At 58.8% G+C, this 113,842-nt stretch carries 102 protein-coding genes and 3 pseudogenes (2 of these 105 running past the window's edge); 61 read left to right on the top strand and 44 right to left on the bottom strand.

The features are described from left to right. The 5 genes from ACWUI2_RS19615 to ACWUI2_RS19635 form a co-directional block, all read left to right on the top strand. A protein-coding gene (locus ACWUI2_RS19615) for an AAA family ATPase (RefSeq protein ID WP_486984537.1) crosses the window boundary here: on the top strand, positions 1–820 show its 3' portion. 152 nt of this gene lie to the left of the window's left edge; the window shows 820 of its 972 coding nt (coding positions 153–972); its start codon lies beyond the left edge, outside the window; it ends in the stop codon at positions 818–820. A gap of 17 nt (positions 821–837) precedes the next feature. Further along, complete coding sequence (locus tag ACWUI2_RS19620; RefSeq protein WP_486984538.1) at positions 838–1,980, top strand: DUF58 domain-containing protein; 1,143 nt, start codon at positions 838–840, stop codon at positions 1,978–1,980. Further along, complete coding sequence (locus tag ACWUI2_RS19625; RefSeq protein WP_486984539.1) at positions 1,949–4,207, top strand: transglutaminase TgpA family protein; 2,259 nt, start codon at positions 1,949–1,951, stop codon at positions 4,205–4,207. The genes ACWUI2_RS19620 and ACWUI2_RS19625 overlap by 32 nt, the downstream gene beginning before the upstream one ends. A gap of 39 nt (positions 4,208–4,246) precedes the next feature. Beyond that, complete coding sequence (locus tag ACWUI2_RS19630) at positions 4,247–5,653, top strand: sigma-54-dependent transcriptional regulator (RefSeq protein WP_486984540.1); 1,407 nt, start codon at positions 4,247–4,249, stop codon at positions 5,651–5,653. 318 nt (positions 5,654–5,971) lie between these two features. Continuing rightward, entirely contained in the window at positions 5,972–6,841 is an 870-nt protein-coding gene (locus ACWUI2_RS19635; RefSeq protein WP_486984541.1) for a PstS family phosphate ABC transporter substrate-binding protein, read from the top strand. A 721-nt stretch (positions 6,842–7,562) separates the two neighbouring features. On the opposite strand, the gene ppk1 is transcribed toward ACWUI2_RS19635, so the two are convergent. From ppk1 to ACWUI2_RS19660, 5 genes are all read right to left on the bottom strand, one after another. Then, positions 7,563–9,674 (bottom strand): polyphosphate kinase 1, encoded by a 2,112-nt coding sequence (gene ppk1 / locus ACWUI2_RS19640; RefSeq protein WP_486984542.1) that lies wholly within the window; start codon positions 9,672–9,674, stop codon positions 7,563–7,565. A gap of 47 nt (positions 9,675–9,721) precedes the next feature. After that, positions 9,722–10,765: an SAM-dependent methyltransferase gene (locus ACWUI2_RS19645; protein WP_486984543.1), complete on the bottom strand. Its 1,044-nt coding sequence runs from the start codon at positions 10,763–10,765 to the stop codon at positions 9,722–9,724. Continuing rightward, a complete protein-coding gene (locus ACWUI2_RS19650) occupies positions 10,753–11,508 on the bottom strand; it encodes a Nif3-like dinuclear metal center hexameric protein (RefSeq protein WP_486984544.1) in 756 nt (251 codons plus the stop codon). The genes ACWUI2_RS19645 and ACWUI2_RS19650 overlap by 13 nt, the downstream gene beginning before the upstream one ends. Before the next feature lie 30 nt (positions 11,509–11,538). Continuing rightward, the gene (locus ACWUI2_RS19655) at positions 11,539–12,420 is read right to left on the bottom strand and encodes an alpha/beta fold hydrolase (RefSeq protein WP_486984545.1); all 882 of its coding nucleotides are present in this window, start codon (positions 12,418–12,420) and stop codon (positions 11,539–11,541) included. Between the two features lie 713 nt (positions 12,421–13,133). Then, positions 13,134–13,355, bottom strand: a complete 222-nt coding sequence (locus tag ACWUI2_RS19660; RefSeq protein WP_486984546.1) for a hypothetical protein — start codon at positions 13,353–13,355, stop codon at positions 13,134–13,136. A gap of 377 nt (positions 13,356–13,732) precedes the next feature. Here ACWUI2_RS19660 and ACWUI2_RS19665 point away from each other — a divergent pair, with 377 nt between their 5' ends. From ACWUI2_RS19665 to ACWUI2_RS19685, 5 genes are all read left to right on the top strand, one after another. After that, positions 13,733–14,182, top strand: coding sequence for a DUF5069 domain-containing protein (locus ACWUI2_RS19665; RefSeq protein ID WP_486984547.1), 450 nt, complete (start codon positions 13,733–13,735; stop codon positions 14,180–14,182). Positions 14,183–14,234: 52 nt separating this feature from the next. Continuing rightward, positions 14,235–16,028 (top strand): aspartate--tRNA ligase, encoded by a 1,794-nt coding sequence (gene aspS, locus ACWUI2_RS19670; RefSeq protein WP_486984548.1) that lies wholly within the window; start codon positions 14,235–14,237, stop codon positions 16,026–16,028. Positions 16,029–16,044: 16 nt separating this feature from the next. Continuing rightward, positions 16,045–16,488: a YraN family protein gene (locus ACWUI2_RS19675; RefSeq protein ID WP_486984549.1), complete on the top strand. Its 444-nt coding sequence runs from the start codon at positions 16,045–16,047 to the stop codon at positions 16,486–16,488. Between the two features lie 80 nt (positions 16,489–16,568). After that, positions 16,569–17,516 carry a cysteine synthase A gene (cysK, locus tag ACWUI2_RS19680; RefSeq protein ID WP_486984550.1) on the top strand — a complete coding sequence of 316 codons (948 nt, stop codon included), beginning with the start codon at positions 16,569–16,571 and terminating at the stop codon, positions 17,514–17,516. Between the two features lie 139 nt (positions 17,517–17,655). Then, positions 17,656–18,603: a PAC2 family protein gene (locus tag ACWUI2_RS19685; protein ID WP_486984551.1), complete on the top strand. Its 948-nt coding sequence runs from the start codon at positions 17,656–17,658 to the stop codon at positions 18,601–18,603. Between the two features lie 21 nt (positions 18,604–18,624). Here the strand turns inward: ACWUI2_RS19685 and rlmN are convergent, their stop codons facing one another. Further along, the gene (rlmN, locus tag ACWUI2_RS19690) at positions 18,625–19,743 is read right to left on the bottom strand and encodes a dual-specificity RNA methyltransferase RlmN (protein ID WP_486984552.1); all 1,119 of its coding nucleotides are present in this window, start codon (positions 19,741–19,743) and stop codon (positions 18,625–18,627) included. 139 nt (positions 19,744–19,882) lie between these two features. Between rlmN and ACWUI2_RS19695 the strand changes: the two genes are divergently transcribed. Then, the gene (locus ACWUI2_RS19695) at positions 19,883–20,185 is read left to right on the top strand and encodes a hypothetical protein (RefSeq protein ID WP_486984553.1); all 303 of its coding nucleotides are present in this window, start codon (positions 19,883–19,885) and stop codon (positions 20,183–20,185) included. Positions 20,186–20,242: 57 nt separating this feature from the next. Next, complete coding sequence (locus ACWUI2_RS19700; protein WP_486984554.1) at positions 20,243–20,650, top strand: acyl-CoA thioesterase; 408 nt, start codon at positions 20,243–20,245, stop codon at positions 20,648–20,650. A gap of 9 nt (positions 20,651–20,659) precedes the next feature. Here the strand turns inward: ACWUI2_RS19700 and ACWUI2_RS19705 are convergent, their stop codons facing one another. Further along, entirely contained in the window at positions 20,660–22,444 is a 1,785-nt protein-coding gene (locus ACWUI2_RS19705; RefSeq protein WP_486984555.1) for a glycoside hydrolase family 15 protein, read from the bottom strand. A gap of 9 nt (positions 22,445–22,453) precedes the next feature. Then, on the bottom strand, positions 22,454–22,648 hold the full coding sequence (locus ACWUI2_RS19710; protein ID WP_486984556.1) for a hypothetical protein: 195 nt from the start codon (positions 22,646–22,648) through the stop codon (positions 22,454–22,456). A gap of 273 nt (positions 22,649–22,921) precedes the next feature. On the opposite strand from ACWUI2_RS19710, the gene ACWUI2_RS19715 reads away from it, so the two are divergent. From ACWUI2_RS19715 to recF, 3 genes are all read left to right on the top strand, one after another. Continuing rightward, entirely contained in the window at positions 22,922–23,191 is a 270-nt protein-coding gene (locus ACWUI2_RS19715; RefSeq protein ID WP_486984557.1) for a hypothetical protein, read from the top strand. Between the two features lie 118 nt (positions 23,192–23,309). Next, a complete protein-coding gene (locus tag ACWUI2_RS19720) occupies positions 23,310–24,269 on the top strand; it encodes a WD40/YVTN/BNR-like repeat-containing protein (RefSeq protein WP_486984558.1) in 960 nt (319 codons plus the stop codon). A gap of 72 nt (positions 24,270–24,341) precedes the next feature. After that, the gene (gene recF, locus ACWUI2_RS19725) at positions 24,342–25,418 is read left to right on the top strand and encodes a DNA replication/repair protein RecF (protein ID WP_486984559.1); all 1,077 of its coding nucleotides are present in this window, start codon (positions 24,342–24,344) and stop codon (positions 25,416–25,418) included. A gap of 20 nt (positions 25,419–25,438) precedes the next feature. Here recF and treY read toward each other — a convergent pair whose 3' ends face one another. From treY to glgX, 3 genes are read right to left on the bottom strand one after another with little or no spacing between them, the layout of a single operon-like run. After that, on the bottom strand, positions 25,439–28,291 hold the full coding sequence (gene treY, locus ACWUI2_RS19730; RefSeq protein ID WP_486984560.1) for a malto-oligosyltrehalose synthase: 2,853 nt from the start codon (positions 28,289–28,291) through the stop codon (positions 25,439–25,441). Further along, the gene (treZ, locus tag ACWUI2_RS19735) at positions 28,288–30,204 is read right to left on the bottom strand and encodes a malto-oligosyltrehalose trehalohydrolase (RefSeq protein ID WP_486984561.1); all 1,917 of its coding nucleotides are present in this window, start codon (positions 30,202–30,204) and stop codon (positions 28,288–28,290) included. The genes treY and treZ overlap by 4 nt, the downstream gene beginning before the upstream one ends. Then, positions 30,201–32,357, bottom strand: coding sequence for a glycogen debranching protein GlgX (gene glgX, locus ACWUI2_RS19740; protein ID WP_486984562.1), 2,157 nt, complete (start codon positions 32,355–32,357; stop codon positions 30,201–30,203). The genes treZ and glgX overlap by 4 nt, the downstream gene beginning before the upstream one ends. Positions 32,358–32,547: 190 nt before the next feature. On the opposite strand from glgX, the gene dinB reads away from it, so the two are divergent. From dinB to ACWUI2_RS19760, 4 genes are all read left to right on the top strand, one after another. Further along, entirely contained in the window at positions 32,548–33,630 is a 1,083-nt protein-coding gene (dinB, locus tag ACWUI2_RS19745; RefSeq protein ID WP_486984563.1) for a DNA polymerase IV, read from the top strand. A gap of 164 nt (positions 33,631–33,794) precedes the next feature. Further along, the gene (locus ACWUI2_RS19750) at positions 33,795–34,247 is read left to right on the top strand and encodes a hypothetical protein (RefSeq protein WP_486984564.1); all 453 of its coding nucleotides are present in this window, start codon (positions 33,795–33,797) and stop codon (positions 34,245–34,247) included. A 90-nt stretch (positions 34,248–34,337) separates the two neighbouring features. Further along, a complete protein-coding gene (locus ACWUI2_RS19755; protein ID WP_486984565.1) occupies positions 34,338–35,168 on the top strand; it encodes an undecaprenyl-diphosphate phosphatase in 831 nt (276 codons plus the stop codon). A 3-nt stretch (positions 35,169–35,171) separates the two neighbouring features. Continuing rightward, entirely contained in the window at positions 35,172–36,131 is a 960-nt protein-coding gene (locus tag ACWUI2_RS19760; protein ID WP_486984566.1) for a histone deacetylase family protein, read from the top strand. Between the two features lie 30 nt (positions 36,132–36,161). Here ACWUI2_RS19760 and ACWUI2_RS19765 read toward each other — a convergent pair whose 3' ends face one another. The 7 genes from ACWUI2_RS19765 to ilvD all read right to left on the bottom strand — a co-directional run bounded on the left by ACWUI2_RS19765 (position 36,162) and on the right by ilvD (position 43,479). Continuing rightward, positions 36,162–36,851 carry a phosphate signaling complex PhoU family protein gene (locus ACWUI2_RS19765; protein WP_486984567.1) on the bottom strand — a complete coding sequence of 230 codons (690 nt, stop codon included), beginning with the start codon at positions 36,849–36,851 and terminating at the stop codon, positions 36,162–36,164. A gap of 4 nt (positions 36,852–36,855) precedes the next feature. Further along, positions 36,856–37,965 carry a Na/Pi symporter gene (locus ACWUI2_RS19770; RefSeq protein WP_486984568.1) on the bottom strand — a complete coding sequence of 370 codons (1,110 nt, stop codon included), beginning with the start codon at positions 37,963–37,965 and terminating at the stop codon, positions 36,856–36,858. Positions 37,966–38,259: 294 nt separating this feature from the next. Beyond that, positions 38,260–39,003 carry a 16S rRNA (cytidine(1402)-2'-O)-methyltransferase gene (rsmI, locus tag ACWUI2_RS19775; RefSeq protein WP_486984569.1) on the bottom strand — a complete coding sequence of 248 codons (744 nt, stop codon included), beginning with the start codon at positions 39,001–39,003 and terminating at the stop codon, positions 38,260–38,262. Positions 39,004–39,128: 125 nt separating this feature from the next. Beyond that, the gene (locus tag ACWUI2_RS19780; protein ID WP_486984570.1) at positions 39,129–39,293 is read right to left on the bottom strand and encodes a hypothetical protein; all 165 of its coding nucleotides are present in this window, start codon (positions 39,291–39,293) and stop codon (positions 39,129–39,131) included. Positions 39,294–39,300: 7 nt separating this feature from the next. Then, a complete protein-coding gene (locus ACWUI2_RS19785) occupies positions 39,301–40,071 on the bottom strand; it encodes a hypothetical protein (protein ID WP_486984571.1) in 771 nt (256 codons plus the stop codon). Positions 40,072–40,132: 61 nt separating this feature from the next. Continuing rightward, complete coding sequence (locus ACWUI2_RS19790; RefSeq protein WP_486984572.1) at positions 40,133–41,719, bottom strand: glucose-6-phosphate isomerase; 1,587 nt, start codon at positions 41,717–41,719, stop codon at positions 40,133–40,135. A 50-nt stretch (positions 41,720–41,769) separates the two neighbouring features. Then, entirely contained in the window at positions 41,770–43,479 is a 1,710-nt protein-coding gene (gene ilvD / locus ACWUI2_RS19795; protein WP_486984573.1) for a dihydroxy-acid dehydratase, read from the bottom strand. A gap of 189 nt (positions 43,480–43,668) precedes the next feature. On the opposite strand from ilvD, the gene scpB reads away from it, so the two are divergent. Together scpB and pheA are read left to right on the top strand one after the other, a co-directional pair. Further along, complete coding sequence (scpB, locus tag ACWUI2_RS19800) at positions 43,669–44,352, top strand: SMC-Scp complex subunit ScpB (RefSeq protein WP_486984574.1); 684 nt, start codon at positions 43,669–43,671, stop codon at positions 44,350–44,352. Positions 44,353–44,372: 20 nt separating this feature from the next. Next, complete coding sequence (pheA, locus tag ACWUI2_RS19805; protein ID WP_486984575.1) at positions 44,373–45,437, top strand: prephenate dehydratase; 1,065 nt, start codon at positions 44,373–44,375, stop codon at positions 45,435–45,437. A gap of 115 nt (positions 45,438–45,552) precedes the next feature. On the opposite strand, the gene ACWUI2_RS19810 is transcribed toward pheA, so the two are convergent. Beyond that, positions 45,553–45,963, bottom strand: a complete 411-nt coding sequence (locus ACWUI2_RS19810; protein ID WP_486984576.1) for an acyl-CoA thioesterase — start codon at positions 45,961–45,963, stop codon at positions 45,553–45,555. Between the two features lie 497 nt (positions 45,964–46,460). On the opposite strand from ACWUI2_RS19810, the gene ACWUI2_RS19815 reads away from it, so the two are divergent. The 11 genes from ACWUI2_RS19815 to ACWUI2_RS19865 all read left to right on the top strand — a co-directional run bounded on the left by ACWUI2_RS19815 (position 46,461) and on the right by ACWUI2_RS19865 (position 58,523). Further along, positions 46,461–47,114, top strand: a complete 654-nt coding sequence (locus ACWUI2_RS19815; protein WP_486984577.1) for a cytochrome c3 family protein — start codon at positions 46,461–46,463, stop codon at positions 47,112–47,114. Next, complete coding sequence (locus ACWUI2_RS19820; protein WP_486984578.1) at positions 47,111–50,425, top strand: TAT-variant-translocated molybdopterin oxidoreductase; 3,315 nt, start codon at positions 47,111–47,113, stop codon at positions 50,423–50,425. The genes ACWUI2_RS19815 and ACWUI2_RS19820 overlap by 4 nt, the downstream gene beginning before the upstream one ends. Next, positions 50,425–51,855: an NrfD/PsrC family molybdoenzyme membrane anchor subunit gene (gene nrfD, locus ACWUI2_RS19825; RefSeq protein ID WP_486984579.1), complete on the top strand. Its 1,431-nt coding sequence runs from the start codon at positions 50,425–50,427 to the stop codon at positions 51,853–51,855. Before ACWUI2_RS19820 ends, nrfD begins: the two co-directional genes overlap by 1 nt. Positions 51,856–51,868: 13 nt before the next feature. Next, complete coding sequence (locus ACWUI2_RS19830; protein WP_486984580.1) at positions 51,869–52,390, top strand: DUF3341 domain-containing protein; 522 nt, start codon at positions 51,869–51,871, stop codon at positions 52,388–52,390. A gap of 1 nt (position 52,391) precedes the next feature. Beyond that, positions 52,392–53,003, top strand: a complete 612-nt coding sequence (locus ACWUI2_RS19835) for a c-type cytochrome (RefSeq protein WP_486984581.1) — start codon at positions 52,392–52,394, stop codon at positions 53,001–53,003. Further along, positions 53,000–54,259, top strand: coding sequence for a hypothetical protein (locus ACWUI2_RS19840; protein ID WP_486984582.1), 1,260 nt, complete (start codon positions 53,000–53,002; stop codon positions 54,257–54,259). Before ACWUI2_RS19835 ends, ACWUI2_RS19840 begins: the two co-directional genes overlap by 4 nt. Further along, entirely contained in the window at positions 54,252–54,563 is a 312-nt protein-coding gene (locus ACWUI2_RS19845) for a hypothetical protein (protein WP_486984583.1), read from the top strand. The genes ACWUI2_RS19840 and ACWUI2_RS19845 overlap by 8 nt, the downstream gene beginning before the upstream one ends. A gap of 8 nt (positions 54,564–54,571) precedes the next feature. Then, positions 54,572–56,047 (top strand): cbb3-type cytochrome c oxidase subunit I, encoded by a 1,476-nt coding sequence (locus ACWUI2_RS19850; RefSeq protein WP_486984584.1) that lies wholly within the window; start codon positions 54,572–54,574, stop codon positions 56,045–56,047. Continuing rightward, the gene (locus ACWUI2_RS19855; protein ID WP_486984585.1) at positions 56,044–56,715 is read left to right on the top strand and encodes a cbb3-type cytochrome c oxidase subunit II; all 672 of its coding nucleotides are present in this window, start codon (positions 56,044–56,046) and stop codon (positions 56,713–56,715) included. Before ACWUI2_RS19850 ends, ACWUI2_RS19855 begins: the two co-directional genes overlap by 4 nt. Further along, entirely contained in the window at positions 56,702–57,577 is an 876-nt protein-coding gene (locus ACWUI2_RS19860) for a c-type cytochrome (RefSeq protein ID WP_486984586.1), read from the top strand. The genes ACWUI2_RS19855 and ACWUI2_RS19860 overlap by 14 nt, the downstream gene beginning before the upstream one ends. A gap of 763 nt (positions 57,578–58,340) precedes the next feature. Continuing rightward, positions 58,341–58,523: a hypothetical protein gene (locus ACWUI2_RS19865; RefSeq protein WP_486984587.1), complete on the top strand. Its 183-nt coding sequence runs from the start codon at positions 58,341–58,343 to the stop codon at positions 58,521–58,523. A 190-nt stretch (positions 58,524–58,713) separates the two neighbouring features. Here ACWUI2_RS19865 and proC read toward each other — a convergent pair whose 3' ends face one another. Genes proC through ACWUI2_RS19880 form a run of 3 tightly spaced genes read right to left on the bottom strand, consistent with a single transcriptional unit; the run spans position 58,714 to position 62,758 of the window. After that, a complete protein-coding gene (gene proC / locus ACWUI2_RS19870; protein WP_486984588.1) occupies positions 58,714–59,517 on the bottom strand; it encodes a pyrroline-5-carboxylate reductase in 804 nt (267 codons plus the stop codon). Between the two features lie 6 nt (positions 59,518–59,523). Next, positions 59,524–61,161 (bottom strand): peptide ABC transporter substrate-binding protein, encoded by a 1,638-nt coding sequence (locus tag ACWUI2_RS19875; RefSeq protein ID WP_486984589.1) that lies wholly within the window; start codon positions 61,159–61,161, stop codon positions 59,524–59,526. A gap of 37 nt (positions 61,162–61,198) precedes the next feature. Continuing rightward, entirely contained in the window at positions 61,199–62,758 is a 1,560-nt protein-coding gene (locus ACWUI2_RS19880; protein ID WP_486984590.1) for a YifB family Mg chelatase-like AAA ATPase, read from the bottom strand. A 468-nt stretch (positions 62,759–63,226) separates the two neighbouring features. Here ACWUI2_RS19880 and ACWUI2_RS19885 point away from each other — a divergent pair. The 3 genes and pseudogenes from ACWUI2_RS19885 to ligA all read left to right on the top strand — a co-directional run. Next, a pseudogene (locus ACWUI2_RS19885) lies at positions 63,227–63,921 on the top strand (L-lactate permease); the annotation flags it as partial. A gap of 145 nt (positions 63,922–64,066) precedes the next feature. Beyond that, positions 64,067–64,570 (top strand): annotated as a pseudogene (locus ACWUI2_RS19890) (L-lactate permease); the annotation flags it as partial. Positions 64,571–64,870: 300 nt separating this feature from the next. Beyond that, positions 64,871–66,796 carry an NAD-dependent DNA ligase LigA gene (gene ligA, locus ACWUI2_RS19895; protein WP_486984591.1) on the top strand — a complete coding sequence of 642 codons (1,926 nt, stop codon included), beginning with the start codon at positions 64,871–64,873 and terminating at the stop codon, positions 66,794–66,796. On the opposite strand, the gene ACWUI2_RS19900 is transcribed toward ligA, so the two are convergent. Next, positions 66,757–66,990 carry a hypothetical protein gene (locus ACWUI2_RS19900; protein ID WP_486984592.1) on the bottom strand — a complete coding sequence of 78 codons (234 nt, stop codon included), beginning with the start codon at positions 66,988–66,990 and terminating at the stop codon, positions 66,757–66,759. The genes ligA and ACWUI2_RS19900 overlap by 40 nt on opposite strands. A gap of 196 nt (positions 66,991–67,186) precedes the next feature. Between ACWUI2_RS19900 and ACWUI2_RS19905 the strand changes: the two genes are divergently transcribed. Both ACWUI2_RS19905 and ACWUI2_RS19910 read left to right on the top strand, forming a co-directional pair. Then, entirely contained in the window at positions 67,187–67,483 is a 297-nt protein-coding gene (locus tag ACWUI2_RS19905) for an ATP-dependent Clp protease adaptor ClpS (protein WP_486984593.1), read from the top strand. After that, a complete protein-coding gene (locus ACWUI2_RS19910; protein WP_486984594.1) occupies positions 67,480–67,938 on the top strand; it encodes a hypothetical protein in 459 nt (152 codons plus the stop codon). The genes ACWUI2_RS19905 and ACWUI2_RS19910 overlap by 4 nt, the downstream gene beginning before the upstream one ends. A gap of 79 nt (positions 67,939–68,017) precedes the next feature. On the opposite strand, the gene ACWUI2_RS19915 is transcribed toward ACWUI2_RS19910, so the two are convergent. Then, positions 68,018–68,647, bottom strand: coding sequence for a superoxide dismutase (locus ACWUI2_RS19915; RefSeq protein WP_486984595.1), 630 nt, complete (start codon positions 68,645–68,647; stop codon positions 68,018–68,020). Between the two features lie 65 nt (positions 68,648–68,712). Continuing rightward, positions 68,713–69,246, bottom strand: a complete 534-nt coding sequence (locus ACWUI2_RS19920) for a nucleoside deaminase (protein WP_486984596.1) — start codon at positions 69,244–69,246, stop codon at positions 68,713–68,715. 108 nt (positions 69,247–69,354) lie between these two features. Here ACWUI2_RS19920 and infA point away from each other — a divergent pair, with 108 nt between their 5' ends. Both infA and ACWUI2_RS19930 read left to right on the top strand, forming a co-directional pair. Further along, positions 69,355–69,627 carry a translation initiation factor IF-1 gene (gene infA, locus ACWUI2_RS19925; RefSeq protein ID WP_486984597.1) on the top strand — a complete coding sequence of 91 codons (273 nt, stop codon included), beginning with the start codon at positions 69,355–69,357 and terminating at the stop codon, positions 69,625–69,627. A gap of 169 nt (positions 69,628–69,796) precedes the next feature. Then, a complete protein-coding gene (locus tag ACWUI2_RS19930) occupies positions 69,797–70,924 on the top strand; it encodes a site-2 protease family protein (RefSeq protein ID WP_486984598.1) in 1,128 nt (375 codons plus the stop codon). 12 nt (positions 70,925–70,936) lie between these two features. On the opposite strand, the gene ACWUI2_RS19935 is transcribed toward ACWUI2_RS19930, so the two are convergent. Further along, positions 70,937–71,353, bottom strand: a complete 417-nt coding sequence (locus ACWUI2_RS19935) for an SET domain-containing protein-lysine N-methyltransferase (protein ID WP_486984599.1) — start codon at positions 71,351–71,353, stop codon at positions 70,937–70,939. Between the two features lie 366 nt (positions 71,354–71,719). On the opposite strand from ACWUI2_RS19935, the gene ACWUI2_RS19940 reads away from it, so the two are divergent. The 3 genes from ACWUI2_RS19940 to ACWUI2_RS19950 are packed head-to-tail and all read left to right on the top strand — an operon-like array spanning position 71,720 to position 74,327. Continuing rightward, positions 71,720–72,739: an adenosine deaminase family protein gene (locus tag ACWUI2_RS19940; RefSeq protein ID WP_486984600.1), complete on the top strand. Its 1,020-nt coding sequence runs from the start codon at positions 71,720–71,722 to the stop codon at positions 72,737–72,739. Continuing rightward, a complete protein-coding gene (locus ACWUI2_RS19945) occupies positions 72,736–73,692 on the top strand; it encodes an RluA family pseudouridine synthase (protein ID WP_486984601.1) in 957 nt (318 codons plus the stop codon). Before ACWUI2_RS19940 ends, ACWUI2_RS19945 begins: the two co-directional genes overlap by 4 nt. 32 nt (positions 73,693–73,724) lie before the next feature. Beyond that, the gene (locus ACWUI2_RS19950) at positions 73,725–74,327 is read left to right on the top strand and encodes a DUF4202 domain-containing protein (protein WP_486984602.1); all 603 of its coding nucleotides are present in this window, start codon (positions 73,725–73,727) and stop codon (positions 74,325–74,327) included. 18 nt (positions 74,328–74,345) lie between these two features. Here ACWUI2_RS19950 and ACWUI2_RS19955 read toward each other — a convergent pair whose 3' ends face one another. Then, entirely contained in the window at positions 74,346–74,519 is a 174-nt protein-coding gene (locus ACWUI2_RS19955) for a DUF1328 domain-containing protein (protein ID WP_486984603.1), read from the bottom strand. Positions 74,520–74,780: 261 nt separating this feature from the next. Here ACWUI2_RS19955 and ACWUI2_RS19960 point away from each other — a divergent pair, with 261 nt between their 5' ends. The 4 genes from ACWUI2_RS19960 to ACWUI2_RS19975 all read left to right on the top strand — a co-directional run bounded on the left by ACWUI2_RS19960 (position 74,781) and on the right by ACWUI2_RS19975 (position 78,157). Beyond that, entirely contained in the window at positions 74,781–76,058 is a 1,278-nt protein-coding gene (locus tag ACWUI2_RS19960) for a glycosyltransferase (RefSeq protein ID WP_486984604.1), read from the top strand. A 126-nt stretch (positions 76,059–76,184) separates the two neighbouring features. Then, positions 76,185–76,631, top strand: coding sequence for an arsenate reductase/protein-tyrosine-phosphatase family protein (locus ACWUI2_RS19965; RefSeq protein WP_486984605.1), 447 nt, complete (start codon positions 76,185–76,187; stop codon positions 76,629–76,631). A gap of 72 nt (positions 76,632–76,703) precedes the next feature. Further along, positions 76,704–77,123, top strand: a complete 420-nt coding sequence (ndk, locus tag ACWUI2_RS19970; RefSeq protein WP_486984606.1) for a nucleoside-diphosphate kinase — start codon at positions 76,704–76,706, stop codon at positions 77,121–77,123. A 95-nt stretch (positions 77,124–77,218) separates the two neighbouring features. Beyond that, positions 77,219–78,157, top strand: coding sequence for an endonuclease/exonuclease/phosphatase family protein (locus ACWUI2_RS19975; protein WP_486984607.1), 939 nt, complete (start codon positions 77,219–77,221; stop codon positions 78,155–78,157). A gap of 6 nt (positions 78,158–78,163) precedes the next feature. Here ACWUI2_RS19975 and ACWUI2_RS19980 read toward each other — a convergent pair whose 3' ends face one another. Continuing rightward, a complete protein-coding gene (locus tag ACWUI2_RS19980) occupies positions 78,164–78,463 on the bottom strand; it encodes an HPr family phosphocarrier protein (protein ID WP_486984608.1) in 300 nt (99 codons plus the stop codon). Positions 78,464–78,699: 236 nt separating this feature from the next. Here ACWUI2_RS19980 and ACWUI2_RS19985 point away from each other — a divergent pair, with 236 nt between their 5' ends. From ACWUI2_RS19985 to ACWUI2_RS20020, 8 genes are all read left to right on the top strand, one after another. Next, a complete protein-coding gene (locus ACWUI2_RS19985) occupies positions 78,700–79,761 on the top strand; it encodes a LacI family DNA-binding transcriptional regulator (RefSeq protein ID WP_486984609.1) in 1,062 nt (353 codons plus the stop codon). 205 nt (positions 79,762–79,966) lie between these two features. Next, positions 79,967–81,313, top strand: coding sequence for a glycoside hydrolase family protein (locus ACWUI2_RS19990; RefSeq protein ID WP_486984610.1), 1,347 nt, complete (start codon positions 79,967–79,969; stop codon positions 81,311–81,313). Continuing rightward, positions 81,310–83,736 carry a DUF4838 domain-containing protein gene (locus ACWUI2_RS19995; protein WP_486984611.1) on the top strand — a complete coding sequence of 809 codons (2,427 nt, stop codon included), beginning with the start codon at positions 81,310–81,312 and terminating at the stop codon, positions 83,734–83,736. The genes ACWUI2_RS19990 and ACWUI2_RS19995 overlap by 4 nt, the downstream gene beginning before the upstream one ends. A 1-nt stretch (position 83,737) precedes the next feature. After that, positions 83,738–85,918, top strand: a complete 2,181-nt coding sequence (locus tag ACWUI2_RS20000) for a right-handed parallel beta-helix repeat-containing protein (RefSeq protein ID WP_486984612.1) — start codon at positions 83,738–83,740, stop codon at positions 85,916–85,918. A 208-nt stretch (positions 85,919–86,126) separates the two neighbouring features. Then, the gene (locus tag ACWUI2_RS20005; protein WP_486984613.1) at positions 86,127–86,948 is read left to right on the top strand and encodes a PEP-CTERM sorting domain-containing protein; all 822 of its coding nucleotides are present in this window, start codon (positions 86,127–86,129) and stop codon (positions 86,946–86,948) included. A 42-nt stretch (positions 86,949–86,990) separates the two neighbouring features. Continuing rightward, positions 86,991–87,650, top strand: coding sequence for a prepilin-type N-terminal cleavage/methylation domain-containing protein (locus ACWUI2_RS20010; RefSeq protein ID WP_486984614.1), 660 nt, complete (start codon positions 86,991–86,993; stop codon positions 87,648–87,650). A 58-nt stretch (positions 87,651–87,708) separates the two neighbouring features. Then, the gene (locus ACWUI2_RS20015; RefSeq protein ID WP_486984615.1) at positions 87,709–88,788 is read left to right on the top strand and encodes a hypothetical protein; all 1,080 of its coding nucleotides are present in this window, start codon (positions 87,709–87,711) and stop codon (positions 88,786–88,788) included. Between the two features lie 83 nt (positions 88,789–88,871). Further along, complete coding sequence (locus ACWUI2_RS20020; protein WP_486984616.1) at positions 88,872–89,783, top strand: hypothetical protein; 912 nt, start codon at positions 88,872–88,874, stop codon at positions 89,781–89,783. A gap of 27 nt (positions 89,784–89,810) precedes the next feature. Here ACWUI2_RS20020 and ACWUI2_RS20025 read toward each other — a convergent pair. Then, positions 89,811–91,280, bottom strand: a pseudogene (locus tag ACWUI2_RS20025) (GspE/PulE family protein). On the opposite strand from ACWUI2_RS20025, the gene ACWUI2_RS20030 reads away from it, so the two are divergent. The 4 genes from ACWUI2_RS20030 to ACWUI2_RS20045 all read left to right on the top strand — a co-directional run bounded on the left by ACWUI2_RS20030 (position 91,263) and on the right by ACWUI2_RS20045 (position 93,804). Then, a complete protein-coding gene (locus tag ACWUI2_RS20030; RefSeq protein WP_486984617.1) occupies positions 91,263–92,207 on the top strand; it encodes a sigma-70 family RNA polymerase sigma factor in 945 nt (314 codons plus the stop codon). The pseudogene ACWUI2_RS20025 and the gene ACWUI2_RS20030 sit on opposite strands and share 18 nt — an antisense overlap. An 86-nt stretch (positions 92,208–92,293) precedes the next feature. Beyond that, positions 92,294–92,650, top strand: a complete 357-nt coding sequence (locus tag ACWUI2_RS20035) for a hypothetical protein (protein WP_486984618.1) — start codon at positions 92,294–92,296, stop codon at positions 92,648–92,650. 42 nt (positions 92,651–92,692) lie between these two features. Then, positions 92,693–93,280, top strand: a complete 588-nt coding sequence (locus ACWUI2_RS20040; protein WP_486984619.1) for a methyltransferase domain-containing protein — start codon at positions 92,693–92,695, stop codon at positions 93,278–93,280. Between the two features lie 233 nt (positions 93,281–93,513). Beyond that, entirely contained in the window at positions 93,514–93,804 is a 291-nt protein-coding gene (locus tag ACWUI2_RS20045) for a hypothetical protein (protein ID WP_486984620.1), read from the top strand. Positions 93,805–93,976: 172 nt separating this feature from the next. Here ACWUI2_RS20045 and rho read toward each other — a convergent pair whose 3' ends face one another. Beyond that, on the bottom strand, positions 93,977–95,098 hold the full coding sequence (rho, locus tag ACWUI2_RS20050) for a transcription termination factor Rho (protein WP_486984621.1): 1,122 nt from the start codon (positions 95,096–95,098) through the stop codon (positions 93,977–93,979). 86 nt (positions 95,099–95,184) lie between these two features. On the opposite strand from rho, the gene acs reads away from it, so the two are divergent. Further along, a complete protein-coding gene (gene acs, locus ACWUI2_RS20055) occupies positions 95,185–97,134 on the top strand; it encodes an acetate--CoA ligase (protein ID WP_486984622.1) in 1,950 nt (649 codons plus the stop codon). A gap of 77 nt (positions 97,135–97,211) precedes the next feature. Here acs and ACWUI2_RS20060 read toward each other — a convergent pair whose 3' ends face one another. The 9 genes from ACWUI2_RS20060 to ACWUI2_RS20100 all read right to left on the bottom strand — a co-directional run bounded on the left by ACWUI2_RS20060 (position 97,212) and on the right by ACWUI2_RS20100 (position 104,441). Next, the gene (locus tag ACWUI2_RS20060) at positions 97,212–98,111 is read right to left on the bottom strand and encodes a hypothetical protein (protein WP_486984623.1); all 900 of its coding nucleotides are present in this window, start codon (positions 98,109–98,111) and stop codon (positions 97,212–97,214) included. Between the two features lie 69 nt (positions 98,112–98,180). Beyond that, positions 98,181–99,038, bottom strand: coding sequence for a tRNA glutamyl-Q(34) synthetase GluQRS (gluQRS, locus tag ACWUI2_RS20065; RefSeq protein WP_486984624.1), 858 nt, complete (start codon positions 99,036–99,038; stop codon positions 98,181–98,183). Next, complete coding sequence (locus ACWUI2_RS20070) at positions 99,035–99,661, bottom strand: DUF2062 domain-containing protein (protein WP_486984625.1); 627 nt, start codon at positions 99,659–99,661, stop codon at positions 99,035–99,037. Before ACWUI2_RS20070 ends, gluQRS begins: the two co-directional genes overlap by 4 nt. 58 nt (positions 99,662–99,719) lie before the next feature. After that, complete coding sequence (locus ACWUI2_RS20075) at positions 99,720–100,943, bottom strand: glycerate kinase family protein (protein WP_486984626.1); 1,224 nt, start codon at positions 100,941–100,943, stop codon at positions 99,720–99,722. Next, a complete protein-coding gene (locus tag ACWUI2_RS20080; protein ID WP_486984627.1) occupies positions 100,940–101,785 on the bottom strand; it encodes an alkaline phytoceramidase in 846 nt (281 codons plus the stop codon). Before ACWUI2_RS20080 ends, ACWUI2_RS20075 begins: the two co-directional genes overlap by 4 nt. A 182-nt stretch (positions 101,786–101,967) precedes the next feature. Continuing rightward, positions 101,968–102,291 carry a hypothetical protein gene (locus ACWUI2_RS20085; RefSeq protein ID WP_486984628.1) on the bottom strand — a complete coding sequence of 108 codons (324 nt, stop codon included), beginning with the start codon at positions 102,289–102,291 and terminating at the stop codon, positions 101,968–101,970. Between the two features lie 70 nt (positions 102,292–102,361). Then, entirely contained in the window at positions 102,362–102,727 is a 366-nt protein-coding gene (locus tag ACWUI2_RS20090) for a hypothetical protein (RefSeq protein WP_486984629.1), read from the bottom strand. 8 nt (positions 102,728–102,735) lie between these two features. Continuing rightward, positions 102,736–103,503, bottom strand: a complete 768-nt coding sequence (locus ACWUI2_RS20095; protein ID WP_486984630.1) for an RHS repeat-associated core domain-containing protein — start codon at positions 103,501–103,503, stop codon at positions 102,736–102,738. Then, positions 103,503–104,441 carry a hypothetical protein gene (locus ACWUI2_RS20100; protein ID WP_486984631.1) on the bottom strand — a complete coding sequence of 313 codons (939 nt, stop codon included), beginning with the start codon at positions 104,439–104,441 and terminating at the stop codon, positions 103,503–103,505. Before ACWUI2_RS20100 ends, ACWUI2_RS20095 begins: the two co-directional genes overlap by 1 nt. A 468-nt stretch (positions 104,442–104,909) precedes the next feature. Between ACWUI2_RS20100 and ACWUI2_RS20105 the strand changes: the two genes are divergently transcribed. Further along, positions 104,910–107,837: a PAS domain S-box protein gene (locus tag ACWUI2_RS20105; protein WP_486984632.1), complete on the top strand. Its 2,928-nt coding sequence runs from the start codon at positions 104,910–104,912 to the stop codon at positions 107,835–107,837. A 123-nt stretch (positions 107,838–107,960) separates the two neighbouring features. Here ACWUI2_RS20105 and ACWUI2_RS20110 read toward each other — a convergent pair whose 3' ends face one another. The 5 genes from ACWUI2_RS20110 to ACWUI2_RS20130 are packed head-to-tail and all read right to left on the bottom strand — an operon-like array spanning position 107,961 to position 113,572. After that, positions 107,961–108,710: a prepilin-type N-terminal cleavage/methylation domain-containing protein gene (locus ACWUI2_RS20110; protein WP_486984633.1), complete on the bottom strand. Its 750-nt coding sequence runs from the start codon at positions 108,708–108,710 to the stop codon at positions 107,961–107,963. Between the two features lie 44 nt (positions 108,711–108,754). Next, positions 108,755–110,539 carry an ABC transporter permease gene (locus tag ACWUI2_RS20115; protein WP_486984634.1) on the bottom strand — a complete coding sequence of 595 codons (1,785 nt, stop codon included), beginning with the start codon at positions 110,537–110,539 and terminating at the stop codon, positions 108,755–108,757. A gap of 18 nt (positions 110,540–110,557) precedes the next feature. Further along, complete coding sequence (locus tag ACWUI2_RS20120; protein WP_486984635.1) at positions 110,558–111,547, bottom strand: ABC transporter ATP-binding protein; 990 nt, start codon at positions 111,545–111,547, stop codon at positions 110,558–110,560. After that, complete coding sequence (locus ACWUI2_RS20125; RefSeq protein WP_486984636.1) at positions 111,544–112,899, bottom strand: ABC transporter substrate-binding protein; 1,356 nt, start codon at positions 112,897–112,899, stop codon at positions 111,544–111,546. The genes ACWUI2_RS20120 and ACWUI2_RS20125 overlap by 4 nt, the downstream gene beginning before the upstream one ends. A 13-nt stretch (positions 112,900–112,912) precedes the next feature. Continuing rightward, a complete protein-coding gene (locus ACWUI2_RS20130) occupies positions 112,913–113,572 on the bottom strand; it encodes an HAD family hydrolase (RefSeq protein ID WP_486984637.1) in 660 nt (219 codons plus the stop codon). A 180-nt stretch (positions 113,573–113,752) separates the two neighbouring features. On the opposite strand from ACWUI2_RS20130, the gene ACWUI2_RS20135 reads away from it, so the two are divergent. Then, positions 113,753–113,842: the 5' end (the start) of a hypothetical protein gene (locus ACWUI2_RS20135; RefSeq protein WP_486984638.1), read on the top strand. Its footprint extends 429 nt past the window's final position; only the first 90 of its 519 coding nucleotides appear in the window; it begins with the start codon at positions 113,753–113,755; the stop codon falls past the right edge of the window.

A 113,842-nucleotide genomic window follows, 5' to 3' on the forward strand; every position in this document is an offset into this window, starting at 1 on the left:
GGATTTGCCCGGAGTGGGAAAAACCACCCTGGCGTATTGCCTCGCCAAGTCGATTGATTGCTCTTTTTCGCGAATCCAATTCACCAGCGATCTCCTTCCGGCCGACGTCCTCGGCGTGTCGATTTACGACGAAACCCTGCGGGAGTTCGTTTTCAAACAAGGGCCGGTTTTCGCCAATATCGTGCTGGCCGACGAGATCAACCGAACCACGCCGAAAACCCAGTCGAGCCTGTTGGAGGTGATGGACCGCGGGAAAGTCACGGTGGATGGGGAAAGTTATTCGGTGGGCGATCCGTTCATGGTTTTCGCGACCCAGAATCCGGTCGATTACGAAGGGACATTTCCGTTGCCGGAGAGTCAGATGGATCGTTTCCTGATGCGGTTGCAGATGGGATATCCCGATTTCGACAACGAGGTGGAGATTCTCCGCAATTCCCATTTCCGCTACGACAGCCTCACGCTCGACCCGGTCGTCACCCGGGACGAAGTGAAGCGGATCCAGGAACTGGTTAAAACGATCTACCTGGAAGACACCGTCCTGACGTTCATCCTCGACCTGATCACGGCGACGCGGGCGGAAAGTCGATTCAAAGCCGGAGTCAGCACCCGCGGGGCCCTTGGATTGAAAGTGGCCTCCCAGGCGGCGGCGCTGGTGCAGGGCCGCGATTTCGTTCTGCCGGAAGATGTTTTGCGGGTCTTGGGGCCGGTGCTGGTCCATCGCCTGACCTTGCGCCGTCCGGTGGCCGACGCCCTGGAGGAACGGGGAATCATTCAAAACCTATTGGAGGAGATCGTCGCCCGGGTGCCCGCCCCGGTTTGACGGACGAACGGAATGGAATGCGCCAGGGCTTGATATACGCGTCGAGTGAGTGGAGTGGTCCCGCCTGTAAGCCGATCGAGCGGGGGCGGTTCCGTTTTTTCAGTCTTCTCAAGTCCCTGACTATTCCGCCGAAAGGCCAGCGGGTTTTGCCGACCGCCACCGGCTACGTGTTGATCGTGATGGCGATCGGCCTGGGGATGGCGGCCTACAACGCCGCCAGCAACATCCTGTTCATCGCCTTATCGGTCCTTCTCGCCTCGTTGATCGTCAGCGGAATTCTCTCATGGATTAATTTTCAAGGGATCTGCTGGCGGATTCTGGTCGATCCCCCTTGCCGGGCCGGGGAAGAATGTCACGTCCGGCTCGAAGTGAGGAACACCAAACGGTTTTTGCCCACCTACGCCCTCTCGTTTTCGATGGGGGCGCAACGCAGCGGGATTAAGAAGGTGTTGCGCATCGGGCAGCGGTTGGAGCCGCAGGACACCATCCAACTCGATTTTTCGTTTACCCCTCAAAAGCGGGGACGGGAGTTGATCCGGGTGCTCGGGGTCGGATCCCAGTTTCCCTTTGGCTTCCTGCACAAGACTCTCAATGGAGGGCCGCCGAAGGAGATGATGATTTGGCCCCGCCGGATCTCTTATCGCTTTCAACACGCCGGGGCGTCGATGGCGCAACTGAATGGCCGTTCCCTCGCGAAGCCGGGAAGCGGATCTGAATTCATCAACCTCCGCGAATACCGGCAGGGGGATTCCCACCGGCAGATCCACTGGAAGGCGAGCGCCCGTTTGCGCACGTTTGTGGTCCGGCAATTCGCGGCGGAAAACCATTCGGGCTTCGTTTTCTGTTTGCAGAGTTACCGCTCCCTGTGGCCGGACGAAAATCAGTTCGAACATCTGTGCAGTTTTGTCTCCTCGCTGGCGGAGGATCTGTTCAGGCAGGAACGTCTGCATGGGGTGCAGGTCAATGGACTGCCGCATCAGCGGATCGCCCGGCGGGCCGACCTCGAGTATTTCCAGGATCAGCTGGCCGCTCTCGACCGGGTGGAACGGGAAGAGGGGGAGACGGTTCCCCTTCCTTTCGCCAATGCGATCACCTTTGAACCGAATCCAGTGAGTGGAATCAACGCCTATGTCGGAAGTCAGAAAGCGGCAACAGCTTAACCTGCGGGAGCTCTACCAGATCAACTGGTTCCTCGGCGCCGGTCTGGCGTTGCTCGCGTTGTGGCCGGTCTACACGCTCGATTTCACGGTGGTCTTCCATTTTTGGTTGGCGACTTCGTTGATCGCCATCAGCGCTATCCGACCGCAAATCACCACTTACTTCCCGAAACCGGTCTGGAACGTTATTCCCTTTTTCCTGGTCGCGCTCCTCGGGGTCGATCTTTACCTCTCGTCGGAAGTCGTTCCGGCTCTGGTCCGGTTGAACATCTTCCTGGTCCTTTACCGCTGTCTCTCCTTCCGACGTAAGCGGGAGGATCTCCAATTGATCGTGCTTTGCCTCTTCCTGGTGATCATCGCCGGGGTCCGGACGGTCGCGGTGACCTTCGTCCTCCAGGTGGTTATTTTCACGGCGGTAGCGATGGCGTTTCTCTTCAATATCACTTTGATGGAAGACTCCCGCGACACGATCACCCCCCGCAGTGTCTGGGCGGATTTCACCTGGAGCCGTTTTCTGCGGAAACTCTGGGCACGTTGCGACAGCGGATTCATGATGGTGGCGGGCCTGGCGTTTTCCTCGATCGTCGTCTTCTCCTCTTTGATGTTCCTGTTGATCCCGCGTTTTGATCTGAACACCGCGCTACCTTTCCTCGATCTCCCGCGGGCCTCCCAGACCGGTTTCTCCGAAGACATCCGTTTTGGCGACGTGACCAATATCCGGAACAACAACCGGGTGGCCTTGCGAATCGAGGTCGATTCGCCCGACGACATTCCCGCCGATCCGTATTGGAGGATGTTGGTGTTGGACGAATACCGCAACGGCGGTTTCCGGATGTCCCAAGCTCTGAAAGAACACGAACGGCACGCGAAAAACGTTCGTCGCATCACTTATAACGGCGCCCTGATCGGGGAGTCCGAACCGCCCGACGTGCGAAACCTGTGGACCTTCTACATGGAAGGGGGGATCGCTCGTTATCTTCCGTTGACCGGGCGGTTCGAGGGGCTGCGGTTGCAGGAGACGCGCGATATTACCTTCGTTGAGGCGACTCACACTTTCAGTCTTCCCCGGGTCAACTCCGGGCTCCTGGTCTATCAAGTCGAGAACATGGAGTTCAGCGGCGTTTATCGCGACGAGCATTTCGGGATGTATTCCCTCGATTACAACATGGGATGGGGCGAACTCGGGGGCCGATCCCGTTTCCAGTATTTTAATTATCCCGACACCACCATGGTGCTGCCGCGCGGGGAAGCGGATGTCGCTTATCTGGAGGAATTGGTGGAGATCATCGGGCGAGGGGAGGCTTTGACCGCGGCGGAGTTCGCGCGTCGGGCGACCCAATACCTGCAATCGCGTCATTCCTACAGCATGTCCTACTCGTTGCCGATGTTCGAGGACGAGTCGGATCATGTGGTTCGCTGGCTAAAATCGGGTTCTCCGGGCCATTGCGAGGTTTTCGCCGGCGCCTTGATCCTGATCTGCCGGACGGCTGGGATCCCGGCTCGGGCGGTGACTGGCTTCCGGGGGGGATCCTGGAACACCTTTGAAAACTACTTCATGGTCCGCAACGCCGACGCCCACGCCTGGGTGGAGATTTTCGACGGCCGCGACAGCTGGCTGCGGTTTGACCCGACTCCGGGCGGGGAAAGCGTCGGCGACTACCCGGATGGAATCGTCAATTTCGGGGGGATGCAAACCGACTCCAGTTTGGCCGCCTATCTCGACAGTTTCCGGATCATTTGGTACCGGCGGATCGTCAGTTTCGACCAGGATACCCAGGTCCGGATTTGGACCACCATCCAGGAGTCGTTCGGCCGGATCGCGCTTCGGGAGCGGATCAATCTCTGGCTGGAGGCTATCTCGCTTTGGTGGCAATCGCCGTGGGACCTCCAACGTTTTTTCGATATGATCCGGGTGGTTGCGGGAGCGGCGGTCTTCGGTCTTTTGATTGTTTTCTGCTTTCGTCAGGATCGAATGTCGCTCTTCCGGATCAAACCGAATCCGATGGATCCGGTGCGGCGCCGGGCCGGCCGTTATCTCCAGCGCCTGCGGGAACTTGGTCCCCCGCCAGCGGACAACGAAGATTTCGGGAGCGTCGTGGCTGATTTGGAACGATTGCGCTACGGGCCGCTCGCCACCGGCAACGGCTGGCGGGAAGTGATTCGTCAAGCCCGGCGCCTGGCGCGCCGGGAGTCGCGTCGGCAACGTCGAGGCGTTCCATCCCCCGGCTGACGCTTGACTGTATTCGCCCCGCGGATTTGACTGATCGCAATGTCCGCTTCGGTTCTGATAGTCGATGATGAAAAACATACTCGCGAGGGCCTCCAGCAGGCGCTCGAAGAGGACTACGACGTTTACCTGGCCAGCGACGCCGACGAAGCCTTCAATTTGATGGAGATGGAAGAGTTCGACGTCGTGCTGACCGATCTGCGGATGGCCGGAAAATCAGGCATGAAAGTCATCGACAAGGCGATCTCGCTTCCCCGCCAGCCGATCTGCATCATGATGACCGCCTACGGCAATGTGGAAACGGCGGTCGAGGCGATGAAGCGGGGTGCGTTCGACTTCCTGACCAAACCGGTCAATTTGGAGAAACTCGAACTCCTCATCCGGCGCGCCCTCCGCTCCCGTTCGCTCGAAGTCGAAAATAAAGAGCTCCATCAAAGGCTCGACCAAAAGTTCAGCTTCTCCGGGATCGTCGGCAACTCGCCCGCTCTCCAGGAAGTGATCGGCAAAGTCGAACGGGTCGCGCCATCGAAAGCGACCATCTTGATCGAAGGGGAAACCGGAACCGGCAAGGAGTTGATCGCCCAAGCCGTTCACCAAAACAGCCCGCGGGCGAAGAATCCCTTTGTGGCGGTCAATTGCGCCGCGCTTGCCCCGACCCTGCTCGAAAGCGAGTTGTTCGGTCATGAAAAAGGGGCTTTCACCGGTGCCGCCGACCGACGGATCGGCCGATTCGAGGCGGCGGATGGAGGGACGTTGTTCCTCGATGAAATCGGGGAAATCGACGCCTCGACGCAAGTGAAACTCCTCCGTTTTCTCGAGCAACGGACGTTCGAGCGACTCGGCAGCCTCAAGCCGATCAGCGTCGACATCCGCCTTGTCGCCGCGACCAATCGGAACTTGGAGGAAATGGTCCGCAAAGGGACTTTCCGGGAAGATTTGTTTTACCGCCTGAACGTCGTCCGCCTGGCGATGCCGCCGTTGCGGGAACGTCAGGAAGATATTCCGGTTTTATTGAACCATTTTATCACGGAATTCAGCCGCGAGAACGGCATGCCGGCGGTGACAATCGAACCGGGGGCGATGAAGCGCTTACTTGCCTATCGGTGGCCGGGCAACATCCGGGAACTCCGTAATTTCGCGGAGAACGTGGTCATCATGCAACGGGGCAACCGGATTACCGAATTCGATCTCGATCCGAAATTCACCCGGGCGCCTGAACCGCCTTTGCTCGAGCCAACCAGCTCAAAAGGAGAGGGGGGCGACCGGCCCTGGCCCGTGGTCGGGGAGGCGGGATGGTCGGTGGAAGAGAATGAAAAACGGCTCCTGCGCAACGCCCTGCTGGAAGCCCGCGGAAACCGCACCCGAGCCGCCGAATTGCTCGGGGTCAGTCGCCGGACCCTCCATCGCAAACTTTTGCAATGGCCCGATCTCGATGTGATCGATCGGTGATGGAGCCGGAGGCCACTTTCCTTTCCCTTGAACGAAGGATTTAGCGGCGAGAAGGCCCAAAAGGCGCAAGATAGGCCCTTAAGCGGAAGGGGCCGTTTCACCCACCTGGCGACCGGTTATAAGCGGCCTCTCATGAGCTATCCTATACTTTTTGCGTATTTTGCGCCTTTTTGCGGCTATTCCAACTGAAACAACCGGACGAATCGTGGGTCTAAGCCAAGCAAGTCATGCGGCGCGGGGCCGGTTCTTTCCTCAATTGGGTTGCGTTTTTTTTCATTTCGGCCTCTTGTCATCGGTTTATTTTAAGTGAGATATCCAATGAAGTTCTTTTACGCCTTTCTTTCATCGCTCCTCATCGGCGGCGTCGCCCATGCTGAAATCCGCGTTGGCGGGTCCGATCTGCTCGCATCTCATTTCGGTCCGGCCTTGGCCGAGTACGCCGAGTCGCGCGGGCTGGATGTGAAAGCCGATTTCATCGGCAGTCATCCCGGAATGGAAGGCCTCCGGAATGGCAAACTTCATCTCGCCATCCTGGCCATTCCGGACGGCGCCGCGCTTCCGGAGGGAGAGTTGCGGACCCATTACATCGGATCCAAAGTCCTCGCGGTGGTGGTGCCGGAGTCGAATCCGTTAAGCGAAGTGACCTTGCGCCAACTCGGGGGCGTTTTCGGTGAATCGGATGCGACCAACATCACTCGGTGGGGACAGCTCGGTTTGTCCGGCGAATGGTCTTCCCGTTCCATTTTAGTCAATTCCGTCTCCGCCGCCGAGCACACGTTGGCCCGCGATCTATTTCGCCACACCGTGCTGCAGTCGCGCAACATGCGGCGCAACCTTGCGGAATCAAACGACATTGAAGGGATTCGCCGTCGCTTCCAGCAGGATCCCAACGGCATCGCCTTACTGCACCAGGTTCCGGCGGACCGGAGTGGTCTGAAAATCCTGTCGGTCGCCCGGGGCCAGGACGATCTGGCCTATCCGCCGACTCGCGAAGCGGTCGCGAATAATAATTATCCGTTGCGGCTCCCGCTCTATCTCGTCTTCTCCGGAGGGAACGCGACCCAGTTGAAGGAATTGCTTCGTTTTATCGCCAGCGAAGAAGCGGCCGAAGCCCTCCAGGCCGATGGCCTGATGCCGATGCCCGCGGTCGACCGCCAAAGCCTTTATTTTGAGTTCGAACGGCTGTAAAGACTCCGGCGGGTGCCGTTGCCGGAACCGATTTGGCCCTGAAACGGATACGCTTCGCCATCTTCGCTTCGTTACGTCTGGCTGCTCCCTCGTAGTCGGGTTGGCTTCGCCGCCCGACACAGTGCTCGGGAGCCGTGCGACAGTGTTTTTGCCTGTCGATGACGGGCGGCTGAACCTTTCCGACAATGGCCGAACCGACCGGAGACGGGGCGGCAAAGCCAACCCCGCTACATCTGGAAGTCATCGGTCCGTGACACGGTCACGCTTCGCCATCTTCGCTTCGTGACGACCGGCTGCTCCCTCGTAGTCGGGTTGGCTTTGCCGCCCGACACAGTGCTCGGGAGCCGTGCGACAGTGTTTTTGCCTGTCGATGACGGGCGGCTGAACCTTTCCGACAATGGCCGAACCGACCGGAGACGGGGCGGCAAAGCCAACCCCGCTACATCGGGAAGTCATCGGTCCGTGACACGGTCACGCTTCGCCTTCTTCGCTTCGTTACGTCTGGCCGCTCCTCGTAGTCGGGTTGGCTTTGCCGCCCGACACAGTGCTCGGGAGCCGTGCGACAGTGTTTTTGCATGTCGATGACGGGCGGCTGAACCCTTCCGACAATGGTCGAACCGACCGGAGGCGGGGCGGCAAAGCCAACCCCGCTACATCGGGACGTGTCAGCGGGCGGTGACACGGAGACCCTTCGCCATCTTCGCTTGGTTACGCCCGGCTGTCACTCTGTCCCTTTGGGCGGCATTGTCCGTGACAGCAGATGTTGCTGGGCGGAAAACGCTTCTTCGCCTTCCTGGCGGCGGACCGGCACGTAGGCACCGGTCGCTTTCAGTTCTTTCGCCTGGACGTTGTCGCGGAGATAGGCGTCGAGGATGCCGCGGACTTCGTCGCGTTGGGCGGGGTCGGAAATCGGGAAGACGACTTCGATCCGGCGGAAGAAGTTGCGGGGCATCCAATCCGAGCTGCCCGCTAAGATGACCGGTTCGCCGCCGTCGTTTTCGAAGTAGTAGATCCGGCTGTGTTCGAGGAATCGGCCGACGACGCTGCGGACCCGGATGTTTTCGCTCAGGTTGCGGATGCCCGGGACGAGGCAGCAGGTGGACCGCATGATCAAATCGATCCGGACTCCGGCTTGGGAGGCTTCGTAAAGATTGTCGATTGTCGTCTGGTCGACGAGGCTGTTGAGCTTGGCGATGATCCGGGCCGGTTTTCCCTCGCGGGCGTTTTCCGCTTCCCGGAGAATCATCTCCTGCAAACGCGAGTGGAGTTTGAACGGGGCCACGAGGAGGCGCTTGAACTCCGGCTCGAGTCCGAATCCGGTCAAGGTGTTGAAGAGTTGGGCGACTTCGCTCGTGATATCCTCGCAGGCGGTGAAGAAGCTGAGGTCGGTGTAGGAACGGGCCGTTTGCGGATTGTAATTGCCGGTGCCGAGGTGGACGTAACGGCGGAGGCCGGATCCTTCGCGGCGGACCACCAGGCTGCACTTGCAATGGATTTTCAGGCCGACCAATCCGTAAACCACATGGACGCCGGCCTCCTCCAGTTGTTTGGCCCAATGAATGTTGTTGGCCTCGTCGAACCGGGCTTTCAACTCGACCAACGCGGTCACCTGCTTCCCGTTGCGGGAGGCCTCGATCAAGGCTTGGACGATCGGCGAATCGCCGCTGGTGCGGTAAAGGGTCTGTTTGATGGCGAAGACCGTCGGATCGCGGGCCGCCTGTTGGATGAACTCCACCACCGGGACGAATGAGTCGAACGGATGGTGCAGGAGGATGTCGCCGTCGGCGATCGCTTTGAAGATGCTTTGGCCGGCGCCGAGGGGAAGGCGTTGGACCGGCTGCAACGGGGGGTATTTCAGATCGGGCCGGTCGATTGAATCGTAGATGCTCATCAGGCGCATCAGATTGATCGGACCGTCGATCCGGAAGACGTATTCGCTGGGCAACTCGATGTAGGAAAGGAGTCGGTTGAGGTCGGACTCGTCGACCCCGGTCTCGATTTCCAAACGGACCGCCGCTCCTTTTTGCCGGTGCTTCAGTTCTTCTTCGATCTGTTGGAGGAAATTCTCCGCCTCTTCCTCGTCGATGTAGAGATCGCTGTTGCGGGTGATCCGGAAGGCCTGGGCGGAGTGGATGTGATAACCGGGAAAGAGGTGACCGGCGGAGAGTTTGATGATGTCGCTCAGGAACACATAGCGGAGGTCTTTTTGATTGCCGGTTTCGATCCTGACCAGCCGGGGAAGGATGCGGGGCACCGGCAGGATCGCCATCAGCGGATCGATCTCCGGTTTCTCGGGGAGATCGAGCGTGACCAATACGTTCAAGGTCTTGTTGACGATCTGGGGAAAGGGATGGGCCGGATCGACCGCGAGGGGCGTCAGCACCGGATAGACCTGCTCTTTGAAATATTGTTTGATCCAGGAAAGGTCGGTCTTGGTCAGTTGGTCGACCGTCAGAAAAGCGACTCCGTTTTCCTTCAATTCGGGAATGACTTTGTTCTGGAAACAATGATACTGGTAATCGACCAACGCGTTCACCACATCATGGATACGGCGCAATTGTTCCTTGGCTCCCAAGCCGTCGACGCCGACCTGAACCACGCCGGACTCCACCTGTTGGATGAGGCCGGCGACTCGGATCTCAAAGAACTCGTCGAGATTGGAACTGGCGATCGAGAGGAATTTCAACCGTTCGATCAACGGGTTTTCCGCGGCGACGGCCTGTTCAAGGACTCGGCGGTTGAACGCGAGCCAGCTCAATTCCCGGTTGAAATAGGCGTGTTTGCCGCCATGTTTCACCCGCGGAATTTTTTCGAATTTGGCTGTCCGTGGCATCGATTGGTCTTATTGAATGCCCATCCAAGCACGTTTCGACGTGGATTTCAAAGCGGATGCGGCGCGAATTCGATTTTCGCCACGGCGTGGAGCACTTGGAATTTCTGGCCCATGTTTCCGGGATGGAGGAGTTGCTGCAACGTCTGGCGGCGGGGATCGAAGGTGCCGGGGCGGTCCGAGATGATCGTGCGGATCGCGTCGGTCGAGTGTTTCACGAAAAAGGCTTCCTGGCTTTCGACCGCGACTGGCTTGAAACCCCGTTTCCGCAACGGTTCCTCCAGCCAATCCCAGCAAACGTGACAGGTCAGGTCCTGGTCGCCCGGTTGGGCCAAAAGGTCGTTCGACTGCTGGTGACGGTGATAGGCGCGGGCCGTTCCCTGGGGAGTCGCTTCGATTAATTCCCGCCAGCTTTTTCCATAGTCGAAAGCCACGAACAATCCTCGCCACGGCGAAGCGTCGAGAATCCGATTGAGGAGGACGGTGGCGGCCAGCGGGAGGTCAAGGCGGTAGCCGGCGGGGGCATCGGCCGGGAGGCGCGCGGCGACCGCGGTCACTTCGGGGGAGAGGGACGGAAGGATCGCTTCGACCGGACCGCTCTTCCAATCGACCCCGATTTCCCGCCAGGCGCCATTTCCGAAAACGAGCCGGTGGAACGGTTGGGCGTCGAAGAGTTCGTTGGAAAACACCACCGATTGCTCGGGAATCGAATCGAACGATTCGCCGAGGCGGAGTTGGAGGGAGGCTTTGAAAGGATGCTCGGGAGCCGGGGAGAGAACGCCGCCGCCCGGTTCGGCCCCGATTTCGACGAAAGTGAAATCGCCGGCTGGACGGGGGCCGAGCAGTTTGACGCAGGCCGCGATCACGAGGTTGGCGAAGACTCCGCCGGTCGAGGTCGCGGTGAAAAAGTCGGTGGAACGGCCGAACCCGACCCGTTCGCGGTCGCGCCGGTAGTAACCGCCCTCCGGATGGTAAAGGGCGAGTTCCATGAAAGTGGCAAACGGAATCGGACCGCCTCGGGCGGCGACCGCTTCCTGGATGGCCCGCGATACGGGGGAGTCGGGCGTCGCCGCGGGGTCGTTCAGAGCGGACATTCCGTTTCGATGAACTCCCAGGGAATACCGAACTTCTCGCTCACTTCCCGGGCAAGGGCGGAGACTCCGTAGGTTTCGGTCCGGTAATGGCCGCACATGAAAAGATTGAGGCCGTTTTCCTGGGCGATGTTGAAGGCGCTCTGTTTGACTTCGCCGGTGATCAAGGTGTCGATTCCGGCGGCTTTCAGGTGGGGAACCGCGCTGTGGCCGCTGCCGGTCAGGATTCCGATGCGACCGGGCTTCGCGCTGCCGAATTCCACCGCGACGAAGGTTTCGGGAAAGGCGTCGCGCAACCGTTTCTTCAGCTCTTCGCGCGAGTAGGGGGAGGCGGCGATCACGCCGATGTCGTTGCCCTCGTAGGGTAAAAACGAATCGACCGGATCAAGGCCGATGTCGCGGGCGAGCAGGACGTTGTTGCCGATCTCCGGGTGCATGTCGAGGGGGAGATGGGCCCCGTAAACCGCGCAATTGCCCCGCACCAGGGTGTCGACTTTGGCCCGGGCCGGACCGGTGATCGGCACCATCGGGTCCCAGAACATCCCGTGGTGGACGATCAGGAAGTCGATGCCGCGTTCGACCGCCAGTTGAAACGGCCGGAGGCCCGCGTCGACGGCGGCGCCGAGTCGGGTCACTTGGCCGTCGTTTTCGAACTGGAGTCCATTGTGGGCGCCGGGGAAATCGGTGACGTTGCGGAGGTTGGTGCGGGTGTCGCAAAAAGCGACGATGTCGGATAATTGTGCCATGGATACGGAAAAATCGGAATTTCGGATACCTTAGTCCCGCCGACGGACGAATGAAAACCTTTTTCGGAAAAAGCCGCCGACGGACCGGCGGGCGGCTTTCCGTCCGGGCTGTTTCGTTTGCGAACCCCGGCGGGCATCGGCTTCGAAGTAGGGGAGAATAACCTGGCTGAGTTCGACCGGATGGGAATAGTTGAGGGCGTGGCCCCCTCCGGGAATCATCTGAAGTTCGCCATGCCGGAGCAAACGGACCACTTCGCTGGCCCAACGTTCGTTGACGACCGCGTCGTGTTCGCCTCGGATCACCAGGACCGGGGCTTCGATCCGGGGGAGGACCTCCTCGACCGCGTGGGTGATGCAATTTCGGGTGGTGGCTAGAATGGTATGCAAACCGGCCTTGCGGTATTCGCCTCGATTCAGTTGGCCGAGAGTGTCGTCCTCGTAACGGGAGGTCAGCATCAACCGCCATGCCTGGGCCGCGAGGGTCCGGTGTTCCGGGTCGGTGGTCGGCCCGACAAGGACCAATCGCCGGACTCGTTCCGGATGGCGTGCTCCGAATTCGGCCAGCGTTTGGCAACCGTAGGAGTTGCCCACCATGTAGGCCGAACGAAGGCCGACCCGGTCCATGAACTCGGCGACGACGTCTGCCATTTGCTCCGGTCCCCAGACGACCGGCGGCTGGAAGCTCCGTCCGTAGCCCGGCAGATCCGGAGCGAAGAACCGGCAGCGCGGGGCCAATTCGTGGGCGAGCGGAACCATGAAAATGCTCGAAATCACGAACCCATGGATCATCACCACCGGCGGTGCGTCCGACGGCGGCGGGTGCCGGTTGGTCCGGTAATGCATCGCCCCCCCGGAGACATCGGTCCACCTGCTGGCCACCCGGTGGGACTTGATCTTTTCTTCAAGCCTCATCTTCCGTCAAACGGTAAAACCGAAGCTCGTCCGCCGCAACGACCTCGGCTCATTTCCTCCGCAGCGACGAAGCCCCGCATTTACTGGGGCCGACCCGGAAGGGTCGGTTGTTACCCGGTCTAAGATCCCCCCGGATGGCAAACCAATACTCATTTTGTCCCAATCGCATCTCCCCGGCCTTCTTTTCCCTTCGCTCCCTTCTGTGAAACCGGAGAGTTCTTTTCGAGCCAGGAAGTAATGGAAGGGGAGTGGAGACAAAATCATGGGTGGCAAAATCATTTTTTTCAGTCCACCGTCTCTTGTTCAGCAATGATTCTGTCACTAATGATTTTGTCCCAATCGCGTTTCCCCGATCACTTCTTTCCCTTTCGCTCCCTTCTGTGAAACCGGAGATTTCTTTTCGAGCCAGGAAGTAATGTATGGGGAGTGGAGACAAAATCATGGGTGGCAAAATCATTTTCTCCAGTCCACCGCCTCTTGTTCAGCAATGATTCTGTCACTAATGATTTTGTCCCAATCGCGTTTCCCCGATCACTTCTTTCCCTTTCGCTCCCTTCTGTGAAACCGGAGAGTTCGTTCAAGCCAGGAAGTAATGTATGGGGAGTGGAGACAAAATCATGGGTGGCAAAATTATTTTCTCCAGTCCACCGCCTCTTGTTCAGCAATGATTTTGTCACTAATGATTTTGTCTCAATCGCGTTTCCCCGATCACTTCATTCCCTTTCGCTCCCTTCTGTGAAACCGGAGACTTCTTTTCGAGCCAGGAAGTAATGGAAGGGGAGTGGAGACAAAATCATGGGTGGTAAAATCATTTTTTTCAGTCCACCGCCTTCTTGTTGAGCAATGATTCTGTCATTAATGATTTTGTCCCAATCGCGTTTCTCCGGCCTTCTTTTCCCTTCGCTCCCTTCTGTGAAACCGGAGAGTTCGTTCAAGCCAGGAAGTAATGGAAGACAAAATCATGGGTGGCAAAATCATTTTTTCAGTCCACCGCCTTCTTGTTGAGCAATGATTCTGTCATTAATGATTTTGTCCCAATCCGTTTCTCCGGCCTTCTTTTCCCTTCGCTCCCTTCTGTGAAACCGGAGAGTTCGTTCAAGCCAGGAAGTAATGGAAGACAAAATCATGGGTGGCAAAATCATTTTTTTCAGTCCACCGCCTCTTGTTCAGCAATGATTCTGTCACTAATGATTTTGTCCCAATCCCCCATCTCCGCTGGCGTCTGGAAAGGAGGCGGACCAAACTTCGCGGGAAATTGTTTTGAAAACCGGGGCGGTTCCCGACACGGTGTTCTCTTTTTACGCGAAACATCATGGAAACGATCAAAGTAGGCCCGACCGGCGAGACGCTTCTCGATCTCCCTTCTCCTTACCTGGCACACCCGTGCGGTTTGCTCCATTTGCCGCGCTTCATCGCCAAAATCCGGAAGCATCTCAAGGGCGAGTTGCCGAAATCCTACCAGCGGAATTTCACCAAGGGGTTTGACGGTTTCCTTTGTCTCCATCTCGGGATCGAGCCGCAGGATGTGATCGAAATCGTCCGGACCAGCCAAAGCGACGAGGAAGTCGACGAGCGGTTGATGAAGATTTTCCCCGAAGATCTGAAGGTCCACGTCTGGAACCGGCGGGTCGCCCAAGCCGGGATGAGCGAGATGGGACGCGAGAAATTGGTCGAAGTGAAGGCGCAAATGGGGGTTGCCGACCGCGACGATCTGGTTTCCTTCGCCGACATGATCGACTACGACGAGGAACGGATCGATTGACCTCCGGTTTCCTCACCAAATTTATCCAGCAGCAGCACCGACAGACAGATACATGAAACGCACGCATCATTGCAGCCAGCTCGACGCCTCGGATGAGGGAAAAAGCGTCCATCTCATGGGATGGGTCGAATCCCTCCGCGACCACGGCGGAATCGTTTTCATCGACCTCCGCGACCGCGAGGGGATCACTCAGCTCGTGTTCAACCCGACTGACGACCAAGCCCTCGCGGAACGGGCGGGCGGTTTGAAGACCGAATCGGTGATTGGAGTTTCCGGCGTCGTGCGGCTCCGTCCGGCGGAAACCGTCAACACCAAGTTGGCGACCGGCAAAATCGAGGTGCACGCCACCGCGCTCGACGTCCATAATGTCTCCGAAACTCCGCCGTTTCCGATCGACGACGCCCAAGGCGATCGGGTGCAAGAGGATCTGCGGTTGACCTACCGTTACCTCGACCTCCGCCGTCCCCGGATGCGGCGGATCATGCGGCTGCGTCACACCGCCTCCCAAGCCGCCCGGGCTTATCTCAACGACGCCGGTTTCATGGAGGTCGAGACTCCGACTCTCTTCAAAAGCACCCCGGAAGGAGCCCGCGAATACCTGGTGCCGAGCCGCCTCAACCCGGGCGAATTTTACGCGCTGCCGCAATCGCCCCAGCAGTTCAAACAGATGCTGATGGTGGCCGGGATCGAGCGGTACTATCAGTTCGCCCGCTGTTTCCGCGACGAAGACCTGCGGGCCGACCGTCAGCCGGAGTTTACCCAGATCGACTTGGAAATGTCGTTTGTCGACCGCGAGGATGTTTACGCGATCATGGAAGGACTCATTTCCCGGATCTGGAAGGAAACCGTCGGCGTCGACCTGCCGACACCGTTCCCCCGGATGCAGTATCACGACGCGATGAACCGCTACGGTGTCGACAAACCGGATACGCGTTTTGCGATGGAGCTGGTCGATGTCGCACCGATTTTCCAGGGGACCGAATTCAAGGTGTTCAAGTCGACCCTCGAATCGGGCGGAAGCTTGAAGGCGTTCAACGCCAAAGGCTTGTCCGATCTGACCCAAGGGGAACTGAACCACCTGACCGAAGTCGCGAAATCGTTCGGGGCGAAGGGACTCGCTTTCATCAAGGTGGAAAACGGCGAATGGAAATCGCCGATCGTGAAGTTCTTCACCGAAGAAGAGAAAACGCAATTGCGGGAGCAGCTCAAGATGGAAGAGGGGGACATCGTCTTCTTCGCCGCCGCCGAATGGAACAGCGCCTGCGCGATCCTTGGACGAATCCGCTTGGAAGCGGCCGAGTTGCTCAAGAAAAAGGGCCGGTTGGAGATCGATCCGAGCCAGTTCAATTTCCTCTGGGTGGTCGAGTTTCCGCTCCTCGTCTATGACGAAGACGAAGGCCGTTACGTGGCCGCCCACCATCCGTTCACCGCGCCGGTGCCGGAAGACCTTCATTTGCTCGACAGCGATCCGAAACAAGTCCGGGGGCAACACTACGACCTCGTTCTCAACGGCGTCGAGCTCAGCGGCGGGAGCATCCGGGTCCATCAACCCGATTTGCAGTTGAAACTCTTCCGCGACATCTTCGACATTCCGGAAGACGTGATCGAAGACCGGTTCGGTTACATGTTGAAAGCGTTCCGTTTTGGGGCTCCGCCGCACGGCGGGATCGCGTTCGGATTCGACCGTATTGTGGCGATTTTGGCCGGGGCGAAGAGCATCCGCGACGTGATCGCCTTCCCGAAGACCCAGAAGGGGCAATGTTTGATGACGCAAAGCCCGACGCCGGTTTCGGCCCGGCAGTTGCGTGATCTGCACATCGAAGTCGACACGGTCGAACCGACCTGACCGGTTTCCGTCCGCGATGAACCTTACCCCGCTCTTCCGGCGCCTCGGCCTGGTCCGTGCTCCCGTGCGTGAAACGGCGAAGCAAAGGACCGGACGACAAGGCGAAGAGGCGGCGGCAACCTATTTGCAGCGGGAGAAAGGATTCCGGATCATCGTCCGAAACTGGCGGCATGACCGTGACGAAATCGATCTCGTCTGCTGGGACGGCGAAGTCCTGGTCTTCGTGGAAGTGAAGACCCGGGCGGCGGGCGCGCTCATGCCCGGCTATTTCGCGGTCGACCGGAAGAAGAAGGAGATTTTGCTCCGGGTGTTCGGTCAATATCTCAAGCGGTTGCGGAAAAAGCCGCGGACGTTCCGGTTCGATATTGTGGAAGTGAACGTGGCGGAGGCAGCCGAACCGGAGATTTTTCATTTTGAGAACATTCCGCTGTTCACCAAAGGATACCATTGGGAAGTGTGATCGTGGACCTGTTCCGTTCGTTTGATTTGCGAAAGGCCGGTGTTGACTAGCGGAGGCCCGGCAGGCACCATTGACGGGCTATGCAAAAAATCTTTCCCAGTATTACCAGCACGATCGGCAACACGCCATTGGTGAAACTCAACCGGATGGCGAAAGGCCTTCCGGCCGAGATTTTCGTGAAGTGCGAATTCTTCAATCCGCTCGCCAGTGTCAAGGACCGGATCGGTCTCGCGATGATCGAAGCCGCCGAGCGCGATGGCTTGATCAAATCGGATACGGTGGTGGTGGAGCCGACCTCCGGAAACACCGGGATCGCGCTCGCCTTCGTTTGCGCCGCGCGGGGTTACCGGTTGGTGTTGACCATGCCGGAAACGATGTCGATGGAGCGCCGCATCCTGTTGCGGATGCTGGGGGCGGAAATTGTTCTGACCCCGGGGGCGGAAGGGATGCCGGGAGCTGTCCGGCGAGCCCAGGAATTGTTGGAGGAACGGGGGGAGAAGGCATTCATGCCCCAGCAATTCGAGAATCCGGCCAATCCGGAAATTCATCGACGCACGACCGCCGAGGAAATTTGGAGCGCTACCGACGGGGGAATCGATGTGTTCGTCGCGGGCGTCGGCACGGGAGGAACGATCACCGGCGTTTCCGAAGTGATCAAGAAGCGTAAAAGCATCACTTCGATCGCGGTCGAACCGGAGGCGAGTCCGGTTATTTCCGGCGGGAAGCCGGGTCCCCATAAGATTCAAGGGATCGGCGCGGGGTTTATTCCGAAGAATTTGAACGTCGATATCCTCGACGACGTGGTGAAGGTCAGCAACGACGACGCGCTGGAAACCGCGCGGCAGTTGGCGTTGACCGACGGCATACTCGGCGGGATCTCGACCGGGGCGAACGTCTGGGCGGCGATGCAGGTGGCTCAACGGCCGGAGATGGCCGGGAAGAAGATCGTGACCATCGGCGCCAGCTTCGGCGAACGTTACCTGAGCACCCTGTTGGCGGAGAAGGCGCGCCAGGAGGTGACGGTCTGAGGTTGTTTTCCGCGTCTTTCGCGAACGGTGCCCCCGATGCCGTCAAACGGTCCGGGGGCATTCCGTTTGCGGGAATCGGAAGGCGGTCCCTGGCGGGAGATCGATTTGACGCGGAACGGGATACCGTAGATCTTTAGCGATGGCGAACGCGCGAAATTTAAAGGCTCCCTGGTTGGTGGCCGCCTGGCCGGGCATGGGTGGAGTCGGTATCAGCGCCGCTTATTATCTGATGGCGAAACTGGGGACCCATTTGCTGTCGGAGTTCCCGGCCCATGATTTTTTCGAGGTGGAAAACGTCGAAGTGAAGAACGGCCTGATCAGCACTGGAAGGTTGCCGAGAAGCCGGCTGTTTCTGTGGAAGGACCCGGAGGAAGTGCATGATTTGGTGGTGTTCATCGGCGAAGCCCAGCCCCCCGCCAAGGGGGATGCGTTTTGCGCCCAGTTGATCGAGCGAGCCCGGGAATTGGGGGTGGAGCGGGTCTTCACTTTCGCGGCCATGGGCACCCAGATGCGTCCGGGAGACGAATCGAGGGTTTTTTCGGCGGCCATCGATCGGGAGACGTTGAAGGAATTTGATCAGCTCGGTTTCGAGATCCTGGAAGAAGGGACGATTAGCGGTTTGAACGGCGTTTTGCTCGGGGTTGCGGCGATGCGGGGGATGAAGGGGGGATGTCTTCTCGGGGAGATTCCCCATCTTTTCCCCCAGTTTCCGTACCCGAAAGCCTCGTTGGCGGTTCTCCAGGCGTTTTGTGCGATCGCCGGTTGCAGCCTCGATTTGGCGGAACTGGAGGAGCAGGCCGAGGAGATCGAGCAGCGGCTGCAGGAGATCATCGACCGGGTGGAGAAGTCGGCCGGACGGCCGGAATCGGATCCCGGGCAAGACCTGCCGCCGGAGGAAGAGCCGGAAAGCGGCGACGAGGGGGACGTGCGGATCGATCCGAAAGACCAGAAGCGGATCGAAGAATTGTTCGAGCAAGCTCGGAAAGACCGGTCGCGGGCCTATGTTCTCAAGCAGGAGTTGGATCGTCTGAAGGTCTTTTCCGATTATGAGGACCGGTTTTTGGATCTGTTCCGGGAGCCCCAGTGAACCGGGTGAAACCGAAGGGCGTTATTCGACCGTCGACTTTCGCAGTTCTTTCTCTTTTTGCAGACGCAACTGTCCGCAGGCCGCATTGATGTCGTGTCCCTTTTCCCGGCGGATGGTCACCGAGACGTTTTGGTTTTTCAGCACCGAAAGAAACTTGTTTTGCCGGAGGAGCGCCGGTCGTTTCCAGGGAAGTCCTTCGACGGTGTTGTAAGGAATCAAATTGACGTGGGCGTGGAGATCGAGGGCGATTCCGGCGAGCCGTTCGGCTTGGTCGAAACTGTCGTTGATGTCTTCGATCAGGATGTATTCCAAGGTGAGCATCTTGCCGTGTTTTTCGGCGAAAAGCTTGGCGGCTGGAATCAGTTCCTCGAGCGGCCACCGTTTGTTGACCGGCATGATCTGTTGCCGAACGTCGTTGGTGGCGCCGTGCAGGCTGATGGCCAACCGGAACTGGACGTTCTCTTCGGCGAGGCGCTTGATCTGCGGCACCAAACCGGAGGTGGAGACGGTGATTCGGCGGGCGCCGAAGTTGAGACCCCAGTCGGCGTTGACGATCTTCAGGGCGGCGAGGAGATTGTCGTAGTTGGCCAACGGCTCCCCCATTCCCATGACGACGATGTTGTCGAACGAGGGGATTTCCGGGCGGGCCCGGGGCGTGCGGGCATCCTCGAGGAAACAGACCTGCAGGAGTTGGGAGACGATTTCGCCGGTGGAAAGGTCCCGTTTCCAGCCGTCGAGGCCGGAGGCGCAGAATTTGCAACCGAACGCGCATCCCACCTGGGTGGAAATGCAGACCGTTTTGCGGGAATGCTCCAGGCCGACCCCCTCCTGGGGAACGCGGATGATGACGGTCTCGATCAAGGCGTTGTCGCCAAGTTGCAGCAGCAGTTTGTCGGTGACGTCGCCCGCCTCCTTGGTGAGGACGTGACGGGTCGGAAGGAGGTCGTAGTTTTCCGCCAGCCAGGCGCGCAACGGTTTGGAGAGGTTGGTCATCTCCTCCCAGGAGCCGACCCGCCGTTTGTAGAGCCACTCCATGATCTGACGGGCCCGAAACGCCTTTTCACCGCTCGCGGCCAGACGTGCGGAGAGTGATTCCAACGTTTCTTCGTAGATTGGTTTTTTTGCAGGAATGAATTTCATGGACGAAAGAGTCCCGGTGGCGGCGACCGGGGTTTGAAGAAATAGATAGGAGAGGTTGGGGCGGGGTCAACGCCGGGTTGGAATCTTCGTCGGAAAATAAAAAAGGTGAAATCCGTCGTCGGTTTGGCAAAGTAGAGGGATGAAAAGGGAAATCACATGGGTGGACAAGCTGCCCGACCGAGTCAAACGGGAGGTGCGGGTGCATTTCCATGGCGGCAAAGTGTTTTGGCGGGAGCGCCATTCGGTCGGTCGGAGAGAAGTGGATGAGCATTGGAACGACGCGATGGAGCCGAGCGAGGAAGATTGGGAGCGGCTGCATGAGGAAGTGATGCGGCGTTTTCAGCGGCGGACCGCCCGGCAGGAGGATATCGATGTGGTCTTGAAACGGGCGATCGGCGTGAGACGAGGGTTGCCGAGCCAACGTTTGGGCAAGGAACTCTGACGAAACCTCCATTTTTTCGGCTGTTCTTTTCGTTCCGCGGAGAGCTTAATTTGCGTGATGCATTTCGTTTATTCCCGAACGATCCGTTTTGCGGATACCGACGCGGCCGGAGTCGTTTACTTCGCCAATTATCTTTCCATATGCCACGAAGCCTACGAGGAATCCCTTCGGGAGGCCGGGTTGGAACTCCAGCGGTTTTTCCGCGACGAGGGCATTGTGATTCCGATTGCCGAGAGCGAGTGCAAGTATCTTCGTCCCCTTCAATGTGGAGATCGGGTCGAAGTGGAGGTGTCGGCGCGACGGATCCAGGAAAGCGAATTCGTCCTGCAGCACAAGGTTTGCCTGGTCGGCCCTCCCCGCAAACTTGCCGCCCAAGCCCAGACGCGGCATGTTTGCATCGACTCCGGCACCCGTCGACGTCGACCGCTGCCGGGCCATTTGTCCGCGTGGATCGAGGCCGGCTGACGGACCGGCTCAATCCTGCTCGGTCAATTCGGGGTGGGCCAGGTTGAGGGCGGTCCGGATGAGCGCCATGTGGGAGAACCCCTGGGGGAAATTGCCGATCAACCGGTCGGTGGCCGGATCGTATTCCTCCGACAGCAGGCCTACGTCGTTGCAAAGGGCGAGGAGGCGTTCGAACAAGGTGCGGGCCTTGTCGATTTTGCCTTGGAGAATGTAGTTGTCGGCCAACCAGAAACTGCACATGAGGAACGCCCCCTCGCTGCCGGGTAGTCCGTCGACCTTTTCGGCTGGGTAATACCGGAAGACAAATTCGCCGTTGATCAAATGGTCTTCCATCGCCCGGATGGTTCCATCGATTCGCGGATCGTTGGCGGGGAGGAAGCGATCGATGGCCATTCGCAGGAGACTGGCGTCGAGGCATTTGGAGTCGTAAGTCTGAACGAAACTCGATCGTTTTTCGTCGAAGCCTTTCTTGCAGACGTCGTCATGAATGGTCTTCCGGATCTTTTTCCAGCGGTCGATTGGGGCTTCCAAATCGAATTCCTCGGCGGCGCGGATGGCATGGTCGAATCCGACCCAGCACATGAATTTCGAGTAAGTGAAGTGGCTCGCTTTTCCGCGGACCTCCCAGATGCCTTCGTCCTCTTCCCGCCAAACGTTCTCCAGGTGGTCCATCATGTCGCGGAGAAACTCCCACTCGTGGGGGTGGGTTTCCAATCCCGCGTGGCGGCAAAGGTAGTAGTTGATGGCGATCTCGCCGAAAATATCGAGCTGGGATTGGGCGTAAGCGGCGTTTCCGCTGTGGACCGGACGGGAATTGTCGTATCCGGGCAACCAGTCGAGTTCCGTTTCGGTCAGGCGCCGTTCGCCGGCGAGGCCATACATGATTTGCATTTTGGCGGGATCCCCGGCGACGGCCCGCAGCAGCCAGTCGTGCCATTGACGGGCCTCCTCGGTGAAACCGGTTTCCAGAAACGATTGCAGGATCAAACTGGAATCGCGGATCCAGCAATAGCGGTAATCCCAGTTGCGGACGCCTCCCGGATCTTCCGGCAACGAGGTCGTCGGGGCGGCGAGAATTCCGCCGGTCGGCACATGGGTGAGTGCCTTCAATGTGATCAGCGATCGGACCACCGGATCCCGGTATTTGCCGTCGTAGGTGCATTTTGAAACCCAATCGGTCCACCATTTTTCGGTATGTTTCAATGCTTCCTTCGGATGACGATGAAGGCGGTCGTGTTGGTCCTGGTGGGATTCCTGATGCCAGAGGACGAACGACTCGGTCTCGCCCTCCTTCAAATCGAACTCCGCCCGGATAATGTCCCCTTGGCGCTCGAGGCGGGCGCCGCTTTCGATGTGGATCATATCGGGACCGGCGACCGCGGTGAAACCGCCGTCGTTCGGATGGATCCAGGGAGAGATGGCGCCGTAGTCGAACTTCAGTTTCAGGGAGCTTTCCACCGAAACTTTTCCTTGGAGGCAGCGGACGATCCGGACCACCAAGGCCTGTTCGGCGAGAGGCGGCATGAAGTCGGTCACCAGGATGACCCCGTCGGACGTTTCAAATCTGGTTTCGAGGACCAGTGTATCCGGAACATAACGACGCGATTTACAATTTTCGCCTGCGCGTGGGGCGATCTTCCAATACCCGTGTTCGGCGGTGCCGAGCAAGGCGGCGAAACAGGCGTTGGAGTCGAAGCGGGGCAGGCAGAGCCAATCGATCGAACCGTCCCGGGCGACCAGCGCCGCCGAGCGGCAGTCGCCGATCATCGCATAATGTTCGATCGGTTTCGACATCGTCCTCGATCAGCGGGCGATGACCCGTTCGAATCCGTGGGTGCGTTTGGTCCGGAAGCGTTCGCACGCCGCGAAAAACAGGCGCCAGCTCCCGGCGCGAAGCCGGTAAAGCAGCGGCGTCCGGGTGGGGGGACTGTAACTGAGTGGAATTGAGGCCACGCGATGAAGGGAGGAGTGGGCGGGAGATGATGTGAACAATTTCATGGCGTTGATTATAAGCCGGACCCGGCGATCCCGATAATGGGGGGGAGGATGAGCGGGCCGTCGGGATTCTCCGCACCGGGAGGGAAAAACAGGGGTGGGGAAGGGTGATTTCCGCTCCGGCGGCCATTTCCGCCGACATATCCCGCTAATCCTGATGGTGTGTGTGGGGGATTCCCCTATACTTCGTAGGGGAGTGGCCCCGATAGGAAGGCGGAATCAATTTTGGTAATTTTTTGCCCCGATAGCACTACTAACCGCAATCCGAAGTAAAGCATGAGAAACCAAACCAAGCAGGCACCTCGCAAAGGAACCAAATCAATTATCGACGTCTGGCGTGTCCGGGATCAGGACGGGATCAGTTTTTACGACGATGATTTCGCTGATGTGATTGATGTATTGCGCAATATGAAGGATGGATCTGAATTCGTAATTCGAAAGGAACGCGTGAAAAAAACCGATTTTGACGAAGCCCCTGATTTCGACGAGGGACACTTGGAAGAAGAAATTTTTGTCCCGGATTATTTCTGGGAAGAAGCACGGTAGTAGCCCATTCTGGTGTGGGATATCAGGCTCGTCGTCGGTTTGACCGGCGGCGGGCCTTTTCTTTTTGTCGATCCCCGAGGCATTGCGTTTTCCGCGCGGGATAGCTATCTTGGGAACGATGTTGCGTTTAGCCTTGGGGACACGAGATGGAGTGTCGGTTTTCGTCGGAGACGGAGCCGGCTGGAGAAAGCAATATCGGGCGTTGGATGGGGAAGATATCATTACCCTTTGTTTTTTTCCCGAGGATCCCCAATCGTTGTTGGCGGGTTCCTACGGTCACGGCTTGTTCCGGGTGCAGGAAGGAGGGGGAGATTCGGAAAAGCTCCCATTTCCAATTGATCACGTCCGCACGCTCCGCTTTTCCCCGGAAGATCCGGCGACGGTATTTGCCGGGACGGAGCCCGCTGAAATCTTTCGAAGCCAGAACGCCGGCGAATCGTGGGAATCGCTGGAGATCCGCACGCTCCCCCAGGCGGTGGAATGGGCGCTCCCGTATTCGCCGCGGGCCGGAGCGGTCCGGACATTGATTCTTCCTCCATCCGATCCGTTTCTGGTGCTGGCCGGCATCGAGCAAGGAGGCTTTCTGCGATCGCGCGATTCCGGGAAGTCCTGGCATTTGGAAGATCGATTGCTCAACCGGGATATTCATCACCTGGCGATGTGGCCGGAAAATTCCTTTCGCCTTTTCGCCGCGACGGGCGAAGGACTTTACCGTTCCATGAATCAAGGGAACCATTGGGAGCGTCTCTGGGAGGATTATACCCGGGCGGTTGCGGTGACCGCGGAGGAATCGCCTCAAATCTTCGCCGGCCCGGCGGCGGACGTCGGCGAAGGGGGCAGCCTGTTTCGGAGCCGCGACGGAGGGGATACCTGGGAACGGGTGATGGACGGATTGTTTGATGATCCCCTGGAGGAGATGGTTCAGGAGTTTTATCTCTGGGAGGAATTGCCCGGGAAAATTTTCGCCTTGTTGTCGAACGGCGAATTGTATGAAAGCGGACTGGAATCGGTTCGTTGGAAACGGATTTTGCCGGAAATCACAGGAATCCAGTGTATGGCGGTCGTGCGGGACGTGTAGTCTGTCAGTCGACCGGTCCTTTTCGCTCGAATAGGAACAGGAGGCGTCTTACTCTGCGTCGATTGATTCTCGATGCTTCTGACGAAGGTAACGGTCCAGGATTTTCGCAACATATCGCTCGCTTCGCTGCAATTTTCCGGCAGGCGACAGTTTTTGCTGGGCGCGAACGGCCAAGGGAAAACCAACCTTCTTGAAGCCATCGGTTACGTGACGGCGCTCCGATCGTTCCGGACCGCGGAGCATCGTTTGTTGATCCGAAAGGGCGAAGCGGCGGCGGCGGTCGCCTTGGAGGTTGAGCATGACATCATGGGGGGCACCCCGGTTCGAATTGGAATCCAGTCCGGAGGAAGGCAGGTTTTTGTCGACGGCGAGCGGGTCGGGCGGTTGGCCGACATCATCGGGAAGTTTCCGACCGTGGTCTTTTCCTCGGAAGACATCCAATTCGTCCGGGCGTCCCCGGGAACTCGGCGTCGATGGATCGATCTGGTGTTGGCCGCGGCCGACCCGGAATATCTGCAGATTCTCCAACGGTTTCACCGGGCGCTGCAGGAGCGGAACAGTTTGTTGAAAAGCCGGGCTTCGGCCAGCGAGTTCAATTCTTTCGAGGCCACGATGGCTCCGGTCGCGGTCCGGTTGCAGGAGAAGCGGATTCCGGCGGTCCATCGCCTGGGGGATTTGTTGCACCGGCATTATCAAGCGATCAGTGCCGGCGGCGAAGAGGCGGAGTTACGGTTTCGGCGGGACATCGGGGAAAACTCGGAGGCGGAATACCGGCGAACGTGGACCGATAATCGGAGTCGCGACGTGATTCAAGGTTCGACCCAGCGCGGCCCCCATCGCGACGATTATCCGTTGTTTTTGAATGGGCAGCGTGCTCGCGATTTTGGATCGGAAGGACAGCAACGGGCGCTGGTTCTCGCCTTGCGGTTGGCTCAGCTCGATTATTTTCGGGAGAAGCTCCGGGTCTCCCCGGTTTTGTTGGCCGACGATATCGTCAACGAACTCGATCCGATCCGGCGAAAGGCTTTTTGGAGCGCGATCGGGGAAGAAACCCAACTGATCGCGACTGGCACGTCGCTCCCCGGTGGGGACGGTTGGCAGATCTTCGAAGTCGCGGCCGGCGTTTTTCGGGAAAAGCCGAACGGCTGAAGGCGGCTCGCGGTCGCCCGTTACGTCTCGGCAGTGCAGAGGAGGAACGGGAGTTTGGTGAGGGCGGCGGCGAGTTCGAGGGTTTCGCCGGGATTGATTTTTGTCCCGGTGAAGATGTCGGTGAGCGGGGTCGATTCGTCGAGTTCGAGACGGGTGTCGGCCCAGTCCTTGCCGAGCGGGGGAAAACCGATCCGGCCGGTGAGACGGGGGGCGAAGACCACCATCGTGTGGCCGCGATGGCGGCGTTGGAAGGCGATGCCGCATTCCTTGAACTTGCCGGTCAGGGTGAGCGGCAGGTAACTTCCTTTGCGGAAGAGATCGGGGAACTTCCGGCGGAACTGGAGGACGGATCGCGTCAGGAAAAGCTTGATACGGCCGTCGCGCCAATTGGCGAGGAGTTCTTCCGGATCGGCCCCTTCTTTGAGCTTCTCCAACATTTGGCGACGATGTTCGTAGTCGACCGGGCGGCGGTTGTCGGGGTCGACCAGACTGAAGTCCCAGATCTCGTTGCCCTGGTAGATATCGGGCACGCCGGGGACGGTCAGTTTGAGCAAGGTTTGGGAGAGGGCGTTGATTGCGCCGAGTTGGACGGTCTTTTCGGCGAGCAGTTCGAAGGCGTCGAGGAAGGGGCGGTTGTTGTCGCGGTCGAGGATTTTGGCGGTGAAGTCGCGGACGGCTTCGTCCCATTCCTGGTAGGGCTGGATCCAGCTGGTGTTGACCTTGGCCTCCTTGATCGCCTTGGTCATGTAGTTTTGGATACGTTCGACGTAGGCTTGGTAGCCGTCGTCGTCGAGACGGTGGAGGGGCCAGGTTCCGATCAGGATTTGATAGAGGAGGTATTCCTCGTTGGCGTCGGGGGCGGATTCGCCGTCGAGTTCGCGTTTGTGGGGGGAGTTGGTTTTGCTCCAGGCTTCGAGCCCTTGTTTCCAGAGATCGGGGAGTTCGGAAAGGGCGGAGATGCGGGCGCGGGTGTCCTCGCTCCGTTTGGTGTCGTGGCTGGAGGAGCAGAGCATGGTGTGGGGCCATTTTTGTTGGCGCCAGAGATTGTGCTCGTGGAACTCTTCGGTGGAGATGCCGAAGTGCTGCGGCTCGCCACCGACTTCGTTGAGGGCGACCAGGCGGTTGTAAACGTAGAAGGCGGTGTCCTCGAGTCCCTTCGCCATGACCGGACCGGTGCATTGCTGGAACTTCATGACGAAGTTGTAATGTTCCTCGACCGTCGCTTCGTCGATGTTTTCCGGGAATTGGAAGAGGAGGTTGTCGCGGAGAAAGTCGAAGACGGACGCCTCGATGGCGGGGTTGCGGCGTTTGGCGCGGGAGACGGCCCGGACGATCGCCTGTTGGTCCTCCACGCTGAGCGGTTGGCCGGGGGCGAGGTAGGTACGGTAAACCGGGAAGCAGGCGATCACCTCGCGGACGGCGGTGAGCAGGGCGCTCATGGTGAAGTCGCGGTACCAGCGGTTGCGTTCCGACAGCCGGTTCAGCATGTTGGCGAGCACCTGGGTGTCGCTGGCGAGGGAGAGATCCATCACCAGCCGTTTCCGGTGGTAAACCACGTCGTCGAAACGGAGCCGTTGGTCGATGAAATCGAAGTAGGTCCGGGTGATCGCTTTTTCGGCGGCGGAGTCGATCAAGGCGCCGGTGACCTGGTTGGTGAAATCGTAGCCGGTGGTGCCGTGGAGGGGCCAATCGGCCGGGAGTCGTTCGTTGCCGGTGAGGATTTTTTCGGCGACCAGATACATCGGCGGGGCGTCGGTGGAGAAATCGACCCCTTTCGCCTCGGCGTAGCGCCGTTGGAGATTGGTGAAATAGGCGGCGGGATTCCAAAGGCCGTCCGGATGATCGATGCGCAGACCGGTGACGGAGTCCTCCTTCAGCAAGTCGAAGATCAACTGATGGACGGCCTCGAACACCTCCGGTTTTTCGACTCGGATGGCGGCGAGTTCGTTGATGTCGAAGAAGCGGCGGAAGTTGATCTCCTCGGCGGCGACCCGCCAATAGCTGAGCCGATACATCTGGGCGTCGAGCAACTGGTGGAGCGGGTCGAAGGAAAGCGGGTCGCCCGGTTTGCCGTTGAGGTCGTGGAGGGCTTGTTCGATCCCTTCGAGCAGCTGGGGGCACTCGCGGCAAAGGCGGTCGAGGCGGCGTTTGATCACCTCTTTTTCAAGGGCCCGCTCGCGGATCTTTTCCGGGGCGGTGTCGGTCGGTCCGGGCAGGTGTTCGATGGCGTTGAGGATGCTCTGGAGTTCGTCGAGCAGTTCCTCGTTGTAATAAGCCTGGAGGGATTCGAGGGCGGGACGGAGAATGTGGCCGTAGCTGCACGGGGCGACCGGAAAGACGAAGTCGTAGTAATGGAGGAAAAAGGCGCCGTCTGCGTAGGTCAATTTGAGTTCGCCCCGTTCGAGGACCCGTCCGTATTGGTCGCCGAGGACGGCGAGGAGGACCTTGTTTTGAAGTTCTTCCTTGGCCGGATCCCAATCGATGTCGAAGTAGGAGGCGAACTGGGAGGCGGGGCCGTTTTCGAGGACATCCATCCACCACTTGTTGTTGTGGCTGGCGGTGCCCATGTGGTTGGGGACGAAGTCGGCGACCTGGCCCATGTCGCGTTTGTGGAGTTCGGCGACGAAGGCGTCGAAATCCTCCCGGCCGCCGATCGAGGGATTGAAGTTGTTGTGATCGGAAATGTCGTAGCCGTGGGTGCTGTCGGGGGCCGCCTCGAAGTAGGGCGAGGAGTAGCAGTCGCTGATCCCGAGATCGTGCAAATAGGCGACGATGTCGCGGGCCTGTTTGAAGGTGAACTGCCGGTTGAATTGCAGCCGGTAGGTGGCCGAGGGAATGCGCGGCAGCCTGTTTTCCTTGGAAGTGGTCGTCATATAACTCTGGCGGTTTGCAAAAGGATGAGCTCCGGTTGGTCGAAGCGGAACCGGGTGACGGCGGCGCCGAGGGAGCGGGAGCCGTTTCCGCCGAAGCGGGTTTCATTGCTGGAAAGCTTGGATTCCCACGCCCATTCCGACGGGAGTTCGGCGAACGGATCGCCCTCCATTTCCCATTCGTGTCCTCCGTGGAGATCGACCAGGACCAGGATCGCGGAATGAAGCGTATTCTGGTAACGGATACCGACCACGCCCGAGCCGAGTGACTCGACCCGGCAGTTGTCGCGGGTCCGTTTGCGGATCTCGGCGGACGTGCGGCGGAGATGGAGGAGTTCCCGGTAGAGCGACAGGACGGTGCCGTGTTCCGCGAGGGAGAGCTCATCCCATTGGAGTTTCGAGCGGAGGAAAGTCAGCTCCTCCTGCGGATCCGGAATCGATTCCAATCCGCGGTCGGGATCGAGCGCCTCGATGAAATCCTTGAATTCGCGGCGACGGCCCTCGGTGACGAGCCGTCCGAGTTCGTCGTGGTGGTCAGTGAAATAGAGGAACGGCGACGATGCGGCCCACTCCTGTCCCATGAACAGGAACGGCGTTCCGGGGGTCAGGCAGAGCAAGGCCGAGGCGGCCCGGTAGGCTTCCGGAGAAACGAGGTGGTTGAGCCGTTCGCCGAACGCCTGGTTGCCAGCCTGGTCGTGGTTGACGATGCATTGGATGAATTGCTCGATCCGGAGATCGCGGGTCGGCGTGCCCCGGCGGGTTTTGGTTTTCGGGGCGATCTGTCCCCGGTAATACCAGCCGTGGGTCAAGGTCTCAGCCAATTCCTGTGCGTCGCCCTTGAAGTTGGCGAAATAGCTCTCGCGTTTGCCGGTCAGGGCGACCCGGACGGTGTGGTGGAAATCGTCGGCCCAAAGGGCGTCGAGACCGGCGCCGCCGCGGGAGGAAGGGAGGGCGAGGGAGGCGAGGTTGCGGTCGTCTTCGGCGGTGACGAGACCGCCGCGCTTGTGGACGATCCCCGCGATTTCCTGGAGGATGTGCGGGGTGGAATCGTCGAGGATCTCGTGGGTGGCGTCGAGGCGGAAGCCGTCGAGGTGGAACTCGTCCATCCAGTAGGCGGCGTTGGCGAGGAAGACCGCCCGGACGTGGCTCGAGTTTTCTCCGGAAAAATTGATCGCGTCGCCCCACGGGGTTTTCAGTTTCGGGTTGAAGTAAAACGGACTAAAGGAGGCGAGGTAGTTGCCGTCGGGGCCGAAGTGGTTGTAAACGACGTCGAGGATGACGTTCATGCCCCGGGCGTGGGCGGCGTCGACTAGGGCGCGGAAATCGTCGGGATGGCCGTAGCTGCTGTCGGGAGCGAACATCATGACGCCGTCGTAGCCCCAGTTGTGTTTTCCGGGGAAGGCGGCGACCGGCATGATCTCGAGGGTGGTCACCCCGAGATCGACCAAGTGGTCGAGACGTTGGATGGCTGCCCGGCACGTTCCCTCCAGGGTGAACGTGCCGACGTGGAGTTCGTAGATGACCGCCTCGCTGAGCGGCACCAGCGGAGCCGAGGGCGTCTGCCAGACGTAGGCGCGGGGATCGATCACCATCGAGGGACCCGACGGATCGCCCGGTTGCCAGCGGGAAAACGGGTCGGGGAAAACGTCGTCGTCGAGTCGGAACCGATACCGGTCGCCGGCCTGGCCGTCGCGGTCGACGGCGGCGCAAAAGCCGGACGGTTCCGGATCGAGGCGGACGGAGCGGACCTCCTTGTCGCCGTCGTCCGCGTAAAGTAAGACCTCGACCCTCTCGGTTTTCGGCGCCCAGATGCGGTAGCGGACGCCCCCCTCGGGAAGCGTATCCGCTCCCTGGGGACGAAGGAAAGTCGGAGCCGGGGAAGCTACCGGTTCGGTGTCGGTGGAACGATGTCTCATTGCGCTTGGTTCTCGGTGGGTTCCTCCTGGAGTTTGAGGAGGCAAAACGAACGTTGGACGAGTTCGATGGTTTCGGTGGCCGGGAGCGACTTCGGTTTCGGGAGGAAACCCTCTTCGAGACCGGTGTCGATGATCCATTGCCAGGAGGCGGGCGGGGAGCCGGGGAGAACAAACGAGAGGTTTTCGTGGTGGGCGTTGAAGAGCAGAAGAAACGTGTCGTCGACGATCAGTCGACCGCGCTCGTCGCGTTCGCTGGAGGTTTTTCCGGAGACGAGCATGCCGAGGACGGTGACGAAATGGGCGGTCCATTCGGCGGCGGTCATTTCGGCGCCGGTCGGGTTGAACCACATCACCTCCTTGAAGCCGGTGCCCCGGATCGGTTTCCCGTGGAGGAATTTCGCGCGGTGGAAGACCGGGTGGTCGCGCCGGAGTTGGATGAGGCGTCGGGTGTAGTCGAGCAGTTGGAGGCCTTGCTCGTCGTGTTCCCACTTCAGCCAGGTCAGCTCGTTGTCCTGGCAATAGGCGTTGTTGTTGCCGTTTTGGGTGCGGCCGTATTCGTCGCCCGCACAGAGCATCGGCACCCCTTGGGAAAGGAAGAGAGTGGCGAGGAGATTGCGGCGCTGGCGGCGGCGGAGTTTGTTGATCTCGGCGTCGTCGGTCGGACCTTCGGCGCCGCAATTCCACGAGAGGTTGTGATCGTGTCCGTCGCGGTTCTCCTCGCCGTTGGCCTCGTTGTGTTTGTCGTTGTAGCTGACCAGATCGTGCAAGGTGAACCCGTCGTGGGCGGTCAGGAAGTTGACGCTGGCGTAGGGACGGCGGCCGTTGTGTTCGTAAAGATCGGGACTGCCGGTGAGCCGGAGGGCGAGGTCGCCGACCTGGCCGTCGTCTCCCTTCCAGTAGCTGCGGACGGTGTCGCGGTATTTGCCGTTCCACTCGACCCAGATATGGGGGAAATTGCCGACCTGGTAACCGAACTCGCCGATGTCCCACGGCTCCGCGATCAGTTTCACCTGCGACAAGACCGGATCCTGCTGGAGGATGTCGAAGAAACCGCCGTTGAGGTCGACCGCGTGTTCCTCGCGGGCGAGGGCGGGGGCGAGGTCGAAACGAAAACCGTCGACATGCATCTCCTCGACCCAATAGCGGAGGCTGTCCATCACCATCTGGAGGACGCGCGAATGCATCGAATTGAGGGTGTTGCCGCATCCGGTGTAGTCCATGTAGTAGCGGGGATTGTCCATGGTCAGCCGGTAATACGACGGGTTGTCGACGCCGCGGAAACAGAGGCTTGGGCCGAGATGGTTTCCCTCGGCGGTGTGATTGTAAACCACGTCGAGAATGACCTCGATCCCGGCGGCGTGGAGGTTTTTGACCATTTGTTTGAACTCCGCCACCTGTTGGCCCCGGGCGCCGCTGGCCGAGTAGCCATGGTGGGGGGCGAAGTAGCCGATGGAGTTGTAACCCCAGTAATTGGCGAGGCCGCGGTCGACCAGCACCTTGTCGTGGACGAATTGGTGGATCGGCAAGAGTTCCACGGCAGTGACTCCAAGGTATTTGAAGTATTCGACCGCCTCCGGGGAACCGAGGCCGGCGTAGGTCCCACGAACCTTCTCCGGAAGGGCTTTCAGGAGTTTGGAGAACCCCTTCACATGCATCTCGTAGATGACGGAATCGCGCAACGGCGTGCCGGGACGGCGGTCGTCGCCCCAATCGAACCGGTCGTCGACCACGACGCATTTCGGCATCCCGGCGGCGTCGTTTTGAAAGTCGCGCTGCAGATCCTCGTTCGGATTCCCCATCACGTAGGGAAACATCTTCTCGCTCCAATCGATGTCGCCGGTGATCGCCTTGGCGTAGGGGTCGAGGAGAAGTTTTGACGGATTGAAGCGGAGACCCTTTGGCGGATCGTAGGGGCCGTAGACCCGGTAGGCGTAGAGTTGTCCCGGTTTGACATCGGGAAGAAAGGTGTGCCAGACCTGTTCGGTCCGTTCGACCATCCGGATGCGCTCCTCTTTCACAGCCTTGTCCGGATCGAACAAACAAAGATCGACGCCGGTCGCATGGGCGGAAAACAAGGCGAAGTTGGTTCCATCCGCCGTGACGGTCGCTCCGAGAGGATACGGTTTTCCGGGCCAAGGTCGTACTTTTGTCATAGGTCTTAAATGAATTCGAGAAGAGAGGCCGGACCGCAAGGCGACGACCGTGCCAGCACCATACACCGGAAGGTGGGAAATCGGCAAACCAAAGTTGGACGGAGTGCGGCGCGGTCGGGAGAGAGGGACACCGGGTGGTTCTGACGCGGCGTTGACGGAGGGGGGTGGCGCGAGCAAATTCTTCGGAGAGGTGCGCACGATCATTCACATCGACATGGACTGTTTTTACGCGGCCATCGAAATCCGCGACAACCCGACGTTGCGCGGCAAGGCGGTGGCGGTGGGCGGGGCGGTCGACCGAAGAGGGGTGTTGACCACCTGTAACTACGAGGCCCGAAAGTTCGGAGTTCGCTCCGCGATGCCGACCTTTATCGCGCTGAGGAAGTGTCCGGAACTGATCGTGGTACCGACCCGGTTCGAGGTTTACGAACGGGACTCCCGCTTGATCCGGGAAATTTTCCGGGAGTTCACCCCCTTGATCGAGCCGCTCTCCCTCGACGAAGCGTATCTCGACGTCACTGGCGGGGAGTTCGATGGTTGGGAAACGGCGAGTCGGATCCGCAAGCGGATCTTCGAGACGACCGGACTGACCGCCTCGGCGGGGATCGGACCGAACAAATTGATCGCGAAGATCGCCAGCGATTGGAAGAAACCCGACGGTCAATTTCAGGTGAAGCCCGACGAGGTGGAAGCGTTCATGGCGCCGCTCCCGGTGAAACGAATCTGGGGGGTCGGACCGGTCGCGACCGCGCGGCTGGAGCGGCGGGGGATCCGGACCTGCGGCCAATTGCAACGGCTGGAGTTGCGGGACATGGTCCGGTTATTCGGGCGATTCGGGTGGGAGCTCTACGAACTCTGCCGCGGAATCGACCGGCGGCCAGTCGAGCCGTCGCGCCCCCGGAAGTCGCTGAGCAATGAGCAGACGTTTAATGTCGATTTGGTCGAACTCCCCGATTGCCTCCGGGAACTCCGTCACCTTCACCAGGAACTTCTCGACGACCTCGGAAAGCGGAAGGATAAGGACCGTCGCCGTCCGATCGAGCGACTCTTCGTGAAATTGAAGTTTTCCGACTTTTCGAAGACGTCGGTGGAGCGGGCCGGGCGGAAGCCGACGCTTTCCGAGTATGAGGCGTTGTTGGAGGAAGGGTTTCTCCGCGGGGGAAAACCGGTGCGGCTGATCGGAGTTGGGGTGCGCTTCGGCGAACTGACCGCCGAGCAGCTGGAGTTCGAGCTGGGTGGCGGTGGCGCCGCGTCGCGCCGCATAGACGCATAGCGGATAGGCGAAGACGCATAGACGATAGCGGATAGCCGATAGACGATTGGGAGGAGCCGAGCAATCGTCTATCGTCTATTGTCTATCGGCTATGCGCGAAGCGCTTTGCTTTGCGCCGAAAAATCTTCTCGCCTCGGTTGGCCGGGTCGACCAAGGATTTCCGGATGGCCAAAATCGACGTAGCCAAAGTTACGGAAATCATTAAACGGAGCAATCTGGAAGAGGCGGTGGTGAAGGAGTTGATCACCGCGATCCAGGAGGAAGCGGCGAGTGCCGAGACGGAAGCGGGGGAGAAACCTCCTCCGGTGAAGAAACAGTTTGTGATTTTGCTATCCGACCCGAACGGCGACATGCCGGAAAAGGATTTCGTCGGGTGGGTGGTCCAAATCCCCGAAATGGCGAGTCCGCTGACCACCGTTGAACGGATCCACCGGGCGGCCTACGATTTTAATTCCAGCAGCCGCGGACGGAAAAATCCGGTGTCATCGGTGGGCGAGGCCTGCGAGGCCGTTTCCCAAAAACACTTCAAGGAGGCCGAAATCGTCGTGAAAACCAAGATCCCGGTCAGTGTGATGGTGACCGATAATACGATCCCGACCGACGAGGGGAATCCGTAAACTCCGTGGTCCGTCGCCGCTCGGTTCGAGTCGACTTGAAACATTAGGGTTGAAAGTTGGGCGGCGATCCAAAGGCTTGCCCATCGGCTTATGTCTTATCTTGAAGCAATCATTTTCGGCATCGTTCAAGGGATCACGGAGTTTCTGCCGATCTCCAGCACCGCGCACATCGTGATCGCCGGACAACTCATGGGGCACCGGTTTCCCGGGCTTTCCTTCGAGATTTTCCTTCACCAGGCGTCGGTCCTGGCGGTGGTGCTGTATTTCCGCAAGGAGTTGATCGCGCTCTCGTTCGGGTTTTTCCGTTACGTCCGGACCCGGCGGCATGAAGACCGCGTTCACTTCATGTTCGGGATTTACATCGTGGTGGCGACGGCGATCACGGGGGTTCTCGGTTACACCTTGCAGAAGACGATGATCGACGATTTGAAGACCCCCCCGGTGATCGCCGGGGCGTTGTTGTTGACGGGATTGTTTCTCATCTTCATTGAACGGGTGAAGACTTACGGGAACATCCGGGAAGGGTCGATGAAACTGTGGCATTCGATCCTGGTCGGCCTCGGTCAGACGGTGGCGGTGGTGCCGGGGATCTCGCGCTCCGGATCGACTTTGGTGGCTTCGCTCTGGTGCGGTCTCAGCCGGGAAACGGCGGTTCGGTTTTCTTTCCTGCTGGCGATCCCGGTGATCCTGGGGTCCTCAGTTTTGGCGATTGGTGATGTGCGGGGCGATTTCGTCGAGTCGATCGGGGTCGGACCGATGATCGTTTCGTTCGTGACCGGGTTCATTTTTTCGTTGATCGGAATCATTTGGTTGATCGATTTTTTGAAAAAGAGCCGGTTGGTCTATTTCGCGGTTTACTGCTTTATTGTGGCTCTGCTGGTCTTTTTCTTCCTCGATCCTGAGGCGGTCCGTCAGATTTGAGCCATGGGGGCGATGGGGAGGGTATTTCTATTCGACCATCCTTTGTTCCGGAAGCATGACAATGGTCCCGGGCATCCGGAGCGACCGGAGCGGCTGGAGGCGATCGTAAGAGGTATCCGGAGCCGCGGGCTCGCGGACCAGCTCGAATGGGTGGAGCCCCGGCCCGCGTCGAAGGAGGATTTGGTCCGCGTGCATTCCCGGGAGTTTGTGGGGGAGATGTTGGCCTTGCGCGGGAAGGAGGCGGTGATCGATGCCGACACGTTCATTTCGCCCGCCAGTATCGACGCCGCGTTGATGGCTTCCGGAGCCTGCATCGATGCCGTCGACCGGGTGCTGGCCGATCCGGCCACCTCGGCGTTTTGCCTTTGTCGTCCGCCCGGCCACCATGCCGAGCGGGAACGGGCGATGGGATTTTGCTTGTTCAATCACGTGGCCGTGGCGGCCGCTTATGCGATCGCCGAGAAAGAAGTCTCCCGCGTCCTGATCGTCGATCCGGACGTGCATCATGGAAATGGAACGCAGGACATTTTCTATGACCGGGGCGACGTTTGTTACCTTTCGATCCATCAAACGCCGTTGTTTCCGGGGACGGGACGGGAAAGCGAGCGGGGGACCGGTAAGGGAAAAGGGACAACGGTGAATATTCCGCTGTCGGCGGGGGAGGGGGATGCCGATTACCTGGCGGTGGCGGAGAGTTGCGTATTGCCGGTGATCCGAAAGTTCCAACCGGAATTGGTCTTGTTTTCGGCCGGTTTCGACGCCCACGAAGCGGATCCGTTAGGCGACATGAAGGTGACCTCCGCCGGCTTCGCCGATTTTTACTCGGTGATTTTGGAGGAACTGACGGCCCGCGGGATCCCGTCGGTGTTCGCCCTGGAGGGCGGGTATTCGTTGAAGGCCCTCGAAGAGAGCGTGCCGTTGCTCTTGGAACGGCTCTTGGAGCGGGATGCCGAGCGGGCGTAGGCCGTAGCTGGACCGCGTCGGCCGGGAAGGCTACTTCTTGTTGTTGTTCGCCCCTTTTTCGCGGTAGCCGATTCGGTGGAACGGATTGACCACGCTAGTCAGGATGTTGCGGGAGTGTCCGGCGATTCGTTTCAAGTGCCGGACATACAACACCACGGTCGCCGCGTCGGCCGGATTCAGGTCGGTGACCTGACCGGAAACGATTCGATTGACGATTTCCTCGCAGGCTCCGGAAAGCCCTTCCTTGTAGTCCGTCATGATCAGGCGCGAATTTTCGATGTCGTTCGCCTTGAAGGCCGCGACCATTCCTTTGAACAATGTGGTGACCCGTTGTTCGATGTGGGCCAGATCCTCCTCGAGGCTTCCGCCATGGAGTTTGGCCGGGTGGGCGACGGCGAGATCGTAGATGTTTTTCGCGTAGTCGCCGATCCGTTCGATGTCGATGACGACGCTGACCAATACCAAGCCGGAAGCGAGGTCGGCCGGTCCGCTGACCGTAAGGTGGGTCATGACCTTGCGCCGGACGTCTCGTTCGTAGGCGTTGATCTCCTTGTCGGTTTTGTAGATGTCGATCGCGATCTCGCTGGAATCGGCTTGGCGAAGACTGTAGACGGAGGCCTCGAACATGGTGAGGTCGAGGTCGAGCATCTCATACGATTCGTGCAGCGCCTGCGTATAGAGGTCGTCTTTACGAAAGAGACTGGTGAAGTTTTTCCACATGGCACTATCTGATCAAAAGGATGACGAAAAAAGGAATGATGAAATAGACGCCCCCGATCAGCACCGGGGGGAACCAGCGACTTCGCGCGCCCCGGGCGCTCGCATATTCCGCGATCCGCAACGGAACATTTCGAACGGCCGGAATCGGCCAAATCAGAAGGATACCTAAAATATTGAACACAAGGTGAGAGAAGGCAACGATGATGGCAATCTCATTAGCGGTGGCGAGCGCCGCCAGCATCGCCGTGATGGTGGTTCCGACGTTTGATCCGAGGCTGTAGGGGTAGAGCTGCGCGAGCTTGAGAATTCCGGCACCCGCGAGAGGGATCGCGAGAGCGGTCGGAATGGAGCTGGTTTGGACCGAGATCGTCAGAAGCAGTCCAAAAAACATCGCCCGGGGCCACGTCTTGAACAAATGGCGATCGAAGAAGTGTTCCACCTTGGAGAGGACGAGACTGCGGAGCAGTTTCACGATGGCGATCAGCATCCCGAAGGTGAGGGCGATGGTAAGAATCAGGAGAATGACTGGCTGTTGAAAGGCGATCCAAGCCAGGAGACGGATGGTCGGTTCGGTGGCTGCCTTCAACGGGTTGCTGAGACGCATCCCCCCCGCCTCCTGGAAAAGCTGGGCGAGGGTGGTCGAGGAATTCGTCAGGAAGCCGGTGGCCATCTCCAGCGGGAAAATGATCAGCACGCAAATCAGATTGAACGTGGCGTGAAGCAAGGCCGCCCCGAATGCCCGTTGAAACTCCAAGGGGCGGTTGATATGTCCCAGCGAGACCAGCATCGCCGTGATGGTGGTGCCGACGTTCGCTCCGAGGATCATGGGGATCGCTCCTTCCAGCGAGACGGCTCCACCCGCGACCATGCCGACGATGATCGAGGTCGACGTCGAGGAACTCTGGACGACGGAAGTGGCCAGAATCCCGATGAACAATCCGGTGAATGGATTCCGGGTGGCTGCCAGGACCCGTTCGGCGAAATCGTGTCCGAAGAGTTTGAAGGCTTCTCCCATGCCGCCGACTCCGACGATGAACAAATAGAGGCAGCAAAAGACTCCCGCCGCTTTTAACAGCTGGATTTGCGGACTGGAGCTGGATGTTCCGGATGGCATGCGAAGTTTTCCGGACCGGATGAATTGTTCCGGACGAAAGGAGAGAATTAGCGTAAACCGGGGAAGAAGGTCAAGGTTCGGATGACCCCTCCCTCAATTGCGGGTGTAATCAGCAGTGGTGGGATCACCGTCGTGTCATTGCGAGGAGGCTCCGCCGACGAAGCAATCCACTTACAGCGACCCGCGCCCCCTTTCCCGGAACGTGGATTGCCGCGTCAGTCGTTCCTCCTTCCTCGCAATGACAGACGGTTGTCTGTTTTTCCCACCACATTCATCCGGACCCCTCAATCTCCTTCAATCGCCAAGGCGGTAGTCGGCGGGGGCGATCATTAAAACGAACTCCCCTTTATGGCTCATGCTTTTGAATCGATCCGCGATTTCGCCGGATTCTCCGGTAAGAAAGGTTTCGTGTCGTTTGGTGATCTCTTTGGCTAAGCAGATCACACGGGACGGTCCGAGCACCTCGACCAGTTCCGCCATTAGTTTATCGATCCGGTGGGAGGATTCGTATAGGCAAAGAGTGTAGGCGAAGTCCCGGTAGGTTTCCAGGAAACGGCGGCGGGCGGCGGATTTCGGCGGAAGGAAGCCGGCGTAAAGGAATCCGTTGGTCGGAAGTCCAGAAGCGCAGAGGGCGGCGATCGCGGCGGAGGGCCCGGGGGCGGGAACCACGGGAAGCCCGCGGCGCCGACATTCCCGGACCAGGCGAAAACCGGGATCGCTGATTGCGGGGGTGCCGGCGTCGGAAATCAGGCAGATTGACTTCCCTTCTTCCAACAGGCCGGCCAGCCACGGGGTCTTCTCCTTTTCATTGTGTTCGTGGAAGGAGGTGGTGTTTTTCTTGAGATCCAGTTTGGCCAAAAGAATCCCGGAGGTGCGGGTATCCTCGCAAGCGACCAGATCGCACGAGGCGAGCAAGGAGGCGGCCCGGGCGGTAATGTCGTTCAAATTGCCGATCGGGGTGGCAACCAGATAAAGGTGTCCCGGTTGGGCGATGGTACCGCCGTCGGAGGGCGGAGCTGGAGGCGATTCGTTAGACAATATTCAATAGACGATAGACGATAGCTGATAGACGATAGTTGAAGGGACGGACGGCGGCAGCTGTAAGGCTCCGTATTGTCTATCGGCTATTGGCTATCGTCTATGCTTTCGCCTCGAGGCGAAAGCTACCGATGGTCGAAGCCAGCCGGGCCACGATCTTCCCAAGCGGCGGGCCGGCCCCAGGGAATGCTGGAGTCGGCCGGGTCGTGGCGGGTGCAACCGCCGCCGAGCCAAGAGAGGGCGGCGAGGCTGGCCAGAAGGGTGAAGACGGTGAGGCGGCGGCGAATCATCGCAGGCTTAGTTCAGGGTGATCGCACTATCGCCGCTGCGGATCCGGCCGGCACCGGGTTGGATTTCGGCGATGCTGACGTCTTCCTGCACTTCGGCGACCACGGCGCGTCCGATATAGCGGGGGCCGCGGCGGATCATGACCGAAGAGTTTTCGCGGACGCCGTGTTCGGATCCGATGTTCAGCATGATGAAAGCGGAGTCTCCGGTTTGGACGACGGATCCGCGGATCACTTCGCGGCGCTCTTCAGGAGGTTGTTCGCGTTCGGCAACCTCGGCCGGGGCACCGACGTCCTGAAGTTGGCGTTCGGTTTCGAGAAGTTGGCGTTCGAGAGCTTGAATGCTCCGGCGAAGGGCGTCGGCGTCTTCGGCTTCGAGGTTTTCCTCGAGCTGGGCGACGCGGGAACGTTCTTCGAGGAGTTGGCGCCGGATTTGAGCGGCGTCGGCGCGAAGGGTTTCCGTTTCCCGCTGGCTGGCGGTGATCGCTTGAGTCGCCTCTTCGAGGTCGCGACGGACGCGGGCCAATTGGTTTTCAATCCGGGTCCGCTCGGCGCGGGCTTCTTCCAGGTTTTCGGTGAGGCTGGCGACCTGGGTTTCGAATTCGTCGCGTTCGTTCCTGACGTCGGTCAGATTTCGCTCGGTCTGCTGGAGCTGGTTTTGCGTCGAATCGAGCCGTCCCTGAAGCTCCTCTTTCTCGTTTCCGAGAATCCAGAACATGGCGGCGGCGGCGATGGCGCCCAAAATGGCGAGAATGCGAAGAATCATGGAAGCGATATTCATAAAGATTAGTGGTCGAGCAATGATTTACCAGCGGCGCGCGCGCGTGCGCAATAGAAAAGAATCAATTCGCTGGCGTGGAGAGAGAATAGGTAGCGGCGAACTTATCTTCTTTCGGATGTTTGGCAATCCCGCGTTGCGGGTTGGCCGCCAAATGTTCGATCAGCTTGAAGATGATTTCAGGTTCGGATTCCTCCCCTGTTTGTCCGGTGATTTGGTCGACGGTGAGCGGGGAATCGGCCGATTCGAGGATTTCCAGGATCCGCTTCTTGAGACGCAGGATGCCGGCGGCGGCTTTTTTGCCCGCTTCCACTCCGGGTTGGTGGTAGGCATTGATGTTGACCAGGTGGGCGTAGAGTCCGACCGCCCTCTCGTAGAGGGCGATCAGGGCTCCGACTGCGTGCGGGGTGACTTGGTCGATGGTGAGGGTGATTGACTCGCGGTTGTTGCCGGAGAGGGCGTCGCGGGTGCCGAGCAGGAAGGCCTGGAGGAAATCGCCGGAGGTAAATCGATCTTCGACGAGGACCGGTTCCCCGTCCTGATCGCGGAGGACTTCGATGAAGGTGACGAAGAAATTGTTGATTCCTTCCCGCAGTTGCTGGATGTAGGCGTGTTGGTCGGTGGAACCTTTGTTGCCGTAGACGGCGATTCCCTGATTGACCACGTTGCCGTCGAGATCGGTTTCCTTCCCCAACGATTCCATAATCAATTGCTGGAGGTATTTGGAAAAGAGAGTGAGACGGTCCTTGTAGGGGAGGATGACCATGTCCCTTTCGCCGCGTCCGCCGGTGGCGTAATACCACATCAGGGCGAGAAGGGCGGCCGGGTTTTGTCGGGTTTTCCGCCCTCGGGTCAGGCGGTCCATCGTGGCGGCGCCGTCGAGCATGGCTCGGATGTCGAGTCCCTGTAGGGCGGCTGGCAGGAGGCCGACGGCCGCGAGTTCGCTGGTGCGTCCGCCCACCCAGTCCCACATTGGGAAGCGACGGAGCCAACCTTGTTCCTCGGCGAGGCGGTCGAGTTGGCTTCCGGCGCCGGTGACGGCGATGGCGTGTTTGGCGAAATCGAGGCCCACCGAGGCATAGGCGGCTTGGGCTTCGAGCATGCCGTTGCGGGTTTCGGGGGTGCCGCCGGACTTGGAGACGACGGCGCAAAGGGTGCGTCCCAGATGCCCGTTGATTCCGGCGAGGACCGTTTGGATACCGTCGGGATCGGTGTTGTCGAAAAAGTGGACCCGGATTTTGTCGCGGCGGGGATGGCCGAGGGCTTGGCTGACGAATTGGGGGCCGAGAGCGGAACCGCCAATACCGATGACCAGAAGGTCGGTGAAGGGGCCGCCGGCTCCTTCGATGTGGCCGCCATGGATATTGGCCACGAACGTATTGATTTCCTGGAGGTTTTGGCGGATCGCCTGGCGGATATCATCGTCGGGGGCCCGGTCGGGATCGCGCAGCCAGTAATGGCCGACCATTCGGTTTTCGTCCGGGTTGGCGATCGATCCTCCTTCCAGGTCGGCCATCGCGGACAACGCCTTTTGGATGCGTTCCTCCATCGAGGGGAGGAAATCGTCCGGGAAATTCATCCGGCTGATATCCATGGAAAAGCCGAGGTCGGCGGCGTGGAGGAAGTGAGTTTTAAAACGGGTCCAGGACATGATGTGACGAAGTAGGGCGCCCGCCCGGGGCCGGGCGCTGTGGTGTTTCTTTATTTAAGATTCAAGTCGGTGACGGCTCCGAGGGAGGCGGAAGCGACCTGGTGGGCGAATTTGGCGAGTATTCCGCGGGTTTCCTTGGGAGGCGGCTGTTTCCAGGCGGCGAGCCTTTCCTTGAGTTCCGTTTCGGGGATCCCGAGATTGATTTCGTTGATTTCGGCGTCGATGGTGATCGGGTCTCCGTTGCGGACGACGGCGATCGGTCCGCCGGTGGCGGCTTCCGGAGTGATATGTCCGACGACGAAACCGTGGCTGCCGCCGGAGAAGCGCCCGTCGGTGATCAGGGCGACCTCTTTGCCGAGATCCTTGCCCATGACGGCGGCGGTTGGCCCGAGCATTTCGCGCATGCCGGGGCCGCCTTTTGGACCCTCGTTGCGGATGACGATGACATGGCCTTTGCGGACGGCCCCTTCGAGAATGGCTTCCATGGCGACTTCTTCGGAATCGAAGACGATCGCTTCACCTTGGAAGCGAAGGCCTTCTTTGCCGGAGATTTTGGCGACGGCTCCTTCCGGGGCGAGGTTTCCGTAGAGGATACGGAGGTGGCTGGTCGCCTTGATCGGGTTGTCGAACGGCCGGACGACTTCCTGGTTGGCCGGGAAGTCCGGAATCTTTTCCAGATTTTCGCGGACGGTTTTTCCGGTGACGGTCATGCAGTCGCCATGGAGAAGTCCGCGGTCGAGGAGACGTTTCATCAACGGTTCGAGGCCGCCGATTTCGCAGAAGGCCGACATTTGGAAGCGGCCGCTCGGCTTGAGGTCGCACAGCACCGGCACGTTTTTGCCAATTTCGGTGAAGTCGTCGATGGAGAGTTTGACCCCGATGGCGTGGGCCATCGCCAGCAAGTGGAGGACGGCGTTGGTCGAGCCGCCGAGAGCGATGACGACGGTGATGGCGTTTTCGAACGCCTTGCGGGTCATGATGTCGCTCGGAGTGATCCCGAGTTTCAGTAAATTCATCACGGCGGCCCCGGCGTTGCGGCAATCTTCGCGTTTTTCATCGGAGATGGCGATCTGGGCGGAGCTGTTGGGGAGGCTCATGCCGAGCGCTTCGATGGCGCAGGCCATGGTGTTGGCGGTATACATGCCGCCGCAGGAGCCGGCTCCGGGGATTGAGCAACTCTCGATCTCCTTCAGTTCCGCGTCGTCGATGCTTTGCTTCGCATGGGCGCCGACTGCTTCGAAGACGGAGACGATGTCGACTTCTTTCCCGCAATGGTGGCCGGGCAAAATGGTGCCGCCGTAAACGAAAACGGAGGGGCGGTTGAGCCGGGCCATTCCGATGAGACAGCCCGGCATGTTTTTGTCGCAACCGCCGATTGCGACCAGACCGTCGAAACCTTCGCCGCCGACCACGGTTTCGATCGAGTCGGCGATCACTTCGCGGGAGACGAGGGAATAACGCATCCCGGCGGTCCCCATGGAGATGCCGTCGGAAACGGTGATAGTGCCGAAAATAACGGATTTGCCGCCGGCGGCGTCGACTCCGCGTCCGGCTTCGCGGGCGAGTTGGTCGATGTGCATGTTGCAGGGGGTGACCATGCTCCATGTGGAAGCGACTCCGATGGCGGGCTTGTTGAAGTCCTCGTCGGTGAAACCGACCGCCCTGAGCATGGCCCGGCTCGGGGCGCGGTCGGGGCCGTCGACGACGATGGAGGAATATTTCCTGAGTGAGTCCTGGTTGGCTTGGTTAGCTGAGTCCACGATGAATGGTGATGATTCGCGATTGACGAGTGCTTCGAGCGGATGGCGCGCCTGACGACATCCGGCGAGGAACGAGGAGCCGCCCGGTGGCCGTGTTCCGGAGATGCTTTCATTGGCGGAAGCGGTACTATTTATTTGCTATTGCCTATCTCGTTAGCAATCAAATTTACCTGTTGGACACAAAAGATTATGGCGTTTGATCTGAAACGAACTCTCCTGGCATTGCTTTTTTCCTCATCGGAAGCGCTGTCGATCAAAGATATTCAGGGAGTGATTACCCGTTACCATCAGCAGGAAACAGCTGCCGCCGAGGAAGAGGCGGAGGATGAGGGTGGTTTGGCGGAGCCGATGGAGGAGATCCCATCGCTGGTAACCGCCACCCAGATCCGGGAGGCGATGGATGCGATCCGGGTGGAACTCGACGATAAGGACGAGGTGTTCCAATTGATCGAAGGCCATAACGGATATCGGTTGGTGGCCCGGGCGGACTTTGCGCCCTGGATCCGGTGTTTGCGGGGGGATCCGAAGCCGAGCCGGTTGAGTCAGGCCGCGCTCGAAACGCTCGCGATCATCGCTTACCGTCAGCCGACCACCCGGGCCGAGATCGAGAGCATTCGCGGCGTCTCGGCCGACGGGGCGTTGAACCGGTTGTTGGAGCGGGAATTGATCGAGGTGCAGGGGAGGGCGGAGTTGCCCGGCCGACCGATCCAGTATGGCGTGACGGAACGGTTTTTCGAATACGTCGGCGTGAAAACGCTGGAGGAACTGCCGGCTTCCGACGTGCTCTCCCCGCGACAAATCGACGAATGGATTCAGCGGGCGGCGAACCCGGAAGTGGTGACTGACAAGGAAGTGGGATTATCGGAAGAGTAAGGCCGGGAACCGGAAACGTTATGGATTTGGATACAATACGAAAAAAGATCGACGGAATCGACCGTTCCCTGATCGAACTGTTGAACGAGCGCCTGCAACTGGCGGGCGAGATCGGCAAGGTAAAGCTGAAGAGCGGTGGTGAGATCTACGTCCCGCAACGCGAAGAAGAAGTGTTGCGGAAATTGATCGCGATCAACGAAGGCCCGTTGACGGAGAAGGCGTTGCGGGGGATTTACCGGGAGATCATGTCGGCCTCGATCGCCTTGGAGAAGCGGACCGTGGTGGCTTATCTCGGACCGGAGGCGACTTACACTCACCAGGCGGCGATGAAGAAATTCGGCAGCAGCCTCGAATACCGGGCCTTGCCGACGATTCCGGACGTCTTTTCGGCGGTGGAAAAAGGGGAGGCCGACTATGGGGTGATTCCGGTGGAGAACTCGACCGAAGGGGCGGTGATCCATTCGCTCGACATGTTGGTCGAATCAGATCTGAAAATCATCGCCCAGGTGTATTTGGAAATCGCCCACAATCTCATTTCGCTGTCGCCGTTGGAGAAAATCGAGGCGGTGTATTCGAAGGACCAGGCGCTTTGGCAATGTCGTCGCTGGCTGCAAATGAATTTGCCGCGGGCCGAGCTGAAGGAAGCCTCCAGCACGGCCCGGGCGGTGCAGATCGCGAAGGAGACGCCGGGAGTGGCGGCAGTCGCGGGCGCGTTGGCGGCGGAGCTTTACGATGTGCCCGTGGTGGCCGCCAACATCCAGGACAAAGCCGACAACATCACCCGCTTCCTGGTGATCGGAAAGCAGTCGTCGGGACCGGTTCGCAACGGTCAAAACAAGTCGAGTTTCGTGGTGTCTATCCGGGATGAAGTCGGCGCTTTGCAGCGGGCGATCCATCCGTTTTCCGACCGGGGAATCAATCTGGCCAAAATCGAATCGCGGCCGAGTCGGAAGCGTCCCTGGGATTATTATTTTTTCATCGACGTGCTCGGTCATTACGATGAAGAACCGGTGCGCGAGGCGCTCGAGGAGATCCAGAAATATTGCCCCCTGGTGAAGTGGCTCGGGAGTTATCCGAACGGGTGAGGCGGTTGATCCGGGGGCTGGACTTCCGGGGTGACATCGAACCTTCGCGGGATGGGGCGCCGCCTGACTCCGATGGTTCATCCGGCGAAGCCGGCATGCTACGTGAACCCGGGGTCTAGGAGGCAGATTGGAAGTGCTTCTCCATCAGCTCCTGGAAGTGGGCGGGGGGGCGGACGGGGTGGCCGGATGAGTTGATGAAGGCGTGGAGGGTGAAACCTTCGGCGGTCTTCTGGCCGCGGCAGCGGAGCGTGTAATCGATCCGGATACGGGCGGAGGGTTGCTCCCGGATAACCGCTTCCACTTCGATCCGGTCGTCGAACGTGACCGGTCTCCGGTATTTGACGCCAATTTCCAGGACAGGAAGTCGGAATCCGGCCGCTTCCATCTCCCGGTAGGGACAACCGAGGGCGTCCATCATCTCGACCCGGGCCAATTCGAACCAGGCCATGTAATTGCCGTGGTAGGCGACGCCCATCATGTCGGTCTCGGCGTAGCGGACCCGGATTTCGGTGGTGGAACTGATCATAACAGCGGAAAACTTTGGGCTTCGGTTCGGTTTTGTCGATACGGCAATCGGGGTTTCGTATCCAAAAGAGCCGGAGGTATTAGAAGAATGCGTTGTTTCCCGCCTCTCTGCTAATAGTGTCGGGTGGAATGAAACCTTGGTGGAATTACGGTTGCGTCATGTATACCAGGGGCCTTTTTTGGTTCCTTCTTGTTTCGAATCCGCTAAGTATTCGCCAAATTGTGCACACGAAATTTTCTCGCAGAGCCTTTTTCCGAAATCTGACCTTTGGGCTGTCCTTCGTCGGATCCCCGGCCTGCTCGCCATCGATCCGGGTCGAGGCGGCGAACGGGGCGAGGGCGATTGGCGCTCCGGTTGCGAGCAAAGATTCACGTGCAGTGGCGCCGTTGGCGGAAGGTTGTTGAACGTGGAAAATCTTCGAAGCCCAGACTTTTCGGCTTGCCGCTCATGGCAATCGTTGTTTTGGCTTTTTAGCTTTTCCGCCCTCCTGATGAGTCATGTCTAAAGTTTTCTCGAAGTCCATTAACCTGCTTCCGGTCCGGATAATCAGCATTCTCCTGGTCGTAGGCGTGACGGCGGTGGTCGCGTTTTATTATTACGCGCAACCGCAATACACCCGCGTCGGCTTTTCCCCGAATCAGCCGGTGCCGTTCGACCACGCGCTGCACGCCGGTCAACTCGGGCTCGATTGCCGGTATTGCCATAGCCACGTCGAGCAGTCGGGGACCGCGAATATCCCGCCGAGTTCCACCTGCATGAATTGCCACAACCAGATCCGGACCCAGAGCCCCTTGCTTGAACTGGTGCGGGAAAGCTACGAGAGCGGCGAGGCGATTCCCTGGGTACGGGTCCATCAGGTGCCCGACTTCGTTTATTTTAATCACGCGGTCCACGTCAACCGGGGGGTCAGTTGCTACGACTGTCACGGTCAGGTTAATGAAATGCGGGTGGTGGAGCACGCCAAGTCCCACAGCATGGCTTTTTGCCTGGAGTGTCACCGCAATCCCGAACGGTTCGTTCGTCCTCCGGAAGAAGTGTTCAACCTCGACTGGCGTCCGGCCAGCATGGAAGAGCAGTTGACCCGGGGATTGAACGCGGTGCGCGACTGGAACATCCAGGCGCCCGTGAACTGCACAGGCTGTCACCAATGAAGAAGATCTTTGAACATCCAGCGCCGGCTGAAAACCAGTCCGGTCCTACGTATTGGCGGAGTCTGGACGAGGTCGCCAACACTCCCGGTTTCCAGGAATATCTGGAACGTGAGTTTCCGGAAGGCGCCTCCGTATTGGAAGGGGTCGACCGTCGCCACTTCCTCAAGATCATGGCGGCCTCCTTCGCCTTGGCCGGCGTCGGATTGTCCGGTTGCCGCCGTCCGGAGCGGAAGATCCTTCCGTTCGCCCGCCAGCCGGAGCAGGTCATTCCGGGGAAGGCGCTTTTCTACGCGACCTCGATGCCGTTGCGCCGCCACGCACTGCCGTTGCTCGCCGAGACCCACGAAGGGCGTCCGACCAAGCTGGAGGGAAACCCGTCCTACCAGCGGGCCAACGGGAAGAGCGACCTCCAATCGCAGGCGTCAATTCTCGATCTTTATGATCCGGACCGGGCGACCCGCCACCGTTCCGGCGACAGCACCTTGAACCGCGACGACGTCTTCGGTTTGCTCGAAGGAATCGCCGTCCGGTATCAGGAAAACGGAGGCGCCGGACTGGCGTTTCTCGCGGAGCAATCGAGTTCCCCGACCCGGCGCGAGTTGGTCGAAGGCTTGAAGCGCCGATTCCCGCAAGCGATTTGGGCGGAGTATGAACCGCTCGACGAAGACGCCGCCGACCGCGCCGCCAGCCTGTTGGCCGGACAACCGGTGCGGGCCTATTACCAACCGCGCGATGCCGCCCGGATCGTGGCGTTGGAGTCGGATTTCGTCAACGCCGCCAATGGCCGGTTGCCGTATGCGCAGGCGTTCGCCCGGGGACGCCGTTTGGCGAGTCCCGAGGATGGAATGAACCGCCTTTATGTGGTCGAAAGCGATTTGACCGTCACCGGCGGCATGGCCGACCACCGTCTGCGCCTTTCCTCGACGTTTCTCCCGGCCTTTGTCGCCGAGTTGGCCGCCGAAGTTTTGCAGGCCCTCGGCACCGACGCCGGATTGGCCCAAGCGCTCCGTCAGGTCTCGACCGGTATCGAACAGAGCGAAGCTTGGCGGGAGCGGAACGCCGGACAGTGGATCCGCGAGTGTGCCCGCGATTTGGTCGAGCACCAGGGCGAGTCGCTGGTGGTCGCCGGAACCCATTTGCCGGAGGAAGTCCAAGCGTTGGTCTTCGCGATCAACCAGGCTTTGGGGAACGTCGGCCGGACGGTCCAGTTCCTCTCCATCGAACCGCAGGAAGCGAGTTCGATTCAAGATCTGGCCGCGGCGGCCGGACAAGGTCAGGTGCAAACTCTCTTCGTCCTCGGCGGAAATCCGGTCCACAACGCCCCGGCCGATCTGAATTGGGGCGATCTTCAGCGCCAAGTCGGCGAAGTGGTCCGTTACGGTTATTACGAGGACGAAACCTCGGAACTCGCCGGCCATCATATCGCGGCGGCCCATTATCTCGAATCCTGGGGCGACGCCCGGACCCTCGAAGGTTTGGTGGTGCCGGTGCAACCGATGATCGAGCCGCTTTTCGGCGGGATCAATCTGCTTGAAGTTCTCGCGGTTTTCTCGGACGCCGAGGAGCGGGAAGCTTACGAATTGGTGCGTCAAACCGTTTCCCGCATCGGCGGAAACGGTGACAACGGCTTCCGGAAATTCCTTCACGACGGATTGCTCGAAGGAAGCGAATACGAAACGGTCGACGTCGACTTCGACGCCGGGCGGATTCGCCAAATCATCCAGAATCTCGATACGACGCCCGCGCCTCTTTCGACCGACAACCTCGAAGTCCGTTTTGTGCGCGATAACCGGATCGACGACGGCCGGTTCGTCAACAACGGCTGGTTGCAGGAGTGTCCGGACCCGATCCACAAGCTGACTTGGGACAACGCCATCATCATCAGCCCCCGCCTCGCGTCGGAACTCGGGGTGCTTGGAGTTCCCTCCGCGGTCCAGGTGGCCCGGCGGAATCCGAATCCGATCCAGCAAGGCCGTCAAACCGCCCATGTGGTGCGGTTGACCGTCGACGGCCGGACGATCGAAGGGCCGGTCCACGTGTTGCCGGGATTGGCGACCTACACCGTTATTTTGCCGCTCGGCTATGGCCGCACCCGCACCGGACGCGTCGGCGCCGGGGCCGGTTTCAACGCCTCGGCGTTGCGGACCACCGGACAGTTCTTCCATGCCGTCGGCGCCCGGATCGAGACGACCGGCCGAAGCTATCGTTTGGCCAACGGCCAGGAGCATTGGTCGATGGAAGGCCGGGCGATCATCCGCGAGGGGAACCTCGAACAATACCGCGGCGATCCCGCTTTTGCCGCCGGAATGGGGATGGAGTCGCACGCTCCCCCGAATCTCGGGGCCGACCAAGGTATGCCGTTGCCGCAGCAGGTCACCCAGACCCCGCGCGGGATGTCGGCTTACGAACACCCGGAGCGCGATGGCGTCAACCAGTGGGGGATGGTGATCGATTTGAACGCCTGCACGGGGTGCAGTGCCTGCGTGGTCGCCTGTCAGGCGGAAAACAACATTCCGATCGTCGGCAAGGACCAGGTCCTGCGGGGCCGGGAGATGCACTGGATGCGTCTCGACCGTTACTTCGCCAGCGGCGAAGTGGACAACCGGGCGCTCGCGGAGGATCCGCAGATGGTGACCCAGCCGATGCTTTGCCAACATTGCGACAACGCGCCGTGCGAAGTCGTTTGCCCGGTCAACGCCACCGTTCAGGACAACGAAGGTTTGAACGTCATGGTGTATAACCGCTGCATCGGCACCCGTTATTGCGCCAACAACTGTCCTTACAAGGTGCGCCGCTTCAACTTTTTCGATTGGCAGCGCCGCGACCTCGACAAGCTGTATCAAGGACCGTTCGCCCCTCGGGGGATGGCGGAAACCAAGAAGATGCAGCAAAATCCGAACGTCACCGTCCGGATGCGCGGGGTCATGGAAAAGTGCACGTTCTGTATCCAGCGGATCAACGAGGCGAAGATCGAGCAAAAGGTCAAAGCCGGCGCTTCGGGCGACGTTTTGGTGCCGGACGGCGCGTTCCAGACCGCCTGCCAGCAATCCTGCCCGACCGAGGCCATCGTCTTCGGAAACATCATGGACCCGGAGAGCGAAGTGTTGAAGTGGAAGAACAATCCGCGGGATTATTCGGTGCTCGGTTATCTGAACACCCGTCCGCGTCTGACCTATCTCGCCAGGGTCCGGAATCCGAATCCGCGGATGCCCGACTACGAAACCATGCCGCTCACCACGGTGGAGTATCAGGCGAAGAATTATCCGGAAAGCTATTTGAAGAAAAAGAGCCACAATGGAGGGCATAATTGATGTCGGCCGCGAGTGAAGATAGAGGATCGAACGCCTTGATCCAGGAGTTGCAGCCGACCGTGGTGCCACGCGCGCCGCTGGTCGAAAACAATCGCAGCTTCGGGTGGATCACGGAGACCGTCTGTTCGGTCGTGGAAGAAAAGACGCCGATGTGGTGGTGGATTTGCTTCTGCGTGGCCGGTTTCGTCGCGACGTTCACGCTTGGCGGCTTGATCTACATGGTCTCGACCGGCGCCGGGGTCTGGGGATTGAACAACCCGGTCAACTGGGGGTGGGCGATCGTCAACTTCGTGTTCTGGATCGGTATCGGCCACGCGGGTACGTTGATTTCGGCCATTCTTTGTTTGTTGAAACAGCGATGGCGGACATCGATCAACCGCGCGGCGGAGGCGATGACGATTTTCGCCGTCGTATGCGCCGGTATTTTCCCGTTGTTCCACGTCGGCCGGGTCTGGTTCGGCTTCTGGTTGTTCCCGATCCCGGTGAACGACCTCGGCATCTGGCCGCAGTTCAAGAGTCCGTTGCTTTGGGACGTGTTCGCGGTCTCGACCTACGCCACGGTTTCGACGCTCTTCTGGTACATCGGTCTTCTTCCCGACCTCGCGACCTTGCGCGACCGGGCCAAGACCAAGTTGAAGCAACTCTTCTACGGCACGCTGGCGATGGGCTGGCGGGGCTCGAACCGGCATTGGCGCAACTATGAAATGTGCTATTGGCTGTTGGCCGGTCTGGCGACTCCGCTGGTGTTGTCGGTGCACACCATCGTTTCCTTCGACTTCGCGGTTTCCTTGATCCCCGGGTGGCACACCACCATCTTCCCGCCGTATTTCGTGGCGGGCGCCATTTTCTCCGGTTTCGGGATGGTGTTGACGCTGATGCTGCCGTTGCGGGCGGTTTACAACATGCACGATCTCATCACCCAGTATCACATCGACTGCATGTGTAAGATCACGCTGGCGACCGGAAGTATGGTCGGCTACGCCTACGCGATGGAGTTCTTTATCGCTTGGTACGGAGCCAATCCGTATGAAGGATTCGCGTTCGTAAACCGCGCGTTCGGACCGTATGCCTGGGCTTACTGGATCATGATTAGTTGCAACGTGATTTCGCCTCAGCTCTTTTGGTTCAAGCGGGTCCGCGAGAACGCCGCGCTGGTTTGGATCATTTCGATCTTCGTCAATATCGGCATGTGGTTCGAACGTTTCGTCATCACCGTTACCTCGCTCGCCCGGGACTTCCTCCCGTCAAGTTGGGGATACTATTCGGCGACCATCGTCGATATCATGACCTACGTCGGAACCTTCGGAATCTTTTCGGTTTTGTTCCTGCTCTTCCTTCGCTTCCTGCCGCTGATCGCGATGGCGGAAGTGAAGGCCGTCACACCGCAGGCCGATCCTCATCACACAACCGCGCGGGGAGGGCACCACTGATATGGCTGAACGAATGCATGGTGTAGTCGCAGTCTTTGAAACCAGCGGCGACATTTTCCACGCCGCGGAGAAAGTCCGCGACGCCGGATTCAAGAACTGGGACGTGATCACGCCGTTTCCGATCCACGGGATGGATGCGGCGATGGGCCTCGGCCGGTCGCTCGTGCCGATCTTCGCTTTCATCGGCGGATCGATCGGGTTCTTCGGCGGGATGGCGATGATCATGTTCATGAACTGGGTCGATTATCCGTTGGTGGTGCACGGTCGTCCCTATTTCAGTCCGATGACGTCGTTTCCGGTCTCCTACGAGTTGACGATCCTCTTGGCGGCGTTCGGCGCGATTATCGGGATGTTCGTGATGAATCGCCTGCCGATGCATTACCATCCGGTGCTGAAGTGGGACAAGGCGCACTACGCGACCGACGACAAGTTCCTCCTGATCATCGAGGCGACCGATCCGAAGTTCGACCTGAAGAAGACCAAAGAAATGCTGGCCAATCTCGGCGGCAAAGAAATCGAGGAGTTGGAAGACTGAGATGCGAACATTTTTCTTCATATTCGGCTTCGTGGTGCTGACCGGACTGGCCATTTTCGGCTTCCGGGGCACAACCACGACGCGTCCGCCAATCGAAATCTTTCCGGACATGGATCGTCAGCCGCGTTACAAGGCCCAAGGCGAAAGCGAATTCTTCGCCGACGGTCGGGCCGCGCGTCTGCCAGTGGATGGAACCGTGGCCCGGGGGCAGCTCCGGGAGGACGATCACCGCTACCGCGGAGTCAGCGCTGACGGCGAATACGTATCCGGCTTTCCGGGGATCATCAGCCGTGAGATGATGGAGCGGGGGCGGGAGCGTTATCAGATCAACTGCGCCGCCTGCCATGGCGCCACCGGCGACGGACAAGGGATCACGGTCAACTACGGGATGGTAGGGGTGCCCGATTTCAATTCCGATCGACTCCTGGCGATGCCGGACGGCGAGATCTACGATGTGATCGTGAACGGCCGGGGTCTCATGGGTGCCTACGCCCACCAAATTTCCGTGGATGACCGTTGGAATATCATCGCTTACTTGCGGGCCTTGCAGCGCGCCCGCATGGGAACCGTGGACGATGTCCCGGCCGAGCAACGCCCTGCATTAGGATTATGAGTATCAATACAGCTCCCAGTTCAACGGTTCCCGTGGACAAGGTCCGGGGATTCGACCCGGGGAAGGTTTCCTTCATCGCCTTGGCGATCGGCGTGGCCGGCATCGTGCTGTCGGTCTTGGGGTTCTTTCTGTATTCGGATTCCCGGGTCAGCTACTCGTGGCTGATCTCGGTGATCTTCTGGCTCTCGATCGCGTTGGGAATGCTTTTTATGGTGATGCTTCACCATATCTTCGACGCGGGCTGGTCGACGGTGATCCGCCGTCCGATCGAACATGCATTGGCCGCCATGCCGTGGCTGGCGCTGATGTTCGCGCCGCTGGTCCTCATCTCGCTCTTCTACCAGGACGGTGGTTTCATCTGGAAGTGGATGGCGTCCGACCGGTCTCCGGTGGTTGACGACGTGTTGTATCACGCGAAGTCTCCCTATTTGAACAACACCTTCTTCGTGATCCGGGTGATTCTTTACTTCGGCGCCTGGATCGGGTTGGCCTGGGCCTTTCGGCACGCTTCGTTCACCCAGGACCGCGACGGCAATGCCAAGTGGACGCATCTGAGCCGGAAGTTGGCCGCGGGCGGATTGTTCGTGGTGGCCCTGACGGTCTCGTTCGCCGCGATGGATTGGATCAAGAGCCTTGATTACCACTGGTTCTCGACGATGTTCGGCATCTGGTATTTCGCCGGAGCGATGCGAGGAACTTTGGCGGTGATGGTGATCATGTGCGTGCTGCTGGTGAAGTTCGGCCCGTTGCAAGGGATCTTCAAGCAGACCCACCTCTATGAAATCGGGCGACTGATGTTGGCCTTCACCGTCTTCTGGGCGTATATCTCCTTTTCGCAATACTTCCTCATTCTCAACGCGAACATTCCGGAAGAAACTTTCTTCTACGTAGTTCGCGAGTTGGGGAACTGGTGGAACGTCGGGATGGTTTTGATGTTCTGCAACTTCTTCATTCCGTTCGTCTATCTCTTGTTCTACGCGAACAAGACCCGGACGGTGAACATGGTGGTGATCTCCTGTTGGATCCTCGTGTTCCACCTGGTCGACATCTATTACAACATCCTGCCGTCGAAATTGGACAACTGGGTGCCGGTGTACAATTTTCCGATCTTCGACATTGCCCTTTTCTGGGATCTGGCCGCTTTGGCCGGAGTAGGGGGCATCTGCGTTTGGGCCTTCCTGCGGAGTTTCGTGACGCAACGGTTCATTCCGATCCGCGACCCTCGAATCCTCGAATCCGTCAATCATCATGGTTAAGCATACCAAGCAATCCACAAACCGGGGCGGACTACTTCCGGCCCTCCTCACCGTTGGCGGCTTTTTCCTCTTCCTCGTCATCGTCGTCTTCTTCTGGTTCGACCGGAGTCCCGAGACGGTGGCTTACGGGGTCCGTTCGCCGGAGGAACGCTCGGCTGTGTTGCGCGAGCAACGGGAGCGGGAACAGCAGGCTCTTGGCAGCTACGGTTGGGTGAACCGCGAGCAAGGGGTGGTCCGCCTGCCGATCGACCGGGCGATGGATCTGGTGATCGAGGAAATCAACCAAGGCGGGGGCCAAAACTGAATCTACCGATGACTACGCGACATTCCAACGTTCCATCGCGACGATCGTCTCCCTATTCGACGGGGGGATTGACCGAGCCTGAGATCGATCTATCGACCCGGACTCCGGTGCTTTTCTTCTTGGGCTTCGCCTTGATCTGGCTGTTGTTCAGCTCGATTTTCGGTCTGCTCACCTCGATGAAGGTCCATTGGCCCGATTTCCTGGGCGGGGTGCAACTGTTTACTTACGGTCGGGTACAGGCCGTTTTCATCAACTCCTTCCTGTATGGTTGGGCGAGTTGCTCGGTGTTCGCGGTCGGCCTCTGGCTGATGGCCCGCCTGTCGCAAACGCCGTTGCGTTACGGCAACCTCCTCTTGGTCGCCGGGGTTTTCTGGAACCTCGGCGTGCTGATGGGCCTGGTCGGGATTCTCATTGGGGAATCGACCGGTTTCCGGGCGCTGGAAATGCCTTCCTTCACCGCGCCGGTTTTGTTGTTGGCCTACGCCTTCCTCGGGGTTTGGGGCGTATTCACCTTTTACGCACGTCAATCCCAGGGAACCTACACCTCGCAATGGTATTTGCTCGGCGCCTTCTTCTGGTTTCCGTGGATTTTCTCCGTCGCCCAAGCGATGTTGATTTGGGCGCCCGTCCGGGGGACCGTCCAATCGGTGGTGGAAGCGTGGTATGCTTATAACTTCTTCGCCCTCTGGCTGGCTCCGTTGGCGATCGGGTTGATCTATTACTTCCTGCCGAAGATCCTCGGCCGGCCGGTCCGCTACCATTACCTGGCCAGCATCGGGTTCTGGTCCTACGCGGCGATCGCTCCCTGGTGCGGAGTCGCGATGTTGTCGAGTGGACCCGTGCCGGCTTGGGTTTCGACCGCCGGGATCGTGGCGATGACCATGTTGTTGGTGCCGGTGGCGATCATCGGAGTCAACTTCCTGACCACCCTGAGCGGCCTGTATGGAAAAGCCCGGGGAAGCGCCACCCTGATGTTCGTGCTGGTGGGAATCTTCGCCTTCCTCCTGCTCCATTTGGCGCAAGCGCTCTTCGCGTATCGGAATTTCCAGGAAGTCATTCAGTTTACCCATATCCAGACCGCGTTCTGGATGATCGGAATGTATGCCTTTTTCTCTATGACCATCTTCGGGGCGGTCTATTTCCTCCTTCCCCGGGTGATGGTGCGGGAGTGGCCGTTGCCGGTTTTGATGAAAACCCATTTCTGGTGCTCCCTGATCGGATTGGGGTTGATCGTTGTCTCCCTGGTTCTCGCCGGTTGGATCCAAGGGGTCCAAATGAACGACCCGAGTGTCGCGTTCGGTGACGTGGTGCGGGCCAGCACACCATGGTTGGTCGGGGCGAGCCTCGGCTGGATGGTCCTGTTGATCGGCCACATCGCCTTCGCTTGGAACGTACTGACTCTCGCCGCTTCTCGCAGCCTTTCCGAGGAAGGCCGCACGGTTCTGATGTCCAACCCGCCCGAAATGAAGGGGCAAACGACATGAAAAACGGATTGATCTTATTCGCGGGTATTTTCCTGACCCTCTTTTTCTCCGTCGCCGTTCTGATTTTTCTGAACGCGAACCACCCCCTTTACGGGCATCTGACTCCGCACGAGGACGATATCACCGGCGAACCGTTTCCGTCGCCGACCGTTGGTTTGGCGGAACGCGGTCGGGTCGTTTACGCGGACTTGGGTTGTATGGCCTGCCATACCCAACAAGTTCGCCGGCCGAATTTCGGCGCCGACGCGGAGCGCGGATGGGGCGACCGCCAGGCGGTCAGCCGCGATTTCATTGGGAAGCAGCGCGTGCATCTCGGCACCATGCGGATCGGTCCGGACCTCCGGAACGTCGGGGACCGGGAGGTTCCCGAAGAGTGGTCGAATCTCTCCTGGTCCGAATACCATCACCTCCATCTCTACGATCCGCGGGCGGTGGCGCCCGATTCGGTGATGCCCTCCTTTTCGTTCCTTTATGAGAAACGGCGTATCGTCGGTCAACCGACGCGCGACGCCCTTCCGATTCGAACTGAGCCTGGTTACGAAGTGGTGCCGACCGATCGCGCGCGGGCGCTGGTCCATTACCTCCGGAGCCTGAGGCTCGATTATGATTTGCCGGAAACCGCCCATATGACGGTGGAGGCCACTGACGCACAAGATGAGCAAGAATAACAAAGGTTCAGGACCGGCCGACGGAAACGATCCGTGGAAGAAGGTGGATCCCGCCGCCGCTTCCGATGCGGACATTCAGCGCGTCCACGACGAACTGGTTCACCAGAAGGAAAGTCCCCGGGAAGGTTTCTCGCCGGTTCCGATCTTTCTCGTGCTTCTGATCAGTGGTCTGATCGTCTTCACCGCGATTTACATGGTGTGGCGCTCGGGCGATTTCGATCAATTGGCTTTCGACGAGACCCGCCGGGTTTTCCCGTGGGACGACCGCCCGGCGCTCGCCGCGGTCGATCCGTTCGTTCAATTGGGACAGCGAACCTATGCCCAATGCGCGGCCTGTCACCAACAGGATGGCCGTGGCATCCCGGGGGCCTTCCCTCCGCTCGACGGAACCCGTTGGGTGGTCGGCAGCGAGCAACGGCTCGTTCGTATCGTGGCACACGGGTTGGTGGGTCCGATCGAAGTCGAAGGAAACACCTACAACGGCGTGATGCCCGGTTTCCCTCAATTGGACGACCGGGAGTTGGCCGCCGTCCTGACCTACATCCGGCAGTCCTGGAGTAACGACGCTTCCCGGATCGAACCCGAGACCGTCGCCAGCATCCGGGCCGAGGTCGGTCCCCGCACCGCTCCGTGGCGTTCTGACGAGCTCCTGGAGATGTATCCGCTGGAAGATCCGGCTGAGTTGGAAGCCGCTGTCGAAGGTGAAATCGAGGAAGAGGGCGAAGGCCTTCCCGAAGAAGCAACCGAAGCCGATGCCGAAACCGATGCCGGGGAAGAGGCGACGGACGAAGAGGTGGACAACGAAGAAACCGAAAACGAAGAAACCGTCGACGAGGTCGAAGAAGAGAACGACGAAGTCTGAGAACGGTTTCTCGGAAACGTTTTTTGTGGCAAAGGCCGGGTCGCTTTTGAAGCGTCCCGGCCTTTCGCGTGGAAGGGACTGGAGAGCCGCGGATCTGGATGGGGAAGGGGAAGAGGCAAAGGAAGAGGGGAACCGCAGATGGGCGCGGATGGGCGCAGATCAGATGAGTCGGGTTAGGCAGGGCTATTTCATCTAGCCGCCTTGTTGGAGCAAGTTCCGGCTTCAGCCGGTCCCCACCTCGATCTAAAAACCGGCTGAAGCCGGAACTCGTGCGTCATTAAGTCGCAAACGTCTGACAGGTGCGAGACCTGTTCCGGGCAAACCGTGCGCTGCCCGCGAATCGAACCGAAACTGCGTCGCCGCGAGGCGGGGTGGAGAGCAACGGAAAGAGAGAATGCAGACCATAACGAAAGTGAACCTGATACGGCCGTCATGCGGGCCGAGCCTGCGGGTTGTTGAGCGAAGGCACGCGCGAGGAATGAGTCGCGACTCATGGAGGGCGCACGGCAAAGCCCTGCCATGGCCGCATGGAGGTGGTTGGGGATAGTATGCATTCAAGGGCGTCTGCAATGAAGATGAGAGAACTGATGGGAAAGGCCGACCTGTGTCCGACACCGTCCCGGAACGAGCGCGACCGGGTTACCAACGCTCAGCCAAATCGGACGTCCCGTCGCCCATCAGAAGTCAGAGTCCTCGTAGGAGCGATGATCCCGGGTAACGCCGGAGTAGCAAAGGAGGGCAGGAAGATGAAAGGAACTCGATCATGACCGAAGGACCACCCCCGTCGCAAGTGCCGGAAACGGCCATCCAGGACGGACAGGCCCGCGAGTTGCGCAAGCGGCTTGGAGCCGACCCTTTGGTCTGGACCGATCCCATGCTGGCAGCCCTCAAATCGGGGGTGAAGGGAGAACAAGTACTTCGCCGAGATGGGATTGTTCAGCCTTGAACGAGCCCATCGGGAAGCGTGCCAGTCTCGATAAAGAGCAATCATCAACCGGAGAGCCGGATGCGGGAGATCTGCACGTCCGGTTCGGAGGGAGGGGCGGGGCTTCGGCCCCGTTCCTGCCCCTATCAACAGGCAGACCCCCCATCGCAGGGAAGATTATCGGCCAGATGAAAAATGGCCCTGGGGGAACTTACTTTCCCGAGAGTTCTTCCGAGCGTTTTTTTGCGGCCAGAACGGTGGAGGTCAGCAGGCTGCGGAAGCCGCCTTCTTCCATTTGCTTGAGGCCGGCGAGGGTGGTGCCGCCGGGGGAGGCGACTTGGTCGCGGAGGGTGTCGGGGTCGGCTCCGGTTTCGCGGACGAGACGGGCGGCTCCGTGGATCGTGGCCAAAGCGAGTTGAAAGGCGACTTCGCGGTCGAGTCCGGCTTCGACGCCGCCGTCGCGGAGGGCGGAGATGAATTCGAAGACGTAGGCGGGGCCGCTGCCGCTGACGGCGGTGACTGCGTCGAGTTGGTTTTCCGGGAGTTCGAGGTGTTCTCCGAGCGATCCGAGGATATCTTCGACCAGACGCCGGTCCTCCTCCGACGGCGGAGTGAGGAAACAGAAGGCCGAGATACCGGCTCCGATTTGACCGGGGGAGTTCGGCATCACCCGGACGATGTTCCGGGCATGGGGGAATTTTCCGGCGAGAGTGCTGAGGGAACTGCCGGCGAGGATCGAAAGGACGAGTTTTCCGGAAGTGAGTTCGCTCAGGCGCGGATCGATGTCGGCGAGTTGTTGCGGTTTGAAGGCGGCGACCGCGACGGTGGCTTCGGTTAGCAACTCATCGAGGGAATAGGTGGCGGTGATGCCGGTCCGGGCGGCGAGCGCTTCGGCGGTGCCATCGGCGGCGCCGGTGCAAGCGATTTCACCGGGGGTGAAAACGTTTCGGGCCAGCAGGCCGTTCACCATGGCGCCGCTCATGCGGCCGGCTCCTAAAAATGCGATTTTCGTCATGCGATGTTATTGGTCTTGGGGTTCCAGATATATGTATTTGTAGGGTTGCCGGTCGAGAACATTTGAATACCAGCCTTGGACGGAAGGCCGGATCAGGAAATTGTTGCGGTAATGGAAGATCGGGAGGATCGGGAGTTCTTCCATCAGCAGCGATTCGGCTTCGCGCAGGAGGGCGAAACGTTCGTCGCGGTCGAGGGTTCGGGCGGCCTCGGCCATCAATCGGTCGTAATCTTCGTTCGACCAACCGGTGTTGTTGTGACCGCCGTCGGTGAGCCAGAGTCCGAGAAAGGTGTCGGGATCGAGGTAGTCGCCGATCCACGCGGCGCGGGCCATTTGGAAGTTCCGGCTTTGCACCGAGGAGAGGTAGGCTTGGAATTCCTGGTTGAAAAGGTGGAGCTGGATGTTGAGGTGGGTGCGGAGCATTTGCTGGATCGCCTCGGCTAGTTGGCGGTGGAGTTCGTGGGTGTTGAACAACAGGTCGACCCGGGGGAGTCCTTCTCCGTTGGGAAAACCGGCTTCGGCGAGAAGGGCGCGAGCCCGTTCGGGATCGAAATCGAGTCCGGGATCGGCGGTGTAGCCGGCGGTCTCCGGGGGAGTGAAGGCTTGGGCGACGTCGGCCTTGTCGTGGAGGACGTTTCGCACCAAAGAGCCGCGGTCGATGGCGAGGGAGAAGGCCTGCCGCACCCGCGGGTCGTCGAAGGGGGGACGGTCGGTGTTCAATCGGTAGAAATAGACCCCGAGGTACGGCTCGGAGCGGACCAGTCCGGGATGGTTCCGCTGGTAATGGTCGACGCGGTTAGGCGGCAGGCTCTTGGTGAAGTGAAGTTGGCCGGACCGAAACGCCCGTTCCTGGGTGTCGGAACTGTCGATCGGGTGGAAATGGATTTCGTTGAGCCGGACGGTTTCGGCATCCCAGTAGTGGGAATTTCGCATCGTCACCAGTTTCCGGCCGGTCCGCCATTCGGTCAAATGGAAGGGACCGTTGCCGACGAACCGACCCGCCCGGGTCCAACCGGTGGCGCGCTGGTCGATGCGTCCGTGTTCGAGGATCGTCGGGGGATGGACCGGCCACCAAGCCGGATTGGCGAGGAGTCCGAGGAAGTAGGGGGTCGGATTCTCGAGCCGGATTTCGAGCGTGCGTTCGTCGGGGGCGGCGAAACCGACATCGCTGAAATCGTCCACCTCCCGGGAGTTGAAGCCCCGGGCGTTTTCGACCATGAAAAGCATTTCCGCGTAGGGGGCGCCGAGGGCGGGGGAAAGGACCCGCTCGAAGGAGAACAGGAAGTCGGCGGCGGTGACCGGGTCGCCGTTCGACCAGCGGGCGTCGGGGCGGAGGTGGAAAGTGTAGGTTTTTCCGTCGTCGGAGATCTCCCAGCGTTCCGCGACGCCCGGTGCCGGTGAAAGGTCGCGGGGATCCTCGGTGACCAGCCCCTCGAGGAGCGCCCGCAGGACGTCGAACGAGGCGACATCGGTCACCAAATGGGGGTCGAGACTCCCGGGGGCGGCGCCGAGGGTGGCGTGGAGGATCTGGTCGCGGTCGCCCCGTTCGACCGCGGTTCCGGCCGGACCGCAACCGGAGAGCAGGAGCGCCAAGGCGGACAAAGGAAGGAGGAAGGAAAGGAAACCGAAAATTCGCCGACTCATCGTTAGTCAGCAAGCGCAACGGGAACCGGGGGCGGGGTCAATAAAAGATGTTGCGGTCGAGGCTGCGGTATTGGATCGCTTCGAGGAGGTGGGCGGATTGGATCGAAGGGGAACCGGCGAGATCGGCGATGGTCCGGGAGACTTTCAGGATCCGGTCGTAGGCCCGGGCGGAGAGCGAAAGCTGCTCCATCGCCTGTTGCAGCAAGTCGCCGAGGGAACGGTCGATCGCGCAATGTTGGCGGATCTGGCCGTGGGTCATCCGGGCGTTGCAGGAACTGCCGGTGTCGGCCAGCCGTTGTTGCTGGAGGAGGCGGGCCTCCTGGATACGTTCCCGGATCGGAGCGGAAGCTTCGCCGGGCCGGGAGTTGCGGAGTTCCTCGATCGACAAGGCGGGAGCCTCGACGTGGATGTCGATCCGGTCGAGCAACGGGCCGCTGATGCGGGAGCGGTAACGCTGGATCTGGGTCGGACCGCAACGGCATTCGTGTTTTGGGTCCCCCAAGTAGCCGCACGGGCACGGGTTCATCGCCGCGACCAGCATGAAGTAGCACGGAAGGGTGACCTTGCCCGCGCTCCGGGAAATGGTGACGGTGGCGTCTTCGAGCGGTTGGCGGAGGACTTCGAGGGCGGAACGTTTGAACTCGGGCAGCTCGTCGAGGAAAAGAACGCCGTTGTGGGCGAGGGAGACCTCGCCGGGACCCGGAATCGACCCGCCGCCGAGCAGGCCGACATCGCTGATGGTGTGGTGCGGCGAGCGGTAGGGACGCTCGAACCACGGCAATTCCCCCGAAATGGTGCGTCCCGCCGCCGATTGAATCCGGAGGATTTCGAGGAATTCGTCGAGCGACGGTTCGGGGATGATCGATGGAATCCGCTTCGCGATCATCGACTTTCCGGAACCCGGGGGACCTATGATCAGGACGTTGTGGCCCCCCGCCACCGCGATCTCGACCGCCCGTCGGACGGTGTGTTGACCTTTGATTTCCGAAAAGTCGCCCGGGGCGGGGGAACCGTTTCCGTGGCCGTTCGGTGAATGCTTGGCCCGGAGGGTGGCGGGAGAAGTTTGCATCGGAGCGATCTCGATCTCTTCGCTCAAGAACCGAAACGCCTGGTCGAGGGTGGACACCGGGAAGACGTCGACCCCTTGGATGAGGGAAGCCTCCTCGGCGGAAGCGGGCGGGAGCAGGATTCCCTTTTTGCCAAGGTTGCGGGCCAGCACCGCCATCGCCAAGCCCCCCTTGACCGGACGGGTGGCCCCGGAAAGACTGAGTTCGCCCGCGATGAGGTAGTCGTTCAACCGACCCGGATTAAGCTGGGCAGTGGCGGCGAGAATGCCGAGTCCGATCGGCAGATCGTAGATCGGGCCCTCCTTTCTCAAGCTCCCCGGAGCGAGGTTGATGGTGGTCCGGGTCCGGGGCATTTTGAAACCGCTGTTGCTGATCGCCGAGAAGACCCGGTCGTCGGATTCCTTGACCGCGGCATCTGGAAGACCGACCATGATGAGCTTCGGTTCCCCGGACTCGCCGGAGTTGACTTCGACTTGAACGGAGACGGCATCGATCCCTTGCAGGGCGGCGGATAAAACGGTGGCGAGCATTGGGCGGCGGCGGAGTTATCGGGGGAAGGGGAGCCCCACGGGGAGACGGACGGCGGAACCGCAAGCGGCAAAGGGGTAGTGATGTTTCATTTGTCCCAATTGAGGGAATACGCCTCGCCTTGGCAATCGAAAATTCGAATACGTTTATCCGGTGGGGCTGGCCGCGGCTCTTCTGCCGGAGGGAATCGTTGGAGGTGTTTGTCAATAGACGCAGCGAAGAAGGCCGCCGAAGGTTGGCGGTGCGGGCAGATAAGCATATCCTTTGAAATCAGTCCGGGGGGATTCATTCCGTTCTCGATGAATACAAATATAATCATGGTCATTCTCGCCGCCTCGCCCTTGGTCTTGGTCGTCGTCCTGATGTTGGCGTGCCGGTAGTCGGCGGCGCGGGCCGGTGGGGCGGGGTTGGTCGTGGCCCTGTTATTGGCCCTTGGTGTCTTTGGTTATGGGGTGGATGTGTATTCGGAAATGGGCAGAACTCGGGCCGTGGGCGGAGCCATGGCGGAGGCGTTGTTCACCACTGCGACGATCCTGTGGATCGTGGGGCCGGCGATTTGCCTCTACAATCTGCAGCGGATCACGGGGGGAATCGAGGTGCTTTGCGCGGCGTTGGGGAGAATCACCGACGACCGGCGGCTTGCCGCGCTATTGGTCGCCTGGTTTGTCGTCCTGTTTATGGAGGGAGCCGCCGGTTTTGGCACCCCGATTGCCTTGGCTGCGCCATTTCTCGTCGCCGCAGGGTTCAAACCGGTGGAGGCCGTCGTTCTTGCCTTGATCGGACATTCGGGGTTTCGTTCGGGGCGGTGGGAACCCCGGTCATGCCCCAAATCCAAGCGACCGGCCTGACCGGTTTGGAGATTTCCCAAGTCACCGGTATCTACCATGCGTTGTTGGGGTGGATCATGTTGGTGTTTCTTCTGATTCTTATTGGAAAGAGCGGGCTCAATCAAGGGAGGTCAAAGACGCTGTGGTTATGGGGAGGTTTCGCCGCCTGTGCCTTTTTAGTGCCATTCTTTCTCATATCGCGGTTCGTCGGCCCGGAGTTGCCGACCCTGGGTGGTGCCTTCATCGGTGGAGCGGTTTTCGTCGGTGCGATTTTTTTTGTCAATCGCGGCGGGAGTCGGACGGCCCCGATTCCGGTCCCGGAGGAGAACCGGCTTTCCGTCGCGCGTGCGGCCGCGCCGTATCTGACTGTGATCGCACTGGTATTGGTGACGCGCTTACTTCCTCCAGTCCGAGAGTTGGTGTTTCCGGTCGAGTGGGGGGGGGCGTTGGGCCGGAAAGTTCACGGGGACTTTTCGCCCGCTTTTTCATCCTGGAACTTTGCTTTCGCTGGCGTTTGTATCGGCCATCTTCTGGCTTCGCGCCTCCCGGGAGCAGGTGAAATCCGCGTTGGCAAAGACGGTCCGTCAGCTTGCCGTGGTCACGTTGGCTCTCGCTGCGATGCTGGCGCTCGCCCGAGTCATGGTCCATTCCGAAATGATCCAGATCGTAGCAATCGCGATGGCGGGAGGGGCAGGGGTTTTCTGGCCGGTTTTTGTTCCTTTTGTCGGCGTGTTGGGAACGTTTGTCACGGGCTCCGCGACAGCTTCGAACATCCTCTTCACCGATTTTCATCGGGCCGCTGCCGTGGAGCTCGAACTGCCGGTGGAGAAGATGATCGGAGCCCAGGGATTCGGAGCTGCGGTGGGCAACATCATTTGCCCGCACAATATCAAGGGGGAGGAGGGGAACGTGTTGCGCCAGACCCTGCCCGCGTGTTTGGTCTATGCGATATTTGGGGGATTAGTCGTGTTTTGGATGGTCCGCTGACCGATTTCTCCGTGCTGTTTCGAATGATGGGGATGCTTTATTCCGGGATTCTGAACAGTTTCAGCAGTTCCGGATCCGTCACCCCGTTGACGATGAATTGGACGGCGATGCAGAAGATGATGAAGCCCATGATCTTGGTTACATGCGCGGAATTGAAGCAGTGGCGAAAGGCAAGGCAAGCAGTTTCCCGTGGAGAGTTGCCGCGGCATGGAGGCAAAAGAGAACTCATCGGGTCGGAAATCGGGGGATTGACTGGGGGAAGGTGGAAGGTGTAAAAGTTGGAATATTCTATCCCTCCCCATGAAAACTACCTCGTTCTCCGATGATGTTGGACTCGCCTCGTTTTGGGCTTGTTTGCGGTTTATTGCGTGCTTGTTGTTATTGGCCGGATCAGCCGTCCCGCTCTATCCGGACGAGGCGTCGGTCGCCCGGCTTCTGGAGCTTCGCGAGGAGATTCGGCGGCATGACGATCTGTATTTCCGCCTGAACGCGCCGGAGGTCTCGGATTTTGAATACGACCGACTCCGGAAAGAGCTCCGGAGGTTGGAGGAAATGTATCCGGATGTCGATGGCAAGGTGGCCGAGGTCGGAGACGATCGGACCGGATTTCGGGAGACCTGGCGGCACCGGGTGCCGATGTTGAGTTTGGACAAAGCGACGAGCACGGAAGATCTGACGAGGTTTCACCGACGGTTGGTCGAACGGCTGGGGCGGGAGGATATCGACTACCGGGTGGAGCCGAAATACGATGGAATCGCGGTCAGTTTGATCTATGAGAACGGTCGTTTTGTCCGGGCGTTGACCCGGGGAGATGGAGCCGAAGGAGACGATGTCACCGTCAATGTCTTGGCGATGGACCGCATTCCCTTGCGGCTGGCGTCGTCGCGGCCGGAGAGCGAAGCGTATCCGGTTCCTGGATTCATCGAGATCCGCGGCGAGATTTTCATGACGTTCCCGCAATTCGATCGGATTAATGCGGAACGCCAGGAGGCCGGTGAACCGGAGTTTGCCAATCCGCGTAACGCCGCCGCCGGGGCGATTCGCCTCCGGGATCCGGATGAAGTTGTCCGGCGGGGTTTGGAGTTGGTCTGTTTCGGATGGGGAGCGGTGGAACCGGCGGAGCGCCGTCCGGTCGGGATCGATGGTTTTCACCGGGCATTGACCGGATGGGGCCTTCCGGTGGCGGCGCCGGTGATCGCGGCCGGGGGATTGGAGGAAATGTTGGAGGCGGTGGAGGCGATCGGAGCACTGCGGGCGGAACTTCCATTTCCGTTGGACGGAGCGGTGGTTAAACTGGCTTCGACGGCCGATCAGGAGCATGTCGGGTCGGGACCTTCCGCGCCGCGTTGGGCGGTGGCGATGAAATTCCCTCCGGAGCGGACCATGACCCGGTTGGTGGAAATCACCCTGCAAGTCGGGCGGACGGGAGCGATCACGCCGGTGGCGGAATTGGAACCGGTTTGGCTGGACGGCTCGATGGTGGCCCGGGCGAGTTTGCACAACTTCGCCGAGATCCTCCGGCGGGATCTTCGGGTGGGCGACTGGGTTTACGTGGAGAAAGCGGGCGACGTGATTCCGGCGGTGGTCGGGGTTGATCCGAGACGGCGTGCCCCGGAGAGCCGTCCGTATGTGGCGCCGGAACGGTGTCCCGCGTGTGCGGCTGAGTTGGAGCAAAACGGGCCCCGTGGCGTGGTCCATTGTCCAAACGGCGGGTGTCCGGCACGGTTGGTGCGGCGGTTGGAGCACTTCGTATCGTCGGCGGGATTGAACATCCGGGGATTGGGACCGGCGGCGATCGGGGCGTTGGTGGAAAACGGGATGGTCGAAAGTCCGGCGGACCTCTTTCGGTTGACGCATGAAGATCTGGTAAGGCTCGACGGAGTCGGGGAACGGACGGCGGAGAACCTGTTGGGGGCGATTGAACGAAGTCGGACGGCTGAGTGGGAGCGGGTCATTCATGCGATCGGAATTCCGTCGGTGGGCCGGGGGCGGGCGCGGGTCCTGGCCCGGGTCTTCCCGGATTTCGATTCGTTGTCGAGGGCGGACCGCGAGAGGTTGACGACCAGGACCGGAGAGGGGGGCGCTGGATTGGGCCGGGCGGCGGCGGAGGCTATTCTGGAATATCTGGCGGAACCGGAAACCGGGCGGTTGTTCCGGGAATTGCAGGACGTCGGTCTGGGGATGAGTCAGGCCGATTCCTCCTTTTCCAACATGCAAAGGGAATAAGAAAAGATCTTCTGCTGGAGGATATCGGGGGGAAGGTATTTCAGCTTCACCGCCATGCTGACGCAAATCGGGCGTATGAAAGCGATGCGCCATCCCTCGGCCAAACGTTGGTCGATCTCGTTTTTCTCCTCCCTTTTTACGATGTAGCAGCCGGAGCCGTTGGTGAGGAGAAAGCCTTTTCGCCGCTTTTCCATGGATAAAACCTGATCGATGTTCCCGGAGGGTAAAGCCCTATTTTGATTTTTGGAGGGTGGTTTTCGCGCCACTCTTTTCTTTCATGATGCGGGATCTCATGGGTGGTGTTGCGCGGAGCGGAAATCGGCGGGCTCGCTTTTCGTAAGTTTCTCCTTTAAAGCACGGTCATTTCGCATAACATTAAACGTGGCATTGATGAAGATTAGATCCGCAGACACCCGCGTGGTGCCCCATGAGCAAACCGAGACCCGGGTGGGGTTGGAGCAGGTTTGGAAGGTCGTGGTCTTGAACGATCCGGTCAATCTGATGTCCTACGTGGTCATGGTCTTCCGGAAAGTTTTCGGCTACGACGAAAGCCGCGCGCGCCGCCACATGTTGGAGGTGCATGAGCAGGGCCGGTCGATTGTTTGGGCGGGTCCCAGGGAGCGGGCGGAGGCCTATGTTCATACGCTGCAAAGCTGGCAGCTCAACACCATCCTCGAAAAGGAATGAAGAAGATCGAAATCAAACTAAGCCAGCCGGTGGTCGCTCCGCTCCTTGATTTTGTGAAACCGATCGCCGAAGGGTTGCGCGATGAGTTGGTGTTCCAGCCTCGATTTCCGGACTCCGATCCGCAGTTGCAGGAGGAGTGGAAGCAGGACCTGATTGCGGCCCAGGGAAGTGACGCGGCGGTTTTCATGGGGTTGTTCGACAAGGACTTTTTCGATACCGGCAATGTTGTGATCGATGAAAGCAACTCCGATTCCGTTTTACGGGCCACGGCAGCGATTCGTTTGAAGTTGCGGACCGATTTTTTAAACGAAGTGCCGGACGAAGTTTTGGAAGCGGGGGAGGTTCCGTTCGAAGAATTGACCCTGCCTGAGCAGCAGGGATATGCCTGTTATCTGTTTTTGGCGACGATCCAGGAGATCGTTATCCAGCATCTGGAATTCGCCGGGGGAAAGTGAACCGGGCGAGGGTCATTTTTTCGGAATAAAAAAGGCCGCCCCCGGCAGGGGAGCGGCCGATACGGAAACCGCGCGGAGATTAACCGCGGGCGGCTTGGAAGTTTTTCTCGGCCTGATCCCAATTGACCACATTCCAGAATGCCTTGATGTAGTCGGGACGGCGGTTCTGGTAGTTCAGGTAGTAGGCATGCTCCCAGACATCGAGTCCGATGATTGGGGTGCCCGGACAATCGACCACGCCTTTCATGACGGGGGAATCCTGGTTCGCGGTGGAGCAGATGCAAAGCGATTTGTCCTCCTTCACGCAAAGCCAGACCCAACCGCTGCCGAAGCGGCCGACGCCGGCGGCGGCGAACTCTTCCTTGAATTTGTCGAAGCTGCCCCACTTTTCATTGATCGCTTCGGCGAGCGAGCCCTTGGGGGCGCCCCCTTTGTTCGGACCGATGATGGTCCAGAAGAGGGCGTGGTTGAAATGACCTCCTCCATTGTTGCGGACCACGCCGCGGATTTTTTCCGGGACGGCGTTCAAGTCGGCGATCAGCGACTTCACGTCTTTGGAAGCGAGGTCGGAGTGTCCTTCGAGAGCTTGGTTGACCTTGTCGATATAGGTCTGGTGGTGCTTCGTGTGGTGGATCTCCATCGTGCGCGCGTCGATGTGAGGCTCCAGCGCTTTGTAGTCGTAATCGAGCTTGGGAAGTTCGTAAGCCATAGTTTGTTTGTCCTGTATTTAAGTGAGTTACCTCAAGGTACGAGCGATCAAGATACCACCATTGATCACCCCGGGTCAACCTCCGGCCTTTGCGATTTCCGCTTTTGGCGAAAAAAAGCCTGAAGGAGTTCGCGGCATTGTTCCTCCAGAATCCCAGAGTCAATTTGCAGGGTGTGGTTCACCCGGGGAAGAGCGTTCAGGTTGGTCGCGCCTCCGAGGCAACCCATTTTCGGATCCGGCACCGCGTAGACCACCCGTCCGACCCGGGCCATCAGGGTCGCTCCGGAGCACATCGGGCATGGTTCCTTGGTGACGAAAAGGGTGGCGGCGTTGAGGCGCCAATCGCCGACGGCGCTGGCCGCCTGGGTGAGGGCCAACATTTCGGCATGGGCGGTCGGGTCGTTGCTCGACTCGACCCGGTTGTGGGCGGAGGCGATTACTTCCCCCCCGACCTCGATGACGGCGCCGATCGGGACCTCGTCCTCGCGCCAGGCGTTGACCGCCTCGTTGTAGGCGAGCCACATGAAGAACTCGTCGTCCTTGGAGAGTTGCGATGGGAAGACCTTGGGAAAGGGACAGCCGGCGGAGTCTTCTTGCATAAATGATAATTTCGGTTGATTTTAAATCTTCTTGACTTACCCTCGGCGTTTGTCAGTGAGACCTGTTCGCGAATCAATGAAGATGAGTCGGGTGTTTAATCCTTTTTTATGGCAGATAATAATACGGTAGAAGTCGAAGGCAAAATTGTTGCGGTCCTCCCCGGGACGATGTTCCGGGTGGAGTTGACCAATGGCCATCAGGTGCTGGCTCATATCTCGGGCAAGCTCCGGAAGCACTTCATCAAAATCACCACCGGCGATCTGGTAAAGATGGAGATGAGCCCCTACGACCTCGACAAGGCCCGTATCACCTATCGCCTGCGGAACGCCGCCGTTCAGCGCAACCGTCCGATTCGCAGCTTCGGTCCCCGCCGTAAATAATCCCCTCGCCGGGAGAATGAGACACGCATCGTTTGCGTGTCGTTTTGTTTTCCGTGGTTGGCATCATCGGTCCGTCCGATGAAGCCGATGCCTTGATTGCCTTTCGTTTCGGACGGGGGTAAATTGAATCAACCGTCCGGCTGTGCATGTCGGTCCGGCGGTGTTGATTATGAAGGGATCGCTTCGGATTGGAACAGTCGCCGACATCGGGATTTACATCCATTGGACCTTTGTCCTGATCATCGGCTGGATCGTGATGATCTTCCTCGCGCAGGGGCAAGGGATGATTGCCGCCTATGAAGGCGTCTTGTTCGTTTTCGCTTTGTTCGGCTGCGTGGTCCTGCACGAATTGGGGCACGCGTTGACCGCTCGACGGTATGGCATACCGACGCGGGACATCACCCTGCTTCCGATCGGAGGCGTGGCGCGTCTGGAACGGATGCCGGAAGAGCCGTCGCAGGAGTTTCGGGTGGCGATCGCCGGTCCGGCGGTGAATGTGGTGATCGCTCTGCTTTTGGCCGTGGTGTTGGGAATTGCCGGAGGGTGGAAACCGTTCGTGGAGATCGCGTGGATCGGCGGAACCTGGAGCGATTTTCTGCTCCGTCTGATGTGGGTGAATCTGTTTCTGGTCGGATTCAATATGTTGCCGGCTTTCCCGATGGATGGGGGGCGGATGCTTCGGTCGGTCCTGGCGCGCAAATTCGACTTTGTCCTGGCAACCGATGTGGCGGCCCGGATCGGGCAAGGAATGGCGATCGTCTTTGGGATCCTCGGGATCATGGCATTGAATCCTTTCCTGGTCTTGATCGGCGTGTTCGTTTTCCTGGGGGCGCAGGTTGAAAACCATTCCGCGAAGATGACGTCCTTTATCCGCGGATTGCAGGTGAAGGACGCGATGATGAGACGCTTCCGTTGTTTATCGGAGGAAGACGATCTCGGTGCGGCGGTGGATCAATTGCTGGCGGGATCCCAGCAGGAATTTCCGGTTTGGCGAAACGGTGAAGGGGTGGTCGGACTGCTCGCCCGGCGGGATCTGATTCAGGCGTTGAGCGTCGGGGGACGTCGCGAGCGGGTGGGAAATGTCATGCAAGCGGGGTATCCGGTTGTTCGTGACAATGAGCCGTTGGAGCACGTGTTTTGCCGGATGAACAACGACGGCTTGAGCACTCTGCCGGTGGTGGACCGGGACGGGGAGATTGTCGGGCTGTTGACCAGTGAAAACGTGGGGGAATTGGTCATGGTCAGTTCCGCGATCAAGCACCGGCATGACGAAGCGGCTCTACGGCGGGCGGCTTGACGGGCGAATGGTTCACGGGTCGCAGGGGGCCAGGAGGGTGGTGTCGGTGTCCCAGTAGTCTTCGCCGTAATCAAAGAAAATCTCTTCGCCCGGGGCAATGGGGCGAAGGGCTTCGAACCGCGCGGTTTTCCATCGGGAGGAGACGATGAGGAAGGCGTTTGGTTCCGAGGAGTGGTTGATGTAGCGGGTGTAGTTTGATTTCGGCCCTTCACCGACGATGATGTGGGTCCGGCAAACCCAAAGGATGTAGGGGGAGTAAGGGGGCTCGAGTTCGTAGAACTCCTTTTCGGAAATGATCTCGCCGGTGTAATAACCAATGGTGTCCTCCGTTTCGATGGCCACTTTGGAAAACAAACCGCGGCCCGCCCCGCGGATGGTGGAGGGACGGATTTCAAAGTCGTTTTCGGTCCAGGTGCGGCGCTTCGGCATGATCGGTCCCATGTTGTAGAATCAAGCCGGGGAAGGACAACCGGAATTTTCCGACCGGGTTCATTTGATTGGAGGGCGTCCGAAAATGGGTTGGCGCCATGTCGAAGCCAACCGATGACTCCCCTCTCAAGAGAGGAACCGGGGGACACACCCCACCGCTCTGGCGAGCGGTCCCCCCCTCTCAAGAGACTCTCAAGAGGGGAACGGCGTATAGGAAGTTCCCCTCTTGAGAGGGGGGGACCATGCGCGAGCATGGTGGGGTGTGTTGGCTCCTCCAGCAGCTCCCAAACTCACCTTGTTGAATGCCCTCTAATTCCCCAAGTTAAAAGTCGATTTTCCACAGGGAGATTGGCAATGTGGAGGCGTATGATGATTTCTGTTTCCTCCGAGATGGCCGGCTTCATTGCCCGTTTGCCGAAGACCGAGACCCATCTGCACATTGAAGGGGCCTTGCCGTTTGAATTGCTCCGGACGCTCGATCCGGTGCGGTTCGCGGAGCCGCCGACGTTTTGGCGGGACGATTACCGCTACGAGAATTTCGCTCGCTTCGAGGAAATTTTGATCGATCACGCCTTGAATTGGTACACCTCGGCGGAACGTTACCATGACGCGGCCCGGTTGATTTTCCGCGGTTTGGCGGAGCAGAACTGTCGGTACGTGGAAACCAGTTTTCATCTTGGCATTTTGGAGTTTTTGAAAGGAGTTTCCGGAGAGGAGATCGTTCATGCGATCAAAGCAGCCGCGCCGGATGGCTTGGAGGTCAGGGTGTTCGCCGGGATGCTTCGGAACCAATACCGGCCGCCCATGACCGCGGTGATCGACGACCTTCATCGCTGGAAGGAACTGGACGGTATCGACCTCCATGGACAGGAGGCATGGCCGCTCGAAGCGTGGACGGCCGAAGTCTGGCGCCGCAATCGGGAGGCGGGCAAAGTGACCAAAGCCCACGCCGGCGAGTTCGGTGGGGCGGAAAACGTCCGGCAGGTGATCGAGGAACTCGGCGTGACCCGGGTCGAACACGGGGTGCGGGCGGTTGAAGACCCGGAAGTGATCGAATTCGCTTTGGAGCGGGGAGTGGCGTTCGACGTTTGTCCGATCAGCAATTTGAAGCTTCAGGTCGTTCCTTCGTTGGCGGAGCACCCGATCCGTCAATTGCTCGATGCCGGTCTTTGTTGCACCGTCAGCACCGACGATCCGTTTTCTTTTGGGAACCGATTGACCGACGAATACACGGTGTTGGCCGGCGAACTCGATTTCTCCGCGGAGGAATTGGCGCTGGTCGCGCGAAATGGATTCGCGGTTTCGTCGCTGCCGGAGAAAGTGAAAGCTGGAATTTTTGCGGAGATCGATCAAGTGGTCTCCGATTTCAAGCGGGCAGGCCGATGACCGAAGCGAGAATCATTCGGGTGGAGGAGGTGGAAGGTCGGGAACGGGCGGACAAGTTTTTGGCGCGCGTGTTGCCGGATCTCAGCCGGGCCGGGATCCAGCGGGCGTTTGAGGCGGGGCTGGTCCGGCGCGGTGGGGCGCCATTGTCCAAGAACACCAAGGTGGCGAACGGAGACGAACTGGAGTTCTCCCAACCGGAGACAAAAGCAACGGATTTGACTCCGGTGGAGATCCCCTTGGAGATTGTGTTTGAAGACCAACATTTGCTCGCGATCAACAAACCGAGCGGAATGGTGGTCCATCCCGGCGCCGGGACGAGCGAAGATACCTTGGTGCACGCGTTGTTGGCGCATTGCGAAGGAGAATTGAGCGGTATTGGCGGGGTCGAACGTCCGGGCATCGTGCATCGACTCGACCGGGAAACGTCGGGATTGATTCTGGTGGCCAAGACCGATCCGGCCCACCGGGGGCTGGCCGATTTGTTCGCCCGGCGGGAGTTGGAGAAGGAATACCTGACATTGGTGGCGGGCGCGCCGGAATTGTTGTCCGGCAGCATTCGCAAGCCGATCGGGCGGCATCCCGTTCATCGTCACAAGATGGCGGTGGTGGACGACGAAGAAAAAGGACGGAGCGCCCGGACCGATTGGGAGGTGGTGGAACGCTATGGGACGGCCTTCGCGTGGTTGCGTTGTCAGATCCACACCGGGCGGACTCATCAGATCCGGGTGCATTTGAGTTCGATCCGACTTCCGCTGCTGGGGGATTCGGTGTATGGATTTCGGGAGGATCCGCGATTGGCGGTGCCGCCGACCCGGACCATGCTTCATGCATCCCGTTTGAAGCTGGTCCATCCGGTGACCGGGCAAGAGCTGGAATTAGCCGCCCCCCTTCCAGCGGATTTCCGTCAACAGATCGAGCAATTGCGGGCGCTATTCCCTTCCGGAAGGAAGTGAGTGTGACTTTTCTTTGTATTCAAATTTTGCTTATGGACGAGGAACAAGATCAAGAGAAGCTCGACCGGGTGATCGGCCGTTTTTTTGAAATTCACGCGGAAGACCTCCGAATGTCGGAAAGGGGAGGTCAAAGGCTGCCCTATTCGGTGATCTACCATGAAAGCATGCTGGGATGGTTGGAAACGATCCGGCCGGAGGCGGGAGAGGCATTGCGATTGGCGGCGGCGTGCCAGCACATTCGCCGTTGGACGATTCCGCGCGACCGTTATCCGGAAGGGAAGCTCGCTTATAAGAAGTGGCGCCACGATCTGGCGATTTTCCATGGAGACGAAGCGGCCCGGGTTTTAAGCGAAGCCGGATACGGAGAGGAAATGGTGGCGCGGGTCCGGGCGTTGCTTTTGAAAACCGGCTTGAAGGAGGATGCGGAAGTCCAAGCGTTGGAGGACGTGGCCTGTCTGGTTTTTCTGGAAAACGAGTTCGCGGCTTTCGCGGCGAAACACGATGAGGAGAAGATCGCGGTCATCCTGCGGAAAACCTGGAAAAAGATGTCGCCGCGCGGGCACGAGGAGGCGCTCAAGTTGGTCGGGCGGTTGCCCGAGGACTTGAGGACGGTCGTGGTGCGGGCGCTGGGGTGATATTGCGGAGGGGACGGGTCAGAATAATTTCCGTTTCAGGAAGATGGCCATGATGAACATGATGATGCAGATCGCCAGAAATATGAAGAACAAGACCTGCGCGATCACGGCGGCGGCTCCCGCGATTTCAGTGAAGCCGAGAACTCCGGCAATGATGGCGACGAGTAAAAAGATGACGGCCCAGAATAGCATGGTTTCCTCCTGTCGTTGAAAATGGATGGTGAAGAGGAACTCCGTTTCCCGAGGGAGTTCCGGTTCTACGATACGGGGAGGAGCCAGATTTGGCAAACGGGGGACGCTTGTCGATGCAACGGGCGGCCGTATTTTCGCGACAACTTCGAGAGGCACCGGTCGCGCCCCCCGCGTCGGTCAGGGAAATGCTGACTTCCTTTTTTCGTGGTATTGTGCATAATGGAAGGCCATGGCTTCCCACGAAATGCGATGAATGTATGCATGATGACCAATACCTACCTGCCGCACGTCGGCGGGGTCGCTCGATCGGTCCATACCTTCGCGGAAGATTACCGGGCTCTGGGCCATCCGACGGTGGTGGTGGCGCCGACGTTTCCGGATTTGGACGAAATGGATCCGGAGATCGAAAAGAATGTGGTCCGGGTGCCGGCGGTCCAGCAGTTTAACGGAAGCGATTTTTCGGTCCGCATTCCCCTTGTCGGAATGTTGAGCCTGCGAATGGTCGAACTCGACGTCGACATCATTCATTCCCATCATCCGTTTCTGGTCGGGGATACCGCGCTGCGGTTGGCGGCGGACAAACAGGTTCCCGCCGTGTTCACCCATCATACCCTCTATGAGGAATATTTGCATTACGTGCCGTTCCAGGGGACGCCGATGCGGCAGTTTGTGATCGAACTCTCGACTCACTACGCGAATCTCTGCGATGCGGTCATCGCGCCGAGTGAGAGCATCGCGTCGCTGATCCGGAAACGAGGGGTGGAGGTTCCTATCACCGTGATTCCGACCGGGGTCGACCTGAAGCGTTTCGGAAGCGGAAGTGGAGATCGTTTTCGTCAGGCGAACGGGATTTCTCCGGAAAAATTCGTAGTCGGGACCCTTGGCCGTTTGGCGGCGGAAAAGAACCTCGGATTTCTTTGCCGGGCGATCGGACGCTTTTTACAACAGGAACCCGCCGCTCTTTTCATGGCGGTCGGATCGGGGCCGTCAGCCGACGAGATGCGAGGAATCTTCGAAGAGATGGGGGTGATCGACCAAGCATTGTTTCCGGGGAAGAAAACCGGTCAAGAGCTGTGGGACGCCTATCATGCGATGGATTTGTTCGCCTTTTCCTCGTTCAGTGAGACCCAAGGCCTGGTGTTGGCGGAGGCGATGGCCTCGGGGTTGCCGGTGGTGGCGCTCGACGCATCGGGAGTGCGGGAGGTTTTGCGGGACGGTGAGAATGGATTCATGTTGGCGTCCGACACCGATGAGGAGGTCTTTGCTCGGAAATTGTGCGTGATCCATGGGGACCGGGGGCTTCGGGCCAGGTTGGCGGATGGAGCCTTGGCCACGGCCCGCGAGTTTTCCCGGGAAAATTCGGCCCGCCGGGCATTGGCGTTGTATGAGGAAGTGTTGCAACGGTCTCCGAAACGGCGAGCGGATTATCTCGAAGATCTTTGGACCGGTATGATGCACCGGATCCGGGTCGAATGGGAATTGTTGACGGAAAAAGCGGAATCGGCGATCGACGCGATGCGCGGCGCGCCCGACCGGTGAGGGCGGATTCGGGTCGATTTGATGGCCGAGTTGATTTCGACGCCGTCGCTTGATCGATTGTGGTCGATTGGCTTTTTTCGGTTTTTATTTTGAGCCAAACGCGGGTTGGTGTTAGTTTGCGCCCCTATGTCCAACCGTGTTTTGTTCATCTGTACGGGAAATTTTTACCGGAGCCGGTTTGCCGAAGCTTTGTTCAACCATCAGGCCGCCGTCCGGAATTTGGAATGGCGAGCCTTCTCCCGGGGCCTCGCGATTCACCTGGTGGCGGAGTGCGGGCCGATTTCGGCGCATACCGTCGAGGAGTTGAAGGCGATGCGGATCGACCTTTCGCTTACCGGAGCGCACCCGGTGCAGGTTTCCGCGGAAGATTTGCAGGCGGCGCATCGAATCATCGCCTTGAAGGAGATCGAGCATCGGCCGATGATGGAAACGCAGTTTCCCGCTTGGGCCGGCCCGATCGAGTATTGGCACGTCCACGACCTCGACATGGCGCTGCCTGAACAGGCGCTTGCGGAGATCAAAGAGTTGGTCGGGGCGCTGGTCGAAGAACTGGCCTCGGTTCCCAGCAATTAAGCGGCGGAAATGCGGCGGAAATGGATGAACTTTGAGCTTTCCAACTTCGGTGACGCCTATATCTAAGTAACCATGGCTAAAACGCTTATTATACTCAAGCCGGACTGCATGGCGCAGAAACACGCCGGCGAGGTGATCGGTCGATTTGAAAAAGAAGGATTCGAAATCTGCGGATGCAAGATGATGAAACTTTCTTCGGAACTGCTGAAGGAGCACTACGCTCATGTCGCCGACAAACCGTTTTTCCCGGAAATCGAGACTTTCATGAGTTCCCGGCCGGTCATTGTGATCGCCTTGGAGGGGGAGAACGTGGTCGAACGCGTCCGCGAATTGCTCGGGCCGACCAATTCGAAAGAGGCGCCGTCGGGCTCCATCCGGGGCGACATGGGAAGCGATATGATGAAAAACATCGCCCACGCCTCCGACAGCAATGAGTCGGCGGAAGTCGAGATCCGGCGGTTCTTCAAGTCGGAAGAGATTTACCGCGTCTGATCGTTTTTGCGGCCGTCCATCCCCGCTGGCCGGGGAGGGCGGCTTTTTTAGCTGCAGTTTCCGGTTCTCCCCCGCGTTCCATCCTCTTACCCCTTATGCCCCTGCGATTTCCCTTGGATCGGGTCCGATGCCTTCTCTGTTTGACGGTTTGGGCGATTGCTGGTGTGTGCTCCGATATCGGAGCGGAAACGCTGAGGGTCGCCACCTACAATGTGGAGAATTATTTGGTCATGAACCGGCGGATCGACGATGGGTGGCGGCCTGCTTATCCGAAGACCGAACGGGAAAAGCGGGCTTTGCGGAGGGTAATCCGCACGGTGAACCCGGATGTTTTAGCGCTGCAGGAGATGGGGGCGCGGCCCTTTTTGACCGAGTTGCAACGGGATTTGCGGGCGGAAGGGTTGGATTATCCCTACGCGTTCTTGTTGGAGGCGGAAGACGAGGTGCGTCATGTGGCGGTGCTGACGCGGGTGAAGCCGGAAGCGGTTCATTATCATACCGATCTCGATTTTCCTTATTTTGGGGAGCGGGAGAAGGTGAAGCGAGGACTGTTGGAGTTGGAGTTCAAGACCGGCGAACGTCCATGGCGACTTTTTGTGGTTCATTTCAAAAGCAAATGGACGGAGCGTCCGGATGATCCGGAAGCGGCGCGGCGCCGGACCGGGGAGGCGACGGCGGTTCGAAATAGAATCCTGGAACGGTGCGATCCGGCGGCGGGGGATTGGTATCTGATCGGAGGCGACCTGAACGATACCCGGGACACGCCCCCGGTGCGGCGACTCCTTCGGCGGGGAGCGGTTACGATTTCGGAAATGATCCCGGCGACGGATTGGCGGGGGCATGCCTGGACCCATCATTGGGAGCGACAGGACCAGTTTAGTCGGATCGATTACCTGCTGGCCTCACCGGCAATGTTCGAGCGGGTGGTGGGAGGACGCGGTTACGTCTATGACGGCTTGGATGCGGCTCAGGCCTCCGATCACCGGATGGTCTGGGCAGACTTCGATTTTTCGATCGGGCCGGACCGTGAGTGAAGGGGATCAGGTCTCGTCGAATTTGCGGGCGAACAAGTTTTCCACTTCCTCCATCAAACGGTCGGCGTCTCCGCCGGTGGCGACCACGCGGAGTTTCGAACCGTGGCCGGCGGCCAGCATCATCAAGCCCATGATGCTCTTTCCGTTCACCAATTCATCGTCCTTTTCGAAAAAGACGTCGGACGAATACTTATTGGCCGCTTTCACCAACATCGCCGCGGGACGGGCGTGGATACCCATCTTGTTCTGGACGACAAGGGTTTTGGTGATTTCCTGACTCTTCGGATTGGTCTCGCTGGTTTCCATCAAAGGAGGTCGATAAAAGGAAGGACTGCGGACAGACCTTCGGATAAGCTGGATGTTTTACCGTAAGGCAGGTTTTCCGTTCCGCAAGACTTAATCGAGAAATGCGGCGGGAGCGGGCGGGCCGTGAGCAGAACGGAACGGCCCGTCCCCCTCCTGGACAGGGATGAACATCTTGGCTGGATTGGGCGTTTGCCATTTTAGATTGTTTTCAGTCAAAGATGGTTTACTCGTAATCAATGGCCGAGAAACCAAAATCGAATCCGACCATGCAGGACATCGCCGAGGTTTGCGGGGTGTCGAAGATGACGGTGTCGCTCGCGTTGCGGGGGCATCCGAGAATTACCCTGGAGACGCGGACAAAGATTCGGGAGGCGGCGGAGCGGCTTGGTTATTTGCCGAATCCGTATGTGACGACATTGATGGCACAGCTGCGTTCGGGGGAGCGGGCGAAGGGTCGACCGATCATCGCGTTCTTGAACGTGCACAATCCCCCCGCGGCCTTTCACCGGAACAATACCTATCACTTCTTCATGGTCGGTGCCCGGCAGCGGGCGGAGGAACTTGGTTTTCAATTGGAGGAGTTTCAACTCTATGGAGAAGGGGTAACGATTGCCCGGTTGGAGCGAATCTGGCGGACGCGAAACATCCATCTGATGTTGATCGGTCCGGCCGGGAGCGTGCCGGTGAACCTCGATTTTCATTGGGAGCGTTACGCGACGGCGAAGTTCGCCTTCAGTATTCCGTATCCCAAGGTCAATCTGGTGGCTTCCGATCACTTCAAGTGCGTGCAGTTGATTGTGGCCCAGTTGCTGAAGCGAGGGTATCGAAACATCGGGTTGGCCATTCCGCGCTACAACGACGAACGGGTCGATCATCGCTGGGTCGGGAGCTTTCTTTCGGCCAAGTGGTATCAGGGAAACGGCCACCGTTTCTCGTTGTTCGTGCCGGAAAAAGGATTGGAGCAAACCCGTTTCATAGAGTGGTTTGAGCGGGAGCGTCCGGACGCGGTGATCAGTTTCGAACCGGCGATACCGTCATGGTTGAAAGAGGCCGGATATTCGGTTCCGGGCGATGTCGGATTCGCATCGATCGATTGGACCCGGCAAAATCCCCACCACAGCGGGGTCAACCAGCGTCCGCAACGAACGGGTGCTCTGGCGGTCGACTTGGTGGTGGAGCAACTTCATCGCAATGAACGAGGAATCCCCCAGGAATCCAAGGTGGTTCTGGTGCCAGGCGAATGGATCGAGGGAGAAACCGTTAAAAAAGAAATCGGCGGCGTCGTCGAGAGGGTCTAGTTTACGAGGAAACCGAAAACGATTTTGACCCCGGCTGAATCGTCGAAAGACTCCTGATCAACATCGGCGGAGAATCGCGCACCCTGGCAATCATTGGATCAGAGATTTTTTCCCTAAAGGCTGCATTGCGCGCGTCTTCTTAAAAGGTCCGGCCGAAACCCGCACCATCGGACGGCTGGACCGGCAATCTATTGAAAAATCAGTTATGTTTAGAAAGACCCTGACAGGAACGATTGTGTTTATTTTGGCGGTTCACTGTGCTCAAACGATTCCGGTGCACGCGCGATCCGTGGAAGCGCCCAATCCGGAAGCCGTTCGGCGGGTTCTGGCGGGCGAGATTTCGGAAGCGAACGCCGCCTGGTGGGGCTTTGATCCGGCGGATTCGACCCAGGCGATCCAGTCGGCGATCGATTCCGGGGCTTCCCGGGTGGTAATCCCGAACATGGGGCAGGACTGGATCGTCGAGCCGATTTTCCTGCAAAGCAATCAGGAGATTGTATTTGATCCGGGCACGGTGGTGACCGCCAAACGGGGATCGTTTCGCGGGGTAATGGATTCGCTGTTTTCCGCCCGGGCGAAGGAAAACATCGTGTTGCGTGGAGAAGGGGCGACGCTTCGCATGCACAAGGAGGATTACCAAAGCGACGACTACGAGCCGGCGGAATGGCGGCATACCTTGGCGATATTCGGTTGCAACAATGTGAAGATTGAAGGTTTGACCCTTCGTGACAGCGGGGGAGACGGCATTTACGTTGGTTCTGGCACCTGGCGCCGTCCCGGGTATCCGAGGTTCCCCGGGAACCAGCCTTATAGTCGGGATATCGTGATCCGGAACGTGGTGGCCGATGGGCATCATCGACAGGGACTCAGCGTTATCAGTGTCGAGAACCTTCTGGTTGAGGAAAGTGTTTTCCGGAATACGTCGGGAACCGCTCCCGAAGCCGGGATCGATATCGAACCGAACGGGCCGAACGACCGGTTGACCAATATCGTGATCCGGAACGTGGTTTCAGAAAACAACCGTGGGGCCGCCTTTTTTGTTCATGTCGCCAAATTGAACGGTGATTCCGGGCCGGTGGATATCCGCTTCGAAAACTGTGTGGCCCGGGGCGGACGGATCGAAGCCTTTTCGGTGCACGGTCCAGGTGGCGATCGGCCGGTGCCGGGGTTGATCGAGCTCGTGAATTTTCAGGTGGAAAATACCGGCGGAGGCGTTCTAAACATCCGGGAGAAACCGGCGGACAGTTTTACGGTGAGATTCGTCGGCGGTCGATTCGAGAATGTTTCGAACAATGACACCCGTTATACCCGACATCCTTTTTGGATACAAATCCGGGAAAAGGATCTGCTCGACCAGGGAGGGATCGAATTTGTGGATTCTCTTTTCATCGACGACCGGGACCGGCCGTTTTTGGTGGCGGCCAACCAAGGAAACGTGAAGGTGAAACTCCGCAATGTCAGCGGAACCTTGCGGGTCAGGAATCCCCATGGAGCCCAGACGCGGTTGCCTCCCGAAGTGCCCGGTTTCGACCTGAACGTGATCGAGGAATGATGAATTTTAGCTCGTTTACGAACATGTCGGCCCTGCTGCTCTTCGTGCTTGCCGGAGCGAACGTATGCGCTGCGGAGCCCGAAGGCCATTTGTTGATCGGCGAAGGGCGGGCGCAGGCCCGGATCCTTTTGCCGAAGGTTTCCGGGGAAGCGACCATCTTCGCCGCCCGGGAGTTGAACGATCACCTGGAAAGAATGAGCGGAGTCCGGCTTCCGATGGACACCGCTCCCGAGCCCGGTTTGCGGGAGGTCTACGTTCTGTTGATTCCTCAGCAACTCGATCGCGAAGTGATCGCTCGGGGAGACGAAGATGTCTTTTCACTTCGCAGCACTAAAGATTCGCTGGTGATCACCGGGAATACGGAAACGGCGGTCTTGTACGGGGTTTACCAGGTTCTCGAAGACTTGGGGGTGCGCTGGTTCATGCCCGGAGAGTTGGGGATGAATATTCCGGAGCGGGAGACGGTCCGGATTCGCCATTACGATGATGAGTTTGTGCCTTCGTTTCGGTCGCGTGAGATCGGTTACAGCCGAACTCCTCGAAACCATTTTCATCCAGATCCCGAAACTCGTGAGCGGCATCTTCATGAATACACCGTCTGGCTGTTAAGAAATCGAACGCATTTCAATCCGAGCCGCATCATGTCCCGGAATGCCCGGAGATTTTCGTTTAACCGAGTGCGCGAATTACAGTTTCACAATCTGCAACGGGCCGCGCTCGGAGACGCCAGCCTCGAAGACGAGCCGGAGCGATTTTCATTGGTGACTCACCGGGACGGCACGCAGGAGCGGATTCGCGAGCGCGGGCAGATTTGTTTCACGCACCCCGCCAATGTCGAGACGGCGGTCGCCAGCACGATCTCCTATTTCGAGGCGAACCCCCAGATGTTGACCTATACGTTGTCCCTGCAGGATCATTGGGGATTGTGCGAGTGCGCAGACTGCATCGAGGCAAACGCCGGAGTCCCCCCATCGATCGATCCGAACCGGGTGGTCTGGACTTTCATGAACGCGGTCGCCCGCAGCTTTAAGGAGAGCATGCCGGACAAGCACATCGCCTTCTATTCGACGTATATGATGATGACCGCTCCGCCGGATGACATTCGGGCGGAAACGAATATCGTCGGGGTGACGGCGAATGTGATTTCGAACGACCGTCCGATCGACGGGGAGGGCGTCTACAACCGGCTCTATTTCGATCAGATCCGGTCGTCGGCGAAACGAATCCAGGAACTGGCAGCGCGGGAATATACCCTGTTTTCCGGAACTCCCCAACCGTTGGGCATTTTGCATTCCATTGGATTGTATCATTCACTCGGGTACGTCTGGTACCATTGCGAAAGCATGGGCCGGGATGAACAGCGGAACATCGTGAACTGGGTGCAGGCGCAATTGCTTTGGGACGTTGACCGCGACCCGGACGACCTCTTGAAGCAGTTTTGCGACGAGTATTATGGGGAAGCCGGATCGGATGTGTTGCGTGTTTTGCAAATGCTCGACGCCCGGGCGCACGCCATGCCGAACATCTCCTTCGGCACCATTGGCCTGACCCAGTCAATGATGACCGATGCAACGATCGAGGCCGGTCGCGCGATCCTCCGCGAGGCGGCGGAAGGCGTCTCGGGACGTGAAGCGAAGCGCCTCGGCAGATTCGAGGCGACATTCGAAGCGTGGTCTCATTTGGCCGAGGCGGTTCGTTATTATTACCTGGCCTTGAACGAGCGGTCGGAGGCAAGCATTGCCCGGGCTCGTCGGCAAATCGAAACGTTCGAACGCGTCTGGGAAGAATGGGATCTCGATGAGATCGTGAGTCAGGATATCCGCGATCCCTACGTCGCCAACCTCGCGGCGGTGTTGGGGGAAATGCGACCCGGTTCGCCTCCGGTGGCACGGGCGGAGGCTCTTCGCGACGGAGATCCGGCGGTGATGGTTGAGGAACTGTTTTCATTGCATCCGGTGCCCGAGCGGATCGACGACCTCTTCTTTCTGCCGGAGGAGTGGAAGTTCCGTCTCGATATTGATCGGGCTGGAGTCGACCGGGAATGGATGCGGCCGGAGTTTCGGGACGACGACTGGCACCGGATTTCGACCTGGAACTTTTTCGACCGCCAAGGCTACGCCCACTATAATGGCGAGTTTTGGTACCGGGTTGAATTTAAGGCGCCGGAGTTCCCGGCCGACCGGCGAATCTTGTTGCGGATCGGGGCATTGGATGACGAGGGAACGATCTATATCAATGGTGAGAAAGTCTACCGGCGTTACCATTTGGAACCCCGTTCCTGGACCAGCAGTTTTGCTTTCGATGTCACGGATCACATCCGGTCCGGCGAACCCAATTCCATTGCGATCCACGGAATCGACGAGGCGGGCGTTGGGGGGCTTTGGAAACCTTCGGCACTTTATACCATCGAAATAGAACAATGATATGACCAAAACACTCGCTTGCGCTGCTTTTTCCCTCTTCGCTTCCTTCGCGTGCTCGTTTTCCGCCTATGCGTTTCAGGAGGTCGACGCCTCCACCTTTGGTTTCGATGAAGAAGATGCAACGGCCGCTCTCCAGGCGGCGATCGATTCTGGCGCGGACCGGGTGATTGTCCCCAATATGGGGAGCGATTGGTTCGTCGAGCCGATCCAGCTTCGCAGCAATCAGGAAATCGTCTTTCAGCCGGGGGTCGTGGTGACGGCGAAGCCAGGTTCTTTCCAAGGGGTCGCGGATATGCTCTTCACGGCCCGCGATGTGGAGAATCTAATTCTTTCCGGTTACGGGGCAACTCTTCGCATGCAAAAGGAGGATTATCAAAACGCCCCTTACGCCCCCGGCGAGTGGCGGCATGTTTTGGCTCTTCTTGGATGCACCAATGTCCTGGTCGAAGGATTGACCTTGCGGGAGAGCGGCGGGGACGGCCTTTACATTGGCTCCGGAAACTGGAGCCGGGCGGGTTATCCCTCCTATTCTGGGAATCAGACTTATTGCAAGAACATCATCGTTCGGGATGTTGTGGCCGATGGTAATCATCGACAGGGTATCAGTGTTATCAGCGCCGAGAGTTTGCTGATCGAAAACGTGACCCTGGCGAACACGTCGGGAACCGCACCCCAGGCGGGAATCGATCTCGAACCGAACGGTGCCGACGGGCGACTCGTCGACATCGTTTTACGGAACGTGGTCGCGGAAAACAATTGGGGGCCGGCCTTTTTCATTTACGTAAGCAAGTTGGACCACACCTCGTTGCCGGTGAGTATCCGGTTTGAAAATTGCGTAGCCCGCAACGGAAACGGCGAAGCTTTTTCCTTCCATGGACCGGGCGGTAACAATCCGCCGACCGGCCTGGTGGAGGTGATCAATTTTCGGGGAGAAAACATGGGAGGACCGGCGATCAATATCCGGGAACAGCCCGCGAACGGGATTCAAATCCGATTCATCGATTGCACCTTCGTCAACGTCTCGCGAGGGGAGGCGTTTCATCAACGGTATCCGGTCTGGATCCAGATGCGGGAGAGCGAGTCCCTTAACCAAGGGGGAATCGAGTTCGTCAACTTCGTCCTCCATGATGATCGGGACCGAAACTTTCTGGTCGTTCAAAATCAGGGTAATATCCAGGTGAAGCTTGAAGACGTTTTGGGAGACCTCACGGTTTATAATCCGTTCGGTGCAAGGGTTCAGATGAGTCCGGAGACGCTGAACGTGAATCTGGAAATTATTGAGATTCGTTTCGGGGTCCGCTACGCGACCGGATTCAGGGCGGGAAACAACCCAGGTTATACCCCGGGGGTGAGTTTGATCGGGGTCGATGGGTGGGAGATGGGCATCCTGGATAGCGGAAATCCGGACGATGCCCGCGTCGGGATGCTTCCCGGAACCGAGGAGTCGCCGGTCGCCCGCTTGTCGACGGCCGCCGCGGTGGATTCGGGCTCGAACGCGCAATTCCGGCGGACGGAAGTCGTTCGGCAAATCGGCCCGATCGACGCGTCAGTGGTGGAAGTCCGTTTCGATCTCGCCGTGGATTGGACCGGAGAATCGACCGCATGGATGGGGGTGCAAATCAATCCGGCGGGCAGCACTCCTGTCACGGTCGGGTTTTCAACCGACGGTTATGCCGGATTGCATTTTGAGCATGGTGGAGATAAGACCTCGATCCTGGCTCCCGGGGAGGTGAGGAAACTATCGTTTTACCATGTGCAGCTACTGTTGTACCCGGGAAATAATACGTTCTCCATTTCCGTAACCGGGACGGACGGTGCCGGTGAACGGTTCAATTTTTTCGCAGGCAACCTAACCTTTCTCGAAACGGCCGCTCAAGTGATCGATGTTCGTCTGACGAACGGCGACGGCGATTTACTGACGCTTTATGTGGATAATCTGGTCGTCTCGCCCGGCCGCCTCGGGTTCCAGAGTTCTCCCGTCAAAGCGGATGAGTATGCGGCTGTAAGGCTGGTGATTCCAACCTTTCCAGACCTCGATTACCAGATCCTTACATCGGAGAATCTTGTGGACTGGACGGAGTTTGCCGCATCTTTCGCAGGGGTGAATGCCGTTCTGAAGCGTTACCTTTCGATCCGGGATCGGGAACGGGAATTCTATCGCCTGACGATTTCGCGAAAATAAGCCACCCACAATCGAAGAAGCCGTGTCCGAGTCTACTCATCCGTTTACGGGTAAACTGAAAAGGCTTTTGACCGGTAGCGGATTTTGTCGAAAGTGGTTATTACAGGAGGACGAATTCGAATCATGTGGGTCGCCTCCCTTTCTTACCAGAACCTAAAAAACTCCCTCATCTTCCTGAAAAATGAACCCGATACAGAAAGAACTTACAATGATGCTTCCTCCTAATTCCCGCACTGTGGCGGGAATGCTCGCCGCCATTTTCACATTCGTTGCCACCGCCGGTGCCGGTGCTTTTAATCCGCTCACCGATTCCCTGCCGAATGCGGTGCTGCTGGACAATTTCAGCGGTCCGCTTGACACCACGAAATGGGATGTGGTCCATACGGGCACGGCTTCGACCGATCCTCTTGGGTTCCTGAGGCTGTCGGGCAATGTCGGCGTCAGTTTGACCGCCGACCATCGGCTGGCGCTGCCAACAGTCGGTCAACTTTTAGTGGTTGATTTGGTGGTAGCCGGGAGATGGGAACATCGGCCCATTCTGCGGTTGAGCAACGGGGATGGCACCTCGTTGGTGCAGTTGGGCGCGGTCAACACCACCACGGACGTCGGGACGGGAAACCGGGTACATGCCCGGGTCAGTACTGCGGCGGTCGATGGGACTTTGGTGACAAATCCTTACCCTTATACCAGTGGAGACAACCGATGGGAGTGGACCACCGTGCGAGTGGTTTTTGACAATACGGGAGGTGACCGGGTGGTTTCGCTTTATGGTAAAGGAATCGGCGAAAGCCAGTTTTCCCCCTTTATGTGGGAAGCGCTGGAGGCGCCAGTACCGGTGTCGGTTACTAATGGATGGGTTTCGAGCGACCCGCTGGAGATATATTATAGATCCTACCAAGGGGGCTCCGCTCAATTGTGGATGGATGAAGTGCAATACGCGCTGATCCCCGAGCCCTCCACTTATGCCTTGATCGGCGGTCTCGGCGCGTTTGTTTTGATATCTCTGCGTCGGTCCCTGCGGAGAAAATAGCCACTGATTCGGACTTTTCGAAAACGTAACCCGGAATTCTTTATGAGAAACAAATCTACTGGTTTTACCTTGATCGAGCTTTTGACGGTAATCGCCATCATCGGCATCCTGGCTGCGATCCTGATTCCAGTGGTCGGCACGGTCCGGGAGAGCGCGAGGACGACGAAGTGCGCGAGCAATCTGCGCAGTATCGGAGGCGCGTTACATGCTTACGCGCTGGACCACGGACATCTGCCGATCGCGGCCAATGTTCAAATGTCTCCTCGGATTCGCTGGTTTAATGTTTTGGAGCCCTACATGGGAACTCCGGATCTCGATCCCGATTCGACGGATCGCCCGGAATGGCAGCAATGCCCCGCGAAGGAGCCCCACGAGCCGACGCCTATCGCTCATTACGGGTGGAATTACCTCGGGTTCGGTCAGAATCCCCCCGGGCCCGGAGAATCGCCCGGCAACGGCTTCATGAGCCGGATCGAACAAGTCGGCGAACCGTCACGCACCTTGATTGTGGCCGACGCCCAGGACCATGAGCCGACTTGGCAATGGGTCTTGTTGCACCGGAATTCCACCGGTTCCCGGTATGCCCGTCGGCATGGCGGAGGGGGCAACTACCTTTTCGTCGACGGACACGTCGAGAAAATGACTCCAGAGGAAGTGCTGGCACGAGACCAATTGGATCCAGCCCTTTTCTTCCATCGTTGAACCTGTTTGTCGCCCCACGGCGCCGCCTCGACTTTTTGCTTCTGATTCTCCTTTCCTTATGAATACAACGAACACACGATCCCCCAGGCATCGCTTCCCCCTAACCGGCAGGTTGGGATTCGCGACCCTGCTAATGGCCTCGGCTTGCTTTTCCACCGCCCTCGGCGATACGACCGATTTCGATCCGTTGACCGATACTCTGCCGAATCCGGTCGTGCTCGACGATTTCAGTGGTGAAAACTTGAAGACGGATATCTGGGAAACCCGCGGGACGCATGCGAATGTTACGATCAATCCGGACGGTTTCCTGAATCTGGGGGCGGGTGCCGGCGTTCGTCTGAACCCGGCGGCTTTCATTCCATTGCCCTCCGCGGGCGAACTCCTGGTCATCGAGGCGGTCGTCGCCGGAAGGTGGAGAAACCGCCCCGAGTTTGTCATCAGCAATTATGACCGGGGAAGCGATACGATCACGGCCGATGGCGCGGCCTGGGCGGAAATCGGTTCCCAATATGCGCCGAGCAGTGCCCCTCCAAACGGGCTTAACGGCGGTCTTTACGCGCAAGTCACCGCGACAGGGAAGACTTACCAGGAGTCCCTTGCCGATGGAGAGCGAATGCGTGTGCTGAATCCGCATCCGACCACAATATCCACGATGGAGACCGAATGGACGACTCTCCGCTTCGTCTTTGACAACCGCCAGGGCAACCGGATTACGGCCATATATGTCAAGGCCCCTGGGGCGGAATCTTTCGAAGCGTATCTCTGGGACGACGGCGAAGGTGGATCCGTTGTGATGCAAGAAAACGCCTGGGTGTCGACCGCTCCTTTGCGGGTGAATTACCGGCAATACGAGGGCGGTAGCGCCTATCTGAGAATGGATTCCATCCAGTATCAGACTATGACAGCTCCCTTGAATTTCGATACGGTCGCCGCCGGATTTCGGCTGGAGAAAGCCGGGGAACTGGTCTTCCCGACCGAGGTCGGCGGGCTTTATCAATTGCAATCGTCCGCCGACGGGGGACAGAACTGGACTCCCACTGGCGGGGTCTTGGTCGGGGACGGCTCGGAGATGCGGCATTTCTTTCCAGCCAGGAGCGACTCGAACCTTCGTTACCGCGTGGTTTCCGCCGGAGAATAAACCCAGTCTCAGACTAAAACAGAAGCAAGAGGATGATGAACACAAAACTGATCTTCAGGGGTTTGGGTGCGGTGGGAATTTCTATGGCTTTCACAGCAGTTCTCGTTGCCGGTGAATTCGCCACCGGATTCGAGCCGGGAAACAATCCGGGTTACCAGCTGGGTGAGACCGTCATCGGGGTCGATGGTTGGGCTGAGTGGTATTTGGACAGTGAGGAGCCAGGTGACGCGAGTCTTGTCTCCGGCTGGTCGGGGGCGAGCGGTCAAGTTCTCCACATCACGTCGACCAGCACGGAACGAACCACCCGCCGGCGGATGGGGGTGATGCGCCCGGTGGGCGATGTCGGAAGTAATCTTGTCCACGTCAGCGCGGATCTCGCGTTCAAATGGACGGGGCAGTCGACGAGTGAATTCACGGGTTTAACAATGAACGAGTGGGGGTTCTATCTCGGCTTTTCCTACAACAACGAAAGAGGGCTACATCACAACCATGCGGGCCAAGTGATCACCATTCTGCCGACCTCCGAGGTCAAAATGAACGCTCCGTATCATGTAACCCTTTTGATGGACTTTGATGCTCAGGTATTTTCGGTCGACGTGAAAGGGTTGAAGGCGGATGGAGCCGCCTTCTCCTATTCCGCGGCGAATCTGGTTTTCACCGAAGATCCCGAGGCCGAGCCGGTCGAGGGGATCGCCGACATTCGCTTCGGTGTCCTTCGGGGCGATATCTACGACCTATATATCGATAATGTGGTGGTAAAGCCAGGACCGGTAATCCTCAATCAACCGTTGGCCGGTGCCGTGACCCGTCCTGCGGTGGAGCTGGTGATGCCGACGACGCTCCAAGGGGTTTACCGCATGGAAATTTCGGATACGCTCACCGGGTGGGAGCCGGTCGGTGACATCTTCGCGGGCGATGGCCAGGAGTTCGGCCGCTTCTTTTCCACCGAAGGGAAGGATCGGGAGTTCTACCGGGTGATGTTGGGCGGGTTCTAACGCTGTTTTCAAGCGTCGGATCCGGGTTCATTCGACGTTGACAGGTCCGCGGATCAGTTCTTCGACGCTGGTCAGTCCTTCGACGGCCTTTTTGACTCCTTCGTGGTCGAGGGGGCCGATCCCGCGTTCGTGCAAGGCGCGGCGGAGATCGCGTTCGGTGATGTTTTCCAGGATCATCTGTTTGAAGTCGCTGTCGACCCGCCAGACTTCGAAAAGGCCGGTGCGTCCGACGTAGCCCGTTTGGCGGCAAGCGTCGCATCCCACGGCGTGCCAGAGGCTGTCGGGTACTTGAATCCCGGAGGCCGCGAGCCATTTCTGCTCGAATTCGGTTGGCTTTTCTTGTTTTCAACATTGCTCGCAAAGCTTTCGAACGAGGCGTTGAGCGACAACCAATTCGAGAACGGGGGCGATCCGGGTGTTGGGTAAGCTGAGGCTCCGGAGGCTGGTGAGGACGCCTGCGGTGTCGCGGCTATGGAGGGTGCTGAGGACGGTTTTTCCGGAAGTGGCTGCGTCGAAAGCGGCTTCCGCCGACTCGGGATCGCGGGTTTCGCCGATGAGCATGAAGTCGGGATCGAGGCGGAGCATCGCTTTGACTCCGGTATGAAAGGGGAAAGGTGGCTTTTCGCTGACCTGCATCTGGGTGATCCCGTCGATCAAGTATTCCACCGGATCCTCCACCGTGACCACGTTGTGACTCATCAGTTTCAATTCGTGCAGCAACGAGTAGAGAGTGGTGGTTTTGCCGCTACCGGTGGCGCCGACCACGAGCAACATGCCCGGCATTTCGCGAAGCCATTCTTCGATGGCCGTTCGTTGCTCGCCTCTCATTCCAAGATCGGAAAGCCGCAGCACGACCGTCGCGGGGTCGAGCATCCGGATCGACATTTTCTCCCCGGCAAGCGCCGGAACGCACGAGATGCGGAGATTCAACTGGCTCTCTCCGACCGTGAGCGTGACCCGTCCGTCGGCGGGTCCGGTCAAAGGGATCGGATCGATTCGTCCCAACGTTTTGAAATGACCGATGAGCCGGGCTCCCAGGTCGGGGCTGAATACCCGCGTGTCGTGGAGTTTTCCGTCGATGCGGAACCGGAGGAAAACACCCTCGACTCCGGAATCGAAATGGATGTCGGTGGCCCGTTCCCGGAGGGCGTCCTGCAGGATCCGATCCGACAGATTATCGATCAAATCGACGGCGGCGTCGGGATCGAGGGTGGAGAAACGGTTGGGTTCCCATTCGTTGGTGAGGCGGGCGAATTGCGGTTGGAGCGGACGGCCCTGGGTGGTGGTGGTTGTTTCGGACATCGTATACACCAATAACAGGAAATGGAGGATACGACAAGAGACGGTGATTCCCGGGCGAACAGCGGCTGGTGGGTGAATAGGGGGTTCCCCTAGAGACGTGGTGGGGCGAGTCTGGTATCCTTTATTCGGATATATCAAACTGGTTCGTTTCAGCGAACTCAACAGAAAGGAGACGATATGTCGGATCGGCCACATAAGAAATCCGAACAGGGGGCCGGAGGAAACCGGGAAACCGGGCGAGCGACGCCGGGAGATTGGGATCTGCTTGATCTTTACTTCCGGGAAGTGCGCAAGGTTCCTTTACTCAGCCGGCGTCAAGAGCGGGAACTGGCGGATAAAATCCGTCGGGGAGACAGCAGTGCCCGTGATTTGATGATTCGGGCCAATTTGAGATTGGTGGTTAAAATCGCGCACGATTACAAGCACTTCGGCCTTCCGTTGGCCGATTTGATCAGCGAAGGGAACGTCGGGTTGATGAAAGCCGTGGAACGCTTCGATCCGGAAAAAGGGGGGAAGCTCAGCACCTACGCTTCATGGTGGATTAAACAACGTATCCAGCGGGCGCTGGCGAATCAGAGCAAAACGATCCGTTTGCCGGTTCACGTGACGGAGAAGCTGAATCAAATCCGGAAAGCGTCGGATCGACTCCGGCAACGTCTGGGCCATGAGCCGCCGGAAGAGGAAGTCGCGAGGCGGGTCGACCTTTCGGCCGGAAAGGTTGCCCATTTGAAGAATGTCAGCAGTCAACCCGCTTCGCTGGACGCCCCGGCGGGCGAGGACGGGCTTTCCACGATTGGGGATTTGATCGGCGATGAAAACGCTCCGACGCCGGCGGAAGAATATGCGGGAAAGAGCCTGAAGGCCGACATCCGAAAATCGCTCGATGAATTGGATGGAAGGGAAGCGGAAATCCTTCGGTTGCGGTTCGGCCTGGATGATGGTTCGCCCCAGACCTTGGAAGAAATCGGTCAAAAATTCGGACTTACCCGGGAGCGGATCCGTCAGTTGCAAAATATCGCCCTCGGGCAAATTCGTCGCAAATTGAAGGAACGAGACCGGACGCGGCCGGACGCCGGTTCAAGGCGGAGAGGCTGGAAAAGCGGCCTTCGGGTGGGCGGTTGATCGGCCATGGGCGGCGGGGACCGCTCGGTTCCTCCGGCGGCAAGCTGGTCTTGCTTCGCGGGAAGCGTGCTTCCAGAATGTTTCCGGTGAAGATTCCCGGGGTGTCGTTGGATTATGCGGATTTGTCCTTTTCGGTGGTGGGCGTCATTGTCGATTGGATACGACGATGGCGTTACGCCCGCAAATACGGACCGGGAGCTTACGAAGCGGTTCACGGCTCTGCCTTGCGGGAATTCCTCGACGCGGAATACGGGCAAGAGGGATGGTCGTGGGAGGTGACGGTGATCGGGGCCGATCGACAACGGTTCGTCATTGAAGTCCGTTATGACGATTGCGGCGAGTGGGCGGGGGTGGTCGCGGTGGCTCCACATCATCCGCCGGATTCGCGCTACCGAATCGTGAAACGGGAACACCGGGAGTGGCCCCCGCCGGACTGGGATTGAGTTCGCGCGAGAATCGACGACTCTTTGATTGAGGATGGGATCATGGCGGAGATGACGGAGCGCGATTCGGAGTTTTGGGATGAACGTTACCGGGCGGGGAAGACCCCATGGGACTACGGAGGGACTCCTCCGGAATGGGGGGAGTTCTTAGAGACTCTCCCGACTGGACGGAGGATTCTGATCCCAGGGTGCGGAAGCGGACACGATTTGCGGGCGGCATTAAATCGGGGCCAGGAAGCGATCGGCATCGATTTGAGCGAGGAAGCGATCCGGCTTGCGCGAAAGGAGGAATCCGGCGGTGATCGGGCGATTCGCGGCGATTTTTTCAGTCATCCATTTGAGGAGGGGTGGTTCGACGTGGTTTATGAGCGGACCTTTCTGTGCGCGCTGTCGCCATCGATGTGGGGGGATTATGTGGAGCGAATGGTTGGTTTGTTGAAACCGTCGGGGTTGTTGGCCGGGTATTTTCTATATGGAGAGGAAGCGGACCCGCCGCCTTATCCACTCGATCCAAAAACGGGGGAGGACCTTTTTCGCGGGCGGTTCGAACGCATCGTTTCCCGTCCCAGTTGTCGTCCTCTGAAGTTTTTCGAAGGCATGGAACAATGGCAGATCTGGCGTCGAATATGATCGGCAAACCACTCTTGAGCCTGCGTGAATGCGGTCTCGGAGGAGGCGTGGCGCCGGGGTGTTTCGGGATTATTTACGCCCCCTAAGGGAAAGGCTCACAGATGGTTAGGGGCAGACCCAGTTGTTTGGGTGGCCGGGGATGTGCTACTTTTTCCGGCGTTAAAGTTCGGAGCCCTTCCCGAGGATGGGGCAGTGACCGGATACAAAGCCTAAATAATACGAACACTGATTCTATGGACAAAAAGAACCGTTTGAAACTGATCAGAAAAGCCTACCAAGACACACGGAAGAAACAACGGAAGCTCACCCCCAAGGCATGGCAGTTTGTGAAAGAACTGCGGGAAGAGAACGACTATGATGCGGATGTGGTGGTTGAATTCCGAGATGAGGATGTCTTGGAGGAAATCCAATTGCTGAGCGGCAAGCGTCGGGTCAACGATTTCGACACGGATTGGGACAACGGCCGATATTACGATTCGAATACCTCGGCTGAAATGCTTTATTTCCGGCGGCCGGAAGATTGAACGGCTTCGAGGGGCGATCCGTTTATGGGATCGCCATGTGGAAACAAAAATCCGATCGGGAGGGGTGTTTGAACCGCGAAAGCGTGGTTCACTCCTCCGGGATCGGATTAGTTTTTTTAGAATCCGGCGGTGAGGTTGTGTTCCTGCCTCGACCGTGAGTTACGCCGGCCGATTATCGGCCGAGGAGTTTGAGGAATTCGTCGTTGTCCTTGGTTTTTCCAAGGCGGGACAACATGGTTTCGGCGGCTTCCTGGGGTTTCAACGGGGCGAGGGCGCGCCGGAAAAAGTGGATTTTTTCCAAGGCGTCTTCGCTCAGGAGCAGTTCTTCGCGTCGAGTCCCGGAGGAAGCGATGTTCATCGCCGGCCAGATTCGCATTTCGGCGATTTTCCGGTCGAGGACCATTTCCATGTTACCGGTTCCCTTGAACTCCTGGAAAATCAGGTCGTCCATCCGGCTGCCGGTTTCGATCAACGCCGAGGCGATGATGGTGAGGCTGCCCGCTTCTTCGGTGTTGCGGGCGGCGGAGAAGAGTTGACGCGGTTTTTCCAAGGCTCGGATGTCGAGGCCGCCGGTCATCGTCCGGCCGCCGCCTCCTTTGCCGGAGTTGTGGGCGCGGGCGAGACGGGTGAGCGAGTCGAGGAGAATGACGACATCCTTGCCGACTTCGACCTGGCGTTTGGCTCGTTCGATAGCGAGGTCGGCGATCTGGATGTGATGTTGGATTGGTTCGTCGTTGGAGGAGGCGAACAGTTCGGCGGGGACCGAGCGTTTGATGTCGGTCACCTCTTCCGGACGTTCGTCGATCAGCACCATCATGACGTGACAGGACGGATGGTTTTCGAGGATACCCAAGGCGATGTCGCGGAGAAGGGTGGTCTTGCCGGTGCGGGGAGGCGCGACGATCAGACCGCGCTGGCCTTTGCCGATCGGACAAAACAAATCCATCGCGCGGACCGTCATTTTGCCATCGGAAGTTTCGAGGCGGAGCCATTCGTCCGGGGTGATGGTGGTAAGGGAAGTGAAGTCGGGATTGCGGCGGCGTTCTTCGGGGGCGAGTCCGTCGGCGGTTTCGATGAAGCGGACGGTCGGGGCGTTTTTGCTGTCGGAGGCGGTGGCTTTGATGTAACTGCCGCGGCGGAGTTTGAACCGGCGGACCAGTTCTTTGGGGACGAAGGGATCGGTATTGCGCGATTTGCCGTGGCGCGAGGGGTCGAGGAGGTGCCCCGAGCGGTTCGCTTGGATTTCGAGGATACCTTCCACGGAGATATCATTTTGAGTGTTCGGTTTGTTCATACGTTTAACAAATTGCCTTGACGGGGAGCGGGGTACGGGATGGTTTAATCTCCCGATCTATACGAACTCAAACCCTTATTCAAAACGTGAACGAAAGTAAAAAAACTTCCGATAGCCATGATGTGCGGGTCTTCAAACCGCTTCCCGAGTTTCAAAAGCAAGCCAATATCAAGAGTATGGCTGAATACAAGAAACTCTACCGTCAATCCGTGGATTCTCCAGAACAATTCTGGGCAAAGCAAGCAAAAGATTTGCTGGTTTGGCGGCGGCCCTGGAAGAAGGTTTTGAACTGGAAGGCGCCTCATGCCAAATGGTTCACCGGGGGGCAGTTGAATGTGGCCGAGAATTGCCTGGACCGCCATCTCGGAACAGTCCGGGAAAATAAGGCGGCGATCATTTTCGAGGGAGAGCCGGGCGATGTCCGGACGTTGACCTACAAGCAACTTCACCGGGAGGTTTGCAAGTTCTCCAATGTTTTGCAGGGGCTGGGGATTCGGAAGGGGGATCGCGTGGCGATTTATTTGCCGATGGTGCCGGAAGCGGCGGTGGCGATGTTGGCCTGCGCTCGTATTGGCGCGGTGCATACGGTGATTTTCGGTGGATTCAGCTCGGCGGCCATCCAGGAGCGGGTGAACGATTGCAAGGCGAAGCTGGTGATCACGGCCGATGGCAGCCATCGCCGGGGCAAAGTCGTTCCTCTGAAGAAGAATGTCGACGCGGCGGTGAAGAACACTCCGTCGGTTTCCAATGTCATCGTGGTGAAACGGGTCGGGAACCGGATCACGATGAAAAAGGAACGGGATCTCTGGTATCATGATTTGATGGCCGATGCCAGTCCGCGGCACCAGGCGAAGGCGTTCGATTCCGAGGCTCCGCTTTTCATTCTTTATACGAGCGGAAGCACCGGCAAGCCGAAGGGGGTTTTGCACACTTCGGCCGGTTACCTGTTGGGCACCACGATGACTTCTAAGTATGTCTTCGATCTCAAGGAGCAGGATACTTACTGGTGCAGTGCCGACGTCGGTTGGATCACGGGCCACAGTTATGTCGTCTACGGCATTTTGAGCAACGGGGCCACCACGGTGATGTATGAAGGCGCTCCGGCTTATCCGGATTGGGATCGGTTTTGGTCGATCATCGAACAACATCGCGTATCCATTTTCTACACCGCGCCGACGGCGATCCGTTCGTTCATGCGGGCTGGCGAGGATTTTCCGAAGAAGCACGATTTGAGTTCCCTCCGTTTGCTCGGCAGCGTGGGCGAACCGATCAATCCGGAGGCTTGGATGTGGTATCACCGCGTGATCGGAGGCGAGCGCTGTCCGATCGTCGACACCTGGTGGCAAACCGAAACCGGGGCGATCATGATCACCCCTTTGCCGGGCATCACTCCGACCAAGCCCGGTTCGGGGACTTTGCCGTTCTTCGGAATCGTGCCGGAAGTGGTCGATGAAAAGGGGAAAAAGGTGAAGAAGGGGGAGAGCGGGAAATTGATCATCAAAAAGCCGTGGCCCTCGATGTTGCGCACCCTTTACGGGAACGACAAGCGGTTCAAGGAAACCTACTGGAGCGAGTATCCGGGGTATTATTTCACCGGTGACGGCTGCCGTGAGGATAAGGATGGTTACTTCTGGATCGTCGGCCGGATCGACGACGTCTTGAATGTTTCGGGGCACCGTCTCGGCACCGCCGAAATCGAAAGCGCTTTGGTTGGGCATTCCGCTGTCGCGGAAGCGGCGGTGGTCGGCAAACCCGACGAAGTGAAGGGGAATTCGGTGGTGGCGTTCGTGACGCTGAAGAGCAGCGCCAAGCCGAGCGACGAATTGAAGGAACGTCTGCGGGCGCATGTCGCGAAGGATATTGGTCCGATCGCCAAGCCGGATGTGATTCGGTTCACCCTCAGTTTGCCAAAGACCCGGAGCGGAAAAATCATGCGGCGGATTTTGAAGAAAGTCGCGGTTGGCAGCAGCGATTTCGGGGATACCACGACTCTGGAGGATTTCAATGTCGTGGCCAATCTTCAGGGAGAAGATTGATTTTATAGAGTCGTAAACGGACTCCCGGTTTCGTTCGACGCTGTCGGACGGGGCCGGGAGTTTTTTTTGTGCCAGATTTATCGATGGGTGGGGTCGGCGCTTCGCAGGCGGATTCGGTCGAGGGCGACGGACGCCCCGCCGCGGGAATCGAAGAACGTCAGGCGTATTCGGTCGGCTGGGACAGGAGGAGCGAATGCGTGGTCCGCGGCAACCGTGGATTTCGCGTCGAATTGGATTCGCGCGGTCTCTTTGGCGTGGGCGAAGGTTTGGATGCGGTATTGGGTCGGTCTTTCCGGCGAATCGGGAAAATCGAGGCGAAGCTCCGCGAGCGGCAGGGGATCGCGCCAGCTGAAGTCGATCCATTGGGGGAATCCGGCCTGGGGATCGGACCGCCAGGTTCCGGTGAAGCGGTTCCGATTGGGAAGTTCCGGCAGGACATTGGCGGCCCAAAAACAGGGTTGGGCCGGAGAAATCCGGAAGCAATGGGAGCGGACCGGGCGGCAAAAATGCAAGGCCTGGTCGGGTGGGGCGAAGGCCGAGGGGAAAACGGGGTCGCCGATGCGGTTTTCCAACCAGGCGACGCCGGGCGGAAGTTCGAGTTCGACACGCAGATAGCCGCCGACTTTCATCCCGGAAAGGACGGTGAGACTCGTGTTCCACGTGACCCATTCCCGGGATGAACCGATCAGGTGCAGGGTCGTCTCGGCAAGTGGACGGGTTCCAGCGAGATGCGCGCCAAAATCCCGTGCCGAGTCGCAGCGAAAGATTTTCGCAGGGATTTCCCGTTTGCAGGTGCCGGAATTGGAGGCGAAGAGGAAATCGAGGCGGGCGACTTCAGGGGACCCAACCGGAAAATGTTGGCTGAACCGGCCACCGGGGAAATCGGCCGAACCGTCGGGATCGTCAAAACCGGCGAAGCTGGCTTCGCTGCTGGCGGTGACCAATGGAAAGGGAGGAAAATCGTCAAAGGAATCCACAACTGGTTGATTGAAACCTTCGCATGGGGAAGGTTCGCGGGGCGAGTCGAAAAGCAGTGATTCACCGACTCACTCCAGGATCCCGGCCAAGTGTCGTTTTCTGAGTTCGGCCGGCGAGAAACCTTCTTGGCGGAGGGAGCGGAGACTTAGGGCGGCGTGCCGTTTGGCCAGCCGGTTGCCGTCCGGGTCAGTGACGAGAGGTGTGTGGAAAAAAGCGGGCACGGGCAATTCGAGTGCGCGGTAAAGCAGGATTTGCCGGGCGGTTGAGAGGAGTAGATCGGCTCCACGGACGACTTCGGTGACCCCCATGGCGTGGTCGTCGAGCACCACGGCCAACTGGTAGGCGGGCATGTCGTCCTTGCGCCAGACCACGAAGTCGCCGAAATCGCGGCCGACCATGTAGCTTTGGCGTCCTTGTTTAAGGTCTTCAAATGAGACCAGGAGATTTTCGGGTGCCCGGAACCGCCAGCTGACTCCGGCTCGCTCGACGTCCCCACTCTGTTCATGTTTCGAAATCGAGCGGCAGGTTCCGGGGTAGAGGGGTTCTTCGTCGCCCGCGTGGGGGGCACCGGCGACTTCGAGGATGTCGCGGCGGGAACAATCGCAGGGGTAGATGAACCCTTCTTCGCGTAGTCGCCGCCATCCGGCCAAGTGGAGTTCGCGGCGTTCGCTTTGGCTGTAGGGAGCGAAAGGGCCGCCGAGATCCGGACCTTCCTGCCACTCGATGCCGAACCATCGGAGATCTTCGAACATCGCTGCGACGAAGTCGGGGCGGCAACGGGAGGTGTCGAGGTCTTCATTGCGAAGGATCAAACAACCATCGGCTTGGCGGGCCCGCTTGAACGCCGTCCAAAAGGTGGCGGCGTGGCCGAGGTGAAGCAGACCGGTCGGTGAAGGGGCGATCCGTCCTCGGTAGGCGGAGGTCATTTCTCGGTGGCGGTCTGTCGCCCTTCGGAGGAGGAAGGGTCGGTCGGCTCGTCGTCGGCAGTCTCTGCTGGGGCGGACTCCTTGCCCGCCGCCGCTCGGCGAACCAGGTTCAACTTCGCCGCTTCGTGTACGGTGAAGCGATAGAGCAAATCGAGGATCGCGCCGACGGCGAGGCCAAGGATGACTCCGCCGAGGAACATCGCGTTCATGCCGCTCATCAGGTGGTTGAGCTCGGTGCCGATGCCAAACAGGTTCATCGTTTTTCGGCCGATGAAAAAGTTGAGCGGATACAAAACTGTGATCGTGAGTGGATTGCTGATCGCCTGGAGGCCGATGGTGATTGGGAGATTGGCTCGGAGAAAGATCGCGGCGGCCAAGGCGAGGATGATTTGGACGCCCATCAGCGGCATGAAGGCGATCAACGAACCGAAATAAAAGGCCGGGGTGCAACTCGAGACTTTGAACGACCAAAGATAAGGACGTTTCCGAGCGGCTTTGGCGAACCATTTGAGAATCGGATAGCGCTCCAAGTTAGCCTTGCGGGGCATCCACTTGAGGAATTGCTTCACCCGGCGGATGCGGGCGTGGCGCAGCATTTGAATTCTTTTTTCTTCGCTAGTCACGGATCGGTGCTTTCCTGCAACCACAGAAAACCCTCAGCTTCGAGTGTCAATCCGTGTTTCATGATGAGGGGTCAGAAAGCTTTTTTTCCGATTTTGTTCCGTCGGAGAGGCGTGTAACTTCTTCGAGGACCGCTTTCGCCAGGAGGGTTCCCGCTTCTTTCATCGCCCGGTCGACGGGATGGTCGCGCGGGGTGATTTCCCGAAACCGGCAGTCGGGGAACTCCGCTTGGTTCGTCGGATCAACAGTGATTCGCCCTCCGAAAAGGAGGCAGGTTTTCCCGTTCGCGACCGCTTTCCGCAGAATGGCTCCCGGTCCTTTCCCTTCGAGTGAGCTTTCGTCGAACGTCCCTTCTCCGGTCAGGACCAGATCGGCTTCGCGCAACTTCCGGTCGAGGTCGAGCCAAGTGGCGACCAGGGTGAAGCCGGCGACGACGGTGGCGCCGCATGCGATCCGAAGTCCGGCCGCGATCCCGCCGGCGGCACCGCTTCCCGGTTCGGTCAACACGTCGTGGTTCCGACCGAACGCATCGCAAAGCAGGTGGGCGACACGTTCTGTCGCTTGTTCCAGTCGGTCGATTTCGTCGGTTCGCAATCCTTTTTGGGGAGCGAAGACCGTAGCGGCTCCGCGGGGGCCGAGCAGCGGATTTTGGACGTCCGAAGCCACTCGGAGAGGGGGGAGGGAGGGGGTGGTTTCTCCGGTGAACCGTTTGATTTTTTTCCAGTTGGCCGGGATCGGATCGAAGGTGGGCTCGCCGGCTTGGTTGGGTTCAGCTTCGATCTTCAAGCCGAGGACTTGGAGGGCGCCCAAGCCTAAATCGTGGGTGGCGCTGCCGCCGACGCCGAGGAGAATGGCGGTGGGGCGTGCGCTGGACGCGAAGAGCAGGAGTTCGCCGGTGCCGCGGGAGGTTGTCCGCCATGGATCCCGCTCGTCGGGAGCGAGTCGCTGCATTCCGCTCGCTTCGGCCATTTCAACCACGGCTATTTCACCCGTCCGGGCAATCGCGAGTAGGTCGGGGATCGTTGCAGGAAGCCGATCGACCGGAACCAAACCGAAGGCGGCCTCCACCGGCCTTCCACGGGGGCCGGTCACTGTCCGGCGATGCAGTTTTCCGCCCCCGGCCCGGGTCAACAGTTCCGCGAATCCCTCGCCGCCATCGGTCAAGGGGAGCTTTTCGACCTCGCAGTCCGGCAGGAGCTGGAGGATCGCTTCCGCAGCTCGATCGCAGGCTTCGGCGGCGGTCAGGCTCCCTTTGAATTTGTCGAATGCGAGGAGGACCTTCACCGCCGCTTCTTCGTTTTCCGGGCTCCGGAGGTGCCTTCGCCCACCGGCCTCAGGTGAGGAACGACGTCACGTTGGTCGATCATCCGGAAGAGTTGGAAAAGGGCGGCGGCGGCCAACAGGTGTTTGAGGGTGTGGCCGCTGACGAGTTGTCCGATCGCGAAGATCTGGGCATCGAGTGTTTCGGCGATTTTGGCGAGCAAGTACCAGCCCAAGGCGGCGAAGTAGCCGCCGGTTCGGGTGTAGCGGGGAGGGAAAAACAAGATCAGGAGTGGAATCAAAAGCATCGGCAGGAATTGCACCAATCCGTAGAAACGAAGATCTCCCGCTCCGCGGTGTTCGGTCCAGATCCAGTAAGCCACGCTGGCGACGCCGAGGATCACCAGGGGAAGGAGCCAGCGCAAGCCGGTCCGCACTCCGATTCTTTCGGAGAGGACCGCGGCCAAAAGGGACATGGCGATCAAAGTCATGGGGAGGCGGTCCCAAACCAGTGTTCCATCGGATGGCGCCCAGTGGTACCAGCCCGATCCGAGTCCGGTCAAAAACGTTCCGGCGAAGAGGACGATCCAAGGCCATTTTTCCCGCGGTTCGAGGAAGTAGGGCCGACGGACGGGGGTGGTCTGCGGGGCCGAGGGCTTGAGGAGACGGATCAACGCCCAAGCGCCGACCAGGAGAAAGGGGAGATTGGAGACGACGTCGAGGAAGTTGGGGATCCCGAGGAACTGCCGTTGATCGGCGAAATCGTGGTATTCCTGCGGCTGGGGAATCGGGGACAAAAAGAGGGTGACGACCACCGCCACGAGGGCGGTTGCGACGATGATGGAAATGCGAGTGGAGCGTTTCATGTGAGATTGGAGGATCCGTTGGCCGGGAGAATCAGGCTCAAAAGGGAAGAATCTAAAATCGGCTCCATAGCTCTGCAAGTCCGCAATCGAGCCATCTGTTTTTCGCGTAGCGCCATGGCGATTTCGACTGAGTGAGGCGGTCGACGCTCTGACGGGCGGCGATGGATTGCTTACATAGAGCCTTAGAGCAACCATTCGAACCCGCTTCTTCCGAGGCGGTTGATGAGTACCCAGAAAACAAGGGTAAGAAAACCCCAAGCAACAAGAACCCAAATAAAGTGCGTCTGCCACATCATTGTCTTTCTGGCGACTGGAAAGGTCAAGGCGGCTACGGTCAAAACGATAACTGCGATGCTTACTGGTAGGAGTGAAAACATAAAATAATCCACAATCCAACTTACACTGCCAAGAACGGCAATCTCTACAATGAGTTGCCACACCTTTATTGGTGGGCAGCTAACAGCCACCGACTCTTCTGGTTTAGTTTTAAAAAGTAGCAATCGCATATGTCACTCCTGAATCTCAAATGTTTTCGATTCAACGGCAGAGGCGCGGCCCTTCTCAATAGGCGCATCGTCAGCGGCGATTAAAGACTAAGGTTTCGTCGTCGCTTTTGATCACAAGTTGTCCAGTGCCTGCCTGAAATGATCCAATCATATTCTTAATATCCTCATCTTCGATATCAAACATAATTACGTCGCTTTCGAGGAGTCTGTATTGCCCCGAATAGTTCAACACCGTTTCACTCGGGTCGCTAGCGAAGAAAATCATTCGATATTCGAATCCCCCATGGGGGAAAATATCGATTTGAACCGTTAAGCGTCCCCACTCTGTCTCACGGGGGGCTGTCTGCCAAGTACCCAAAATTCGCGACTCGTGAGTCATCGAGTGGCAGCCACTGAGAACACATGCTATTAAACCTAAAAGAAAGATCTTCTTCATTGAACGGCCTACGGAAATGGCACCCCCCTATAACGCGCCCTGTCGACCTCAACAGGTGCTGACACTCCCTCTGGAGGATGTGATCTCGTCGAAATTTCGTGCATCGGTAAGCCGGCCTGATTGACGATATTTCGAGCAAATACATTGCTGTTATTTCGTCGTTCTTGACCAGTAGGCAAGAAATACCGTGAGTTAGGCCAATTCTGGAATGCTCCACTGAATCCTGGCGGTTCCGCAAATCGATAGCTTTCTCCAAGGCTTACAATCTGGTTCCAAACTTGTTCAGCGTCATTTCCTTGATAAATGGGTATTAACTCAGTTCCGGTATCCGTCCGATGAATCACCGATACCATGACTGATATGTTAAGCCAAACGCCCATGTTGTCTCTCCATGTGGCGCGCCACCCTCCCTCGCTCAGCAGTTCAATTCCGCTTTCCCGCTGAATCTGAGGATTCTGTTGAGTCAATTGAGATACTGTATATTCTCTTCCAACTTCAACAGCACCATCGCAGGCCCTCCAAAAAGATAGCGCATAATGACCTGGATTGAAGAACGGGATGCCTTGAACGCGTCGAGACGTAATCGCGACGAAATCCAAACCAAGATAGTCCCAAGTATTCACCGGATCATTTCCGACAAATCCGTATAGATTGATTCCTCCCTGTTCCTCAATCGGATCCCGATTCAACCATCTGCCTGTTTCCGGGTTGTAAACGGCGAAAGCGCCCTGCGCTGACAGGACGACTGCCGTAATGACAATTCCAATACGCTTCATCAATAGTTTCTCCTTCTTAGTTCCTGTAAAAGCAACCGATTCACACGTGATCGCGGGAACGCTTGAATCGCTGCTTGATAGGCTTGTTCCGCTTCGTCAAAGCGCTCATGTTCCTGAAGACACATGGCTCTGAGTAAAGAAAACACACCAAATTCTTCGGCAGGGGTGAGCGACTTCAAGAAGCTCTCCTGACGTCTTTCTTCTTCCGTTGTAGCAAACGGCCACGAGTAATAATACGAGTCAGGGTGAATATCCATGCCAATGTTGGCGGCTTCAATGTTAAAGCGTTCACTCGAATCCTCCCACCGACAAAACAGGTGGCCTTTCGTCTGCACCAGATAAAGAGGGTATCCAAGACGCCGCCCAATAGCCACGATAAGCACAGGAAGCGACGAGCAGCTTCCTGTGCCGTTCTCGACAAACCCGTGAAGAAAAATGTCACTGGAATTCCGGAAAAAACGGGTGCTCTGCATATCCGCCATGGCGCCCGATTCGATCAAATCCATGTTGTAGCTAATGTTCATCTCCTCCTTTAGCGTTAGGACGAGATTGACTGCCTTGTATTTCGCCAGCGAGTGATCATAACGTGCTGGATTCCGAAAGAAGCCGGACCGTCGTTGTTCTTCAGACCTCTTCACCACCTGTGCCCAACGGTCGAACGTCTGCAGGACGTCATCAATATTTAGATGTTCTGAGCCTTGCAACCCTTTAGCTGACAGGAGATTAATTAAAGCGATGTCGATGCGCTCGAGGCCAGCGGGCGAAAAGGAACGAACCACGAGGTCGTTGAAGGTTTGGGGCTCGCCTTGGGTATCTGAAGCAATATTTGGCAGCGGACGAAAAGCATCAGGCGGTGGAATTGCAGGAACTTGTCCTAGGCAGGCAACGGATGAGCAGGCTACCGTGAGGAAGCCCGTTAATGCTGCTCGAATAGTCATCTTTTGTAAGGGATCGGTTGAAACAGAGTGCTGTCGGACGAAGGATTGGTCCCTGGTCAATGGATGTAAAGAACTAAAAAGTCAGCATTGAAAAGGAAGCGGTTGTTACTTTTTCGATGCCGAACCGAGGAGGGGCGCGAAGCTCATTAGGGGATTCCCCCCAGATGCTTTGCCTTACGTCGCGATCGTGGAGTCGCGGAGTGAAAGCGGATTGATTGCCCCTCCGTCGCATCGTATTATGGACAAAGAAAGGAAAATTTCCCATCGGCGCAACGCGTCACCCATGCCCGCCTTCCTGCAACCCAATCCCAGAAGAGTCAAGATGAACACACAACCCTTGCTTTCAACCGTTCCCGGACGATTTTTTTATCTTTCGGTCCGACCAGGATCACCGATTCGAACTTGTCCCTCCTCCCGCAGTGCTTTGCTTGCCGCGTCGTCCACTGCCGGAAATCGAGGGAGGGTCGGATGAAATCCGGAGAGCTCACGTTTCAATTTTCGGCGCCGAATATCCGGGGCCCTCGACCGGCTTTGCCGGTGTCACCCGTGTTGACTCCGGCCGAGCGGGAGCTTCGTCAAGTCCGCGAGGAGAATGTCCGCCTCCGGTTGGAGCTGGAGCAATTGCGATCCTTTTCGGCCCGAGCCTGGTTCGAACTTGAAACCGATCGCCGGGATCGGACATGGATCGAACAAGCGTGGCTATCGAGCGCGGCGAATTTCCGCCACTGGTTCGACCGGGCGGCGGTGGCGATGACCTGTATCTCGGCTGACGGCATCATTGAGGAAGTGAATCGGCACCAGCTGGACTTGACCGGATATCCGCGAAGCGAGTATGTGGGCCGTTCCTTGCGGGAAGTTTTGATCGAGCAACGCCTGGTGGAGCGAATCCTCGGGGCGAAGGGTGAAAAGGATTTGCCGAAGAACGTCGCCGGGACGGTTTTATGCAAGAAAGGAAACCGGAAACCGGTGCGCATTTCGTGCGAACCATTCTCCAGGGGAATCAGCCAAGGGGTGTGCTGTTTCATGCTCGACTTGTCGGAAGTCGAACAAACGCGGGCGAGCCAGCGTCGGACCGACCAGTTGTTTTCGGAAATGGCGGAACATATCCGGGAAGTTTTTTGGATGAGCACGCCTGACAAGAAAGCAATGCTTTATGTGAGTCCGGCCTACGAGGAGATTTGGGGACGCCCGTGCCAAACTCTTTATGAAGAGCCGGAGTCGTTTTTGAAGGGAATCCATTGGGATGACCGGGAGCGGGTCGTGCGAGCTCTGCCGCGCCAGAGCTCCGAAGATTCCTATTGCGAGGAGTATCGGGTGGTTCGTCCGGATGGATCGATCCGGTGGATACGGGACCGGGCGTTCCCGGTGCGGGACGAGGGCGGAAAAGTATACCGGATCGCCGGGCTGGCGGAGGATATCACCGAAATCCGAAAGGCCGCGCGGACCTTGAAAAACCGGGCTTACCGTCAGGAAATGTTGGCCGAGTTGGGGCAGTTGGCGCTGGTGGAATCGAGTCTGCCGGATTTATTTTCGAAAGCGGCGCAGGAGTTGGCCAAACGATTGGACGTCGCCGTCGTAACGGTGTTCGAATACGATCCGGTCAAGGCGGAGTTCGGTTACCGGGCCGGTTTTGGTGTGGGACCGGAGATGACGGAGGAGACCGTTTTGGAGGGAGGGAGTGGCAGCTTGGGGGGGTGCACTTTGAACTCGTGGCAGCCGGTGGTGGTGGAACGGACGGAAGGGGAGCAGCGCTTCGAGTTTCCCCGGGTTCTCACGGACCAAGGGATCGTTTCAAGCGCGAATGTCGTCATCCGGGGCAAAGGGTATCCCTTCGGCATCTTGGGGGCGCACAGTAAAGGCGTGCATCGTTTTTCCCGGGAAGACACCCATTTCCTGGAGGCGGCGGCCCATATTCTCGCGGCGGCGGTGGAACGACGGTACGCGGAGGAGGCCCAACGGGGGCTTTCGGTCCAACTGGCCCGGCAAAAGCAACGGCTGGTGGACATTCTCGAGACGGTTCCGATGATGGTTTGGGAACTGCGGATCGAGCCCGAGACCGGTGAACTTTACCCCGCGTTCGTGAGCGACTTCGCTCGCACCCTGATCGGCTACAGCAAAGAAGAATTACTCGCGGCGCCGAGACTCTGGCGCGATCGGATTCATCCCGAAGACCAGGCCCGGGTAATGACCAATCTGCGCAAGCTCCTGGCGGGAGAGGGAGGAGGAACCGAGTTGTTTCGTTGGATCACCCGGGAGGGGAAAACGGTCTGGGCGGAATCCCGAAAGCGCGTGGTTCGCGATGAAAACGGCCGCCCGACGGGAATCCGGGGAGTGACGGTGGATATGACCGAACGCAAGCTGGCCACGATCGATTTGGAGGCGGCGGAGGCCCGGTTCCGGGCGTTTATGGACAACAGTCCGATCGTCGCGATCATGAAGGACGAAGAAGGGCGGTTTGTCTACGGAAACCGGGCTTTCGCGGATTGGTGCGAGCAAATGGGATTTAATTGGCGAAACGCGACAGACCGGGAGATTTTTCCAGAAGAGCAGGCCGTCCGTTTTCGGCGGTTGGATGAAGAGGCATTGCGGTCAAACGAGACCACTCAAGTGGTCGAGACCGTCGTCGGCGAAGATGGCGAGAGCGCCTTCTGGACCGTTTTGCGTTTTCCGATCATCTCCGAAGGGAGGCGTTACCTCGGGATCGTGTCGATCGATATCACCGAGCGCCGCCGGTTGGAGCAGGAGTTGTTGGAGATCAGCGATCGCGAGCAACGCAAACTCGGACAGGAATTGCATGATGGATTGTGTCAGCATCTATTGGGAATCTCGTTGATGACGCAGACCCTGGCCGGACGGATGAAGAAGAAAATGCTGCCGGAGTCGAGGGAAGTGGAGTCGATCGGCAACTTTCTCAAGGACGCGCTCTCCGCCACTCGGGGGTTGATGCAAGGTTTTCACCTGGTGAACGTGGAAGGAGTCGACGGCTTCCGCTCCGCCTTGCAGGAATTCGCCGACACCACCAGTCGGCTCTTTGGGCGGAAGTGCGTTCTGGAGTCACGGGTGTCCGTGGAAATCAAGGACGGCAATGTCGCCAGCCATCTGTTCCGAATCGCCCAGGAGGCGACCCACAATGCAATCAAGCACGGAGATCCGACGGAAGTCCGGATCATTATGGACCGCGCCGAAGATTCGCTTTTGTTGATTATCGAAAACGACGGGCTTTCGTTGCCGGATGAGTCGGTGCGACGTTCGGGAATGGGGATGGGCACGATGAAATATCGCGCCGGATTGATCGGAGCCGATCTTTGCCTGCAAAATCGTCCCGAAGGCGGAGTGAGCGTCACCTGCCGAGTCCCTTCTTCGCACGGCACGGTCTTCAGTTTTTGCGAGTATTGAGAGCCGGAAGATGAGGGACCGCAGATTTCACGGATGGGCGCGGATGCAATGGAGGGACAAAATGATGGAACGTAGGATACCGGGCCGCCGGTATTCCGGATTGCGATCGCAAATGCTCGCCGGTTACTGGTGTTTTGGATTCCAGCGGACGCGGACGGGGGCATTGGGGTTGTCCCAGACCCGGCCTTGAATGGCCAATTCTTCGGAGGTGAAGGTCTCCACGTGTCCGTCGAAGAAAACCACTGGTGCCCGGTCTTGGTGGCGGTTGGCCCGGGCCAGGTAATTAGGGTTCGCGTTTAACGCCTGGAAACCGTCATCGGAGGCGTGGTTGGTCGTTTCGGCGAATAATGGGACGCGGTTGGGTTCGCGGATCATCGACAGGCGGGTGATGGAGACCCGATGGATGCCGGGGTTGCTGCGGAGGCTCAGGAGGTAATTGGGACCGTAACAAAGCCATTCCGCCGCCGAACTCCGGCTTTGCGCGGATGGACAGATGAAAATCGACGAGTCGCCGAATCGCGGGAGATTTCCCGATGTATTCAATTCTTGAATCGTCGGGGAGCCGAGGTAGGGGGGCAATGCGTTGAACCAGGGGAGCGTTCCTTCGTGCAGCTCCAGGTTGTCCGGTTGGGCTCCCGTTCCGCCATCCCAGGGAATCAGGTCGTTGTGGTCCTCCGCGTAAAGCAGGTTGGCGAGGCCCCATTCGCGCAGGTTTGTCACGCAACGGCTCATCCTGGATTGCTCCCGGATTTTCGCCGTTACCGGAACCAGGACGGTGACCAGGATGGCGATGATCGCCAATACGGCGAGAAGTTCGATCAGGGAAAACGCGGCAACAGAACGAGACGCACGGACGGCACGGTTTTTTTGCATGGGGCAGGGGTAGTTGGAATTTGGTTACTGAATAATCGGAAGTTTTATGTTCTGAAAAGTTGTCCCATTTTTCGTCCCAAAAGTTTGGAGGCAAGAAAAAAACAGACCGCGAGCAAAATCATCGCCAATACACCGAGGGCGCAAGCCACCGCCGGGGCCGTCGGGGTGATTCGGCCCATCAGCATGTAAATTGCCTTGGTGATGGGGAAATAATCCGCCTCTTGGGCGAGGATCATTCCGGTGCTCACGTCGAGCATGGCGAAGGCGAAGGTCAGGATCGTGCCGGCGATCAGGTTGGCACTGATCAATGGCAGGACGACTTTGATCATGGTTCGGCGCGGCGAGGCCCCGAGGTTGGCCGAGACTTCCTCCAGAGAAACCGACAATTGCTGGAAGCCGGCATACGCCGCCCGAACGATGTAAGGAAGGCGATGGATCGAGTAGGCGATGATGATCAGGATGATCGGATTCTCCCGTGGATCGAAGAGGCGGATGAAGCTTTCGTTTACCCATGTGATGGCTGCGGGAGTGGTTTCGATTCCGAAGAGTCCCAATCCGGCTGCAATCCAGGCCGGATCGATGATCGGGCGGGTGAAGGCGACGAAATAGGCGAACGCCAACACGAGACCGGGCAGGGCGAGCGGCAGCATCGCGAAGACGTCGAGAAGCGCGCGTCCTTTGAAGGTGTGGCGGGCCAACAGCCAAGCGATGGTCAAGCCGAGGATCAGGTCGAGAAAAGCCGACGAAACCGCGTAAAGCAGGGAATTCCGGATACTGATCGAGGTGAGATCGAGGGTGAAAACTTCGGCATAGAATTCACCGGTCCATTCCGACGGCAGGATGGTCATGAACCAGCGGGCGGAGAAGGATTGGGCGATGACCGACAGATGCGGAAGAATTGAAATGCCGATGAAAAGGAGGATTCCGGCGACGATTGCCCAGGAGAGGAGCGGCGGCAATTTTACCGCGTCATCGCGGCTGGAACTTCGTGCCAGCATGGCGTAGTTGCCCTCACCGAGTTTTCGTCCGAGAAAAAACAAAAACGCGACCAGCAGGAGGGTCAGCACGACCAAGGCGTAACCGATCGGGTTGTCGGCCTGGGTGACCAGATTGAAAATCTGCGTTGGCACGGTGGTTTGGAAATCAAAGATCAGCGGCACGCCGAGGTCGGTGAAGGCCGAGACGAAAACGATGGAGGAACCGGCGAAAACCCCGGGCATGGCGAGCGGCAGGGTGACGCTACGGAAGACTTTGAAGCTGCGCGCCCCGAGATTCATCGCCGCCTCCCGCATACTCGGGTCGAGATTGGCCAGCGCGGCTTGCACGCTGAGGAACATGATTGGATAAAGGTGCAGTGTCTCCAATAAAATGATACCGTAAAAACCGCCGGCTCCGAACCAGTCGGGTGGATCCTGAATGTCGATCAAACCGAAATGGGCGAGGAGCAGGTTTAGACTGCCGAATCGGGAAAAAAGCTGCTTCAGGCCGATCGCTCCGACGAATGGGGGAAGGATGAGGGGGAGCAACAGGAGCGTGCTCAGAATGACTTTGCCCGGGAATTGGAAACGGAGGAAAAGGAAGGCCAGCGGCACCGCGATCAGGAGGCAGAAAACGGTGGTCCAGCTCGCGATCAGCAGGCTGTTGATGAAGCACTCCCGGTAAAACGGGTTTTCGAAAATGAGGTAGAAATATTGGAGCGAAAGTCGGCGTTCGATTACGTCGCCGTTGACAGTTTCGACGAAGAAAGCCCCGCCGAGAAGGACGACCAGTGGATAGATCAGGAAGACCCCGAAGAAGAGACAGATCGCCGCGAGAAGCCAGGATTTCATCGCTTTACCAGGGGAAGGTCACTTGGATGCATGATCGTCAAAGGCCAAGAGGTGTTCAGGGTCGACCTGGAAGGCAATGTTTGATCCGGGAGCGTGGTATTGACTTACCCAGGCTTTGATCTGCTGGCCCTCCCGGGTTTCGAGCAAAAGCTCGTTTTTGCTGCCGAGGTAGGCGGAGAAGCGGACGGTGGCGGGGATGCCGTCTTCCGCGATTCGAACATGCTCGGGGCGGAAGCCGCAGGTCCGGTCGGGTGCGGCGCTGAGCAATGGCAAGAGTGGCGATGAAGGGGGGAACAAGTTGATTTCGCCGATGAAAGAGGCGACGAAAGGGTTCGCCGGGTGGTTGTAGACTTCAAACGGTGTCCCGACTTGTTGAATACGGCCGCCGTGCATCACCGCCATCCGGTCGGCGAGGGAAAGGGCCTCCTCCTGGTCGTGGGTGACGTAGAGACTGGTGATTTTGGTTTCGGAGTGGAGGCGTTTGATCTCGGCCCTCATGTCGAGCCGGAGGCGGGCGTCGAGATTGGAAAGCGGCTCGTCGAAGAGGAGGAGGTCGGGATTCACCACGATCGCCCGGGCGAGGGCGACCCGTTGTTGTTGTCCTCCCGATAGCGTGCCCGGTTTTCGTTCGGCGAACGCTTCCATCTTCACTTGGGCGAGGGCGGCGTTTACGCGGCGGCGCAACGGTTCGGCCGGGATTTTCCGCACCCGCAAGCCGTAGGCGACGTTTTCGAAGACCGTCATGTGCGGCCAGATCGCGTAATTTTGAAAAACCAGCGCGGTGTTTCGGCGGTGGGCCGGAATGTCGTTGATCCGTTTGGGACCGAAGTGAATCGCGCCGGCGTCGGGATTGAGAAACCCGGCCAACATCCGCAAAATTGTCGTTTTTCCGCAACCGGACGGACCGAGCAAAAAGAACATTTCGCCTGATTCGATCTTGAGGTCGACATGGTCGACGATGACGTTTTCATCGAATTTCTTTACCAGTTGGTGGAGGGTGACGTTCATAACGGATTTTGCCGCAGAGTTTCTGCCTCCTCCTGGATTCGGCGATAGCGGCGGACGGCCTGATCCATCCATTGATTGGATACGCGGCCGGCGCGAATGCGGTCGGTCCGCCAGAATCTCGCCATTTCAAGGGCCTCCTCCTCGGAGACGAGCGGGCGGGAGAATTCTTCCAGCAAAGGAGCCCGCTGGTTTTCGGGAAGCGAGAGGATTGCCCGCCAGGCTCGCCGGAGGTGGGAATGGACGTCGATGATGCTTTGGCCGATCATGTCGTTCAAGACGCCCCAGCGGGCGCTTCCGAGGGCTGAATCGTAGGCGAATCCTGACTCGATTTCAAACGGATTGAGCGGCACCAGGAGATCGGTGAGATCGCCTTCGTAGAGCTCCGGCAGGATGCCCATGCGGGTGATTCCGAAGCGTCGGGCACCATCGGGGTGCCCGGTCGGCCGCATCCAGAGGGATTGTCCCCGGCGCGACATGACAAAGGTGACAAACTCCTCGGCGACGTCGAGGTTGGGGGCGCCGCGCATGATCGCGATTCCGTCGGGGTTGATGATCGAGACCTCGGCGGGAACGCGGAACCGGACGTTTTCGGGCCCGAGGAAGGCTTGTTGAGTCATGCCGTTGATATCGATCGAAACGGCGTAGGCGACCTCGCCGGTGGAAACCTCCCGGGTCGGGGCCGAACTGTTTTGCAGAAACGATTTAACGTTTCCGCTCATTTGGTAAACGATGGCCCAGCCTTCTTCCCAGCCATAGGCTTGGAGGATGATTTCGTAAATCATGTGGACCGATCCGCTTTTCCGGGGATCGGTGGAACTGACCCATCCGTGGAGCCGGGGGTCGGTGAGGTCGCGCCATTCGGTCACCGCCGGAAGGCCGACGATGTCGATCACCCGGCGGTTTTCGAGGATGCCGAAGGAGGAGAGGGCGGCACCGTAGAACATGAAATCGGGATCGACCAACGGCAATCCTTGGAAGGTCGGCGGGATGGCGTTGAAAACTTCGTCGGGCAGGCGGAACGGGTGGAGTTGGCCGCGCCGTTTCTGGTTCTCGAACGGATCGAGTCCGCCGCCGAAGAACACGTCGATATGGGAAGTCTCCGGATTGGCTTGGTAGCTCGCGTTGATCGCCATCTCGATCTGGGACGTGCCGCCGAGGTCGCGCCAACGCACCCGGACGTCGTGGCCATGTTTGGCGCGGTAGTAGTCGCGGAAAGCGTGTTCGAACTCGTATTGAATCCCCTCCCAATGGGGGGAGGCGATGATCAACTCGCGGTTGCCTTGACCCGGGAGAATCACGGGCCAGAGGAGGAGCGCGCAGGCGACGAAAACCTTGGTTGCGAAGCCCTTCATCGTGATGGAGGAGTTATTGGACTTGAAGAATTTTCCGGAGATCTTCCGGTTCGAGTTCGTCGAGGCGGTCGACGATGCGGTCGGCGGCGCTCAATTCTTCCCGGCGGTGGGTAGTGGTCACGGCGATCACTTTGATTTTCCCGGCGTGGGCGGCTTCAATGCCGACGTGAGCGTCTTCGAAAACGACACATCGTTCGGGCGGCACTCCGATCCTCTCGGCGGCTTTGAGGAAAACCTCCGGGTCTGGTTTGCCATGGTGGACGTCTTCGGCGCAGACGATTTCGGCGAGGAAGTCCCGGAAACCGAGGATGTCGAGCAAAGTCAGGATGTTTTTGCGCTCCGTCGAGGAGCCGACCACGCACGGGATCCTGGCGGCGGCCAGTTTTTCCAGCCAGGAACGAACCCCGGGAAGGGGGGAGATGCCGTCCTTGACCAGAAGATCCCGGTAAATCTCTTCTTTGCGACCGGCGATTCGCCGGACCTCCGTTGGGTCATCGGTCCATCCCAAGATGCCCGGAATGATCTTTTCGTTTTTCATTCCGAATCCCTTGAGGAAATGCCCTTCGGGAAGGGATTTTTGTTCTTCTTTGGCCAGGAGCTCCCAGCTTTTCTCGTGTTGCCGGCGCGAATCGATGATCACGCCGTCCCAATCAAAAATGGCCCCAATAGTCATATTTCGGAAAACCGTAATCGATAAATCACGAATGGACACGAATAAACAGACATGCGGTGAGTGATGAGTCTTTCGGAAGGAGATGGTTTCACAAACCGGGCTCGGGGGAAAGTCCGGAAATTTCCAGAGGGTGGATTTCGGATTTGAGACGCGGCGGGGAAGGGCTAGGGTCGGTTTCGGATGAGCAATCGATTCCTGCAGTTGATGGAAGCCTACCGTTCCCGTCCGGAGTCCGATGGGGACGAAAGTCTATGGGACTTCGCCCGGAAG

It is taken from the genome of Verruconatronum alginivorum (genome assembly GCF_056590205.1).

Coding starts and splice junctions, on each gene's coding strand:
- ACWUI2_RS19620 (WP_486984538.1), top strand. CDS start 838: ATGCGCCAGGGCTTGATATACGCGTCGAGTGAGTGGAGTGGTCCCGCC.
- ACWUI2_RS19625 (WP_486984539.1), top strand. CDS start 1,949: ATGTCGGAAGTCAGAAAGCGGCAACAGCTTAACCTGCGGGAGCTCTAC.
- ACWUI2_RS19630 (WP_486984540.1), top strand. CDS start 4,247: ATGTCCGCTTCGGTTCTGATAGTCGATGATGAAAAACATACTCGCGAG.
- ACWUI2_RS19635 (WP_486984541.1), top strand. CDS start 5,972: ATGAAGTTCTTTTACGCCTTTCTTTCATCGCTCCTCATCGGCGGCGTC.
- ppk1 (WP_486984542.1), bottom strand. CDS start 9,674: ATGCCACGGACAGCCAAATTCGAAAAAATTCCGCGGGTGAAACATGGC.
- ACWUI2_RS19645 (WP_486984543.1), bottom strand. CDS start 10,765: ATGTCCGCTCTGAACGACCCCGCGGCGACGCCCGACTCCCCCGTATCG.
- ACWUI2_RS19650 (WP_486984544.1), bottom strand. CDS start 11,508: ATGGCACAATTATCCGACATCGTCGCTTTTTGCGACACCCGCACCAAC.
- ACWUI2_RS19655 (WP_486984545.1), bottom strand. CDS start 12,420: ATGAGGCTTGAAGAAAAGATCAAGTCCCACCGGGTGGCCAGCAGGTGG.
- ACWUI2_RS19665 (WP_486984547.1), top strand. CDS start 13,733: ATGGAAACGATCAAAGTAGGCCCGACCGGCGAGACGCTTCTCGATCTC.
- aspS (WP_486984548.1), top strand. CDS start 14,235: ATGAAACGCACGCATCATTGCAGCCAGCTCGACGCCTCGGATGAGGGA.
- ACWUI2_RS19675 (WP_486984549.1), top strand. CDS start 16,045: ATGAACCTTACCCCGCTCTTCCGGCGCCTCGGCCTGGTCCGTGCTCCC.
- cysK (WP_486984550.1), top strand. CDS start 16,569: ATGCAAAAAATCTTTCCCAGTATTACCAGCACGATCGGCAACACGCCA.
- ACWUI2_RS19685 (WP_486984551.1), top strand. CDS start 17,656: ATGGCGAACGCGCGAAATTTAAAGGCTCCCTGGTTGGTGGCCGCCTGG.
- rlmN (WP_486984552.1), bottom strand. CDS start 19,743: ATGAAATTCATTCCTGCAAAAAAACCAATCTACGAAGAAACGTTGGAA.
- ACWUI2_RS19695 (WP_486984553.1), top strand. CDS start 19,883: ATGAAAAGGGAAATCACATGGGTGGACAAGCTGCCCGACCGAGTCAAA.
- ACWUI2_RS19700 (WP_486984554.1), top strand. CDS start 20,243: ATGCATTTCGTTTATTCCCGAACGATCCGTTTTGCGGATACCGACGCG.
- ACWUI2_RS19705 (WP_486984555.1), bottom strand. CDS start 22,444: ATGTCGAAACCGATCGAACATTATGCGATGATCGGCGACTGCCGCTCG.
- ACWUI2_RS19710 (WP_486984556.1), bottom strand. CDS start 22,648: ATGAAATTGTTCACATCATCTCCCGCCCACTCCTCCCTTCATCGCGTG.
- ACWUI2_RS19715 (WP_486984557.1), top strand. CDS start 22,922: ATGAGAAACCAAACCAAGCAGGCACCTCGCAAAGGAACCAAATCAATT.
- ACWUI2_RS19720 (WP_486984558.1), top strand. CDS start 23,310: ATGTTGCGTTTAGCCTTGGGGACACGAGATGGAGTGTCGGTTTTCGTC.
- recF (WP_486984559.1), top strand. CDS start 24,342: ATGCTTCTGACGAAGGTAACGGTCCAGGATTTTCGCAACATATCGCTC.
- treY (WP_486984560.1), bottom strand. CDS start 28,291: ATGACGACCACTTCCAAGGAAAACAGGCTGCCGCGCATTCCCTCGGCC.
- treZ (WP_486984561.1), bottom strand. CDS start 30,204: ATGAGACATCGTTCCACCGACACCGAACCGGTAGCTTCCCCGGCTCCG.
- glgX (WP_486984562.1), bottom strand. CDS start 32,357: ATGACAAAAGTACGACCTTGGCCCGGAAAACCGTATCCTCTCGGAGCG.
- ACWUI2_RS19750 (WP_486984564.1), top strand. CDS start 33,795: ATGGCCAAAATCGACGTAGCCAAAGTTACGGAAATCATTAAACGGAGC.
- ACWUI2_RS19755 (WP_486984565.1), top strand. CDS start 34,338: ATGTCTTATCTTGAAGCAATCATTTTCGGCATCGTTCAAGGGATCACG.
- ACWUI2_RS19760 (WP_486984566.1), top strand. CDS start 35,172: ATGGGGGCGATGGGGAGGGTATTTCTATTCGACCATCCTTTGTTCCGG.
- ACWUI2_RS19765 (WP_486984567.1), bottom strand. CDS start 36,851: ATGTGGAAAAACTTCACCAGTCTCTTTCGTAAAGACGACCTCTATACG.
- ACWUI2_RS19770 (WP_486984568.1), bottom strand. CDS start 37,965: ATGCCATCCGGAACATCCAGCTCCAGTCCGCAAATCCAGCTGTTAAAA.
- ACWUI2_RS19780 (WP_486984570.1), bottom strand. CDS start 39,293: ATGATTCGCCGCCGCCTCACCGTCTTCACCCTTCTGGCCAGCCTCGCC.
- ACWUI2_RS19785 (WP_486984571.1), bottom strand. CDS start 40,071: ATGAATATCGCTTCCATGATTCTTCGCATTCTCGCCATTTTGGGCGCC.
- ACWUI2_RS19790 (WP_486984572.1), bottom strand. CDS start 41,719: ATGTCCTGGACCCGTTTTAAAACTCACTTCCTCCACGCCGCCGACCTC.
- scpB (WP_486984574.1), top strand. CDS start 43,669: ATGGCGTTTGATCTGAAACGAACTCTCCTGGCATTGCTTTTTTCCTCA.
- pheA (WP_486984575.1), top strand. CDS start 44,373: ATGGATTTGGATACAATACGAAAAAAGATCGACGGAATCGACCGTTCC.
- ACWUI2_RS19810 (WP_486984576.1), bottom strand. CDS start 45,963: ATGATCAGTTCCACCACCGAAATCCGGGTCCGCTACGCCGAGACCGAC.
- ACWUI2_RS19815 (WP_486984577.1), top strand. CDS start 46,461: ATGTCTAAAGTTTTCTCGAAGTCCATTAACCTGCTTCCGGTCCGGATA.
- ACWUI2_RS19820 (WP_486984578.1), top strand. CDS start 47,111: ATGAAGAAGATCTTTGAACATCCAGCGCCGGCTGAAAACCAGTCCGGT.
- nrfD (WP_486984579.1), top strand. CDS start 50,425: ATGTCGGCCGCGAGTGAAGATAGAGGATCGAACGCCTTGATCCAGGAG.
- ACWUI2_RS19830 (WP_486984580.1), top strand. CDS start 51,869: ATGCATGGTGTAGTCGCAGTCTTTGAAACCAGCGGCGACATTTTCCAC.
- ACWUI2_RS19835 (WP_486984581.1), top strand. CDS start 52,392: ATGCGAACATTTTTCTTCATATTCGGCTTCGTGGTGCTGACCGGACTG.
- ACWUI2_RS19840 (WP_486984582.1), top strand. CDS start 53,000: ATGAGTATCAATACAGCTCCCAGTTCAACGGTTCCCGTGGACAAGGTC.
- ACWUI2_RS19845 (WP_486984583.1), top strand. CDS start 54,252: ATGGTTAAGCATACCAAGCAATCCACAAACCGGGGCGGACTACTTCCG.
- ACWUI2_RS19850 (WP_486984584.1), top strand. CDS start 54,572: ATGACTACGCGACATTCCAACGTTCCATCGCGACGATCGTCTCCCTAT.
- ACWUI2_RS19855 (WP_486984585.1), top strand. CDS start 56,044: ATGAAAAACGGATTGATCTTATTCGCGGGTATTTTCCTGACCCTCTTT.
- ACWUI2_RS19860 (WP_486984586.1), top strand. CDS start 56,702: ATGAGCAAGAATAACAAAGGTTCAGGACCGGCCGACGGAAACGATCCG.
- ACWUI2_RS19865 (WP_486984587.1), top strand. CDS start 58,341: ATGACCGAAGGACCACCCCCGTCGCAAGTGCCGGAAACGGCCATCCAG.
- proC (WP_486984588.1), bottom strand. CDS start 59,517: ATGACGAAAATCGCATTTTTAGGAGCCGGCCGCATGAGCGGCGCCATG.
- ACWUI2_RS19875 (WP_486984589.1), bottom strand. CDS start 61,161: ATGAGTCGGCGAATTTTCGGTTTCCTTTCCTTCCTCCTTCCTTTGTCC.
- ACWUI2_RS19880 (WP_486984590.1), bottom strand. CDS start 62,758: ATGCTCGCCACCGTTTTATCCGCCGCCCTGCAAGGGATCGATGCCGTC.
- ligA (WP_486984591.1), top strand. CDS start 64,871: ATGAAAACTACCTCGTTCTCCGATGATGTTGGACTCGCCTCGTTTTGG.
- ACWUI2_RS19900 (WP_486984592.1), bottom strand. CDS start 66,990: ATGGAAAAGCGGCGAAAAGGCTTTCTCCTCACCAACGGCTCCGGCTGC.
- ACWUI2_RS19905 (WP_486984593.1), top strand. CDS start 67,187: ATGAAGATTAGATCCGCAGACACCCGCGTGGTGCCCCATGAGCAAACC.
- ACWUI2_RS19910 (WP_486984594.1), top strand. CDS start 67,480: ATGAAGAAGATCGAAATCAAACTAAGCCAGCCGGTGGTCGCTCCGCTC.
- ACWUI2_RS19915 (WP_486984595.1), bottom strand. CDS start 68,647: ATGGCTTACGAACTTCCCAAGCTCGATTACGACTACAAAGCGCTGGAG.
- ACWUI2_RS19920 (WP_486984596.1), bottom strand. CDS start 69,246: ATGCAAGAAGACTCCGCCGGCTGTCCCTTTCCCAAGGTCTTCCCATCG.
- infA (WP_486984597.1), top strand. CDS start 69,355: ATGGCAGATAATAATACGGTAGAAGTCGAAGGCAAAATTGTTGCGGTC.
- ACWUI2_RS19930 (WP_486984598.1), top strand. CDS start 69,797: ATGAAGGGATCGCTTCGGATTGGAACAGTCGCCGACATCGGGATTTAC.
- ACWUI2_RS19935 (WP_486984599.1), bottom strand. CDS start 71,353: ATGCCGAAGCGCCGCACCTGGACCGAAAACGACTTTGAAATCCGTCCC.
- ACWUI2_RS19940 (WP_486984600.1), top strand. CDS start 71,720: ATGATGATTTCTGTTTCCTCCGAGATGGCCGGCTTCATTGCCCGTTTG.
- ACWUI2_RS19945 (WP_486984601.1), top strand. CDS start 72,736: ATGACCGAAGCGAGAATCATTCGGGTGGAGGAGGTGGAAGGTCGGGAA.
- ACWUI2_RS19950 (WP_486984602.1), top strand. CDS start 73,725: ATGGACGAGGAACAAGATCAAGAGAAGCTCGACCGGGTGATCGGCCGT.
- ACWUI2_RS19955 (WP_486984603.1), bottom strand. CDS start 74,519: ATGCTATTCTGGGCCGTCATCTTTTTACTCGTCGCCATCATTGCCGGA.
- ACWUI2_RS19960 (WP_486984604.1), top strand. CDS start 74,781: ATGATGACCAATACCTACCTGCCGCACGTCGGCGGGGTCGCTCGATCG.
- ACWUI2_RS19965 (WP_486984605.1), top strand. CDS start 76,185: ATGTCCAACCGTGTTTTGTTCATCTGTACGGGAAATTTTTACCGGAGC.
- ndk (WP_486984606.1), top strand. CDS start 76,704: ATGGCTAAAACGCTTATTATACTCAAGCCGGACTGCATGGCGCAGAAA.
- ACWUI2_RS19975 (WP_486984607.1), top strand. CDS start 77,219: ATGCCCCTGCGATTTCCCTTGGATCGGGTCCGATGCCTTCTCTGTTTG.
- ACWUI2_RS19980 (WP_486984608.1), bottom strand. CDS start 78,463: ATGGAAACCAGCGAGACCAATCCGAAGAGTCAGGAAATCACCAAAACC.
- ACWUI2_RS19985 (WP_486984609.1), top strand. CDS start 78,700: ATGGCCGAGAAACCAAAATCGAATCCGACCATGCAGGACATCGCCGAG.
- ACWUI2_RS19990 (WP_486984610.1), top strand. CDS start 79,967: ATGTTTAGAAAGACCCTGACAGGAACGATTGTGTTTATTTTGGCGGTT.
- ACWUI2_RS19995 (WP_486984611.1), top strand. CDS start 81,310: ATGATGAATTTTAGCTCGTTTACGAACATGTCGGCCCTGCTGCTCTTC.
- ACWUI2_RS20000 (WP_486984612.1), top strand. CDS start 83,738: ATGACCAAAACACTCGCTTGCGCTGCTTTTTCCCTCTTCGCTTCCTTC.
- ACWUI2_RS20005 (WP_486984613.1), top strand. CDS start 86,127: ATGATGCTTCCTCCTAATTCCCGCACTGTGGCGGGAATGCTCGCCGCC.
- ACWUI2_RS20010 (WP_486984614.1), top strand. CDS start 86,991: ATGAGAAACAAATCTACTGGTTTTACCTTGATCGAGCTTTTGACGGTA.
- ACWUI2_RS20015 (WP_486984615.1), top strand. CDS start 87,709: ATGAATACAACGAACACACGATCCCCCAGGCATCGCTTCCCCCTAACC.
- ACWUI2_RS20020 (WP_486984616.1), top strand. CDS start 88,872: ATGGCTTTCACAGCAGTTCTCGTTGCCGGTGAATTCGCCACCGGATTC.
- ACWUI2_RS20030 (WP_486984617.1), top strand. CDS start 91,263: ATGTCGGATCGGCCACATAAGAAATCCGAACAGGGGGCCGGAGGAAAC.
- ACWUI2_RS20040 (WP_486984619.1), top strand. CDS start 92,693: ATGGCGGAGATGACGGAGCGCGATTCGGAGTTTTGGGATGAACGTTAC.
- ACWUI2_RS20045 (WP_486984620.1), top strand. CDS start 93,514: ATGGACAAAAAGAACCGTTTGAAACTGATCAGAAAAGCCTACCAAGAC.
- rho (WP_486984621.1), bottom strand. CDS start 95,098: ATGAACAAACCGAACACTCAAAATGATATCTCCGTGGAAGGTATCCTC.
- gluQRS (WP_486984624.1), bottom strand. CDS start 99,038: ATGACCTCCGCCTACCGAGGACGGATCGCCCCTTCACCGACCGGTCTG.
- ACWUI2_RS20080 (WP_486984627.1), bottom strand. CDS start 101,785: ATGAAACGCTCCACTCGCATTTCCATCATCGTCGCAACCGCCCTCGTG.
- ACWUI2_RS20085 (WP_486984628.1), bottom strand. CDS start 102,291: ATGCGATTGCTACTTTTTAAAACTAAACCAGAAGAGTCGGTGGCTGTT.
- ACWUI2_RS20090 (WP_486984629.1), bottom strand. CDS start 102,727: ATGAAGAAGATCTTTCTTTTAGGTTTAATAGCATGTGTTCTCAGTGGC.
- ACWUI2_RS20095 (WP_486984630.1), bottom strand. CDS start 103,503: ATGAAGCGTATTGGAATTGTCATTACGGCAGTCGTCCTGTCAGCGCAG.
- ACWUI2_RS20100 (WP_486984631.1), bottom strand. CDS start 104,441: ATGACTATTCGAGCAGCATTAACGGGCTTCCTCACGGTAGCCTGCTCA.
- ACWUI2_RS20105 (WP_486984632.1), top strand. CDS start 104,910: ATGAAATCCGGAGAGCTCACGTTTCAATTTTCGGCGCCGAATATCCGG.
- ACWUI2_RS20110 (WP_486984633.1), bottom strand. CDS start 108,710: ATGCAAAAAAACCGTGCCGTCCGTGCGTCTCGTTCTGTTGCCGCGTTT.
- ACWUI2_RS20115 (WP_486984634.1), bottom strand. CDS start 110,539: ATGAAATCCTGGCTTCTCGCGGCGATCTGTCTCTTCTTCGGGGTCTTC.
- ACWUI2_RS20120 (WP_486984635.1), bottom strand. CDS start 111,547: ATGAACGTCACCCTCCACCAACTGGTAAAGAAATTCGATGAAAACGTC.
- ACWUI2_RS20125 (WP_486984636.1), bottom strand. CDS start 112,899: ATGAAGGGCTTCGCAACCAAGGTTTTCGTCGCCTGCGCGCTCCTCCTC.
- ACWUI2_RS20130 (WP_486984637.1), bottom strand. CDS start 113,572: ATGACTATTGGGGCCATTTTTGATTGGGACGGCGTGATCATCGATTCG.